This is a genomic window from Xanthomonas sp. NCPPB 3174 (assembly GCF_056725205.1).
In genome coordinates, this window is the sequence record NZ_CM161517.1 from 4,706,534 (window position 1) to 4,820,386 (window position 113,853).

Sequence of the window (113,853 nt, forward strand, 5' to 3'; positions counted from 1 at the left end):
GTGTGCCCGGCGGTGGAGTCCACGACCGGCTCCGCGGACGCGCTCGCTGCGACGGCGTCCGCCTTTGCTCCTGCTTTTGCTCCTGCTTTTGCTGCTTCTCTTGCTCCTGCATTTGCTCTTGCTCTGCCTTTGACTTACCGGGTCCCCTCGGCGCGGCAGCCGCGGCGGGGAAAAACCCGAAGGGCGGCGCACATGGATGTGCGCCGTTCGCGGCAGGGGCAGGATGCCCCTTCCGCGAATCCCCGTCGTGGCTGCGGACCCGGAGCGCGTAGCGCGGAGGGCGCGCTGCGGGGTGTGCTTTCTTTTGGTTACTTTTCTTTGCACAAGCAAAGAAAAGTGACTCGCCGCCAGGCGAAAGCTTTGCTCTTGCACTTGCTGCTATGGCGGTGGCCGCTGAATCGTAGGAGCGGCTTTAGCCGCGACAGGCATTACACATCATGTGGGTCGCGGCTAAAGCCGCTCCTACAGACCTTCTCGCCTGATACGCAAACATCAAGCAACAGCAAGAGCTTTCGCCCTTGCGGGCGAGTTACTTTTCTTTGCTCGCGCAAAGAAAAGGTAACCAAAAGAAAGCGCGCCCTGCCTTCGCGCCCTCCGCGCTGCGCGCTCCGGGTCCGCGTCCATCACGGGGATCCGCGGAAGGGGCATCCTGCCCCTGCCGCGGACGGCGTACATCCATGTACGCCGCCCTTCGGGTGTTTCCCCGCGATGGCCGCCGCTTCGGAAGGGAACCCGGTAAGTCAAAAGCAAGGACAACAGCCAAAGCCACAGCCACAGCGAAGCCAAGCCAAGCCAAGCCAAGCGACCGCGGCTACAACGCTAGCAACCGAAACCGCGACCCTCGCAGCACGCGCTTAACGCACGTCTGCACACCGCAAGCGCAACACCTCTAACCTTCTCCAGGCACCCGACCATGGCCACCCCCGACCTGCCGACCTTCGACAAGATCCTCATCGCCAATCGCGGCGAGATCGCCTGCCGGGTGATCGCCACCTGCCGCAAGCTCGGCATCGCCACCGTGGCCGTGTACTCCGATGCCGACCGCGACGCGCGCCATGTGCGTCTGGCCGACGAGGTTGTGTACATCGGTGCAGCGCCGGCGCGCGAGAGCTACCTGCGCGGCGAGCGCATCCTCGAGGCCGCGCACCGCAGCGGCGCGCAGGCCATCCATCCCGGGTACGGCTTCCTGTCCGAGAACGCGGAGTTCGCCGAGGCCTGCGTCGCACGCGGGCTGGTGTTCATCGGGCCGCCGCCGGCGGCGATCCGTGCCATGGGCGACAAGAGCGCGGCCAAGGCGCTGATGCAGGCGGCCGGGGTGCCGCTGACGCCCGGCTATCACGGCGAGCAGCAAGACCCGGAGTTCCTGCGCGCGCAGGCCGCGGCCATCGGCTACCCGGTGCTGATCAAGGCCAGCGCCGGCGGTGGCGGCAAGGGCATGCGCCGGGTCGATCGCGACGAAGACTTCGTCGCCGCGCTCGCCGCCTGCCAGCGCGAGGCGCAGGCCGCGTTCGGCAATGCGCACGTGCTGGTGGAGAAGTACGTGCTGCGGCCGCGGCACATCGAGATCCAGGTGTTCGGCGACAGCCACGGCGAACTGGTCTACCTGTTCGAACGCGACTGCTCGGTGCAGCGCCGCCACCAGAAGGTGCTGGAGGAAGCGCCGGCGCCGGGCATGGACGCGGAACGGCGTGCGGCGATGGGCCAGGCCGCGGTGGAGGCCGCGCGCGCGGTCGGCTATGTTGGCGCCGGCACGGTGGAGTTCATCGTCGCGCCCGATGGTGCGTTCTACTTCATGGAAATGAACACGCGCCTGCAGGTGGAACATCCGGTCACCGAGTGCATCACCGGCACCGATCTGGTGGAGTGGCAACTGCGCGTGGCCGCCGGGCAACCGCTGCCGCAGCGCCAGCACGAACTGGCGATCCACGGCCACGCGCTGGAAGCGCGGCTGTACGCCGAAGACCCGGCGCGCGGGTTCCTGCCGTCGATCGGCACGCTGCAGCATCTGCGCCTGCCCGCCGCCGACGCGCATACGCGGGTCGATGCGGGCGTCGAGCAGGGCGATGTGATCGGCCCACACTACGATCCGATGATCGCCAAGCTGATCGTCTGGGACGTGACCCGCGAGCGCGCGCTGCGGCGCATGCAGACGGCGCTGGCCGCGTGCCAGGTGGTCGGCGTGTCGACCAATGCCGCGTTCCTGCAGCGCCTGGTCGGCACCAGCGCATTCGCGCAGGCGGACCTGGACACCGCACTGATCGAGCGCGAACACGCGGCGCTGTTCGACACCCCGGCCCCGACCAGCGATGCGCTGTGGAGCCTGGCCGCGCTGGCCTGGCAACTGCATGCGTCGGTGCCCACCGTGCACGCGGCCGATCCGCACTCGCCCTGGGACCTGCGCGACGGCTGGCGGCTGGGTGCGCCAGCCCCGCATGCGCTGACGCTGCAGCATGGCGACACGCAGCGCACGTTGCACCTGACCGCGCATGCCGGCGGCTGGCGGATACAAGCCGCGCAGGCGCAGGAGACGCTTGAGGCGAGCGGCCAGTTGCGCGACGGGCGCCTGTCCGTGTTCCTCGGCACGCAGCGGGTGCAGGCCGATGCGGTGTTCGCCGGTACGCAGCTGCACCTGTTCGTCGACGGCCACGACTATCTGTTCGAACGCCACGACCCGGTCGCCGAGGCCGACCAGCCGGCAGTGGAAAGCGGCGGCCTCACCGCGCCGATGCCGGGGCGCATCGTCGCCCTGCTGGTGGCACCCGGCACCCAGGTGACCCGCGGCACGCCGCTGCTGGTGCTGGAGGCGATGAAGATGGAGCACACCCTGCAGGCACCGGCCGACGGCACCGTGCAGGGCTTTCGCGTGCGCGAGGGCGAGCTGGTCGGCGACGGCGTGGCGCTGCTGGATTTCGAAGCGGCCTGAGCGCTGCGCCTCGCGCGCTCGCCAAGACCGCAACGAGGCGTCACACTCGGCGCTGGTCCATCCTCCTGCGCGCGCCATGAAACTCACCGCCCACGTTCTCGACGGCCACACCCTCGACGTGCGTCCGGCGCCGCGCGAGCGGCCGTGGATGGACCGCACCTCCGAGCGTTACGCGTACCGCTGCCTGCCGCTGGACATTGCCAATGCGCACGGTTGGGAGCTGCTGTGCCAGACCGCGTTCGAGGCCGAGTGGAACGGCGGCAACGCGCTCGACGACCTGCGCGTGCAGCCGGCGCCGGGCACGCACGCGCCGGCGGTCAGCCACTTCGGCTACGGCGTGCTCACCTTCCACGTGCCGTGCCTGTTCCGCACCGAGGCCGGCGTGGACCTGTACGTCACCGCGCCGGTGAACCGGCCCAAGGACGGCATCGCCGGGCTCACCGGGTTGATCGAGACCGACTGGAGTCCGTACACCTTCACCATGAACTGGCAGTTCACCCGGCCCGGCCGCGTGCGCTTCGAGGCGGGCGAGCCGTTCTGCCACTTCTTCCCGGTGCAGCGGCGGGTGCTGGCCGAGACCGAGCCGCGCTGGCAGCCGCTGTCGCAGACGCCGGAACTGGAGCGCGAACACCAGGCATGGATGCGCAGCCGCGGGCAGTTCCTGCACGATCTGGAACAGCCCGGTTCCGACGCCAGCCGCGAAGGCTGGCAGCGCAGCTACTTCCGCGGGCCGGCGCCAGGGCAGTGCCCGGCCGGCGTGGAGCACCGGGTGAAACTGCGGCTGGCGCCGTTCACCCGCAGCGACGACGCGGAATGACGCCGGCTCAGCGCGCGTGGCGCTGGCGCACGCGCGTGGACAGGCGAAACACGCCGTAGGCCAGCAGCATGCCCAGGATCCCGGCGACGGCATGCGCCCAGTCGAACACGCGCGGACCAATTCCACCGACTTGGTCGCCCCACAGGTTGAACAGCACCAGGACGATCACGGTCAGCCCCAGCCCGGCCAGGAACGCGGCGCGGTTGGCGCCCAGCGCGTAGAACAGGAACGGCAGGCCCAGCCCGACCAGGAAATGCACCGGGAAGAAGTACACCGAGCCGTACGGCCGCAACAGCGACCAGACGATGGCGGCGAACACCGCGACGAAGACGAACAGGCCCAGCGACAACGCGCGGGTCTTGGTGGGAGAGAGGCGTGGCTCGGTCATGCGTCACCTGCAGGCAATCCGCGACCGTAGCCGAGTCCCGATCACGGTCGGGTCAAGACCCTGCACCGCGCACGCGGCGGCGGCTGCTCAGCGCGCGCGCCGGCACCACTGCCGTTCGCACGGCACGCCGTCGTGGTTGCCATCCATCTCCACGCCCGGGCAGTGCTGCAGGAAGTACACCGCTTCGTCGCACGAGGTCATCTGCGCGCAATGCGTGCGGCCGTCGCAGTGGAAGGCCGGCGCCGACGATGCGGGCGCCGTGGCCACCGGCGCGACCGGCGCCGCAGGAGCTACCGGCGGCGGCGCCACGAAGCGCAGCACGGCATAGCCGGCGACCGCGAGCACCACCAGCAGCGCCGGCACGCCGAGCCAGCGGCCGCGACGCCTGCGCGGTGCGGTCGCCGCCTGCGCGGCCGATACCGGTGCACGCCCGGGCCGCATCACCCGCATCGCGTGCGGCCGTCCCTGCGGATCTTGCTCCAGGTCGAAGGAGATCAACTCGCCCACCCGTGGCGGCACCCCGTCGGCGGGAAACGCCGCGCGTTGCACCTCGGCTTCGGTCTCGCGATGCGCCAGGCGCACCAGGCCGCAGCCGCGCTCCTCGTTCCACTGAATCAAGGTCCCGTGCGTGCGCATGGCGTCACCGCAAGAAAGTGCATCGCCGCAGTGGACGCCGCCGTGCCCGGTGCGTCCACCGTCCCCACCGCGCCTGCCCGTTCCCGCCAGGCGCGACCCCGCACGCAGCATGCCACGGCGGCGGCCAGCGTGCCGGCGGGCCACCCGCTGCGCGCGCGATCGACGTGAAGGCCCACCGCCGTCTGCCATCGCGACGCCGGCGCGCGCAACTGTCTACCACCGGCTGCGCGGCGCTCGCTAGAGTCCGAAGCGTCGAGCAACGTCGAGGTCCGCGACCACCCGGGACTGGCGATCGACGCGCAACCCGGCATCGCGGCCGCCACACGGCGCCGCCTCCGCAGCATTCGTCCCCCGATGCTGCCCTGCCGGGCCCGCGCGTTTCCCCCACGCTCGACGCATCGGGGTCGTTCAACGCAGTTGCCTTCCACACGGGTCAGGAGAGCGACATGGACAGGTCTTCGGTCCGCTAGGCCGTTTCAACAGGACTGCCGCTTCCACAGCAGCGTCGCCGCAACCGCGCGGCGGATCTGCGCCAGGTCCCGTTCCTGCAGAACCCGGTGCTGTGGAACGCCTGGGTCACCAACAGCTTCACGTCCGCCGATCGCGCGTTCAAGCAGGTGGCGCTGATCCAGTTGGATTTCGCCGTGCGCGACAGCCGCGTGCCCGGCGCCGATTGGATCTTCGGCACCTTCCAGTACAACGGTGCGGTCAGCGGCAAGCCCGGCTGGCAGAACCTGGTGCCGGTGGGCGTGATGTTCGGCAACGATCCGCAGAATACCGGCGACAATTACACCAACAAGCAGCCGACCCAGACCCGGATCAACCCAAGCATCCTGCAGTCGGCGATCAACGCCAAGCCGGAACTGCCGCCGACCCACCTGGGCTGGAACGGCCGCCTCAACGGCCCGGTGGACAATCCGATCAGCTCCTGCATGAGCTGCCACATGACCGCCGAATCGCCGCAACTCTCGCCGATGAATCCAACCTTCCAGGCCGACAAGACCAAGATCCCGCCTGTCGGTTCCAAGGAATGGATGCGCTGGTTCCAGAACGTCCACGCCGGGCAACCGTTCGACGCGGCGGCCAAGAGCACCGACTACAGCCTGCAACTGGCCGGCGGCATCGCCAACTTCTACGACTGGAAGTGCACCCAGGACGGCGTGTTCGTCAGCGGCGGCAACCTGTGCGAGCAGCGCAAGACCTCGCTGAAGCTGATGCGCTCCACCACGCCGCCGCCGACCGTGTACCCGGTCGAGCGTGGGGTGAGCAACCAGGAACTGGAGTAGCCGTCATCACGCCGCGTCTGTCGCGCGCCGCTCGTCGGCGCCGACCGGCGCAGCGCCTGGCTGGCGCGCGCGACGCATGCGCCGAACACCGGATGGGACGCCGCGGCATCAGACGCGATGCCGCCAGCGCCAACTCTTCATGGCGTCGCCCACCCCGTATGCCACGAACGCCAGCAACAACAGCCCCAGATTGAGCACCGGCAGCATGCGTACGGGACTGTAGTAGTCGTTATTCACCAAGACATTCACGGTCTGGCCCGTGCGTCGCCCATGCTGATCCAATAACGGAACAATCACGAGGCCGGAGCGTTCGTCTGCCAGGGTGACGGACACGGCATTTGCCGGGAGCATGTGGTTCATGCCCTTGAACAGATACATCAACGACGAAATGGCCTGAAGATTGAGCAGCACCAGCAACACAAAGGCGACATAGACGCTGACACGTTGCGGACGATTCACTCTGCACTCCTTTTGCGCCAGTACGGCGCTGCAACCGATGCGCCGGGAGCGTGCAATGGCCGGACGTGGCGCGTCAATCGGAGCCGCTGCCGTGCCGGGGTACGCGCGCATGGCGGAATGGCTCACGCATACCGCCAGAGCAGATAGATGGCCGCACAGAGCGCCGGCACCACGATCAGGAAGACGATGCTGGCGGCGCGAGTGAGCAGTCGCAGGTCGGCGGTCGCCATGTGCCGCTAGAATGCCGCTGCATCAACCCTGATCGCAGATTGGTGCGCGGGGTCGCGCAGGAGCCGCAGCGCGTCCTCGGCCTGGGCATTGAGGCGGACGAACAGTGCCCGTTGCTCGTCCAATCGTCGCGACTCCTCCTGCACGACGTGCGTAGCGATACCCTTATCGCGCACGAGTTGACGCACGCGCAGCAGCGTGTCGCCGTCGTAGTAGCGCGCGATGGACTTCATGATCGCCACTGACCCGGTGGGGAGCGAGGCGGACGTGCGCCGGCGCCTGCGCGGCATCAGCCACTCACAGCGCGCACGTGCTTACCCGCGGCGCCAGGGTGAACGGCACCTGACCCAGGCTATCGAGGCCCGACATCGAACGCATACGCGCCCTTGGCCACCAGCGTCAGTTGCCCGTCGCGCGACAGGTTGAAGGTCAGCGTGTCGATGTCGACCGGATGGTGCGCGCCGGCCAGGTAAAGCGAGCCGTCGATGTAGCGGTCCTGCGGATTGCGCGGAAAGTCGAAGCGCTGGCCGGCGAGCTCGCCGAGCCTGAGCGACGGCAGCGCGATGCCGTCCAGGCGAATCGCGGTGTCCACGATCTCGCCATCATGCAGGAAAGGACGCAGCAGGATTTCCAGCGAGGCGTCCTCCGGCTGACCGGAGAGGATCGCGTGACGCGGTTGCAACAGGCTCGGCGAGAACGTCGACATCGCGGCGCCGTCCTCAGTGCTGCGCCACCGGCAACACCACGTCCATCAGCGTGGCGTCGTCCGGATCCGGGGTGGCCTTGAAGCCGAGTTGCTGGCACATCGCCAGCATGGTGCGGTTCTCGCGCAGCACCTGGCCTTCGACCACCTTGAGGCCGAGCCAGCCGGCGTACTCGATCATGATCCGCATCAGTTGCCAGCCGATGCCGTGGCCCTTGAGGTCGGAGCGGATCAGGATGCCGTATTCGCCGCGGTCGTAGTCGGCGTCGGCATGCAGGCGCACCGCGCCGAGCATGTCGCCGCTGCGCGGTTCGATCGCCACCAGCGCGATCGAGCGCGCATAGTCGAGCTGGGTCAGGCGTGCGATGAACTCGTGGCTGAAATGCTTGACCGCCTGGAAGAAGCGCAGCCGCAGGTCCTCGTCGGTGACGCGGGCGAAGAAGCTGCGGAACAGCGCATCGTCCTCCGGCCGCACCGGGCGCACCAGCGCGGTGCTGCCGTCGTTGAGCACGATGCGCCGTTCCCACTCCTTGGGGTACGGGAAGATCGCGAAGCGCGGATGGCCGCGGCCCTTGTGCAGGCGCCGCGACGGCGCCACCGCCACCCGCGCGTCGACCGCGATCACCCCGTCGCGGTCGGCCAGCAGCGGGTTGATGTCAAGCTCGCGGATCTCCGGCAGGTCGGCGGCCAGTTGCGCCAGCTTGACCAGCACCATCGCCACCGCGCGCTCGTCGGCGGCCGGCACGTCGCGGTAGGCCTTGAGGATGCGGCTGACGCGGGTGCGGCCGATCAGCTCGTGGGCCAGGCGCAGGTCCAGCGGCGGCAGCGCCAGCGCCTTGTCGTCGATCACCTCCACCGCGGTGCCGCCGCGGCCGAACACGATCACCGGGCCGAAGGTCGGATCGTCGGCGATGCCGGCGATCAACTCGCGTGCCTTCGGCCGCAGCAGCGAGGGCTGCACCAGCACGCCGTCGATGCGCGCATCCGGACGCGCGGCGCGCGCGCGGGCGAGGATGCCCTCGGCGGCGTCGCGTACCGCCTCCACGCTGACCAGGTTGAGGCGCACGCCGTCCACGTCGGACTTGTGCGGGATATCAGCCGAATGGATCTTCACCGCCACCGCCGAGCCTTGCGCCAGCATCGGCGCGGCCACCTGCGCCGCGGCCTCGGCATCGGCGGCGTGTTCCACCGGCGCGGTGGGGATGCCGTAGGCGGCCAGCAGCCGCGTGGTCGCCAGCGGATCCAGCCAGGTCTGCCCGGCGGCCAGCGCCGCGTCGACGATGCCGCGGGCGGCGGCAGCGTCGAAGGCGAAATCGTCGGGCAGGCTCGGTGGCGTTTCCATCAGCGCCGCCTGCGCCTCGCGATAGCGCACCAGATGCATGAAGCCGCGCACCGCGTCGGCCTCGGTGGCGTAGGTGGGGATGCGCGCGGCGTTGAGCGTGGCGGTGGCGCTTTCGTCGTTGCCCAGCCACACCGCGAACACCGGCTTGTCGCGGTGGTGGCGCGGGCGCTGGCCGAGGATGCGGGTCAGCGCCTGCGCTGCCTCGGCGGAAGAGGTGAACGCGGTGGGCACGTTGACCACCAGCACCGCATCGTTCTCCGGATCCTCCAGCAGCGCGCCGGCGGCGGCGGCGTAGCGCTCGCCGTCGGCGTCCACCACGATGTCCACCGGATTGCGGTGCGACCATTCCTGCGGCAACGCCTGTTCCAACCGCTGCTGGGTGGGCGCCGACAGCGTGGCCAGGGTGCCGCCGAGATCGGCCAGGGTGTCCACCGCCAGGTGGCCGACGCCGCCGCCGTTGCTGAGGATGGCCAGGCGCCGGCCAGGGAAGGTGCTGAGCCGGCCCAGCGTCTCCGCCGCGGCGAACAGCTCGTCCAGCGCGCGCACCCGCAGCAGGCCGGCGCGGGCGAACGCGGCGCCGTACACCGCATCGGAACTGGCCAGCGCCTGCACGTGGGTGTCGGCGTTGGGGTCGATGCGCAGTTGCCGGCCCGACTTCACCACCACCACGGGTTTGGCGCGCGCGGCGGCGCGCGCGGCGGACATGAACTTGCGCGCGTCGCGGATGTGCTCGACATAGAGCAGGATCGCGCGGGTGCGGTAATCGGTGGCGAAGTAGTCGAGCAGGTCGGCGAAGTCCACGTCCAGCGCGTCGCCCAGCGAGACCACCGCCGAGAAGCCGACCGCGCGCGCCACGCCCCATTCCACCAGCGCCGCGGCGATGGCGCTGGATTCGGAGATCAGCGCCAGGTCACCCGGCTGCGGGCAGTGCGCGGCGATGCTGGCGTTGAGCCGCGCATGCGGGGCGATCACGCCCAGGCAGTGCGGGCCGAGGATGCGCAGGCCCTTGGCGCGTGCGGCGCTCTCCACCCGCGCCGCGGCCGAGCCCGGCCCGCTGCCGAGCCCGGCGGTGAGGATGATCGCCGCGGCCACGCCGCGCCGCGCCGCGATCGACACGATGCGCGGCACCATCCGCGCCGGCGCGGTGATCACCACCAAGTCCGGCACCCACGGCAGATCGGTGAGCCGGCGCACCGTGGGCACACCGTCGATCTCGCGGTAGCGCGGGCTGACCCAGCCGATCTGCCCCGGGAACCCTGCCGCGCGCAGGCTGCGCACCACCGCCCGCCCGGCCGAACGCTCGCGCGGGCTGCCGCCGACGATGGCGACCGAGGCGGGGCGGAACACGGACTGCAGGTGATAGGTGCTCATGGCGGCGGCAGAGGCGAGCGAATGCGCTAACGGTACACGGCTGGCCGCGGCGCGGGGATGATCCGAGTCTCGCGGCCGACGGTAGCGCGGGTTCGGCGACTGGGCGCAATGTCGCGATTTCGGCCTCCATGCGTCGGGGCTGAAGCCCCTCCCACAGGGGCTTCGGTCGGCTGCCCGGTGTCCACGGCTCGCGTGTGTTGCTGGATTCAAAACGACCCCAATGGCCGCTCGCGCTCTACTCAGGACATCTCGAACGACCTGTTTTTGCCGCGCATCCCACCGTCTCGTAGATACCGTCTTACCCCCTAGCAGGCAAGGCCCCTTTTCGGATCGAACGCGGTGCCCGATTTGAGAACCCCGTAGGCCAGATGCAGGAGCTTGCGCATGGCGGCGCACACGATCTGCTTGCCGGCTTTGCCGCGTTCGCTCAGCCGCTGTTTCAGCGTGCGGATGATCGGGTTGTGGGTCATGGCCACCAGGGCCGGCATGAACAGGCCCGCGCGCAGGCGGGGCGAGCCGGTGCGCGAGATGCAGACGTGGCCTTTGCGGTCGCCCGACTGCTGCAGGCACGGATTCAGGCCCGCGAAGGCGGTCACCGCCGCGGCATCGGCGAAGCGCCTCACATCGCCAAGCTCGGCCAGCATCAAGGCCGCGCTGGTGTCGGCAATCCCCTGGATGCTCACCAGCAGCTCGCGCTGCCCACGCAAGGTCGGATCCTGGTCGATGTGGTCATCGATGGCCTGCTCGATCTGGGCGATGTGGTGTTGCAGATCGGCCAGATGGACCTGGATCGAGTCCTTCACCTGAGCCGGAGCGACGTCCAGCCGGTTGCGCTCCATCTGCAGCATCTGTTGCAGATCCTGGCGCCGGCGCACCAGCGCTTTGAGCTGCTTGAGCGCCGGCGGATCAGGGGACCAACGGCGTAACTGCTCGCGGTGACGCAAGGCATAACTGGCGATCAGCTTGGCATCGCTGCGATCGGTCTTGACCCGGCTGAGCTGGCTGCGTGCGTACGCGGCCGTCTGCGCCGGGTTGAGCACGCACACCCGATAGCCGCGTGCGTGGAGGAACTCGGCCAGCGCCTGGTGGTAGGTGCCGGTGGCCTCCATGGCGATCCAGCTATCGGGCTGCGCATGCGTCTGCAGCCATGCCTGCAGGGCCTGGAAACCCTTGGCATCGTTGGACAACTTGGCCTTGGTACGGTGCTTGCCATTGGTCAGATCGATGGCCACATCGAAACTGCGTTTAGCGACGTCGATGCCGATGACGGGAGACATACGCGATTCCTCCATCGTGTCAGGGTCATGATCGGCGCTGAGCCCGGTCCTGCCTTGTCGATGCGAGTTCACGCCCGGGGGCGGACTCTGGATACCGTTCGGACACACAAGGGCCAGCATGTGGAGGGCGGAGCCGATCTACGATGCAAGCTCGAAGCTTTAGGAGCGACTGGACCTCCCACACCTCCTCCGATGATCAGTCGGAAGACATGACGCCTGTCTAGGGGCGACATGTCCAGATACAAGGAGCGGCTTCAGCCGCGACGAGGCGTTACCGGTAAGGCACGGTCGCGGCTGAAGCCGCTCCTACGCGTGTGCGCTTGTGCTTGCTCGATGTCCCCTTCAAGCACGACGCCACGCCACAGGCCATAAGCACAGCGCGCTGACCAGGCGGCGCCCCCCTCCTCGACAGCAAGTCCAGCAGCACCGCCCATCCGTCCCCACCTCTCGGATTCACCAAGCCCGGCGAACACCCGCCCCCACAGCCCGGGTCAGCAGACGGTCGCATTGGCGGCCGCATAATGCGGCGATGGAGACGACTCGTGCATAGCGGCGGCCTGGAACTGGCGCTGGTGCTGCTGCTGGCCGCGGTGATCGCGGTGCCGGTGTTCAAGCGGCTGGGCCTGGGCGCGGTGCTGGCCTACCTGGCCGCGGGCGTGGTGCTGGGGCCGGACGGGCTGGGCTTCGTGCAGGACACCGAGCGCATCCTCAACGCCGCCGAGATCGGCGTGGTGATGCTGCTGTTCCTGATCGGCCTGGAGCTGTCGCCGGCGCGATTGAAGGTGATGCGGCATGCGGTGTTCGGCGCCGGGTCGGCCCAGGTGGCGCTGACCGCGCTGCCGCTGGGCGCGCTGGCGCTGTGCATGGGCATGAACTGGAAGAGCGCACTGGTGATCGGCCTGGCGCTGGCGCTGTCCTCCACCGCGGTAGGCCTGCAGCTGCTGGCCGAGCGCAAGGCGCTCAACAGCGACTACGGCCGGCTCGGCTTCGCCATCCTGCTGTTCCAGGACCTGATCGCGATCCCGCTGCTGGCCGCAGTGCCGCTGCTCGGCGGGGCCAAGAACGACACCCTGACCTGGACGGAAGTGGGCCAGGCGCTGGGCGCGCTGGCCTTGGTGGTGCTGTGCGGGCGCTTCGTGCTGCGCCACCTGTTCCGCACCGTGGCGCGCACGCGCATGCCCGAGGTGTTCACCGCCAGCGCGCTGCTGGTGGTGCTGGGCAACGCCTGGTTCCTGCAGAAGGCCGGGCTCAGCCCCAGCCTGGGTGCGTTCCTGGCCGGCGTGCTGCTGGCCGATTCGGAGTTCCGCCACGAACTGGAGGCGCAGATCGAGCCGTTCCAGGGCCTGCTGCTGGGCGTGTTCTTCATCGCCGTGGGCATGGGCATCGACCTGGACCGCATCGTCGCCGAGCCGTGGCTGATCGCCGGTGCGGTGGCCACGCTGCTGCTGGTCAAGTTCGCACTGCTGGCCGGCATCGGCCGCGTGCTGCGCCTGCCCTGGCGCAGTGCGCTGCTGCTGGGCAGCCTGCTGTGGCTGGGCGGCGAGTTCGCCTTCGTGGTGTTCACCGAGGCGCAGCGCGTGCGCCTGCTCGACGACGCCACCCACGACCGCCTGGTCGCGGTGGTCGGCGTGTCGATGGCGCTGACGCCGCTGCTGCTGATCGGCATGCAGCGCCTGCTCGGCGTCAGCGAGGCCAGCAAGGGCAAGCAGCCACCACCGCCGGCCGCGCAGTACGACACCGTGGATGCGCAGCGCGCGCAGGTCCTGATCGCCGGCATGGGCCGCTTCGGCCAGATCGTGGCGCGCCTGCTGACCGCGCAGCGCATCCCGTTCGTGGCGCTGGAACACAATCCGGACACGGTGGAGGACCTGCGCCGCTTCGGCAACCAGCTCTACTACGGCGACCCCAGCCGTCCGGACCTGCTGCGCGCGGCCGGCAGCGACGGCATCCGCATCTTCGTGGTGGCGATGGACGACCCGGAAACCAACATCAAGACCACGCGGCTGATCCGCCGGCTCTACCCCACCGCCAAGGTGCTGGCGCGCGCGCGCAACCGCCAGCACGCCTGGCGGCTGATGGACCTGGGCGCCGAACCGTTCCGCGAGGTGTTCGCCTCCAGCCTGGAACTGAGCGAACAGGTGCTGCTCGGCCTGGGCCTGGACGCGGCCACCGCGCGCGACCGCATCGCCCGCTTCCGCGAACACGACTCGCAACTGCTGCGCGCCCAGCACCTGGTCTACGACGACGAGGCCGCGGTGGTGCAGACCGCCCGCGCGGCGCGCGCCGACCTGACCAAGCTGTTCGAGGCCGACGTCAACGATCCGACGGCGGGGCCGGCGGATGCGACGGGCGCGACAGGCGCGGAACAGCAGCGCAGTTGATACGGGTGGCTTGGATGCCACGGCCGGAGCCTCGCGGCCAGCGGTGTCGCAGGCGTGCGCTGCGTGATGTGCGCTCGTCGCTGCCGACAACGGCGGTCGCGGTCGGCATGTCATCGTCGCGCTCGACGGATCGCGATTGGATACTGACCAGTCGCCAAGCAGCGCACCGACTACAGCGTGGTGCGCGTGAAGGGCATCTCCAATAACGCGTTATTGCCGCGGCTCGGCATGATGTATCGTCGCGATTGTAGGAGCGGCTTCAGCCGCGACGGGCATTCCCGATAATGCCCGTCGCGGCTGAAGCCGCTCCTACGAGGGGGTTCGACGGCTTCCGCCGCGGTGACGCAGCGCACTGGCATGCCGACGCAAAGGCTAATGCTGGGCGCACGCGCTATTTCCGCGCGCCGCCAATCCTTCCACTGTGAGGGGCTTCAGCCCCGACTGCAGGAGCCAGCCGCCATCGCTGCGCCGCTCCTCCTGACATGGAAGCATTTTCCCGAGCACTGGCGCTCCCGCCAGCGCCCGAGGCACCGCTTCAGCGCTTTCGTGCGGGACGCTTCGCGGCGCTGCTGGCCGTGCGCTTGACGGCGTTCTTCGCGGTACTCCTGGCGACCTTCTTCGCCGCCGACGTCTTTGCTGGCGCCGCGGCGGGCTTGGCCTTGGTCGACGTGCGTGCCTTGGGCGAAGCGGAGGCATCGGCCGTCTTGGCCCCGCCACGCTTCGGCGCCGGCGTCACCGGCCGGGTCTCGGTCGTGGCGGTGGCTTCGGGCGGGCGCCGCGGCGGCGGGCGCCGCCCCGCGGTCAGGGTGCGCCAGGTGTGTCCGCCGTTGAGCGCCAGCAGCGCATCGGCGGCGGCCGGGCCGGCACTGCCGGCCGGGTACTGCGGGGTTTCGTCGGCCGAGGTCTGCCAGGCGTCGAGGATCGGCTGCACGATGGTCCAGGCCGCCTCGACCATGGTCGCGTCCTGGAACAGTCCCGCCTCGCCGTGCATGCAGTCCTGCAGCAGGCGTTCGTAGCCCACCGTGTATTCCTTGGGGAACCAGTCGCGGTAGCGGAAATCCATGCGCACCGGCGCCAGGCTGACCCGCGCGCCCGGACGCTTGACGTCGAACTGCAGCGAGATGCCCTCGTCGGGCTGGATGTGCAGCACCAGCCAGTCGGGGCCGTAGCCGCCGATTTCGGCGCTGCGCAGCGGCGCCAGCGGCGCCGGCTTGAAGCGGATCGCGATCTCGGTGGTGCGCTCGCGCAGGCGCTTGCCGGTGCGCAGGTAGAACGGCACGCCGGCCCAGCGCCAGGTGTCCACCTGCAGCTTCATCGCCACGTAGGTCTCGGTGTTGGAGTCCGACGGCACCGTGTCCTCCTCGCGGTAGCCGGGCACGGCGTTGCGGCCGATCGCGCCGGCCGCGTACTGCCCGCGCACCACGTCGGCCGGGCTCAGCGGCCGCACCGCCTCGATCACCTCGGCGCGCCGGCGCAGCATCGCTGCCGGGGTGAACGCGGCCGGCGGCTCCATCGCGATCATCGCCAGCAACTGGAACAGGTGATTGGGCACCATGTCGCGCAGGCAACCGGTGGGGTCGTAGAAGCCGCCGCGGCCCTCCACGCCGATGGTCTCGGCCGCGGTGATCTGCACGTGGTCGATGCGGTCGCGGTTCCACACCGGTTCGAACAGGCCGTTGGCGAAGCGGAAGGCGAGGATGTTCTGCACCGTTTCCTTGCCCAGGAAATGGTCGATGCGGAACACCTGATCCTCGTCGAGCACGCGGCCGACAATGGCGTTGAGCTCGCGCGCGCTCTGCAGGTCGTGGCCGAACGGCTTCTCCACGATCACCCGGCGCCAGCCGCCGCTGGCGCTCTGCCTGACCAGCCCGGCCGCGCCCAGTTGCTCGATCACCGGCGCGAAGAAGCGCGCCGCGGTGGCCAGGTAGAACAGCACGTTGCCGCCGGTGCGGTACTGCGCGCCGATCTTCTCCAGCAGCGCGCCCAGGCTGCGATAGGTGGCTGCGTCGTTGAAGTCGCCGCGCAGGTAATGCAGGCGCGAGCGCAGCCAGCCCCACACCTCCTCGTCCAGGCCATCGGCCTTGAACTCGGCGTCGCGGTCGGCCATCAGCCCGCGCATCGCATCGCCGAGCATGCGCCGCCATGCCACTTCGCTGACCGCGCCGTGGTCCACGCCGATCACCGCGAACTCCTCGGGCAACGCGCCGCTGTGGCGCAGGTTGTACAGCGCCGGCAGCACCAGGCGGCGGGTCAGGTCGCCACGGGCGCCGAACACCACGATCAGGCAGGGAGGGGTGGTCTGGGAGGCATCGCTCATGGATGGGTGTCCTGTTCGCCGATCAAGCCATGCAGGCGCAGCGCCGCGTGGACCAGCGCCACGTGCGAGTAGCCCTGCGGGAAATTGCCGAGCATGCGGCCGCTGCGCGGGTCGTACTCCTCAGCCAGCAGGCCGACGTCGTTGCACAGCGCGAGCAGGCGCTCGAACAGCGCGCGCGCCTGCTCGCGGCGGCCGAGCAGCGCGTAGTTCTCCACCAGCCAGAAGCTGCAGGCGATGAAGGTGCCCTCGCCGGCCGGCAAGCCGTCGCCGCTGGCGTCGTCGGCGCGGTAGCGCTCGACCAGGCCGTCGATGCTCAGGCGTGCGGCGATGGCGTCGGCGGTCGCGGCCACGCGCGGATCGTCCGGCGGCAGGAAGCCGACCAGCGGGATCAGCAGGGTCGCCGCGTCCAGTCGCTCGCTGCCGTAGCTCTGCACGAAATAGCCGTCGCGGTGCACACCCTGCGCCAGCACCTGCGCATGGATCTCGTCGGCCAGCGCGCGCCAGTGCGCGCGTTGCGCGGCATCGGCATCGGTGACGCCATCGCGCGCGCCGCAGTCGAACGCCAGCCACGCCATCACCTTGGAATGCACGAAGTGCTGGCGCTTGTCGCGGATTTCCCAGATGCCCTCGTCCGGCTCGCGCCAGCGCTGTTCCAGCACCTCCAGCAACTGCCGCGCCAGCGAGCGGCCATGCACGGCCGTGGCCATGCCCTCGTGGTGGCCGCGGTGGAATGCGGCGATCACCTCGCCATAGACGTCGAGCTGGAACTGGCCGACCGCGGCATTGCCCACGCGCACCGGCGAGGCGCCTTCGTAGCCGGGCAGCCAGTCCACCGTCCATTCGGACATGCGCCGCTCGCCGCCGATGCCGTACAGCGCCTGCAACTGGTCCGGCGAGCCGGCCACGGTGCGCTGCAGCCAGCCGTGGAAGGCGGCGGCCTCGTCGAAGTAGCCGGCCGCGCGCAATGCGGTGAGGGTGAACACCGCATCGCGCAGCCAGCAGAAGCGGTAGTCCCAGTTGCGTTCGCCGCCCAGGCGTTCGGGCAGCGAGGTGGTCGGCGCTGCGACGATGGCGCCGGTGGGCAGATAGCTCAGGCCCTTCAACACCACCAGCGAGCGCCGCACCGCCTCGGTCCACGGGCCGGCATGCAGGCAGCGGTGCGACCAGCCGTGCCAGAACGCCTCGGTCTGCGCCAGCGCCTGTTCCGGCTCCAGCAGCGGCGGCAGCTCCAGGTGCGAGGCGCCGTGGCTGAGCACAAACCAGGTGCTTTCGCCGGCCTCCAGCACGAACTCGGCCTCGGTGGCGAAGCCGTGGCCGTGCATGGCCTGCGGGCTGCGCACGGCGATCTGGTCCGGCCCGGCCACCGCCTGGAGGCCACCGTCGATCTGCGAGACCCAGGGAATGGTGCGGCCGTAGTTGAAGCGCAACTGCAGCTGCATGCGCAGCGGCACCGTGCCGTGCAGGCCGCGCACGATCCGCACCACATGGTTGTGCATCACTTCGTCGTGGCTGGCGACCATGAAGTCGAGCAGCGCCACGGCGCCGGTGTCGGTCTCGAACCGCGTCTCCAGCACCAGGCTGCCGTCGCGGTAGGCGCGGGTGCTGGTGTAGGCGCCCTGCGGCGCGATCGCCCAGCGGCCGTGGTCGGGCTCGCCGAGCAGGGCGGCGAACAGGGCATCGGAATCGAAGCGCGGCAGACACAGCCAGTCGATCGAGCCGCAACGGTCCACCAGGGCCGCGCTGCGGCAGTTGCCGAGCATGGCGTAGTCTTCGATTCGCGAGGCCATCGTCGGCGCCGGGACGGAGGAGCGGCGAGTCTGCCAGCGCCGGTGTTTGCATCGCGTAATCGCCGCAGCACGCCGTTCAGGCGCGCGCAAGCGCGCGGCTGCGGCTACACTGCGGCTGCGCATGACTTCCGATCCCGCTGCCGCCGCCCTGCGCACTCTGGTCCTGGAGGACGATCCGATACTGCGCGATCGCATCCTGGTACCAGGCCTGCGCCGCTTCGGTTTCGCCGCCGACGGCTGCGGCACCGGCGCCGAACTGCAGCAGCGGGTGCAGCGCGAGGGCGCCGAGATCGTGGTGCTGGATGTCGGGCTGCCCGATACCGACGGCTTCACCCTGGCCGGCGCGCTGCGGCAGCAGTACCCGGACCTCGGCATCGTCATGCTGACCAGCCTGGGCCAGACCGAGGACCGCATCCGCGGCCTGACCGGCGGCGCCGATGCCTACCTGTCCAAGCCGGTGGAAATCGACCTGCTGGCCGCGACCCTGCACAGCCTGGCGCGGCGCGTGAGCGGGCGTCCGCCGGCGGCGCCGGCGCGCGGGCGCTGGCAGATGAGCGAAGACGGCTGGTGCCTGCTGTCGCCATCCGGCGCCGCCGCCGCGCTGACCGGCAGCGAACGCCGCCTGTGCCTGCGCCTGCTCGAGCAACCGGGCCTGCTGGTGCCGCGCGAGGCGCTGATCGCCGCCCTCACCGATCGCGTCTACGACTTCGACGCGCACCGCCTGGATTCGATGGTGCACCGCCTGCGCAGCAAGGTGCAGCGCCGCTGCGGCGAACCGCTGCCGCTGGCCGCGGTGCACGGCAAGGGCTACATCCTCGATCCTGCCGGCTGATCCGCCACTCGCCATCGCGCGCCGCGTGGCGCGGGCCGTCGCGTCAGGCCAGGCCTATGCCGGCACCGCGGCCGGCAACGCATCGGCATGCGGCAGCACGATGCGGAAGCGCGTGCCCACGCCCACCGTGCTGTGCACCTGGATGCGGCCACCGGCGCGCACCACCAGGTCGCGCACCACCGCCAGGCCCAGGCCGGTGCCGCTGTCGGCGGGCTTGGTGCTGTAGAACGGCTCGAACACCTGCGCGGCCACCTCGGCCGGCATGCCGTGGCCGTCGTCGGCGACCTCGATGACGGTGCCCTCGTCCTCACTGGAGACGGCGATGTCGAAATGGCCACGGTCGGCGATCGCGTCGCGGCTGTTGGAGGCCAGGTTCAGCAGCATCAGGTCGAACTGGCTGCGCTCGAAGCGGATCGGCGCCGGCGCCGCCGGGAGCGCGCAGCGCAGCACGATGCGCGCTTCCAGCAACTGCCGCAACATCGGCTGCAGCGCCTCCACCGCCGCCGCCGCGTCGAAGCGCTCGACATGCTCGGCGTCGCGGCGGCTGAAGCGCAGCAGCCGGCGCACGATGGTCATGCCGCGCTCGGCCGATTCCTCCACCGCCGCCAGGCTGTCCTCCAGGTGCGCGATGCGTTGCGCGTCGCCGTCCAGATCGTCGTCGTGGCGCGCGGCGGCGAAGCCGGACATCACCGCCAGGATGTTGTTGAAATCGTGGGCCAGGCCGCTGGCCATGCGCTCGGTGATCTCGCGCTTCTGCGCATGGATCAGCTGGGTCTGCGCGCGCTCGCGCTCGTGCATCTCCTGCTGCAGGCGCTGGCCGCGCGCGTTGGACTCGCGCAGGCTCTCGCGCAGCGCCTCGGTGGTGCGGTCCAGCAGCAGCGCCACCAGCAGGTAGCTGAAGAGCACCGGCAGCACGTTGAACAGCGCCTGCGCCGGCGCGCCGGCCAGTTCGGCCAGCGCATCGCGGCCCACGCCGACGCCGAGCATCAGCAGCAAGGCGACGAAGGTGACCCACAGCGCGCGGCGCCCCAGCACCAGCCCGGCCAGGATCAGCACCAGCATCTGCGCCAACTGGTCCGGCAACTGCCGCTGGAAGCCGTGGATGGCGGCATTGACCAGCAGCGAGCCGAGCATCGCTCCTAGCAGCAACCGCACGCCGCCGCGCAAGGCGCCATGGCGCACGCGCACGAAACCGATCGCCGCGCACACCCCGATCAACAGGCTCATGCTCAACGAGATCACCAGCCCGGGTTGCACCGGCTGCCCGCGCAGCTGCGGCCACGCCAGCACCAGCGCGATCACCAGCGTGGCGGGAATGGTCACCGCCAGGAACAGCAGCAGCAACTGGATCACCCGCGCGTTGCGCCGGTCCACCTCGTCCAGCAGCGGCGCGCGGCCCAGCCAGTTCCAGAACGCCTTCGCCATGCCGCCGTGCTCCATTCCCGTTCAGTGAGAATCCGATGATGATCATGCGAGAACTTGCAGGTGACAAGCCGGTGACGGCGGGCCTAAGTTCGCATGACGGAACGCGCCCGGGGACGACGGCGCGGCTCCCAGACCACTCCTGACCGATGCGGAGGCGCACGCGCGCCGCCGACGTCACCTTCTGCCCTGCCGTTTTCCAGCCCGAGATCGCCATGAACGCACGCTCTTCCCTGCGCGGCACCGCCGCCCGTCATCCGATGCCCCGCGCCTACAGCACCCTGGCCCTGGCCTGTGCGCTGTGCCTGTCGTCGACGGCCCTGGCGCAGACGCCCACCACCACGACGACCGGCACGGCCCAGGCCTCCGGCACCGACGCCACCGCCAGCGACGCCAGCGCGACCCCGGCCGCGACCACCTACGACCCCAGCGTCTACTTCAAGGCCACCGGCAGCGCCGACAGCAACGCCGGCGCCGAGGCTGATGGCGACGAAGCGCTGGCCGCCGGTGAGGCCGCCTCGGCGGTGGGGACCGGCGCCATGGCGATCGGCGGCGGTGCGGTGGGCTACGCCGACCATGCGCTGGCGGTCGGCCACAACAGCCTGGCCACCGAGATCTCCACCACCGCCATCGGCGGCATGCTCGACGTGGATTACTCGTCGCTGCCCAACGGCGTGACCATCCTGCAGCAGACCTCGGCCACCGGCATGGCGGCGACCGCGCTGGGCGCCGGCGCCCAGGCCAGCGGCAAGTTCAACGTGGCTGCCGGCGCCGGCGCGATCGCCAGCGACCGCTCCAGCGTCGCGGTCGGCGGCATCGTCGACGTGAGCGAGGAGATGAATCCGGGCTTCGGTGTGGAAGGCACCCAGTTGCAGGCCACCCAGGCCACCGGCCCGCTGTCCACCGCGCTGGGCGGCGGCGCGCTGGCCACCGCCTACAGTTCCACCGCGGTCGGCGCCCTGGCCGAAGCCAGCGCCAACCGCACCGTCGCCGTCGGCACCACCGCGGTGGCCAACCAGTACGCGGCCGTGGCAGTGGGCGCGCAGAGCCAGGCCACCGCCGAGTGGGCCACCGCCTTCGGCAATGGCGCACGCGCCTGGGGCACCCACAGCGTGGCCATGGGCCCCAGCGCATTCGCGCAGAGCGACGACGCCACCGCGGTCGGCCCGGCCGCGCTCGCCCTCGGTGTCGGCTCCACCGCGCTCGGCAACGGCTCCTGGGCCGGCGGCACCCGCAGCCTGGCCCTGGGCGGGGGCATGGTGTGGAACGGCGAATTCTTCCGCGAGACCCCGGTGCTGTTCTACGACAGCATCGCCGTGGGCACCGGCGCGGACGTGTTCGGCGACCGGTCGATCGCGATCGGCCCCGGCGCCCGCGTCGGCAACTCGCAGTTCGTCAACGACCAGACGACCATCACCAACAACAGCGTCGCGCTCGGCGCCGGCTCGGTCGCCGAACGCGACAACACCGTGTCCATCGGTGCGGTGGGCGCCGAGCGCCAGCTCACCAACCTGGCCGCCGGCACCATGGACACCGACGCGGTCAACCTGGCGCAGTTGCGCAACGTCGCCGCCGCCTTCGGCGCCGGCAGCGTGGTCGATGCCAACGGCAACCTGATCGGCGGAAACTACCTGGTGCAGGGCAGCCACTACACCGACCTGGGCTCGGCGATGGGCGCGCTGGACACCGCGCTGACCGGCTTCGGCAACCGCCTCGACGCGATCGGCGGCTCCGGCGGGGTCAGCATCGGCGGCGGCGGTGGCGCGGCCACGGCTCCCAGCACCGGCGCCGGCACCAATGCCGTGGCCGTCGGCTCCGGGGCCACCGCCAACGGCAACAACGGCTTGGCGATGGGCGCGCAGGCGCTGGCCTACGGCCCCAACGACACCGCCATCGGCGGCAACGCCACGGTCAATGCCGACGGCAGCACCGCGGTCGGCGCCAACGCCCGCGTCGCCGCGGTGGCGACCAATGCGGTGGCGCTCGGCGAGAGCGCCAGTGCCTCGGCCGCCTCGGCCACCGCGCTCGGCCAGGGTGCCTCGGCCAGTGCCGCCAACGCGGTGGCGCTGGGCCAGGGTTCGGTCGCCGACCGCGCCAACACGGTCTCGGTGGGCAGCGCCGGCAACGAGCGGCAGATCGCCAACGTCGCCGCCGGCAGCGCCGGCACCGATGCGGCCAACGTGGCGCAGATGCGGGCCGGCGACAGCGCCACCCTGAGCAGCGCCAACGCCTACACCAACACCCGCATCACCGCGCTGGACGACAGCTTCAACCAGTTGCGCACCGACACCGAACACCGTCTCGACGGCATGGACCGGCGCATGGACAAGCTCGGCGCGATGAGCGCGGCGATGCTCAACATGGCGGTCAACGCCGCCGGCACGCAGAGCCCGCGTGGGCGCGTGTCGGTCGGCGCCGGCTTCCAGGGCGGGCAGCAGGCGCTGTCGATCGGCTACGCCCGCAAGCTCGGCGCGCGTGCCTCGTTCAGCCTGGGCGGCGCCTTCAGCAACGGCGAGTCCTCGGCCGGCATCGGCGTGGGCGTGGACCTGTGATGTCGCGCGGCGCCACGCGCGCCGCGGTGTTTCTTCCTCTTCCTCTTTTTTCCAGGATCTGCAGATGATGTCTTCCAACACGCTCGCCGCTGCCCTCGCCGCCGTCCTGTTCGCCGCTGGCGCGCAAGCGGCCACTCCCACCATCGGCCTGGGCCGCGTGCAGGGCCCGGTGCCGCAATCGGCCAACCCCAACGACCTGGGCCAGCGCTTCATCGTCAAGACCCGCGACGGCGGCACCCAGGCGCGCAGCCTGCTCGCCACCACCCTCAGCAGCGCGGTGGCACGCAGCGGCATGCAGCGCGCGCAGATCGCCAGCGACGGCCTGACCGTACGCAGCGCCGTCAGCGCCAAGGTGCTGCGCGACATGGCGGTGCCGGGCTGGCACGTGGTGCAGACCTCGCGCCACCTCAGCGACAGCGAGCGCACCGCCTTCATCAACGAACTGAAGGCCGACCCGTCGGTGGTGTCGGTGCAGGTCGACCGCCTGTACCGGCGTCTGGACGAGGCCAGCGTGCGCCTGCCGGCCGCCGTCGCGGCCGCCGCCTCCACCACCCCCAACGATCCGGCCTACGCCCAGTTGCAGTGGAATTTCCACGACCCGGTCGGCGGGGTGAACGCCGAGCGGGGCTGGACCCGCTCCACCGGCAAGGGCGTGGTGGTGGCGGTGGTCGACACCGGCGTGGTGCAGAACAATCCGGACCTGGCCGCCAACGTGCTGCCCGGCTACGACATGATCACCGACCACCGCGTCTCGCGCCGCGACACCGACGGCCGCGTGGCCGGCGGCTACGACCTGGGCGACTGGGTCGAGGCCGACTACTGCAACGCGCTCGGCGGCTCCGGCAACGCCCCGGAGCCGAGCTCATGGCACGGCAGCCACGTCTCCGGCACCATCGCCCAGGTCACCAACAACAACCTGGCCACCGCCGGCCTGGCCTACGACGCGAAGATCCTGCCGGTGCGCGTGCTCGGCTCCTGCGGCGGCTTCGGCAGCGACATCACCGACGGCATGCTGTGGGCCGCGGGCCTGCCGGTCGCCGGCCTGCCGACCAACCCGAACCCGGCCGAGGTGATCAACATGAGCCTGGGCAGCAGTTCCCCGGATACCTGCCCGCAGATCTACCAGGACGCGATCGACCAGATCAACGCCAAGGGCACGATCATCGTGGTCGCCGCCGGCAACTCCAACGCCAATGCCGCCACGTACACCATGTCCTCCTGCAACGGCGTGATCAGCGTCGGCGCCTCGCGTATCAACGGCGGCCGCGCGAGCTATTCCAACTACGGCACCCGCGTGGACATCGCCGCGCCGGGCGGCGGCGGCGACATCGACGGCAACCCCGGCGGCTACATCTTCCAGGTGATCAACGGCGGCTCGCAGAGCCCGACCAGCGACTGGCAGATCGGCGGCATGGCCGGCACCTCGATGGCCTCCCCGCACGTGGCCGCGGCGGTGGCGCTGGTGCAGAGCGTGGCCACCACCCCGTTCAGCTGGACCGGCATGCGCGACCTGCTGCGCGCCAGCGCACGGCCGTTCCCGGTGGCCATCCCCACCAGCACGCCGATCGGCGCCGGCATCCTGGACGTGGACATGCTGCTGCAGATGGCCACCACCCCGCCATGCAATCCGTCGGACAGCACCTGCGTGCCGCCGACCAAGACCCTGGTCAACAAGGTCGAGATGCGCGGCCTCGGCAGCCAGGGCGGCGATGCGCTGTACAGCTTCCAGGCCGCCGCCGGCACCGCGGTCAGCTTCATGACCTTCGGCGGCAGCGGCAACGTGGCGATGTACGTGTCGGCGGGCAAGGTGCCGACCAGCAGCAGCTACGACGCGCGCTCCACCCGTGCCGGCACCACCACCCAGACGGTGCGCCTCACCCCGTCCAGCGCCACGACCTACTACGTGCGCCTGAGCGGCAGCTACAGCGGCCTGACCGTGGTCGCACGGCAGTAACGCGACCGCGCGGCGGCGCCGTTCGCCGCCGCGCCACGTGCGCGGGAGAAGGCCTCCCGCCGCGACTCCGAAAGCAGCGACGGACCACCATGACGCACTCGCCCGCCTTCCGGCGGGCATTTTTTTGGGCGCTGCGGTGCACCGCGATGCGGCAAGCCCCTCTCCCACCGGGAGAGGGGTCTGAGTGAGGGGACGGCACGAGGCACGAGGCGCGGGGCGATGGGCGGCGCGAGGCTGCGCCCTACCCTCATCCGGCCCTCCGGGCCACCTTCTCCCGGTGGGAGAAGGAAAAGCGCTAGCGGCTTTCGCGCAGGAACCGGGCCATCGACGACACGCCCGGCAGCGCCGGCTGGAACTGCCCGGCGACGTCGACGAAGCCGCGCATCACCGCGATCTCGCGCGGGGTGCGGTTCAAGGTATCGCGCAGTTCCGGATCGGCGCCGGCGCGCAGCAGGCGCTGCACCAGCAGCGGCAGGCCGTGCAGCGCGGCCAGGTGCAGCGGGCCGAAACCGCGCGGATCCTGCACTTCCAGGCTGACGTCCTCGTCGAGCAGGCGCTCGACGCCGGCCAGCACCACCGGCTCCTCGCAGGCGGTGCCCGGTTCGGCGCGCGCGCCCAGCAGCAGCAGCAGCGGGGTGACGCCGCCGGCGGAACCGCGGTCGGCCTCGGCGCCGGCCAGCAGTAAGGTGTCCAGCAACGCCAGCAAACGCGTCTTGTCGCGCGCGGTGAAGCCGTACAGCGCGGCGCAGTGCAGCGGCGCCAGTTGCTGCGCGTCGCCGGCATGCACGTCGGCACCGGCGGCCAGCAGCCGCGCGGCGATGTCCGGCAGGCCCAGCGCGCAGGCCAGCATCAGCACGGTGACCCCGCCGGGCAGGCGGTGTTCGATCTGCGCACCGGCCTGCAGCAGGGCGGCGACGATCTCGGTCTGGCGCATGCTTACCGCCGCCGACAGCGGCGTGGCGCCGCTGGCCGCGGCGTGCTGCAGATCGGCGCCGCGCGCCAGCAGCAGCTTCACCGCTTCGGCATGGCCGCCGCCAGCGGCGCGCAGCAGCGCGGTGCACCCCTGCGCGTCCACCGCATCCACCGGCAGGCCCAGGTCGATCAGGCGGCGGATCGCCTCGGCATCGCCGACCATCGCCGCGGCCGGCACGTCGGCCTCGCGCAGCGGACGCCGCGGCAGCGGCCAGGTGCGCCAGTCCAGCCAGTCGGCCAGGTCGCGGCGGCCGCTGGCCAGGGCCACGCCGAGCGGGGTCTGGCCGTCGGCGGCGCGTGCGTCCGGCGAGGCGCCCTGCAGGATCAGCAGCTTCAGCGAGGCCTCGCGGCCCAGCGCGGCGGCCAGGTGCAGCGCGGTCATGCCGTGGCTGTCGCGTGCCTCGCGGTCGGCGCCACGCTCGAGCAACTGCAGTTGCAGGCGCAGCCAGCCCAGCCGCACCGCCAGCGACAGCGGCGGATCGCCGGCCGGCGACGGTGCGAACGGATCGGCGCCGCGCTCGAGCAGTTCCAGCGCGAACTGTTCCAGCGCGCGCGAGGCGTGATCATGCTGGGCGCAGGCGGCCAGCAGCCGGGTCAGGCCGCCGCGGCCGGCCGGCGACACACCGTGGCGCAGCATCGCCTGCAGGCTGGGCACCGCCTCCACGCCGCGCGAGAGCAGCGCGAACATCGGGGTATCGCCGCAGGCATCGAGCACTTCCGGCGCGGCGCCGTGCGCCAGCAACCAGTCCACCGCCTGCGCGTTCAGCGCCAGCGGCGCATCGTGCAGCAGCGCGCCCAGTTCCTCGGGCGCACACAGCCGTGCCAGCGCAGCCAGGCCCTCGCGCGGCTGGCCCAGTTGCAGGCCCTCGCGCAGCAGTTCCAGCGGCGGCCGGTCGGGCAGGCCGGCCGGGCCGCTCTCGCCCTGGCCGTCGCTGACCGCGGCCGGCAGCGGATAGTCCGGGTCCAGCGCGGACACGATCGCCCAGCGCCCGGCCTCGGCGGCCAGGTCGACGGCGCGGCGGCCGCTCTGGTCCGGCTGCGCCGGCGCTACGCCCAGCTCCAGCAGGCGCCGGATCAGGCCCGGGGCGACGTGGTCGGCGGTACAGGCCAGCAGGATCGCATTGCGGCCGTCGCCGTCGACCGCGGTCAGGTCCGGTTTGTGCGGCAGCAGCCGTTCCAGCACCGCCACGCGGCCGTGGCGGGCGGCTTCCAGCCATGGCGTGCGGCCCAGCGCGTCGCGCGCTTCCAGGTTGGCGCCGGCGCCGAGCAGGGCCTGCACGATCTCCACGTGGCCGGCCTGCGCCGCCTCGTGCAGCGCGCTGCGGCGCTGGCGATCGCGCGCGTCGACCCGCGCCTTGTGCTTGAGCAGCAACTGCACGCCGGCCGGATCGTCTTCCTCGGTGCCGGCGGCGGCCAGCAGCACCGGGCTGGCCTCGGCTGGCTCCGGCTTGGCGCCGCGCTCGAGCAGGAACTTGGCCATGCGCCAGTTGCCGACCTGGCAGGCCACCGCCAGCGGGGTCAGGCCGTCGCGATTGGCCGCGTCCAGTTCGGCGGCGGCGTCGCGCAGCAGCGCGGCCACGCCCGGGTCGGAACTGCGCGCGGCGTGATGCAGCGGGGTGTTGCCGTCGCCGTCGCTGGCGCGCGGGTCGGCGCCGTTGGCGAGCAGGGTCATCACCGCCTCCGGGCGGCCATGCCAGCTGTCGCGGGTGGCGGCCAGCAGCGGGGTCATGCCCAGGTGCGGGCGATTGACGTCGACCCCGCGCACGATCAGTTCGCGCAGCAGGCGCAGGTCCGGCAATACCGCGGCCAGCACCGGCAGGCTGCGCTGGTCGCGCCACTCGGGGGCGGGCAGCGCGTGCGGATCGGCGCCGGCCTGCAGCAACTGCAGCGCGCGATCGACGCGGCCGCCGCGGGCGGCGTCGTACAGCGCCGCATGCAGTTCGTCCTGCGCCGGCGGCGGCTCGTCGGCGCGCGGCGTGGTGTTGGCGCTCAGTTCGGCGAACAGGTCGGCCGAGGACACCGGCGGGGTCAGCGTCTGCGGCGGCGCCACCCGTTGCAGGCCGGCGTGCAGCAGCGGCGACAGCAGCGCATAGGCCAGCGCCAGCGGCCAGCGCGCGGCGTCGGCGAGCAGCCCCGGCCAGGCCAGCACCACGCCGAGCCCGGCCAGCACCAGCACCAGTGCGGCTACCGCCAGCCCACGCCAGGCCTGCACGTCCTGCTGCGCCAGCGCGTGCCAGCGTGCGCCCAGCGGGCCGCCCTCGCAGTCGCTGCCGTGCCACAGCGGCCAGGTCCGCCACAGGCCGAGCAGCGCGGCACTGGCGGCCACGCTCAGCGCCAGCGCCGCGGCCAGGCTGCCGCTGTCGTGCAGCGCCGCCAGCGGCCAGGCCACCAGCACCGCGACCAGCGCCATGCCGCCGGCCCACAGCACCAGCAGCGGCGCCGCGGCGCCGACCAGCTCGCGCGCCGCGCGCGGACGCGGCCGGCTGCCGCGCTGCCAGGACAGCGCCAGGGCGAACGCCGGTTGCGCCAGCCAGGCGCCCAGCGCGGCGGCCAGCGGGCCGAATCCGGCGGCCAGCGCCAGCACCGCGCCGAGCGCGGCGGCGAGCATCGGCGCACGCGCGCGGAGAAAGGAGTCAGTCATCGTGTCGATCGGTGGTGCCGGGCAGGGACGGCGGCAATTGCAGATGGAAGCCGCAGCCGGCGAGGTTGGCGCGCACCGCGGCCGGATCGGCGCGGGCCAGTTTGCGTTCGGCGGTCAGCGCCACTTCGAGCACGAACGCCAACGGCTGCAGCGACGCCAGCAGCGCCGGCGGCAGACGGCCGAAGTCGTCGCGGGCGGCGAGATACAGATAGGTGTCCGGCTTGCGTTGGCTTTTGTAGACGTAGGCTTGCATGCCCGTGGCGTGCGCCTGGCGTGGAAAGGCAAGCGATTGTGGAGGAAATGCGCCAGCGGCGAAAGCGCACGCCGGCCCTGCGCTGAACGGATCCAGGGCAGGCGCGCCATTCACGTTCGCCTCGTTGGCGGTTCACGGCATCACCGAATGCGTCGATATACTGCGGTGATTGTCCTTGTATGGAAGACCGCGTGACCGAAGCGTCCTCGTCGCCCCGGATGGCCCCGGTGGCCATCCGCGCCTACACCGCGACCAACGCGCTCGGCAGCGGGCTGCAGGCCCAGGCCGCGGCGCTGCGCGAGGGCCGCAGCGGCCTGCGTCGCAACGATTTCGGCCCGCAACCGCTGGAATGCTGGATCGGCCGGGTGGACGCGCTGGAAACCGCGGCGCTGCCGGACGCCCTGGCCGCCTGGGAATGCCGCAACAACCGCCTGGCCTGGCTGGCGCTGCAGCAGGATGGCATGGCCGAGGCCGTGGCCGCCGCGGCGCAGCGGCATGGCGCCGAGCGGGTGGCGGTGGTGATGGGCACCTCCACCTCCAGCATCGGCGCCAGCGAGGAGGCCTACACCCAGCTGGAGCACGACGCGGACGGCCCGCGCATTCCCGCCGACCTGGACCGGCCGATCGTGCACACCCCGCATTCGCTCGGCGATTTCGTGCGCGCCGCCACCGGCCTGCGCGGCCCCTGCATCACCGTCGCCACCGCCTGCTCGTCCAGCGCCAAGGTGTTCGCCCAGGCGGCGCGGCTGATCGCCGCCGGCGTGGTCGATGCGGCGCTGGTCGGCGGCGTGGACACGCTGTGCGGCAGCGTGCTGTTCGGCTTCAACTCGCTGCAGGTGGTATCGCCGGAGCCATGCCGGCCGTTCGACGTGCGCCGGGTCGGGCTGTCGCTGGGCGAGGCCGGCGGCTACGCGCTGCTGGAACGCGCCGATGCCGCCGACGCGCCGCCGGCGCAGGCGTTGCTGTGCGGCTACGGCGAATCCAGCGATGCCCACCACATGTCCGCGCCGCATCCACAGGGCCTGGGCGCCGGCCTGGCGATGCGCGGTGCGCTGCAGCGCGCCGGCGTGGATCCGGCCGAGGTCGGGTATCTGAACCTGCACGGCACCGCGACCCCGGCCAACGACAGCGTCGAGGCCGCCGCGGTGGCGGCGCTGTTCCCGCCCACCCTGCACGCCAGTTCGACCAAGGCCTGGACCGGGCACACGCTCGGCGCCGCCGGCATCGTCGAGTCGGTGTTCGCCCTGCTGGCGCTGCGCGACGGCCTGCTGCCCGGCACCCTCAACAGCGAACTGCCCGACCCCGCCTGCGGCCCGCAGATCCGCTTCGCCACTGCCCATGCACAGGTCCGCTACGCCATGAACAACTCCTTCGGCTTCGGCGGCAACAACTGCTCGCTGCTGTTCGGCCGCGCATGAACATGCCGATGCTGAGCGCGACGATCGAAGGCATTGGTTTCTGGGCGCCCGGGCTGCCGTCGTGGACGCTGGCGCAGGCGTTCGCCCGCGGCGAAGGCGCACTGCAGGAGACGCCGGCACGGCCGTCGCCGCAGTTGCTGGCGCCCAACGAACGCCGCCGCGCGCCGGACACGGTGGCGGTGTCGCTGGACGCGGCGCTGGCCGCCTGCCAGGACGCCGGCCGCGACCCGGCCACGCTGCCGTCGGTATTCACCTCCACCCACGGCGACCTGGCGATCACCGACTACATGTGCACCACCCTGGCCAGCGAACCGCTGTCGGTCTCGCCGACCAAGTTCCACAACTCGGTGCACAACGCCGCCGCCGGCTACTGGACCATCGGCGCCGGCGCCACCGCCGCGGCGACCGCGATCAGCGCGCACTCGGGCAGCTTCGCGCAGGGCCTGCTGGAAGCGCTGTCGCAACTGGCCGCGGGCGAGGACGCGGTGCTGCTGGTCGGCTACGACAGCCGCTCGGTGGGCGCGCTCGGCCGCATCGCGCGCAGCGAAGGCCTGCTCGGCGGTGCGCTGGTGCTGAGCGCCGGCGCACGCGACGGCAAGCCGCAACTGCAGGTGCAGTTGCGCGACGGCACCGCCGCGGCCGGCGAGGGCCCGCTGACGCGCCACGCCGCCGGCAACGCGATGGCGCCGATGCTGCCGCTGTTCGACGCGCTGGCGCTGGGCGGCAGCGGCTGCGTGCTCGACGCCGGCGGCGGCCGCTGCCTGCAGGTGGAGTTGCGCGCATGAGCCGCACGCCGCTGACCGCCGCCGACGCCGCGATCCTGATTCCGGCCCTCAACGAACGGCTGCGCATCCGCGAGGTGGTCAGCGACGCGCTGGCGCACTGCCCGCGGGTGATCGTGGTCGACGACGGCTCCGACGACGGCACCAGCGACTGCATCGCCGACCTGCCGGTGACCCTGCTGCGCCACCCGCAACGCCGCGGCAAGGGCGCGGCGCTGCGCAGCGGCTTCGCCGAGGCGCAGCGCCAGGGCGCGCGCGCGGTGATGACCATGGACGGCGACGGCCAGCACAGCGCCGCCGATTTCCCGCGGCTGCTGGCCGCGGCCAACCGCCATCCCGGCTGCGTGATCGTCGGCGCGCGCCTGCGCAAGCGCGCCAGCCAGCCGCCGATCCGCCGCATCGGCAACGATTTCGGCGACTGGGGCATCGCCTGGGGCTGCGGCTTCCGCCTGGTCGACAGCCAGAGCGGCCAGCGCCTGTATCCGCAGTCGGTCTACACGCTGCCCGACGTGCCCGGCGAGGGCTTCGTGTTCGAGGCGCAGTTGCTGATCTCGGCCGCGCGCCAGGCCGGCGCGCGGGTGGTGGCGGTGCCGATCGAGACCCGCTACGCCAGCCAGACCCCGGGCACGTTCCGCAAGAGCCACTTCCGGCTGGTGCGCGATCTGTGGAAGATCACCTCGCACGTGATCGTGCAGGTGTGGACCTATGGGCACGTGGTACGCGAGTACCGACGCACCCGCGCCAACCCGGTGCTGATCGACGACGCCGACGGCACCCTCGACCCGGCCCCCCTGGCCGTCGCCAAGGAAAAGACGACATGAAGGCAGCGCAGGCGGATGTGGCGATTCTGGGCGGCGGGCTGGCCGGGCTGACCCTGGCGCTGCAGTTGCGACAGCGCGACCCGCAACTGCGCATCCGCGTGCTGGAACGGCGCGCGCACCCGGTGCGTGAGGCCGCCTTCAAGGTCGGCGAGTCCTCGGTGGAGATCGGCGCGCACTACTTCGCCGAGGTGCTGGGCCTGCGCGAGCACCTGGATGCCGAACAGATCCGCAAGTTCGGCTTCCGCTTCTTCTTCTCCGACCGGCGCACCGACATCGACCAGTGCACGGAACTGGGGGTGAGCCAGTTGCTGCCCACGCCGTCGTGGCAGATCGACCGCGGCCGCTTCGAGAACTTCCTCGGGCAGCGCGCGCGCGAGATGGGCGTGGAATTCCTCGACGGCAGCACGGTGCGCGGCGTCGACCTGGCCGAGGACGACGGCGACCACTGCGTGCGCTACAGCCGCGACGGCGCCGATGCCCACCTGCAGGCACGCTGGGTGATCGACGCCAGCGGTCGCGCCGGCCTGCTCAAGCGCAAGCTTGGCCTGGCCCAGGACAACGCGCACCAGGCCAACGCGGTGTGGTGGCGGGTGGACGGGCTGGTCGATCCCAACGGCTGGTCGCAGGACAGCGCCTGGCTGCAGCGCTGCACGCCGCCGGACCGCTGGCGCTCGACCAACCACATGTGCGGCCCCGGCTACTGGTTCTGGCTGATCCCGCTGTCCTCCGGCGCGCATTCGCTGGGCATCGTCTGCGATGCCGCGATGCATCCGCTGGAGACCATGAACACCCACGCCAAAGCGATGGACTGGCTGCGCACGCACCAGCCGCAGGTGGCCAGCACGCTGGAGCGCAGCGAGCACACGGTGCAGGACTTCCTGTTCCTGCGCGACTTCTCCTACGGCTGCAAGCAGGTGTTCTCGGCGCAGCGCTGGGCGCTGACCGGCGAGGCCGGGGTGTTCCTGGACCCGTTCTATTCGCCGGGCAGCGACTTCATCGCCATCAGCAACACCTACATCTGCGAACTGATCGGACGCGAGCGCGCCGGGCGCGACATCGCGCCGTATGCCGAGCTGTACCAGCAGTTGTACTTCTCCTTCTACGAGAACACCCTGACCCTCTACCAGGACCAGTACCCGCTGTTCGGCGACGCCCAGGTGATGCCGGTCAAGGTGATCTGGGACTACACCTACTACTGGTCGCTGCTGGCGCCGCTGTACTGCACCGACCGCATCGCCGACCTGGCGGTGCTGGGCCGGCTGCGCCCGGCGCTGCAGCAGGCCAGCGCGCTCAACCTGGGCATGCAGGCGCTGCTGCGCGACTGGGGCGCGGCCAACCGCGCGCAGGCTGCGGCGGTGGCCGACGGGCGGCTGCTGGACCAGTACCTGATCGGCTGGTTCCACGAACTCAACCGCGCGCTGAGCGACCGACTGGACGATGCCGTCTTCGTCGCCCGCCTGCACGGCAACGTCGCGCGCATGGCAGAACTGGCCGGGGAGATCCTGGCGCGCGCCCGCCAGCAGCACCCCACGCTGGCCGACCACGGCCTGCTGGACGCCTGCCGCGATGCGGCGACGCCGCTGCCGGTGCTGTCGCCGGCCTGGTACGCGGACGCCGCCTGATCCACGCGCAGGGCCATGCCGCCCTGCAACAACACGCGCTCGGCCCGCCGCCGCGGCAGGCCCAGCGGGCGCCTCCATTGCGCGGCACGCGTCACACAGGGCGAATATCGCCCACGCATTCGCGTTTTCGCACGCACCCCGGTTGACGCCCCCGCGCCACCGGCGCGACACAGGCCCCCCGCGCCCGGCGCCCCTCAGGAGAACTCCATGCGCTCCACGCTGCTCGCCTTGGCCCTGCCCTTCGCCGCCCTGGCCGCCCCCACCACCGCCCATGCGCAGAAGGCTCCGCGCGCACCGGCCACCCCGGCACCGCTGCAACAATCCTGCGACGCGCTGGCGAGCCGGCTCGCCTACCCCGGCACCCGCTTCACCGCCGTGCACAGCGTGGCCGCCGGCGCCCTGCAGGTGGCCGGCCAGCCAATCGGCGCGCACTGCCAGATCACCGGCCTGATGCACGAACGCGTCGGCACCGACGGCCAGTCCTATGCGATCGGCTTCGAGATGCGCCTGCCGGCCGCATGGAACGGGCGCTTCTTCTACCAGGCCAACGGCGGCCTGGACGGCAACGTGGTCCCCGCGCTTGGCGACATCGGCGGCGGCGGCCAGCGCGACAACCCGCTGCGCATGGGCTTTGCGGTCATCAGTTCCGATGCCGGGCACAGCAACGCACAGAACCCGCTGTTCGGCCGCGATCCGCAAGCGCGGCTGGACTACGGCTACCAGGCGGTACAGGCGCTGACCCCGATGGCCAAGCGCGTGGTGCAGATCGCCTACGGCAAGGCGCCGGACTACAGCTACTTCGGCGGCTGCTCCAACGGCGGCCGCCACGGCATGGTCGCCGCCGCACGCGACGCACAGGACTACGACGGCATCCTGGTCGGCGACCCCGGGTTCCATTTGCCCAAGGCGGCGATCGCCGACCTGGCCGCGGCCCAGCAACTGGCGGCGCTGGCCGGCGGCAGCGATACGCGCAGCGGCCTGAGCGCCGCCGAGCGCAGCCTGGTGGGCGAGCGCATCGTCGCCACCTGCGATGCGCTGGACGGCGTGCGCGACGGCATGGTGCAGGACGTGCTCGCCTGCCAGCGCCGCTTCGACCTGAATCGCGACGTCGCCACCTGCGGCAGCGCCGGGCGCACCGGCCAATGCCTGACCCCGGCGCAGAAGCGCGCGCTCGGCGCCATCCACGCCGGCGTGCGCAACAGCGCCAGCACCCCGCTGTACGCGCCCTTCCCCTACGACCCGGGCATCGCCAGCGGCGACTGGGCCGGCTGGCGGCAGGACGCCTCGCTGACCCTGGTGCCCGGCTCGGTGGCCTTCGGCTTCGTCACCCCGCCGGAGGATCCGGCGGTGCTGCAGGATCTGAAGAAGTATGCGCTGCAGTTCGACATGGACCGCGACGCGCCGAAGATCTTCGCCACGGCCGGCGCCTTCCGCGAATCGGCCTGGTCGTACATGACCCCGCCGAACGAGACCCAGCTGACCACGCTGAAGAAGCGCGGCGGCAAGCTGCTGATCTACCACGGCACCGGCGACGGCATTTTCTCCTTCGCCGACACCGCGGCCTGGTACGACCGCCTGCGCACGGCCGACGCCGATGCCGCCAGCTACGCGCGCCTGTTCGCGGTGCCGGCCATGGCGCATTGCGCCGGCGGACCGGCCACCGACCAGTTCGACGCGCTGACCCCGTTGGTGGCCTGGGTCGAGCAGGGCCAGGCGCCAGACGCGATCGTCGCCAGCGCGCGCGGCAGCGGCAGCGCCGCGCCCAACAATGAAGTGCCGGCCAGTTGGAGCAGCCAGCGCAGCCGCCCGCTATGCCCGTACCCGCAGGTGGCGCGCTACGTCGGCGGCGACGTGGAGGCGGCGTCCAGCTTCGTCTGCCGTTGAGCGCCGGCCACCGTTGCGCCGCCGGCATCGCGGCGCAACGGCGGCGCGGTCGTCAGCCCATGCCGCCGTTGATGCCGATGACCTGGCCGTTGATGTAGGCGGCCGCGTCCGAACACAGGAAGGCGACCAACGCGGCCACCTCCTCTGGCTTGCCCGGGCGCCCGGCGGGAACCATCTGCTTGATCGCCTCCGGCGGGAACGCGCTCTCGGCCATCGCGCCCTGGATCACGCCCGGCGCGACCACGTTGACGCTGATCCCGCGGCTGGCCATTTCCCGCGCCAGCGACATGCTGGCACCGTGCAGCGCGGCCTTGGCCGCGGCGTAGTTGGTCTGCCCGCGGTTGCCCAGCACGGCCGCCACCGAGGACACGCTGACGATACGGCCCCAGCGCGTGCGCGCCATCGGTAGCAGCAGCGGCTGGGTGACGTGGAAGAAGCCGTGCAGCGAGACGTCGATGACCTTATGCCACTGCGCCGCACTCATGCCCGCCATCGGCGCGTCGTCGTGGATGCCGGCGTTATTGACCAGCACCTGGATCGGGCCGGCCTCCAGCAACGTCGCCAGCGCCTGCGCGCTGGCCTCGGCGTCGGCCACGTCGAAGGCCACCGCTTCGGCGCTGCCGCCGGCGGCGACGATCGCCTCCACCACTGCCGCCGCGCGCGCGACGTTGGCATTGGCGTGCACGATCACGTGCAGGCCCTGCGCGGCCAGGGCGTGGCAGATCGCGCCACCGAGATCGCCGCTGCCGCCGGTGACCAGGGCGCGGCGCGGTGCGGGGGATGCAGACATCGGGAATCCTCGGTCGCAATGAAGATGAGCCGTCATCCTAACGGTTCATCCGCGCGCTCGTAGGCGCGGTCTCAGCCGCGACGACGTGCAGGGAATACGCGGCGCGGCTCAAACGCACCGCTGATCACCACGGGATGTCTTTTTGTAGGAGCGGCTTCAGCCGCGATGGGCGTTACCGGGGTGCCTCGTCGCGGCTGAAGCCGCTCCTACGGGACGACCTGGATCCGGCTCGAGTGGCGAACGCAACGACGAACGCTGCCCTGAAGCCGCTCCTGCACTGGCCAGTCGAGCCTCTATGCCGCGCCCAGCATCACCGTCGCGCGGCCTTCGGCCAGCAATTGCCCGGCATGGCTGATGCGGAAGGCGTACTGCTGGCTGTCCTCGGCCTGCAGCAGCACCTCGGCCTCGCCTTCGAGCGGACCCGGCAGATCCTGCAGTTCGCCGACGTGCAACTGCACCCCGCGCAGCGCCACCAGCATGCCCGGCCGCACCGGCGTGCCGGCCGCACGGCCGAGCAGGCCGCCGTGCACCGCCATCGCCTGCGCGCCGTATTCGCACAGGTGCAGCGCGTGCAGCCGATCGCCGCTGCGCAGCGGATGTGCGACCTGGCGATGCGCGACGCTGCGCAACAGCACGCGTTGCGCGTCCCAGGCCACCACCTCTTCCCACAGGCACATCAGGCCCTGGTGCGGCACCAGCGCGGCGATGGCGTCGCGTCCGTGCAAGGGTTCAGTGTGCATGGCGGCTCTCCTGGGCGTCGCTGGCGGTCTCGCGCGAAATCAGCAGCGCCAGCACGAAATTGAACAACACGCCCAGCGCCACCGTGCTGCCGATCGCGCGCAGCACCGGGATGCTGGAGGCGGCCAGCAGCGCGAACACCAGCAGGGTCATCAGGCTGCACACGATCAGCGCATGCAGGGTGCGCAACTGGTCGGCGCGGTCGTCGCCGGCGTGGTCGAAGAACAGCGCGTAGTCCAGGCCCAGGCCGGCGGCCAGGATCAGCGCGATCAGGTGGAACAGGTTCAGTTCGACCCCGCAGCCGCGCAGGATCGCCAGGATCAGCAGCGTGGTCAGCGCCATCGGCAGCAGCACGCGCACGATCCGCCGCGGCGTGCGCAAGGCGATCGCCACGGTCAGCGCCAGCAGCACCGCGGCCACGCCCAGCGCGGCGAGCACGCGGCCGCGATAGGCCGCGACCAGCGATTCGGAGGCGTCCTTGAGGTCCAGCAGTTGCGCGCCGCTGCCCTGCACCGCGCGCGCCAGTTGCGCCGGATCGCGCAGCCCGGTCAGCGACACCAGCGCGGTGGTGCGGTCCGGGCGCTCCAGCAGCAGGCCGTCGACGGGGGTCGCCAGCGGCGTGCCGTGCAGGTCGCGCGCGGTCAACAGCGGCGCACTGCGTGCGGCCTGCAGGTCGGCCAGGAACGGTGCGAAGGCGTCGGCGCGGAATGGCGTGGCGGCGACCGCCGCGGCGGTGATCGCCTGCGCCTGCGCCGGATCGGGCAAGGCGGCCTGGCGCCGGCGCTGGGTGGCGGCGCTGGGCAGGTAGCGCGCGGCCATGTCGTAGCCGGCCAGTTCGCCCTGCGCTACCAGCGCATCCAGGCGCGGGCGCAGGCGTTCGGACGCGGCCAGCGCGGCCTCGGCGGAGGCTGCCGGCAACGCCAGCACGTAGCGCACGTCGGGCGCGCCCAGTTCCTGGCGCAGATGCGCGTCGCGGGCCAGGCCGTCGGCCGGCACCGGGGTCAGCTTGGACAGGTCGTTCTGCCAGAACGGCCCAGGCGCGAACACGATCACCGCGGCCGCCAGCAGGGCCAGCGGCAGCAGCGACCAGCGCGGCCGCGGCAGCCGCGCGATGCCGCGCCACAGCCGCTCCAGCAGCGGCGAATCGGCATGGTCGCGCGGCGAGGGATCGATCAGCGCCGGCAGCAGCAGGCGCGTGGTCAGCGCCGCCACCAGCAGGCCGGCGATGGTGAACACCGCCAGCTGGCGCAGGCCGTCCACGCCGGAGAACAGGAAGGTGACGTACGCGATGCAGGTGGAGACCACGCCGGTGGCCAGGGTCGGCCACAGGTGGCGGGCGTTCTCGCGCGGATCCAGGCCCGGGCGCTGGTGGCTGAACAGGTGGATCGGGTAGTCCTGCACCACGCCGATCAGGGTGAAGCCGAACGCCACGGTGATGCCGTGCACGCCGTCGAACAGCAGCGCCACCGCGCCGAGGCCGGCCAGGCCGGCGCTGGCCAGCGGCAGCACGCCCAGCACCGGGATCTTCCAGCTGCGGTAGGCCACCAGCAGCAGCACGATCAGCCCCACCGTATCCAGAGTGCCGATCCACTGCGCCTCGTTCTGGGTGCGCCCGCCGATCTCCACCGAGAACGCGCCGGGACCGGTCAGTGTCAGCTTGCTGCCGGTGCCGGCGCTGACCTTGGCGAAGGCGGCATGGATCGCATCCACCGCGCGCTGCTGGCCGGTGGGGTCGAAGCCGGCCGCGCGGGTCTGCGCCACCAGCAGCGCGTCCTTGCCGGCGCGGTCGAACCACACCCCGTCGCGCTGCTGCGGGCCGCCGGCCGGCTGCAGGCTCTCGGCCAGGTGCAGCACTTCCAGGGTGGGATCGCGCGGCAGCAACGGCTCCACCATCGCCGCCGCCGGCGAGCCCAGGTCCTGCAGCCGCGCCTGCAGCGCATCGCGCAGGGTCGGCGCATCCAGCGGCCTGGCGTCGAAGCTGTCGCTGAGCAGGTAGCGGTACGGCAGCAGGCGCGGCGGGATCGCATCCAGGCCGGCATCGGCGCCGTTGGCGACCAGTTCGAACACGTCGTGCTGCGGGGCCAGTTCGGCATGCAGCGCCTGCGATTGCCGCGCCAGCGTGGCCGCATCGGCCCCGGACAGCGACATCAGCAGCAGCCGCGAGCCGGGGCCTTCGCCGAGTTCGTCGAGCAGGAGTTTCTGCGCCGGGGTGCGCGCCTCGGGCATGAATTTGCGCAAGTCCCCCGACACCTGCAGCGCATTGCCCAGCCAGATCCCGGCCACGGTCAGCAGGGCCAGCCACAGCAGCGCCAGCGAGATGCGCATCTTCGAACTGAGTTGGCGTGTCACGACAGCCGCTCCCCAAACGCCCACTCGTTCAGACCCGGGGCCGCGGGCGCGGCATCGGGCATGACTGACCGCCGCCTGCTACCGCGGGCCGGCATGAATTTGCGCAAGTCGCCCGACACCTGCAGCGCATTGCCCAACCAGATCCCGGCCACGGTGAGCAGCGCCAGCCACAGCAGCGCCAGCGAGATCCGCATCTTCGAACTGAGGGCTCGCGTCATCGCCGCATCCCCACGCCGCCCTGCGCCGTGCGATCAGCCGCCGCACGCGCAGCCGCCAGGCCGGCAGCACGCTGCCGGCGGGCGCCTCCAAGTGCGGGAATCACGCCGCGTCGCCGTGGCACAGCGCGGTCAGCGCGGCGCCGTCGGCAACGGCGCTGGCGGCCTGCGCGGCGCCGGCCAGCAGGGTGCGCTGGACGTCGCCCTTGGCCGGGATGGTCTCGATGCAGCGCAGTTCGGCGCCACGGCCGTACAGGTGCAGGCTGCGCACGTGCGCGGCCATGGCCGGATCCTTGGGCTGCAACTGCAGCTGCCAGCGCTCGCGGGTGCCGCTGCTGCTGATGTCGAACTGCTGCTGCAGCAGCGCGCGGTCGCCGGACAGCAACGCGCCGAAGCCGCTCTGCAGGCCGGCCAGTTCCGGCACGCGCACCAGCGAGAAGCGCCGCGGCGGCTTGCCGTCGCGCTCCAGCGTGGCGTCGCCGCCACGCAAGGTGGTGGTCTCGTGGTACGGCGCGGTGACCTCGCGCACCAGGGTCTGCGCGTCCGGGCGGCGGTACTCGCCCTGTACCCGCAGCGGCGCCTTCAGCAGCGCCGAGCCGCGCAGTTCGACGAAGGCGGTGCTGACCGGCGCCGGCCGCGCCAGCTTCTGCAGGATCCAGTCGGCGTCCGGCGCCTCAGGCGATGCGGCGCTCAGCGGTGCGGCGCTGCACAGCAGTATCAGCATCCACGGCAAGGTGCGGCGCATCGGCATGGCGGTTGTTCCAGAAGTCGTAGAAATTGAACCAGTTGTAGGGCGCGGAGCGGGTGTAATGCTCCAGCCTGGCGGCGTAATCGCGGATGAGCGCGGCCAGCACCGGCGCACGCTGCCGACGCGGCAGGTCCAGGCCTTCGCTGAAGGTCTCGAACACCAGCTCGTAGCGGTTGCCGCCGCGGTACAGGCCGAAGGCCAGCACCACCGGCACCTTGAGCGCCGCGGCGATCAGCCACGGCGAGGTCGGGAACAGCGCGCCCTGGCCGATGAACGCGGCCGGCAGCGCCGGGTCCTCCGGGCGTGGCCGGTCCACCAGCAGCGCGACCAGCGCGCCCTCGTCGGTGGCCTGCTTGATCGCCATGACGATGGAGGTGCTGTCCATGCCGGCGTCGATGATGTTGGCGGCCAGCTGCGGGTTCAGCGCGCCGAGCAGCTCGGTCATCGCCGGGTTGTGGGCCTTGTCCAGCACCACCTTGACCTGCACGTCCGGGCGCTCGGTGGCCAGCACCCGCAGCGCGTCGAAGCTGCCCAGGTGCGAGCCGAAGATCAGCACGCCGCGGCCGCGGTCCATCTGCGCGTGCAACTGGTCCAGGCCGCGGATCTGCACCCGGAAGCGGTGCATCTGCCCGCACAGCATGAACACTCGGTCGAGGATGGTGGAGGCGAAGGTGTGGATGTGCCGGGCCACCTCCAGCAGCGTGGCCGGGCGGTCGAACACGCGGCTCAGGTAGTGCCGCGAGTCGCGCCGCTCCGGGCCGCGCACCAGCAGGAAGTACAGGGTGATCGGGTACAGCAGCAGGCGGCCGACGGCGCGGCCGCCGTACCGGGCGATGCTGCGGATCAGCCACAGGGCGAAACGGCCGCCGCCTTCCGGGCGGTGCTTCCAGCCGGCGCTCACGGCGCCGCCTCGGCGTTGAGTTCGCCGCTGACCAGCAGGTCCTCGCCGCGCAGCACGCGGAAGCGCCAGCGCGGTGCGGCGCCGTCCAGTTCCACCCGCGCCGGCTGGCCGGGAAACAGCGGCTGCACGAACTTCACCTGCGGCAGGCGCAGCGGCGCACGCGCGCCGTGCGCCGCCTCCACGGCCTGCAGCACGTGGTCCAGCACCACGACGCCGGGCACCACCGGGCGGCCCGGGAAGTGGCCGGGCAGGCTGGGATGATCATGCGGAACGACGAATTGCATACGGGCGACTCATATCCTGGGTTCGAGCATCGCACGGACGGCCTGGTGCGCGCGCTGGGTCACTTCCTGGCGAGTCAGCGGGCCGTCCTCGCCGTTCACCCGGATCGGCGTGCCGATCCGCACCCGGATGACGCCGGGCCGGACCCGGAACAGGCTGGTCGGCGGCAGCACCTTGCCCGCCCCGTCCAGCGCCACCGGCACCACGTCCACCCCGGCATCGATCGCGGCCTGCAGCAGCCCGGCCTTGAACTCGGCCAGCGCGCCGCTGCGGCTGCGGGTGCCTTCCGGGAACAGGCACAGGTCCTGGCCACGGCGCAGCAGCGCCGCCGCCTCGCGCCGCATCATCGCCCCGGCGCGGCGGCTGTCGCGGTCCAGGAACAGCATGCCGGTGTCGCGTGCATACCAGTTCACGAACGGCACCTTCAGCATCTCGTCCTTGAGCAGGAAGCGCAGCGGCACCGGCAGCGCCATGAACAGCGCGCAGATGTCGATGATCGACTGGTGGTTGCTGACGAACAGATGGTTGCGCGACCAGTCCACCCGCTCGCGGCCCTCCACCTGCAGCCGTGCCCCGGCGCCGAACAACAGCACCGGCGCCCAGAACCGCGCCGCCATGCGCAGCGGCAGGCGCGGCCCGCTCAGCCGCAGCAGCACCAGCGCAACGACGATGCCCAGCGCGGTGTGCGCCAGGGTGAATGCCAGCTGCAGGGCGTTCCACACCGCCCAGGCCATGCGCGAAGGCATCCCAGCCTGCGGCAACTTGCTGTTTTCCTTGATGATCTGCACGACCCTTGCGTCCCCTGCACTCCCGCACGTCAGCGCAACAGCTCGCGCCAGAAAACCGGCCCCAGCCGCGCCAACCGGTGCAGGAAATCGGGCAGATTACGGTAGGGACGCTGCGGAAACCAGCGCCCGCGCAGCAGGTACTCGCCGACGAAGAAGCCGCCGATGACCCCGTAGCCCAGCAGATTGGCGAACAGCGAGGCGCGCGCATCGCTGATCGGCAACGGCGCGGCCAGGCCCAGCTGCGCCAGCACCCCGCTGGGCTGGGCGCACAGCGCCAGCACCAGGTTGAGCAAGGTCAGCCCCACCAGCAGCAGGGTCCAGGCCAGGGTCAGGCGGCGGGTGTAGCGCAGCTGCTCGGCGGTGATCGGCATGCCGGCCTGCCGATACAGGGCCTCGACGATGCGGGTGATCAGCGGCGTGCGCCCGCGCTGCAGGCTGCGCCCGAAGAACCAGGCCACCCAGGCGGTGAACAGCACCGGCGGCGCGGCCAGCAGCAGCAGGGCGTGCGGCGAGCGCCACAGCGGCACCAGCGCCGCGGTCGCGGCGATGGCCAGCGCCCAGGCCCAGGGCCGCCAGCGCGCCATCGGCTCCACCAGCACCATCAGCACCAGCGCCGCCCCCGCCAGCACCGCCAGGTCCGGGCGGTGCGCGGCGTTGGCCCAGTGCGCCAGCGGCGAGTAGGCCAGCGCCAGCAGCACGCCCAGGGCCAGCGCCCAGGGCGCGGCGTCGGCCGGCTCAGCTGGTCTTGTTGGCTTCGACATGCGCCGACAGCGCGCGCAGCGAGGCGAAGATGCGGCGGTTCTCGTCGTTGTCCGAACGCAGCTGGAAGCCGTAGCGCTTGCTGATCGCCAGCGCCAGCTCCAGGGCGTCGATCGAGTCCAGCCCCAGGCCGGTATTGAACAGCGGCGCCTCCGGATCGATGTCGCCGGGCTGGACGTCTTCCAGGTTCAGGCTCTCGACCAGCAGCTCAGCCAGTTCACGTTCGGCGGCGGTTTGCGAAGACATCCAGGGGCTTCCAGGCGTAAGGACGGGTGCGACAAGATGGTGCATCGGGCGCTGCGGCGCAACCATCGGCCCGCGAACGGCACGCTATCATGCCGTTTCGCCCCGCCGTTGCGCCCGCAGGTTCCCTCAGGATGACGTCCCCCGCTGTTGCTTCCCCTCCACCCACCGCAAGCGCCATCGAGGCGGAAACGCCCGACGTGCTGGTGATCGGCGGGGGGCCGGCCGGCTGTGCGGCGGCGATCGCCCTGGCGCAACGCGGCTGGCGGGTGACGGTGCTGGAAAAGGATCACCACCCGCGCTTCCACATCGGCGAATCGCTGCTGCCGATGAACATGCCGATCCTGCAGCGGCTGGGCGTGCTAGACCAGGTGCGGGCGATCGGCGTGCTCAAGCTCGGCGCCGATTTTCCCAACGATGCCGGCGGCTACAACACCTTCCGTTTCTCGCACGCGCTAGGCGCGCAGTCCGACTTCGCGCTGCAGGTGCCGCGCGCCGACTTCGACCGGGTGCTGTTCGCGCATGCACGCGCGGTCGGCGCCGACGTGCACGAGGGCGTGCGCGTCGAGGCGGTGCAGCTCGACGGCGAGACGCCGACGGTGCAGGCACGCAGCGCCGACGGTCTGCGCCACTACCGGCCGCGCTACCTGATCGACGCCAGCGGCCGCGACACCTTTCTCGGCAACAAGCTCAAGCTCAAGCGCGCCAATCCGCGGCACCAGTCGGCGGCGCTGTTCAGCCATTTCCGCGGCGTGGCGCGGCGCCCGGGCGAGGACGCCGGCAACATCAGCATCTACCGCCACGCGCACGGCTGGATGTGGCTGATCCCGCTGCCCGACGACGTGATGAGCGTGGGCGCGGTGTGCGACCCGGAGTACATGAAGACCCGCCAGGGCTGCGACAGCGAGACGTTCCTGCTGCGCACGCTGGCGCTGAATCCGGACGTGGTGGCGCGCATGGCCGACGCGCAGCGCGTGGCACCCGTGCATGCCACCGGCAACTACGCCTACGAATGCACGCGCATGAGCGGGCCGCGCTGGCTGATGCTCGGCGACGCCTACGCCTTCGTCGACCCGATGTTCTCCTCCGGCGTGTACCTGGCCATGCACAGCGCCGAGCGCGGCGCGGCCATGGTCGACGCGGCGCTGCGCGACCCGGCCCGCGAGGCGCGACTGCAGCGGCGCCTGGAGCGGCACCTGCGCGGCGGCCTGGACGAGTTCAAGTGGTTCATCTACCGCTTCACCTCGCCGACCATGCGCGAGCTGTTCGCGCAGCCGCGCAACGTGCTGCAGGTGGAGCAGGCGGTGGTGGCGATGCTCGCCGGCGACGTCTTCGACAACCGTGCGGTGCTGCGCCGCCTGCGGGTGTTCCGTGCCATCTATGCGCTGTCCGCGGTGGCGATGCTGCCGCGGGCATGGCGCGCCTGGCGCCACCGTCGCCGCCAGGCCCGCGAATCGTTCCACGGCGACACCTTGCACGGAGACACCCCATGAGCCGCCCGCACCTGCAGTTTCCGCACCACACGCAGGGCCATCCGCAGTTGCAGGTGGACTATGTCGCCGAGACCGACCCCAGCCAGTGGCTGGCCGAGGACCGCGTCCTGGCGGTGTTCGGCTTCGGCGAGACCGCGCCCTACCACGAGGACCCGCGCTACCTGCGGGTGCCGCTGCAGCCGCATGGCCCGCGCATGCTCGAGGTGTGGCGCACCGACGCCCCCGTGCACAGCGGCCGCGACGGCGCCATCGCCTGGGCCAGCGACGGCCGCCTGCAGTTCGGCGTGATCGAGATCGACGAGCGCCAGGTCGACCTGGACATCGAGGAAGCCGCCGCGCTCGCCTACGCCCAGCTCAGCGGCTTCGTCGCCGGCAGCGCCACTCCGCGCCTGCTGCGCATCTGGAACTATCTGGATGCGATCACCCTGGGCAGCGGCGACCGCGAACGCTACCGGCGCTTCTGCGTGGGCCGCGCGCGCGGGCTCGGCGATTTCGACGCCACCCAGCTGCCGGCGGCGACCGCGGTCGGCCGCTGCGACGACGCACGGGTGATGCAGATCTACTGGCTGGCCGCCGCGCAGGCCGGCACCCCGCTGGAGAACCCGCGCCAGGTCAGCGCCTACCGCTACCCGCGCCAGTACGGCCCGCAGCCGCCCAGCTTCGCCCGCGCCATGCTGCCGCCGGCCGGCAGCGACATGCCGCTGCTGCTGTCGGGCACCGCCAGCGTGGTCGGCCACGCCTCCATGCACCAGGGCCAGTTGCTGGCGCAGCTGGAGGAAACCTTCGCCAACTTCGACGCCCTGCTGGCGGCCGCGCGCGAACACGCCCCGGACCTGCCGCCGCAGTTCGGCGACGGCACACGCCTAAAGGTCTACGTACGCGAGCCCGGCGACCTGCCGCTGGTCGCCGATGCCCTCGATGCGCGCTTCGGCGAGCGTGTGCCACGCCTGCTGCTGCACGCGGTGATCTGCCGCGACGAACTGGCGGTGGAGATCGACGGCGTGCATGGTTGAGCGGCAACGCAAGATCGTCCTGGTGTCCGGCGCCCCCGGTGCCGGCAAGACCACGCTGGCGGTCCCGCTGGCGGCGCACCTGGGCTTTCCGCTGTTCTGCAAGGATTTCATCAAGGAGACGCTGACCGACGCCCTCGGCGATGGCGGCGGCGATCTCGCCGCGTCGCGCCGTCTCGGCGGCGCAGCGATGGAGATCCTCTGGTCGCTGGCACAGCGCAGTCCGCACGCGGTGCTGGAAGCCAACTTCCGGCCCCGCAGCGACTACGAGCGCGGCAGGATCGCCGCACTGGAGGCGAGGCTGGTGGAAGTCCATTGCCACTGCGGCCATGACGAGACCCTGCGCCGCTTCCGCGCGCGCGCCGCGACGGGCACGCAGCATGCGGCGCACCCCCTGCGGGAACTGCCGCCCGACCTGCTTGCCGACTATCCCGGTCCGATCGGCCTGGGGACGGTGATCGACGTGGACACCCGCATGCCGGTGGATCTACAGCACCTGTTCGCGCAGGTCGCCGCCGCGCTTTCCTGAGCGGGTACCGGCAGGATCGCAGCAAAACCGGTTATGCCGCAGCGATGGGCATGCTCGCGCATGCGACGCGACCTGCCGCGAGACAGCTCGGCGTATTCGCACACGTTAGGGTCGATTGGCCGCTTGCCAAGCCAGCTTGATCCCCCGCCCCGTCAGTCCTCGCGCGCCGCCAACAACGCCAGCAGACGATCGCGCGGCAGCTTGCCGGTCTCGTTGCGCGGCAGGGCGTCGAGCAGGCGTAGCCGGCGCGGCAGGAACACCGGATCCAGTTCGCGGCGCAGCGCGGCCAGGATCGCGGCTTCGTCCAGGGTCGGCGCCGCCACCACCGCGGCGATGCGGCCCACCGCCTGGCCCGGTTCCGGATCCAGTTGCAGCATCGCGCCATCGACCACGCCCGGCAGGGCCAGCAGGCGCCGGGTGAGATCGGCCAGCGAGGCGCGCTTGCCGGCGATCTCCAGCAGGTCGGCCTGGCGGCCGCGCACCTGGAAACGGCCGTCGGCGTCCACTTCCATCAGGTCGGCCAGCAGCACCGGCTGTGGCAGGTGCGGCGCGTGCACCAGGGTGCCGTCCGGCTGCGGCGCCACGCGCACGCCGGGCAGCGGCGTCCACGGCACTTCGCAGGCGGTACGGCGGCTGGCGAACACGCAGGTCTCGGTGGAACCGAACATCTCGCGCACCTCGCCGCCGAAGCGCCCCTCGGCGGCGGCGGCCAGCTCCTGCGCCAGCGGCGCGGTGGCCGAGACGATGCCGGCCAGCGGCGGCAGGGCGACGCCGGATTCGACAAGCGCACGCAGATGCACCGGCGTGGTCACCAGCAGCCGCGGCGCCGGCAGCTGCGCCAGCGCGCGGGCCACGTCCTCGGGAAAGAACGGGCGCCCGGCGTGCACCGCCAGCGGCGTCACCAGCGGCAACAGGATCGACAGCTCCATCCCGTACATGTGCTGCGGCGGCACCGTGGCCACCACCTGCGGGACCGCCGTGTCCGGCCACAGCCCGACCAGTGCCAGCAGGTCCTGGCGGGTGCTGGTGAGGAAGCTGCCCCAGGTCTTGGGATTGGGCTTGGGCGCGCCGGTGCTGCCGGAGGTGAAGCCGATCGCCACCAGCGCGTCGTCGGCCAGCTGCGGCATCGGCCCGTCCAGGGACGGCAGCGCGTCCGGCAACTGCCAGTAGCGCGGCGGCGGCTCGGCCAGCGCCAGGTCGCCCAGGCAATAACAGTCGGCATGGGTGCGCTGCACCTCGGCCACCACCGCCGGCGCGCGCGAGGATGGCAGCAGCGAGGTCTGCCCGCGCAGCGCCACCGCGCAGAACGCGACCATGAAGCGGTAGCGGTCCTCGCACAGGTTCAGCGCATGCCGGCCGGCCGGCAGCACTGCGGCCAGACCGCGCACGTGGCCAAGGAAGGTGGCTAGGTCGATATGCTCGCCGTTGGCGAAGGCCAGCGGGCGCCGCGCATCGCCGACGGCGAGTGGGTGCAACAGGGGCGCGACGGGAATTTCGGAGGAAACAGCGGACATGCGGGGCGGCGGCTCGGGCGGGCGATGACCCGCACGGCGCGGGGAACCGGTAGCTTGGCCGCCACCGCCGTCGCTGGCAAGCCGGTCGGCCGCCGCGACGGCCCGCCGTCAGTGGTGGTAGCCGGTGTCGGCGGTGATCTTGCCGCGGAACACCCGGTACGACCACGCGGTGTAGCCCAGGATCACCGGCAGCAGCACCGCCAGCCCGACCAGCACGAAACCCTGCGAGGACGGCGGCGAGGCCGCCTCCCAGATGGTCAGCCCGGGCGGCACGATGTTCGGCCAGATGCCCAGCACCAGGCCGAAGAAGCCGAGCACGAAGAAGCACAGGGTCAGCACGAATGGGCGCGCATCGCGGCCCTGCGCCATCGCCGCGCGCCACAGCGCCAGCGCGTTGACCAGCACCAGCAGCGGCACCGGCGACAGCCACCAGAAATTCCCGTCGTGGAACCAGCGCGCCATGATCCGCGAGTCCAGGAACGGCAGCCAGGCGCTGACCAGGCCCATGAACACCACCACCACCAGCACCAGCGGCCGGGTCAGGGTGCGGGCGATGCGCTGCATGGCGCCCTCGGTCTTGAGGATCAGCCAACTACCGCCGAGCAGCGCGTAGCCGAACACCACCGCCGCACCGGTGAGCATCGAGAACGGGCTGAACCAGCCCAGCACCCCGCCCAGATACTTGCCGTCCTGCAGCGGCATGCCTTCCACCAGCGCGCCCAGGATCACCCCCTGCCAGAACGCCGCGCACAGCGAGCCCAGCGCGAACGCCCAGCCCCACAGGTACTTGGAACTGCGCGCCTTGAAGCGGAACTCGAAGGCCACGCCGCGGAACACCAACGCGATCAGCATCAGCAGCACCGGCAGGTACAGCGCCGACAGCACCACCGCGTAGGCTTTCGGGAACGCCGCCAGCAGGCCGGCGCCGCCGAGCACCAGCCAGGTCTCGTTGCCGTCCCAGATCGGCGCGGCGGTGTTCATCATCAGGTCGAGCTGGTCCTCGTCCTCGGCGAACGGCGCCAGGATGCCCAGGCCGAGCACGAAGCCGTCCAGCAATACGTACATCAGCACGCCGAAGCCGATCACGCCGAACCAGATCACCGGCAATACGGTCGCCATGTCCATCAGCGGGTCTCCTCGATGTCGTCGTCGGCCGCCGACAGCGGCCGTGCCGGGGTCTTGTCGCCCTCCTGCATGCGCGGCGCCGGCTCGTGCGGCAGCGGCCCATGGCGCAGCATGCGCAGGATGTACCAACTGCCGAAACCGAACACCAGCGCATAGGCGAGCACGTACACGCTCAGCGAGATCCACACCATCGCCGGGCTGACCGGGCTGACCGCATCGCGCGTATGCAGCAGGCCATAGATCACGTACGGCTGGCGCCCGATCTCGGTGACGAACCAGCCGGCGACCAGGGCCACGAACCCGGCCGGCAGCATCGCGTTCCATGCCAGGTGCAGCGCACGCCGGCGCAGCAACGTGCCGCGCCACCAGAAGAACAGCGACACCAGCGCCAGCAGCAGCATCGCCATGCCCAGCCCGACCATCACCCGGAACGCGTAGAACACCGGTTTCACCGGCGGCCGCTCGTCCCGCGGCACCGCGGTCAGCGGGGTGATCTCGCCATCCAGGGTGTGGGTGAGGATCACGCTGCCCAGGCGCGGGATGGTCACCTCGTAGTCGTTGCGCTCGGCGGCCTCGTTGGGCACCGCGAACACTACCAGCGGCACGCCCTGCCCCGGCGCCTCGCCGTGCCAGTGCCCTTCCATCGCCGCCACCTTGATGGGCTGGTGCTCGAGCGTATTCAGGCCGTGCGCATCGCCGGCGGCGATCTGCAGCGGCAGCGCGATCGCGGCGAACGCCACCGCCAGCTTGAGCATGCGCCCGGCCGCGTCCAGATGTTCGCCGCGACGCAGATACCAGCCGCTGACTCCGCCGATCACGAAACAGGTGGTGATGAAGGCGGCCAGCACCATGTGCGTGAGCCGGTACGGGAACGAGGGATTGAAGATCACCTCGCGCCAGTTGGCCGGGTGGAACACGCCCTCGACCACGGCATAGCCGGCAGGCGTCTGCAGCCAACTGTTGGCAGACAGGATCCAGAACGTGGAGATCAGCGTGCCGATGGCGACCAGGCAGGTGGCCAGGAAGTGCAGCTTCTCCGGCACCTTGTGCCAGCCGAACAGCATCACCCCGAGGAACGAGGCTTCCAGGAAGAACGCCGTCAGCACCTCGTAGCTGAGCAGCGGGCCGAGGATATTGCCGGCGCGTTCGCTGAGCACCGCCCAGTTGGTGCCGAACTGGAAACTCATCACGATGCCGCTGACCACGCCCATGCCGAAGGACACGGCGAAGATCTTCAGCCAGAAGAAGTACAGATCGCGCCACACCGTGTCGCGGGTGCGCAGCCAGCGCCACTCCAGGAACGCCAGCCAGCTCGACAGGCCGATGGTGAAGGCCGGGAACAGCACGTGGAAACTGATGACGAATCCGAACTGGATGCGTGACAGCAGCAGGGCGTCCATGAGTAGCGCCTGAGGCAGCGGAAACGATGCCTATTGTTGGTGCAGCGCGACGAAATGGGATGTGACGGTTTGTCGCAGCGCCTATATCACCCCAGGGTTGGCGCAACCGCGAGAGCGGAAAGAAGGCTCTGTTCGAGGCTCGGTTCATCGGACCACGTCTCAAGCCCGGCGCCTCCCTCAATCAGACAACGCCAGCTCCACCTTGACTTCCTTTTTGCATCGCATGCCCACCGCGGGAAACGTCCACTGTCCGACAGCGTCAAGCACCGCTTCAGCGTATCCTGAATCGGAGAATTTCCTTCTCTCCAACTGTTGGACATCGACCCTCGATATTTCGGCAAACGATACGTCGCCATTCCTTTCGATCACGATCGCGACGTCGATCGAGCCGATGAACAGGCTTCCCGTGCGCCCTGGCAGCGCTGGCCGAATGGTTTCGAGCGGGCGCAAGCTGGACGCGCAGTCGTTCTTTGGCAGGTCGTGCGTTTGCTGTCCGCCACCTGTTGCAAGCGCCGCCAACACAAGCACACTTTTCATGGTTCCCTTGCGTTTGCATGCTTGCTTGCCCGGTGGCGTGTCGACCTTGGCCTGCGTCATGCCAGGCCGTCGTGACCTGAAGCGACGCGCGGTGTGACGAGCGATCATGGCGCAGCCACCGCGTGCGCCGATCTACCCGGCGCGTGTCCGCCAGCACCGTCGCCAAGATTACAAGGCCTACGCTTCCAATGCCGCCCATGACCATCGGCGCAATCGCGCCACCCTGGCGGCTGCTACGCTTGCGGTTTGCCGTTCGCCCGGAATTCCAGATGCGTCGTCTCGCCCTGAGCGCTGTTGTGTTGCTGTCCCTGTCCTGCCTGCCGCCGCTGGCCGCGGCCCAGGAGGCCGCCGCCCCGCTGACCATCGAGCAGGCCATGGCCGATCCGGACTGGATCGGGCCGCCGGTCGAGGACGCCTGGTGGGCCTGGGACGGGCGCCAGGTGCAGTACCAGCTCAAGCGCACCGGCAGCCCGGTCCGCGACACCTACCGCCAGGGGGTCGACGGCGGCGCCGCGCAGCGGGTCGAGGACGCGCAGCGCAACACCCTGGACGCGGCCAATCCGGTCTATGACGCGCGCCGCCAGCGCATGTTGTTCGTGCGCAACGGCGACGTGTTCCTGCGCGACCTGCGCAGCGGCGCCCTGACCCAGCTGACCCGCAGTAACCAGGCCGCCGCGCGGCCGCAGTTCACCACCGATGGCGGCGCGCTGTGGCGGGTCGGCAACGACTGGTACCGCTGGAGTCCCGGCGGCGGCGTGCAGCAGGCCGCGGTGCTCAAGGCCGAGCGCGATCCCGATGCCGCGCCCAAGCCCGACGTGCTGCGCGACCAGCAGCTGCGCACCCTGGAAACCCTGGCCCGCGACCGCGCGCAGCGCGAGCTGCTGCGCCAGCAGGAGCAGGCCTGGCGCCGCGCCGACAGCAGCCGCGCGCCGGCACCGGTGTACCTGGGCGACGACGTGGTGGTCGACGACAGCGCGCTGTCGCCGGACGGCCGCCACCTGCTGGTCGTCACCCACGCCAAGGGCGCCGAGGAAGGCCGCGAGAGCAAGATGCCGCGCTACGTGACCGAGTCCGGCTACGCCGAGTTCCAGGAAGCGCGCACCCTGGTCGGGCGCAATTCGCCGGTGGCGCAGACCCTGTGGCTGGTCGATGCGGTGGCCGGCAGCGCGCGCAAGCTCGACCTGTCGGTGCTGCCCGGGATCGGCACCGATCCGCTGGCGGCGCTGCGCAAGGCGGCCAAGCAGGAGCCGCTGCAGGGCCCGCGCGCGGTGCGCGTGGAGACCGACGGCGACGGCAGCGGCGCCTCGATGCACTGGAGCGAGGACGGCCGCAATGTCGCCGTGCTGCTGCGTGCGGTGGACAACAAGGACCGCTGGATCGCCAGCGTCGACCTGGACAAGGCCGTGCTGCAGCCGCGCCACCGCCTCACCGACCCGGCCTGGATCAACTGGAGCTTCAACGATTTCGGCTGGATGCCGGACAGCCAGACCCTGTGGCTGCTGTCCGAGCAGTCCGGCTATTCGCACCTGTACACCCAGCGCGGCAACGAGAAGCCGCGCCAGCGCACCTCCGGCAAGTGGGAAGTGTCCGCGCCGGTGGTCAGCGCCGACGGCCAGGGCTTCCTGTTCCTGTGCAACCGCAAGTGGCCGGGCGACTACGAGGTGTGCAAGCTCGACCTGCGCAACGACAGCGTCGCCGAGCTGACCGCGCTGGACGGCGTCGAGGACTTCGCGCTGTCGCCGGACGGCCAGCAGTTGCTGGTGCACTACTCTGGCCCCTACCTGCCCACGCAACTGGCGGTGCTGCCGGCCGCCGGCGGCAACGCGCGCGTGCTCACCGACACCCGCAGCGCCGCGTTCAAGGCGCGCCCGTGGGTGCAGCCGCAGTTCGTGCAGGTGCCGTCCAAGCACGGCGCCGGCACCGTCTGGGGCAAGTACTACGGTCCGGCGCAGCCGGAGCCGGGCAAGCGCTATCCGGTGGTGATGTTCGTGCACGGCGCCGGCTACCTGCAGAACGTCTCGGCGCGCTACAGCCCGTATTTCCGCGAGCAGATGTTCCACAACCTGCTGGTGCAGAAGGGCTACATCGTGCTGGACCTGGACTATCGCGCCAGCGCCGGCTACGGCCGCGACTGGCGCACCGCGATCTATCGCGACATGGGCCATCCGGAGCTGGAGGACTACCTGGACGGCCTGGACTGGCTGGTCGACAGCAAGCAGGGCGACCGCAGCCGCGCCGGCATCTACGGCGGGTCCTACGGCGGCTTCATGACCTACATGGCGCTGTTCCGCAGCCCCGGCACGTTCAAGGCCGGCGCCGCGCTGCGTCCGGTGGCCGACTGGAGCCAGTACAACCACGAGTACACCTCCAACATCCTCAACACCCCGGACCTGGACCCGGAGGCCTACCGCACCTCCTCGCCGATCGAATACGCCAACGGGCTGCGCGACCACCTGCTGATCGCCCACGGCATGGTCGACGACAACGTGTTCTTCAAGGACTCGGTGGACATGACCCAGAAGCTGATCGAGCTGCACAAGGACAACTGGGAGATCGCGCCGTACCCGCTGGAGAAGCATGGCTTCACCCGCGCCGACTCCTGGCTGGACGAGTACAAGCGCATCCTCAAGCTGTTCGAGCGCGAGCTGCGCTGAGCCGAGTGCGCGCCGAGGCGCCTGCCGTCGACGTGCGGCAGGCGCTGGGGAGCCCGCGCGGCGCCCGCAGGACACCGCCAACCGCCTGCACCCGCCACGCATCACGACGCCATCGCGTAGGAGCGGCTTCAGCCGCGACGGGGCGTTCCCGGTAACGCGTCGCGGCTGAAGCCGCTCCTACGCAAGTGCCCACAGCCACCGGACACGGCACTGCCCGCGCCCCGGCGGTTTTGCACGGACGGCAACGGACGACCTTGCCATCGGCCATGCGCCCGGCACATGCGCAGTGGCACCGTCTCGCGCCCCACCCGGCTTGCGCCCGGGTCCGCCATCCCTATCCTTGCCGGACTGCCGCCGGTGCGGCGCCGCCAGCGCCGCCCCGCCCCGAAGGACCGCCGATGTCGCCCCCGCCCCTGCCCCTGCCAGCCGTCCGCAACCAGACCATCGACGCGATGGCCAAGCTCACGCTGCTGCTGGGGGGGCTGTCGCTGCTGTACGGGATTGGCCAGGCGCTACTGCTGCTGGTATTGCCGGACGGGGCGATCGAGGGCGCGCTGCGCGAGGCCGGCCTGCCATTGCCGCCGCTGCTGCAGTGGTGCGTGACCCATGCGCTGGCGCTGTCCTGGCTGACCGCGCTGCTATCCGCGGCGCTGTGCGCGGCGGCGTGGGCGCTGCTGCAACGGCGCGACTGGGCGCGGCGGGCGTTCATCGTGTTCCTGGTGGCCACCGCCGCGGCCAACTTCGCGGCGCTGCCGCTGCTGTGGCAACTGTTCGACCTGCTGCATGCGTGGACCCTGCAGCAGGGCGTCGACCCGCAACAGCTCCAGCACGACCTGGCCCTGGGCCGGATCACGCTCATGGTCAGCGGCGCGCTGACCGCCCTGGTCTTCGCCGGCCTGCACGGCTGGCTGGTCTACCAGCTGTGCCGCCCCGCGATCCGCGCCGAGTTCCGCCGCTGACGCACCTCGACCGCTCTGCACCGTCCGTGCAGCCGGCCGCAGACGGCTGACACAGCGAGCTTCTAGAATGGCGGCATGCATACCTTCGACCGTGTCCGCGACTATCTCACCGGCCTGCAGGACCGCATCTGCGCGGCGATCGAGGCCACCGACGGCCAGGCCCGTTTCGCCGAAGACCTGTGGCAGCGCGCGGAGGGCGGCGGCGGCCGCACCCGCATCCTGCGCGACGGCGCGGTGTTCGAGCAGGCCGGCATCGGCTTCTCCGACGTCGCCGGCACCCGCCTGCCGCCCTCGGCCAGCGCCAACCGCCCGGAACTGGCCGGCGCCTCCTGGCGCGCGGTCGGGGTGTCGCTGGTGTTCCACCCACTCAATCCGTACATCCCCACCACCCATGCCAACGTGCGCTACTTCGAGGCGCAGCGCGATGGCGCCACCGTGGCCTGGTGGTTCGGCGGCGGCTTCGACCTGACCCCGTACTACCCGTTCGACGAGGACGCCCGCCACTGGCACCAGACCGCGCACGACCTGTGCGCGCCGTTCGGCGAAGACCGCTATCCGGCGCACAAGCGCTGGTGCGACGAGTACTTCTTCCTCAAGCACCGCAACGAGACCCGCGGCGTCGGCGGCCTGTTCTTCGACGACCTGCACGCCGATTTCGAGCGCGACTTCGCCTACCAGCGTGCGGTCGGCGACGGCTTCCTCGATGCCTACCTGCCGATCGTGGAACGCCGCCGCAGCCAGCCCTGGGGCGAGCGCGAGCGCGAGTTCCAGCTGTACCGGCGCGGCCGCTACGTCGAGTTCAACCTGGTCTACGACCGCGGCACCCTGTTCGGCCTGCAGAGCGGCGGGCGCAGCGAGAGCATCCTGATGAGCCTGCCGCCGCGGGTGCGCTGGGAATACGGCTTCCAGCCGGAACCGGGCAGCCCAGAGGCGCGCCTGGCCGAATACCTGGTGCCGCGCGAGTGGCTGGCGTGAGCGCGCCGGCGCGCACCGCGGTGCTGGGCCGCGAGGACAAGCGCGCCATCGCCGAACAGCTGCAGGCCTACCTGCGCACCGAGCTGCAGCAGCAGGTCGGCGCGTTCGAGGCCGAATTCCTGCTCGACTTCGTCGCCGAGCGCATCGGCCCGCACTATTACAACCGCGGCCTGGACGATGCCCGGGCCACGCTGGCCGCGCAGATGGACACCCTGGACGACGCGCTCTATCAATTGCAGCAGCCGGCCGACGCGCGCCGCTGAACGCGTCAGCAGACGCCGGGAACGCGGTGCCGAAAAACTGCGGGCATAAAAAAGCCCCGCGGACCAGGGGGAGGTCGGCGGGGCCAGGGAACGGAGACTTGGGGAGGAGTCGCCGTTCCTGGATCTGCTCCAGGGGATGGGAGGAGATCCGCGACAGGTATTGCGCCTGTCGAGGGATATAAGAACATTTCCCACCTTGCTCGTTCGTGAAGATTTAAGTTAAAAATTTGTCAGATTAAGGACGGATTCATTCGCAAAATCCGCCCAAAATAAACAGCGTCAAAATTCCGTTCAATCGCTGCAGCGCCGCGCGCCGCAGGGTGTGACGCCAGTTGGAATTCCAGGGGCTTCAGCGCGCCACCGGGTCAAAAAAGCAGCGCGAATGGGAAAGCGAAAATCACTGGCGGGATAATCCGTCCGAAAACCCGATTCGATTTTTCCGCGAGCCAGCACCCACGCTGTCTACGCAAGGCACCGCAACGCCATGCCGGTCCTGGAATACATCTCCAGGACCCGCGCGCTCAATGCGCCTCGTCCCAGTTGTCGCCCACGCCGCTGTCCACCACCAGCGGCACCTTCAGCTCCGCCGCGGCGGACATCCGTCCGGTCACTTCCGGCAGCAAGGTGTCGACGAAGTCGGCATCGGCCTCGAACACCAGTTCGTCGTGCACCTGCAGGATCATCAACGCGCGGTCGCGGTGGTCCTGCAGCCAGGCGTCCACGCCGACCATGGCGCGCTTGATGATGTCGGCGGCGGTGCCCTGCATCGGCGCGTTGATCGCGGCACGCTCGGCGCCGGCGCGCAGGCCCTGCTGGCGGGCGTTGATGTCGTTCAGGTACAGGCGGCGGCCGAAGAGGGTCTCCACGTAGCCCTGGGTGCGCGCCTGCTCGCGCATGCGCTCCATGAAGTCGCGCACGCCCGGGTAGCGGCTGAAATACAGCGCCACGTAGTCCTGGGCCTCGCCGCGGCCGATGCCCAGGTTGCGGGCCAGGCCGAACGCGCTCATGCCGTACATCAGGCCGAAGTTGATCGCCTTGGCGGCGCGGCGCTCGTTGCCGGTGACCTCTTCCAGCTTGCGCCCGAACACCTCGGCGGCGGTGGCACGGTGCACGTCCACGCCGCTGCCGAAGGCACGCAACAGGCCGGGGTCCTCGGACAGGTGGGCCATGATCCGCAGCTCGATCTGCGAATAGTCGCAGGCGATCAGCTTGCGCCCCGGCGGGGCGACGAAGGCGCGGCGGATGCGGCGGCCGTCGTCGGTGCGGATCGGGATGTTCTGCAGGTTGGGATCGGAGGAGGACAGCCGCCCGGTGGCGGCACCGGCCTGGTGGTAGCTGGTGTGCACGCGGCCGGTGGCGGGATTGACCATCTCCGGCAGCTTGTCGGTGTAGGTGCTGCGCAGCTTGGCCAGGCCACGGTATTCCAGGATCACCCGCGGCAGCTCGTGCTGGTCGGCGATCGCCTCCAGCGCCTCCTCGTTGGTGCTGGGCTGGCCCTTGGGGGTCTTCAGCACCGCCGGCAGCTTCAGTTCGTCGAACAGCACCGCCTGCAACTGCTTGGGCGAGTCCATGTTGAAGCTGCGCCCGGCCAACTCGGTGGCCTTCTGCTGCGCGGCCAGCATGCGCTGGCTCAGCTCCTGGCTCTGCTTGCGCAGCTCGGCGATGTCCACGCACACGCCGTTGGCCTCGACACGCGCCAGCACCGGCACCAGCGGCATCTCGATCTCGCGGTAGACCCGCGCCAGCGCCGGCTCGGCCTCCAGTTGCGCCGACAGCGTGCGGTGCAGGCGCAGGGTGATGTCGGCGTCCTCGGCCGCGTAGCGGGTGGCGTCGTCGATGGCCACCTGCGAGAAGGCGATCTGCTTGGCGCCCTTGCCGGCCACGTCCTCGTACTTGACCGTGTCGTAGCCCAGGTAGCGCCGGGCCAGCGAATCCATGTCGTGGCGGCTGGCGGTGGAATTGAGCACGAAGCTCTCGAGCATGGTGTCGTCGGCGTAGCCCTGCACCGCCACGCCGTGGCGGCGCAGCACGTGCAGGTCGTACTTGCCGTGCTGGCCGACCTTGGCCTTGGCCGGGTCCTCCAGCAGTGGCTTGAGCATCTCCAGCACCAGCGCGCGGTCCAGTTGCACCGGCGCGCCGGGGTAGTCGTGGCCCAGCGGCAGGTAGTCGGCGCGGCCCGGCTCGGTGGCGAAGCTGAGCCCGACCAGGTTGGCGCGCATGGCGTCCAGCGCATCGGTTTCGGTGTCGAAGGCGAAGCCGTCGGCGGCACGCAGGCGCACCAGGAGTTCCTCGAACTGCGCGGGCGTGCTCACCGCGGTGTAGTCGCCCTTGGCGGCCAGTGCCGGGTCCAGCGCGGCGGCATCGGCCGGCGCCGCGCCGCGGGCATAGCCGGCGGCGGTGCCGCGCAGGCTCGGCGTGGCCTCGCTGGCGGCCTCCGGCGCGGCCACGCCGCCGTCCAGGTCGCGCAGCGCCTGGGTGAAGCCGTAGCGCTGGTACAGGCCGCGCAACTGCTCCGGCTCCTGTTCGCGCAGGCCCAGGGTGCGCGGGCCGCCCGGTAGCGCGACGTCGGTCTTGATGGTGACCAGTGCGCGGTTCAGCGGCAGCCGCTGCAGCGCGGCGCGCAGGTTGTCGCCGATCTTGCCCTTGATGGAGTCGGCATGCGCGATCACCCCGTCCAGCGAGCCGTACTCGGCCAGCCACTTGGCGGCGGTCTTGGGACCGCACTTCTCCACCCCGGGCACGTTGTCGATGGCGTCGCCCATCAGCGCCAGCAGATCGACGATCTGGTGCGGCCAGACCCCGAACTTCTCCATCACCGCCGCATCCGAGTCCATGCGGCTGCCGCTCATGGTGTTGACCAGCTGCACGCCGGGGCGCACCAGCTGGGCGAAATCCTTGTCGCCGGTGGAGATGGTGACGTCCAGGCCGTCGCCGGCGCCCTGCAGGGCCAGGGTGCCGATCACATCGTCGGCCTCGACCCCGTCCTGGCGCAGGATGGTGATGCCCAGCGCATGCACGATCTGGCACATCGGCTCGACCTGTGCGCGCAGCTCGTCGGGCATCGGCGGACGGTTGGCCTTGTACTGCGGGTACAGGTCGTCGCGGAAGGTCTTGCCCGGCGCGTCGACCACGAAGGCCACGTACTCGGGGCGCTCCTTCAGGGTGGCGCGCAACATGTTGACCACGCCGAACAGCGCGCCCGTGGGCTCGCCGGCGGCATTGGTCAGCGGCGGAAGCGCGTGGAACGCGCGATACAGGTAACTGGACCCGTCGATCAGGACTAATCGGCTCATCGGCCAATTCTACGCTGCTGCGTGTAGCCCCTCTCCCGTCGGGAGAGGGGTTGGGGTGAGGGTGCGACGCGAAGCGTCTCGCTGATTTGCTCTACGAGGCTGCGCCCGTACCCTCATCCGCCCCTGCGGGGCACCTTCCCCCAAAAGGGGGCCGTGGTCCCAAGGGGAGAAGGGAGCGGCACGAGCCCCTCTCCCGTCGGGAGAGGGGTTGGGGTGAGGGTGCGGCACCATTCGCACACCGCACGCGGACACTCGGCGCATACTCTGCGCATGTCCTGCCTGTGGAGTACACCGCAATGAAAGCCCTGATCCTCGTTCCGCTGTTGCTGCTGGCGGGCTGCGCCTCGACCGGCCTGGGCCCGGACGGTGCACCGATGGACGTGCGCGGCGCGGAAACGACCCAGCGCAAGATGGACAACGGCGATACCGTCGACGAATACCGCGTGGGTGGCCAGTTGCGCATGGTCAAGGTGACCCCGGCGCGCGGCCCGGCCTACTACCTGTACGACCGCAACGGCGACGGCCATATGGAAGTGGACGGCAGCAAGGACAATGTGTCGCCCGTGTACTGGAAGCTGTACAGCTGGTGATGTCGCGCCCGGCGCGCCGCCCAACGGCGGCGCGCGCGAGGGTGAGCGCATCTTCCCGATCTGCCGGACGGACGGATGCACGTGCGTATCGGGCGCCAGCCCCCTGTCGCGGCGTCGCCTCTCGGCGCAGCCGCGTGACAGGCCGAAGCGTATCGGCTAAGCCATAGGTCGCTGTCGCCAGAGGCCGAATGCCGGCCTCAAGCGGTTTCGGTACCGCGCCGACTTCGGCACGGGCGGGCCCGCACGTCAGCGGATCACCAGCACCGGCACCTGGCTGTTGGCGAGCACTTCCGCGGTCTGGCTGCCGAGCAGGACCCGGCTCATGCCGCGGCGGCCGTGCGAGGTCATCACGATCAGCTCGCTGTTGCAGGCCACGGCCATGTCGATGATGCCCTCGGCGGCGTAGCGGTCGAGCACATGACGGCCGTGCGCGGTCACCCCGGTCGCCTCGGCGGCAGCCAGCGCCGGCGCCAGGATCTTCTGCGCGCCGGCTTCGCGGTCCTGGCGGTATTCGGGGCTGGCCTCGTAGCCCACGCTCCAGCCCATCGCGTCGTACATGCCCATCGCCCACGGCTCGGACACAGTGACGATATCCACCTCCGCGCCGAGCGCGGCGGCCAGCGCCAGGCCCTGTTGCAGGCCCTTGGCGGACAACTCGGAACCATCGATGGCGATCAGGATGCGCTGGTACATGGCGGTGCTCCGGTAACGCCGCGCGTGGCGGCCAGGAAAGCATTGCACACCCGCTGCGCAGCGCCCGCCTTGACCCGGATCAAATTCAGTCGCTGTGCGGCTTCAGCGGGCGTGCCGGATTGCCGGCCACGCGCGCGCCGGCCGGCACGTCGCGGGTGACCACGCTGCCGGCGCCGATCACCGCATCGTCGCCGATGGTCACGCCCGGCAGCACGATCGCGCCACCACCGATCCAGACGTTGCGGCCGATCATGACCGGCCGCCCCAGCTCCAGCCCTTCGGCGCGCTGCGCGGCCTCGCGCGGATGATCGGCGGCGTACAGCTGCACCGCCGGCCCGATCTGGGTGCCGGCGCCGATGTGCACCGGCGCCACGTCGAGGATCACGCAGTTGAAGTTGAGGAACACGTCCTCGCCGAGGTGGATGTTGTAGCCGTAGTCGCAATGGAACGGCGGCCGCACCACCGCGCCGCGTCCGACCGAACCCAGTCCTTCGACCAGCAATGCGTGCCGCCGCGCCGGCGGCTTGGCCAGCGCCGCGTTGTAGCGCCGCATCCAGGCACTGGCCGCGTCCTGCTCGGCCTGCAGTTGCGCATCGTTGGGACGATACGCCTCGCCGGCCAGCATCTTCTCTTTTTCGCTTCGCATCCTTGCCCTCCCAGGCAGTGGTCGAAGGGGAATGATCGCATCGCGCTGCGTCACGGCGCGTGTCCCCTGGCGGTGACGCGCGGCGGCAGCCACGGCGACGTCGTGATCCACAGACCACGCCGCATTCACCGTCCAGCAACGCCTACGCGTCCGATCATCGAACGCCCGTGCCGGCGCCTTCCAGCCCGCGCGGGCTCTCTCCCAGACAAAGGCGGTGCGCGATGTCCGAACGTGTGGAAGCAGGTCAGATGGTGTTCGTCGCCGATGGCGAGGTCGGTGTGGGGGCGGTGCGCGAGGTGCGCGACGGCGGCGCCACGTTCGTCGTCAATATCGAGAACGGCGGCGATTTCGTGGTGCCGGCGAGCGCAGTGCGCGACGTGCACTTCGGCAAGGTGATCCTGGCGGTCGAGCACCTGCCGGCGCCGCTGCGCGAGGCGTTGCGGCATCCGCATGCTGCGGAGCTGCCAACCTCGACCTATGCCGCCAGCGACCCGAGCGACGGCGCGCTGAAGGACTGAGGCGGCACGCTTTCCGGCTGCAACACCGAAGCTGCGATGTAGCCGGAGTCCAAGGGGTTGCGCACTCGGCGGCCGTCCACAGCGGGACAGAGCCGGACGACCAACGCTGTCGCCAGGCGCTGGAAGGATACCGCTGTCGCGCGGCCCTCCCGGTGCCACAGCCCGGGAGCCGTGGCACCGGGATGAACGGCATTGCCTGGCACCTGCGTGACCGAGCCGGGCAAGTGCGCCGGCGACGGCGGCAGGTGCTAACGTTCCGCGCTTCGCATCCCATCCCGCTCTCGGAGCCGCGCATGTCCGCCACCGCTTTTCCCGTCTCCCGTCGCGCCCGCCGGGCGCTGGTCCTCGGCATCGGTCTTGCGCTCGCCAGTGCCGCGCAGGCGCAGGTGGTGCGCGCGCCCGACGTGCCGGCACCGCAGGACACGCCCTATCCCGGCACCCTGACCCTGCAGGTGGACGCCGGCGACGTGCGCCAAGGCATCTACCGCGTGCACGAGACCATCCCGGTCAGCGCCGGGCGGCTGACCCTGCAGTACCCGCAGTGGATTCCCGGCGACCATTCGCCGAGCGGGCCGGTGGCGATGTTGGCCGGCCTCACCCTCACCGCCAACGGCAAGCCGCTGCCGTGGCGCCGCGACACCTTCGACGTGTACAGCTTCCACGTCGACGTGCCGCAGGGCGTGAGCGCGATCGACGCCAGCTTCCAGTACCTGTCGCCACGCGACGACGGTTTCGAGATGACCGACAAGATGCTGCAGCTGGAGTGGAACAAGGTGGCGCTGTACCCGGCCGGCCACGACACCCGCGGCATCACCGTGGCGCCGAGCGTGACCCTGCCGGCCGGCTGGGAATTCGGCACCGCGCTGGAGACCGCCAGCCGCAACGGCGCCACCACCACCTTCAAGCCGGTGGACTTCACCACCCTGGTCGACTCGCCGATCTACGCCGGGCGCTACTTCAAGCGTGTGGACCTGACCCCGGCCGGCGGCGCGCCGGTGCACCTGGACGTGGTCGCCGACGCGCCGCGGTTCCTGGACATCAGCGCCGAACAGCTGCAGGCGCACCGCGACCTGCCGGTGCAGGCGATCAAGCTGTTCGGCTCGCACCACTACGCGCATTACGACTTCCTGTTCTCGCTGTCGGACGTGCTGGGCGGCAACGGCCTGGAACACCACCAGTCCAGCGAGAACGGACTGGCGGCCGACTACTTCAGCGCCTGGGACGAGAACGCGCCGGACCGCGACCTGCTGGCGCACGAGTACACGCACTCCTGGAACGGCAAGTTCCGGCGCCCGGCCGACCTGTGGACGCCGACCTTCAACGTGCCGATGGGCGACTCGCTGCTGTGGGTCTACGAGGGCCAGACCCAGTACTGGGGCTATGTGCTGACCGCCCGCGCCGGGATGTGGACGCCGCAACAGTTCCGCGATGCGCTGGCGATGACCGCGGCCAACTACGACCGCAACCGCGCCGGCTTCCGCTGGCGCTCGCTGGAGGACACCACCAACGACCCCACCGCCGCGCACCGGTCCCCGCTGCCCTACCGCAGCTGGCAGATGAGCGAGGACTACTACAGCGGCGGGCAGATGGTGTGGCTGGCGGTGGACGCCAAGCTGCGCGCGATGAGCGGCGGGCGCAAGTCGCTGGACGACGTGGCCAAGGCGTTCTTCGGCATCGACGACGGCAGTTTCGCGGTCAAGACCTACACCTTCGACGACGTCGTCGCCGCGCTCGACGGCGTGGTCCACTACGACTGGGCCGACTACATCAACCGCCGCGTCTACCAGGTGGACCCGCCGCTGCTGGAAGGCCTGCAGGCCAGCGGCTGGAAGCTGGTGTACACCGACCAGCCCAGCGCATTCGAAAAGCAGTACGACGGCCGCCACCAGTCGGCGCGGCACCGCTACAACTTCGCCTGGTCGATCGGCCTGGTGATGAACGACGACGCCAGCATTAACGACGTGCTGTGGGACGGCCCGGCGTTCAAGGCCGGTGTCAGCAGCGGCGCCACGGTGCTGGCGGTCAACGGCCAGGACTACTCGCGCGACACGCTCAAGCAGGCCATCGCCGACGCCAAGGGCGGCAGCGCGCCGATCGTGCTGACGCTCAAGTACCAGGGCGGCGTGCGCGACGTGCCGGTGAACTACCACGACGGCCTGCAGTATCCGCACCTGGTGCGGGTCGAGGGCACGCCGGACTACCTGAGCAAGATCATCGCCGCACGGCGTTGAGCCGCCGCTTGCCGCCGCTGCCGGCAACGCAGCGGCGGCAGGCCACGCGCAGCGGCGCCGTCACGCGCCGCACGCGGACGCTGGCGACAATGGCAGGCGTAACGTCCGTCCTGCCCCGGCATGCCTGCGATCGAGTTGCTGACCGTCAATGCGCACATGGGCTTCAGCGTGCTGAAGCGGCGCTTCATGCTGCCGGAACTGCGCGCGGCGATCCGCGCCTTGCCTGCGGACCTGGTGTTCCTGCAGGAAGTGCTGGGCGAACACCAACTGCATGCCGGCCGCCACGCCGACTGGCCGGCGCAGAGCCAGTACGAATTCCTCGCCGATGCGCTGTGGCCGCAGTTCGCCTACGGCCGCAACGCGGTGTATCCGCATGGGCATCACGGCAACGCGCTGCTGTCGCGCTTCCCGATCGCCTCCTTCGTCAACCGCGACGTCTCCATCGCCGGCCACGAGCACCGCGGGCTGTTGCATGCGGTATTGGAGATTCCCGGGCATGCCGAAGCGCTGCATGCGATCTGCGTGCACCTGGGCCTGCGCGAGGCGCACCGGCGTCGGCAGATCGGCCTGCTCGGCGCGCTGATCGCCGAACTGCCGTCACAGGCGCCGCTGATCGTCGCCGGCGACTTCAACGACTGGCGCCAGCGCGGGCATCCGCTGCTGCAGCGGCATGGCCTGACCGAGGCCTTCGCGCAGCTGCATGGACGCGTGGCGCGCAGCTTTCCGGCGCGCTGGCCGCTGTTGCCGCTGGACCGCGTCTATGTGCGCAACGTGCGCATCGAGGCCGCACGGGTGTTGACCGGCCGGCCGTGGTCGCACCTGTCCGACCATGCCCCGCTGCATGCCAGGATCGTGCTGTGAACCGGGCGGCGAACCGCGACACGCGCTGGCGCCAGGGCCACCGCCTGCAGTTGCTGGAAAACGGCGATGCGTACTTCCCGCGCGCCTTCGCCGCGATCGACGCGGCCCGGCACGAGGTGTTGCTGGAGACCTTCATCTGGTTCGAGGACAAGGTCGGCCTGGCGTTGAAGGACCACCTGGTCGCGGCCGCGCGCCGCGGCGTGCGCGTGCATCTGCTGGTGGACGCGTTCGGCTCGCCGGATCTTTCGCCCGGCTTCGTGCGCGAACTGACCGAGGCCGGCGCCGAGCTGCGCCTGTTCGACCAGCAGCCGACCCTGCTCGGCGTGCGCCTGAACGTGTTCCGACGCATGCACCGCAAGCTGCTGGTGGTGGACGGGCGGATCGGCATGATCGGCGGCATCAACTGGTCGGCCGATCACCTGGCCGATTTCGGCCCGGAGGCGAAACAGGACTACGCGGTGGAGGTACAAGGTCCGGTGGTGGCGGACATGGTCGCGTTCGTGCGCCGGACCCTGGTCACCCACGGCACCGGTGCGGGGTGGGTGCCGCAGGAGCAGGTCGATGTGCCGCCCGCCGGCGCGGCCGAGGTGTGCTTCCTGCCGCGCGACAATGCCGGCCGTTCGCGCAGCATCGAACGCGCCTACCGGCAGGCGTTCCGCAGCGCGCGGCACGAGATCGTAGTCGCCAACGCCTACTTCTTCCCCGGCTACGGCTTCCTGCGCGACCTGTGCGCCGCTGCGCGCCGCGGGGTGGCGGTGAAGCTGATCTTCCAGGGCCAGCCGGACACGCCGCTGGCGCTGTTCGCCGCACGCGCGCTGTACCGGCATCTGGTCGATGCCGGCGTGCACATCTTCGAGTACTGCGAGCGCCCGTTCCATGGCAAGGTCGCGGTGATCGACGGCCACTGGAGCACGGTGGGATCGAGCAACCTGGATCCGCTGAGCCTGGCGCTGAACCTGGAAGCCAACCTGGTGATCCGCAATGCCGCCTTCGCGCGCGACCTGCACGGGCGCCTGCAACGGCTGATGCAACGGCACTGCCGCGAGGTCGTGCCGGCGCAGGTGCCGCGCGGGCGCTTCTGGCAACCGCTGCTGCGGCCGCTGCTGTTCCACCTGCTGCGCAACGTGCCGCAGTGGGCCAGCCGACTGCCCAAGCGCACGCCGCGCACCGCGGTGCTGCGGCGCCGCCGGCACGCACCATGAGCCGCACGCGCTGGCGCCTGCTGCGTCGCATCGCCTATCTGGCCTTCCTGGTGCTGGTGGCGGTGCTGCTGGTACGTGCGGCGCGCACGGTGGACTGGGCGCAAGTCGGCACCACCCTCGCCAGCTACGGTGCCGGCACCCTGGCCGCCGCGACCGGGGTGACCCTGGCCAGTTACCTGCTGTATGCCGGCTACGATCTGGCCGCACGACGCTACGCCGCGCATGCGGTGCCGGTACCGCGGGTCATGGCGATCGCGGACATCGCCTACGCCTTCAGCCTGAATGTCGGCGCGCTGATCGGCGGCACTGCCCTGCGCTACCGCCTGTACGGACGCGCCGGGTTGGGCCTGGCGACGATCAGCCGCGTAGTCGGCTTCGCCATCGCCACCAATTGGGCAGGCTATCTGTTGCTGACCGGCGTGCTGCTGGTCAGCGGGCGCCTGCGCATGCCGGCGCAGTGGACGCTCAGCGGCGCGGCGCTGCCCTGGATCGGCGCCGCGATGCTGGCCGCGGTGCTGGCGTATCTGATCGCCTGCAAGCGCGCGCATGGCCGCACGCTGCAGGTGCGCGGCCACGCCCTGCACCTGCCGCCGTTGCCGCTGGCGCTGCTGCAGCTCGGCCTGGGCACCGGCAACTGGGCGCTGATGGGCGCCCTGTTGTACGTGCTGATGCCGGCCGGCGTGGCCTACGTCCCGGTGCTCGGCGCACTGCTGGCGGCGGCCGTGGCCACCGCCATCGCCCACGTGCCGGCCGGCATCGGCGTGCTGGAAGCGGTGGTGCTGCCGCTGTTGGGATCGCAGGCGCCGCAAGCGGAACTGTTGGCGGCATTGCTGGCCTATCGCGCCTTCTACTACCTCGGCCCGCTGCTGCTGGCCTGTGCAGGCTATGCGGTGCTGGAAGCGCGGTGGCGGCGCGGCGCGGGCTGAGCCAGGCCGTGCACTCGGCGGACCCAGCCTCCTGACCACCGGACTTGTTGCGGTACGCACCCGGTGCTAGTGTCGCAGCGCACGCGTCCTGGAGCAGGACGGTCATGCCGCCGCACGGATGCGCTCTTCGGCACCCCGGCACGGTCGACCGAGCGAACGCGCGTAGCGCACACCATTGGCTGTCCTCATCGCCGCGCATCATTCCCGGGAGGTCGCATGAAACTGCTGTTCGCCGTCGCGCTCGCGACGCTGCTGTCGCCGTGTCTGTCCGCATCCGCCGCACCCGCTGCGCCCTCGCCCCTGCTCGGCAACTGGGCCGTGGACGTGGCGCGCCTGGATCGGGCACCCCAGGACCGGCCCAAGGCCGTCACCCTGCGTTTCAGCGAGGCGGGCAAGGGCAAGTGGGCGGTCAAGGTCGACATTGCCGAACAGGGCGGCGGCACCATGCATGCCGAAGGCGTCGCCGCGCTCGATGGCCGCGCCACGCCGGTGAAGAACAACTTCGAGGCCGATGTCTTCGCCCTGCAGATGCCGGCGCCCAACGTGCTGGTGATGATGCTGGCCAAGGACAGGAGCGTGGCCTCGACCCGCATCTACACCGTCGCCGCGGACGGACGTTCGATGACCGAGACGGTCTCCGCATTCGCGCCGGACGGCACGCCGACGATGCGCACCAATTACTTCACCCGCGTCGCGGCGTCGCAGCGCTGACGCATGCGCAGGGTGACGCATCGCCTGCGCACATCAGAACGCGGGCTGCCAAGGATCGCAGCCGCGGCCATCTGGACGAGCCTGCTCGGCGGCTGCGGTGCAGCGGGATCACCATCGCATCCCCCGCGCAGCGAACGGCCGCCGGTCTGGATCGGCATGCCGTGTTCGGCAACGACACGGCAACAGGATCGGCATCTGCTCGCATCGCCTGCCGACAATTCGAAGATCTGCGTGGATCGCGGTGCGGCGCGCCTGGACTACCGCCCGGATGCGCTGCGCATTATCGTTTACCGCAATGAGGTCGCCGCCGTGCTGTTGCAGTGCGCATCGGCGCAGCAGGCGGCGACGTTCTTTCGCGAAAACCAAGACAAACGCGCAATTCTGGTCGTGGGTGACACTGCGATCAGGGAGCCTCACGTGTCATTGCCCACGATGGGGTGCGGGTGGCTATCCGCCAGCGACCTGCAGGACGCCATCACCCAATGCGAGCGCATCGCCACCGCCTGGTCACGGCCGGCGCAACTGTGCTGGACCCTGTGCGATCAGGCCGAAAACGCGGGCAATGACGGCATCTGCATCGCGCACAAGCGCACGCCCTGATCGCGAGGCGGCACGAGGTTCGCCCGCTGCCGCCACTCACAACACCGTCAGATTGGCGTACGCCATCACCAGCCACTTGGCGCCGGCCTCGTCGAACTGCACCTGCACGCGGGCGTGAGCGCCGCTGCCTTCGTAGTCGATGACCACGCCGCCGCCGAACTTGGGGTGCTGCACGTTGGCGCCGAGCTTGATCGCCGGGGCCTCGATCACGCTGTGCCCCAGGCTGCGCGGCGCACCCAGCGAGGCGCTGCGCGAGACCTGCACCTTCGGCCGCACTTCGTGCAGCAGCTCGCGCGGGATCTCGCGCAGGAAGCGCGAGGGCACGTTGTAGTTGTCCTGGCCGTGGATGCGCCGCGACTCGGCGTAGCTCAGCACCAGCTTGTGACGGGCGCGGGTGATGCCGACGTAGGCCAGGCGCCGCTCTTCCTCCAGGCGCCCGCTCTCCTCCAGCGAACGCGCGCTGGGGAACAGGCCGTCTTCCATGCCGGCCAGGAACACGATCGGGAATTCCAGGCCCTTGGCCGAGTGCAGGGTCATCAACTGCACGCCCTCCTCGCCAGCCTGGGCCTGGCCTTCGCCGGCCTCCAGCGAGGCGTAGGCGAGGAACGCGACCAGTTCGGTCATCGCCTGGCGGCCTTCGTCGGCGTCCTCGTCGCCGTCGGCGCGGACGAAACGCGAGGCCACCGACACCAGTTCGTCGAGGTTGTCGGTGCGCGATTCCGAATCCAGCCCGCCGCGGCTCTCCTTGCTCCAGTGCTCGCGCAGGGTGGAGCGCGCCAGCACCTGGTCGATCTGTTCGGGCAGCGGCAGCCCGGCCACGTCCAGGGCCAGTTGCTCGATCAGGCCGAGGAACTGACCCAGCGCGTTGCGCGCACGCGCAGCCAGGTCGCCACCCTGCTGCGCCGCCTGTCGCGCCGCTGCCCACAGCGACAGCGACTGCGCGCGCGCCAAACGCCGCACTTCGTCCAGGGTGCGGTCGCCGATGCCGCGCGGCGGCGTGTTGACCGCGCGCTCGAACGCCGCATCGTCGGCGCGATTGGCGACCAGGCGCAGGTAGGCCAGGGTGTCCTTGATTTCGGCGCGCTCGAAGAAGCGCATGCCGCCGTAGACCCGGTACGGCACCTGTTCGGCGATCAGCGCCTCTTCGAAGGCGCGCGACTGCGCGTTGCTGCGGTAGAGCACCGCCGCCTCGCTGTAGCTGCCGCCGTCGCGTACCCACTGGCGCACGCGCTCGACCACGTAGCGCGCCTCGTCCACCTCGTTGTAGGCGGCGTACAGGTCGATCGGCTCGCCGTCGCCCGAATCGGTCCACAACTGCTTGCCGATGCGGTCGGGGTTGTGCGCGATCACCGCGTTGGCGGCGTTGAGGATGTTGGCGCTGGAACGGTAGTTCTGCTCCAGGCGGATGGTCTGCGCGCTGGGGAAATCGGTGAGGAAGCGCTGCACGTTCTCGACCTTGGCGCCGCGCCAGCCGTAGATCGCCTGGTCGTCGTCGCCGACCACGAACACGTGGCCGCTGTCGCCGGCGAGCACGCGCACGAAGGCGTACTGGATGGCGTTGGTGTCCTGGAACTCGTCGACCAGGATCTCGCCGAAGCGGGCGCGGTAGTGCGCCAGCAGTGCCGGGGTGTCGCGCAGCAGTTCGTGCGCGCGCAGCAGCAGTTCGGCGAAGTCGACCAGGCCGGCGCGGTCGCAGCGCTCCTGGTACAGCGCGTAGGCGTTGCGCAGGGTGGTCACCCACTCGTCGCGCGGTTCCGGCTGGATGTGCTGGGCGCGGCGGCCCTCGTCCTTCTGCTGGTTGATCCACCACACGATCTGCTTGGGCGGGAATTTGCCCTCGTCCAGCTCCAGCTGCTGCACCACGCGCTTGACCAGCCGCAGCTGGTCGTCGGCGTCGAGCACCTGGAAACTCTCCGGCAGCTTCGCGTCCTGCCAGTGCAGGCGCAGCAGGCGGTGCGCCAGGCCGTGGAAGGTGCCGATCCACATGCCGCGGCTGCCGTTGCGCAACTGCAGGTCGGCGCGGTGGCGCATCTCGCCCGCGGCCTTGTTGGTGAAGGTGACCGCCAGGATCCCGTGCACCGGCACGCCATGCACCTGGTGCAACCAGGCGATGCGATGGGTGAGCACGCGCGTCTTGCCGGAGCCGGCGCCGGCCAGGACCAGGTAGTGGCCGGGCGCTGCGGAAACGGCCTCGCGCTGGGCGGGGTTCAGATCGTCGAGCAAATGAGAGACATCCACCCGCGCATTTTAGCCGGTGCGGCGGCGCAGCGGCTGCGACAGCGCGCGTCGCCCGGCACACGACGTGGCGTCAATCGGTGCGGAACAGCCGTTCGGCGAGAAAATCCACGAACACGCGCAGCTTCGGCGACAGTTGCCGGCTCGAGGGCCACACCACGAAGAACGCGCCGCCGTCCGCCATGTGTGCGTCAAGCACCGGCTGCAGGCGGCCGTCGGCCAACGCGTCCTGCGCCAGGAACGCCGGCATGCAGGCGATGCCCAGACCGGCGATCGCCGCGGCGCGCACCGCTTCCATGTTGTTGCAGGTGAGCACCGCCGGCGGCAGCGGCGCCGGTTCGGCCAGTGGCCAATCCTGCGGCTTGCCGGTATCGGGAACGCGGAACAGCACGCCATCGTGCTCGGCCAGCTCCGTCGGGGTCTGCGGCACGCCGCGGCGGCGCAGGTAGTCCGGCGCGGCGCACAGGCAGAAACGGAACGGCCCCAGGCGTCGCGCCAGCAGCCGCGAGTCGGCCTGCACGCCGCTGCGGATCACCGCATCCAGGCCGTGTTCGAGCAGATCGACCACGCGGTCGTCGAACTCCAGGTCCAGTGCCACGTCCGGATAGCGCTGGCGGAATTCGGGCAACAACGGCACCAGGAAGCGATAGCCGATGGTCGGCAGGCCGACCCGCAGCCGCCCGCGCGGCGCCTGCCGGGTCTGCGCCAGCGCCTCCTCGGCCTCGCGCAGGTCGGCCAGCACGCGCTGGCAATGCTCCAGGAACAGCGCGCCCTCGGCGGTCAACGCGATGCGCCGGGTGGTCCGCTGCAGCAGGCGCACGCCGAGCGCGCGCTCCAGCGCGGCCACGCTCTTGCCCACCGCCGAGGCCGAGATGCCGAGCACGCGGCCGGCGCCGACGAAACTGCGCTGTTCGGCGGCACGGACGAAGGCGACGATGCCGGTGAGGCGGTCCATGCGGCGATATTAGAGCGTTCTGTTCCGCAAAGCGCGGAGGATCGCGGCCTTTTTCGCGGATTGCCGCCCCGTTATCTCTATTGGCCCTCCGACATCCGCCGCAGGAGCCGCTCCGATGACCGCCGCTTCACCTCCCGATTCCACTGTCCTGCCGCGCCGCGGCGCCGCCCTGGCCGCGGTATGCCTGGCCGCCCTGGCGCTGCCGCTGAACTTCTCCGGCGGCGCCGTCGCCACCCCGGCGATCGGCGCGGCCCTGGGCGGCAGCGCGCTGGCCCTGGCCTGGATCACCAACGCCTTCATGCTCAGCTTCGGCAGCCTGCTGCTGGCCGCCGGTGCGCTCGCCGACCGGCACGGGCGGCGCCGGGTGTTCCTCGGCGGCCTGGCGCTGTTCGCCAGCGCCAGCCTGGGCGTGGCCGTGGCCGGCTCGGTCGCGGCGATCGACCTGTGGCGGGCGCTGCAGGGCGTCGGTGCCGCCGCCGCGCTGGCCGCAGGCACCGCGGCGCTGGCGCAGCTGTACACCGGCGCGGCGCGCACGCGCGCGTTCAGCCTGCTCGGCACCACCTTCGGCACCGGCCTGGCGTTCGGCCCGCTGGCCGCCGGCGTGCTGAGCGAACGGCTGGGCTGGCGTGCGATCTTCTTCGGCGTGGCCACGGTCGCGGGACTGGCGTGGGCCCTGGCCGCGCGCTGGCTGCCGGCCTCGCGCGCGCCGGCCGCCGGTCCGCCCGACCGTGCCGGCGCGCTGTGTTTCAGCGCGGCGCTGGCGCTGTTCACCGCCGGCCTGATCCAGGGGCCGCACAGCGGCTGGGGCAGCGCCGCGACGCTGGCCCTGCTCGGTGCCGCCGCCCTGTTGCTGCTCGGCTTCGCACGGATCGAACGGCGCCGCCGGCATCCGCTGCTGGACCTGAGCCTGTTCCGCTACCGGCGCTTCGTCGGCGTGCAGTTGCTGCCGGTCGCCACCTGCACCAGCTACGTGGTGCTGCTGGTGCTGCTGCCGCTGCGCATGATCGGCGTGGATGGCGCGCCCGCCGCCAGCGCCGGCCTGACGCTGCTGGCACTGTCGGCGCCGATGCTGCTGGTGCCGAGCCTGGCCGCGGTGCTGGCGCAGCGCATCGCCCCGGCCTGGCTGTCCGCGGCCGGGTTGGCGGCAGCCGCGGCCGGCCTGTGCTGGCTGGGCGCGCGGCCACCGGCGCAGGCGCTGCCGGCGCTGCTGCTGATCGGTGCCGGCACCGCCCTGCCCTGGGGTCTGATGGATGCGCTGTCGGTCAGCGTGGTGCCGACCGAACGCGCCGGCATGGCCGCCGGTCTGTTCGGCACCCTGCGCGTGGCCGGCGAAGGCATCGCCCTGGCCAGCGTGGCGGCTTTGCTCGCGGCCTTGGTGCAGGCGCAACTGGCCGCAGTCGCGCCGCTGCTGCCGCACGCGGCCCTGGCAGACACCGCACAACGGCTGGTCGCCGGCGCTCTGTCCGCCTCCATGGCCGAGGGCGCGCTTTCCGCGACGCAACTGCGCCTGGCCTACGCGGCGGCCTTCGGCACGCTCACCCGGGTGCTGGCGACGATCACCGCGCTGGCGGCGATCGCGATCTGCCTGTTGCTCGGGCGCACGCCGCAGCACGCGGTAGATGGGGGCCTGTGATCACGATAGGAGACCCGCCTGTAGGACCGGCAATGCCGGCCGCGACTAGAAACGACGCAAAGGCCCTGTCCCTGTAGGAGCGGCTTCAGCCGCGACGGGCGTTACCGACATTCCCAGGTCGCGGCTGAAGCCGCTCCTACAAAGGAGGTCACGGCTGCGCCGCGCGCAATTGCGCGCCGGCATACGCGGCGGTGCTCAGTGCGCAGTGGCGGACAACTCCAGCGCCAGCAGCGCCTGCGCGGTCTGCTGCGCCTGCACCCGCAGCTCGGGGATCGCCAGGCTTTCCCACAGGCTGCCGATGCGCAGACTGCCGAGCACGCGGATCCGCGGCGTGGCGTGGCCATCGGCATCGAGCAGCGCGCCGTCGGCGGCGCTGCCCACGCCGATGCCGTGCGGCCCCGGCTGCGCATAGCCGCAGCCGAGCAATTGGTGCAGCAGCGGATTGCGCATGGTCTGCGCACGCAGTTCGACGCCGGTGGCGTTGATCACGCAGTGGGCGTCGAGCTGCAGCGGCACGCCGTCGGCGCCCGTGCCGTTGACCTGCACGCAGGCGCCGACCGGGAACACCGTGTCCAGCCGCGCGCGGTGCAGGCGCAACTGGCCGACCCGGCGCATCGCCTGCAGTTGCGCGAACACCGGCGCGGCAATGCGATGCCGGTGCACATCCCAGTAGCGCACCACGTGGCGCAGGAAGCGGCGCTGTTCGGTGATCGACAGCGATTGCCACAGCGCCTGGCTCAGCGGGCGTATCCGGTCCATCACGCTCTGCCAGGGCCGGCCCTGCGCGTGCGCCGCGGCCGCATGACGACGCAGCGCGCGCACGCGCTGGCGCAACGGCATCGCCAGCAGCGCCTGCGCATCGAACTCGGCCGGCGCGCCATGCGCGGCGTGCGGCAACGGCAGCAAGGCATGCCGCGAGACCACGTGCACCGGGCCGCGGTGCGCATTGGCCAGCAGCGTCAGCACGCTGTCGGCCATGCTCAGGCCGGAGCCGACGATGCACACCGTGGCCTCGCGCGGAATCGCCTGCAACTGCGCATAGTCCCAGGCCTCGATCCGCGACGGCGCGTCGAGACTGGGGGCGCCGCGCGCCGGCAACGGGCGCAGGCTGTTGCCCAGCGCCAGCACGGTGGTGCCAGCGTGCAGCTGTCCACCGTCGTGCAATTGCAGAATCTGACCGCCGGTCGGCTGCGGATGCAGCGCCAGCACCCGCGCCTGGCGCCATTGCAGACGCGCCGGCCCGGCGGCCTGCGCCTGCCACAGGCGTGCGCGCAGATAGGCGGCGTAATGGCGACGCTGCACATAGGCCTCGGCCAGTGCGGCACGCGACAGCTGCGGATACAGCGCCTGCTGCTGCAGCCAGTCGAGGAAGTCGTCGGGCGCCTCGGCAAAAGCGCTCATGCGCCCTGCCGTCACGTTCAACAGATGCTCTGGGCAGGGTGTCGCATAGGCCACGCCCTGCGCCAGCGCCGGCTGCGATTCGATCAGTTGCACGCGCAGCGCGGTGCCGGCCTGGCGCAGCAACTGCAGCGCGACCAGCACGCCGGCCGCGCCGCCGCCGACGATGGCGATGTCGCAGTCGTCGTCGGCCGGTTCGCTGGGCACAAGCTCATTCATGCCGCGATTGTAAGGGAAGCCCCCACCGGCCCGGCCCGCGGCTGAGAACCGTGGTGCATGTGCCGGCACCGATCGCGCATGAGCGCGTCATGCGCCTGTCATCGGCATGCGTCACATCAGCGCATCGGCCAGGCGCGCGATGCCTTCGCGGCTGCGCCGCCAGGCCGGCCGCTTGCGCCAGTCCTGCAACGTCAGCACCCGCGCGTCGGCCAGGTAGTCGGCCTCCACCGCGCGTAGCCGCTGCACCACCGCGGCGCTGTAGCACAGCATGCCGACCTCGGCGTTCAACGCGAACGAGCGGATGTCCAGGTTGATCGAGCCGACCAGGGCGATGCCCTCGTCCACGCTCATGTGCTTGGCGTGCAGGAAGCACGGCCGGTACAGCGCGATCTTGACCCCGCTGCGCAACAGTTCGTCGTAATAGGCCTCCTGCGCCCAGGCGGTGAGCCGCTGGTTGTTGCTCTCGGACAGGATCAACTGCACGTCCACCCCGGACAGCGCGGCGATGCGCAGCGCACTGAGCGTGGCCTCGTCCGGCACGAAGTACGGCGTGACCATGACGATGCGCCGCCGCGCCAGATGGATCAACGCATTGACCGTGTCGCGCGCGTTCTCGAACGGGTACGCCGGCCCGCTGGGCAACAACTGCGTGGCGACACCGCCGCCGTGGATGGAGGCGGGCGCGACCACGCTCAGGCGCTGCCCGGTCTCGATGAACCAGTCGCTGGCGAATACCGCTTCCAGGTGCGCCACCACCGGCCCCTGCACCCGCGCCACCAGCTCGCGGTTGGGATGGCCGGGGACGAACTGCGGCTCGGCCAGGTTCTGCGAGCCGATGTAGCCGACACGGTTGTCGATCACCGCGATCTTGCGGTGATTGCGCAGATCCATGCGGCCGCTGCGGCGCCAGCGCAGCCCGCCCGGCAGCAGCGCCTGCACCTCGACCCCGGCCGCATGCAGGCGCCTGCGGTAGCGGCGCAGGCCGCGGCGGCCGCCGCGCGCATCCAGCAACAACCGGCACTGCACGCCGCGCGCGGCGGCGCGCAGCAGCGCCGCGCTCACCGCATCGCCGACCGCGTCGTCGAACATCAGGTAGTACAGCAGGTGCACGCGCTCGACCGCCGCGTCGATGTCGGCGATCAGCGCCTGCAGCGAGGGCGCATAGCGGTCGAGCAGCTCGACGCTGTTGCCGTGGGTCGGCATGAAGTCGCCCTGGCGCTCGACCAGCGGCACCACTTCGGCGACCACGGTGTCGGTCGGCGGCGCCCAGCGCAGCGCGGTCAGCGGCACCTGCTGCTCGCGGATCACCTGCGAGGCCAGCGCCTGGCGGCGGATGCGCTCGCGCGACAGCCAGGGGTGGCCGAGCAACAGGTACAGCGGCAGCCCCAGCAGCGGCACGAAGCCCACCAGCAGCAGCCAGCTGCGCGCCGCGCCGGGGGTGGTGCGGGTGGGGATCCACAACAGCGCCACCAGCCGGATCAACCAGTCCAGCGCCAGCAGCCACGTGCCTTCCAACCAGACCGGCAGCATCGCGATCCTCGCAACCCAGGTCGCCCGATTCTGCGGACTGCGCCGGCAAACGCAACCATGACCGCGGCGGCGGCGGGTTTTTCCATTCCTCAGACGCACGAAACCCGCCTTGCGGCGGGTTCCGTGTCCAGCGTGAACAGCGATCCGAGGATCAGCCGATCACTTGATCTTGCCTTCCTTGTACAGGACGTGCTTGCGCACGACCGGATCGTACTTGAGGAATTCCATCTTCCCCGGGGTGTTCTTCTTGTTCTTGTCCGTGGTGTAGAAGTGGCCGGTACCGGCCGAGGAAATCATACGGACCTTATCGCGCTTGCCTGCCATGATGCTCTACTCCTCAGACCTTTTCGCCGCGCGCACGCAGCTCAGCCAGAACGGTGTCGATGCCGTTCTTGTCGATGGTGCGCAGCGCGTGCGCGGAAACCTTCAGCTTGACCCAGCGGTTCTCGCTGGCGACCCAGAAGCGGCGCTCGTGCAGGTTGGGCAGGAAACGACGGCGGGTCTTGTTGTTGGCGTGGGAGACGTTGTTACCCGTCTGCACACGCTTGCCGGACACTTGGCATACGCGGGACATTGCGCACCTCGATAGTAGTTTGGTCGCCCATAGCCTGGGAGACGGCGGCCCCGGCAGCCCTGCGGCCACCACGCGACGTGGGAAATCAAACGGTTACGCTGGGAGAGGCCGGCCGGAGATCGCGCATCCGGCCGCCGGCCCCGACCTCGTCGGGCACAGCGAGCCGCGCATTATGCAGGCGATCAAGGGCTTGTGCAAGTTGTCCACAGGCGGCCTGGCCTCCTCGACCAGCCGGGCAGTGCGCCGCCTCGCGCGCCACTAGCCCGGCTTGCGCGATCGCCGGCTAGGCGGGGTCGGCGGGGCCCAGCACCTCCACCGCCCACTCGATGAACGCGCGCAGCCGCTGGCTCATGTGCCGGTTGGGCGCGAACATCAGATGCATCGGCATCGGCGGCAGCTGCCAGTCCTGCAGCAGCGGTCGCAGCGTGCCCTCGGCCACGTGCGGTGCTGCCATGTAGGACGGCAACACGACCACGCCCAACCCCGCCAGGCCGGCGGCCAGATAGGCGTTGCCGTCGTCGAAGCCGACCTGGTAGCGGCCCTGCACCTCGCACTGCTCCTCGCCGCGCCGCGCCTGGAAACTGCGCGCGCGGCCGCTGCGTGGGCTGAGGAAGCCCACCGTGTGATGCGTCGGCCCGTCCAGCGCGCGCGGATGGTCGGGCACGCCGTGCCGGTGCAGGTACGCCGGGCTGGCGTGGAAGCCCAACGGCAGACTGGCCAGCGGCCGCGCCACCAGCGCCGGATCGGCCGGCACGCCGCCGCGGATCACGCAGTCGACCTGGTCGGCGATCACGTCGACCTCGCGGTCGCTCACGCCCACGTCGAGCTGGATCTGCGGGTAGCGGGCATGGAAGTCGGGCAACGCCGGCACCAGCCGCAATCGCGCATACGGGCCTGGCACGTCGATGCGCAGGCGCCCGCGCGGTGCCGCCGCGGCGCTGCCCAGGCCGGCCTCCACCTCTTCCAGCTCGGCCAGCAGGCGGGCGATGCGCGGGTAGTAGGCGGCCCCGTCGGCGGTGACGCTGACCCGCCGGGTGGTGCGGTGGAGCAGGCGCAGCCGCAGGTGCGCCTCCAGTTGCTGCACCAGTTGGGTCACGCTCGTGCGGCTGAGCTGCAGGGTATGCGCGGCGCGGGTGAAGCTGCCGGTCTCGACCACTCGCGCGAACGCGCGCATCGCCTCGAATCGGTCCATCGGCCGCCTCGCGATTGTTTGGAATCTGCAATCAATCTAGATAGATCATTGCGGTTTATCCAGACAACGTGGCCGGCCACGATGGCGGCTCCGGCACGCGCAGCGCGCTGCCCCCTGTCTGGAGCATCCCCATGTCCCATCGCGATGTCGTCTTTCCCGCCGGTCGCCAGGCGCTGTACGCGCGCAACCGCTACTCGCCGGCGATCCGCTGCAATGGCTTGCTGTTCGTCTCCGGCCAGGTCGGCAGCCGCGAGGACGGCTCGCCCGAGCCGGAGTTCGCCGCGCAGGTGCGCCGCGCCTTCGACAACCTCAACGCGGTGCTGGCGGCCGCCGGCTGCACGTTCGACGACGTGATCGACGTGACCGTGTTCGTGGTCGATCCGGAACGGAACTTCGCCACCGCCTGGGCGATCGTGCCCGAGTACTGGGGCGAGGCGCCGCATCCCACCCTGACCGGCATCGGCGTGACCTGGCTGTACGGCTTCCAGTTCGAGATCAAGGTGATCGCGAAGCTGCCCTGAGCATGCGACAGCGGGCGGCGCGTTGATATTGTGTCCGCGCCGAAGCGCTTGTTAGTCTGCCGGCCTCATGCGCCGCCTGTTCCGTCCACTGCGTACCTCCCTGCTGATGCTGCTGCTGGCGGCGTTCGTGGTCGTGCCGGTGGCCGATGCGCTGGCCTGCGCGCTGGAACCGGAATCGGCCGATGCGGTGCACGCGCCCGCCGCGGCGCATGCCGATGGCGAGGACAGCGACGGCAAGCATGCCGGCGCCTGCAGCCACAACCATTGCCACCACTCGAATCTGAGCCTGCCGGCGAGCGCGCTCGCCGTGTTCGGCGCGCCGCGGCCGGTGCGCTGGATGCAGGCCGTCGACGCCTCCCCTGCGGGCGTCGTCCAGGACGGATTGAAGCGCCCGCCCAGAGCGTGAGTTGAGCGTGTCCCGCGATCGCGGGGTTCCGTTTCCATCACCTCTGGAATTTGCTCATGTCGACTCCGACACGTCGGCCGCCGCGCGCGGCCGGGCGGGTCGTCGCCGTGCTGCTGGGCCTGGCCCCGGCCGCGCTGGCGATGGCGCAGACCGCCCCTCCGTACGACAGCTTGCTGCAACGTCTCGATCAACTGCCCGGTAGCCGCGTCGGCGCGGCACTGACCGAAGCCGCCGATGCGCGCGCCGAACAGGCCCGGGCGCGGCCCAACCCGTCGCTGTCCTGGTCCACCGAAAACGCCTGGGGCAGCGGCACCTATGCGGGCACCGGCCGGGCCGAAACCTCGCTGACCCTGTCGCAACCGCTGGAACTGTGGGGCCAACGCGGCGCGCGCATCCGCGCGGCCCGCGCCGACGCCGACGCGGCCGCCATGCGCGGCACGCAGCATCGCAGCGAGGCCGCCAGCGAGATGGCCTCGGCCTACGCACTGGCCGAAAGCGCGCTGCGCCGTCATGCGCTGGCCGAGGAAGCGCTGGGCCTGATCCGCGACGACGCGGCCGCCGTCGAGGCGATGGTCGCGCAGGGCCGCGAGCCGCAACTGCGCGCGGTGCAGGCGCACAGCGAGGTGGCCGAGGCCACCGCGGCACTCGACGAGGCGCAGGCGTTCCGCGACGCGGCGCTGGCACGCCTGGCCGCGATCGCCCTGCTGGAGACGCCGGTGCAGTCCCTCGACGGCGGCCTGCTCGACCGCGCGCCGCCGTCGCCGCGCGCGACCGAGGCGGCAGCGCTGCCGGTGCGCATCGCCGCCGCGGAAGCCGAAGCTGCTGATCGCCAGGTCGAGGTGGAGCGCAAGCGCGCCCTGCCCGAGCTGAGCCTGACCGCCGCGCAGACGCGTTTGCGCGAAGACCGCGCCCACGCCTACACGCTCGGCCTCAGCCTCAGCGTGCCGCTGTTCGATCGCAACCGCGGCGGCATCCGTGCCGCCAGCGCCGAACGGCGCGCAGCCGAGGCGCGGCTGGAGCAGCAACGCCGCGCCAGCGCCGCCGACCGCCTGTCCGCGCTCGCCACACTGAAGGCCGCCGACAGCCGCACGCGCGCGGCCGACGCGAGCGTGGCCGCCGCGCAGGAGGCCTACCGCCTGGCCCGCATCGGCTTCGATGCCGGACGCATCGCACAACTGGAGCTGCGCAGCACCCGCGCGGCGCTCATCGCCGCGCGCGGCACCGCGGTGGACGCGCGCCTGGCGCGGGTCGCGGCGGAAATCGCATTGGCCCGCCTGGAAGGGCGCGCGCCGTTCATGGAGGCACAATGAACCTGTCCCGTTCGATCTCACTTGCCGGCAGCGTGCTGCTGGCGCTCCTGCTGGCCGCCTGCGCCGGCGACAGGCAGGCCGCCCCGGCGGCCGACGACGCGCACGACCATGGCACCGAGGGCAAGGACACAGCCCACGCACCGGTGGCCAAGACCGATGCCGATGCCCACGCAGATGCCGATGCCGGCGACGTGGTGCGGCTGACGCCGCAACAGATCGCCGCCTCCGGCCTGGACGTGGTCGCGGTCGGCCGCGGCGGGGGTGCCTCGGTGCGCCTGGCCGGCCGGGTCGAACCGGCAGTGGGCGCGCGCGCCTCGGTGGCCTCCACCGTGACCGGGCGGGTCGAGCGCGTGCTGGTCGCGCCGGGGGCCGCGGTGCAGGCGCAGCAGCCGCTGGCCATCGTGGTCAGCGGCGAGGCCGCGGTGTTCCGTGCCAATGCGCTGGCGGCCGCGGCCGAGGCCAAGGCGGCCGGGCTGGCGCATGCCCGCGACCGCGCCCTGGTCGCGCAGGGCGTGGTCGCCCGCCAAGAACTGGAAACCTCGCACGCGCGGGCGCTGGCGGCGCAGGCCCAGGCCGCCGCCGCGCAGGCGCAGGCCGCGGCCAGCGGCGCCCCCGATGCCAGCGGCCGCGTGCGCATCGTCAGCCCGGTGGCCGGCATCGTCGGCAACGTGCAGGTCACGCCCGGCAGCGTGGTCGCGGCGGGCAGCGCGGTGGCCGAGGTCGCCGATCCGGCGATGAACGAGCTGGTGTTCAGCGCGCCGCCGGCGCTGGCGGCGCAGGTCGCGCCCGGCATGGCGCTGGAGGTGCGCGGGACGGGCGGCAGCTTCGCCGCCCGGGTCACGGCGACGGCGACCGACCTGCGCCAGCCGGGCGGTGCCGCGGTGATCCGCGCGATGCCGGTCGATGCGCCCTTGCCGCCGGCCGGTTCGCCGGTCTCGGCGGTGCTGGTCACCGACGGCCAGGACGGCGCGCTCAGCGTCCCCATCGATGCGGTGCAGACCGTCGAGGGCCGCAACGCGGTGTTCGTGGCGGTCGCTGGCGGCTTCAAGGCGCAGCCGGTGCTGGTCGGGCGGCGCGCCGGCGACCGCATCGAGATCCTTGGCGGACTGCGCGGCGACGAACGCATCGTCGGCGCCAACGCCTTCCTGCTCAAGGCCGAACTGGCCAAGGGCGACGCCGAACACGGCCACTGAGGAGGCGACCATGTTCAACCTCATGATCGACACCGCCGTGCGCTACCGCTGGCTGGTGGTGGCCCTGGCCGCGCTGCTCGCCGCCGTCGGCCTGTTCCAGTTGGGCAGGCTGCCGATCGACGCGGTGCCGGACATCACCAACCGCCAGGTGCAGCTCAACACCGTGGCGCCGGCCCTGACCCCGGAGCAGATCGAACGGCAGGTGACCTACCCGCTGGAAACCGCACTGGCCGGCATCCCCGGCCTGACCGCCACCCGCTCGCTGTCGCGCAACGGCTTTTCGCAGGTCACCGCGATCTTCACCGATGCGACCGACCTCTACTTCGCGCGCCAGCAGGTGGCCGAACGCATGCGCGAGGCGGCCGAGGAGTTGCCCGACGGCGTGACGCCGCGGCTGTCGCCGGTGACCACCGGTCTGGGCGAGGTGCTGATGTGGACGGTGGACTTCACCGCGTTCGACCCGGCGCGGGTGGCGCGACCGGGCGCGGCGGGCTGGCAGGCCGGGGAGGTCTACCGCACGCCGGACGGCGAGCTGCTGCGCACGCCGCAGGAGCGCGCCACCTATCTGCGCACCGTGCAGGACTGGATCATCGCGCCGCAGATGCGCTCCAGCCCGGGCCTGGCCGGCGTCGACACGGTCGGCGGCTACGTCAAGGAATACGGGGTGCATCCGGACACGGCGCGGCTGGCCGCACACGGCCTGGGCCTGGCCGACCTGGTCACCGCCCTGCAGCGCGCCAACGTGCAGGCCGGCGCCGGCTTCGTGCAGCGTGCCGGCGAAGGCCTGGTGGTGCGGGCCGATGGCCTGGCGCTGAGCGCCGACGATCTCGCACAGGCGCCGGTGGCCGTCCGCAACGGCATCGTGGTGCGCGTGGCCGACGTGGCCGAGGTCGCCTCCGGTCGCGCCCCGCGCCTGGGCGCGGCCAGCCGCAACGGCCACGAGGCGGTGCTGGGGACCGCGCTGATGATCGCCGGCGGCAACAGCCGCACCGTCGCGCAGGCCGCGGCCGCGCGGCTGGCGCAGGTGAACACGTCGCTGCCGCCGGACATCGTCGCGGCACCGGTGCTGGACCGCAGCGTGCTGGTCAACGCGACCATCAAGACCGTGGCCAGGAACCTCACCGAAGGCGCGCTGCTGGTGGTGGTGATCCTGTTCCTGCTGCTGGGCAACCTGCGCGCGGCCGCGATCACCGCGCTGGTGATTCCGCTGTCGTTCCTGTTCGCGGTGATCGGCATGCAGCGCTTCGGCATCAGCGGCAACCTGATGAGCCTGGGTGCGCTGGACTTCGGCATCCTGGTGGACGGCGCGGTGATCGTGGTCGAATCGACCCTGCTCATGCTCGGCCAGCGCCGCGCCGCGCTGGGCCGCGGGTTGACCGCCGCCGAGCGCCTGGGCGTGGCCGCCGAGGCGGCGCGCAAGATGGCGCGGCCGGCCGCCTTCGGCCAGTTGATCATCCTGCTGGTGTTCGCGCCGATCCTCACCCTGCAAGGCGTGGAGGGCAAGACGTTCCAGCCGATGGCCGCCACCTTCATGCTGGCCCTGGTCGGCGCGTTCCTGTTCTCCTTCACCTTCGTGCCGGCGATGGCGGCGCTGCTGGTGCGTGAGCCGCCGCTGCCGGACGACGCGGCGCATGCGGCCGGCGGCGCGCACGAGACGTGGCTGCTCCGCGCGCTGCGCACGCGCATCTCCCCGGTGATCCGCACCGCCGTCGCGCATCCGCGCACGGTCGCCGGCGGTGCGGTGGCGATGCTGCTGGCGGGCGTCGGCGCGTTCGCGCTGCTGGGCCGCGAGTTCATGCCGACGCTGGACGAGGGCAATGTGGCGATGCAGGCGCTGCGCGTGCCGTCCACCTCGCTGGAACAGTCGCTGGCGATGCAGCTGGCGCTGGAAAAGGCCATCGCCACGCAGCCGGAAGTGGCAACGGTGTTCTCGCGGACCGGCACCGCCGAGGCGGCGATCGACCCGATGCCGACCAACATCTCCGACAGCGTGATCGTGCTCAAGCCGCGCAAGGACTGGCCCGATCCGGCGCTGGACAAGGAGCGGCTGGTGGCCCGCCTGGAAGCCCTGGCGGGGCAGCAGCTCGGCAACAGCGTCGAGTTCAGCCAACCGATCGAATTGCGCTTCAACGAACTGATCTCCGGCGTGCGCACCGACCTGGCGGTGATGATCTTCGGCGACGACTTCGGCCAGTTGCAGAAGGTGGCAGAGCAGATCGCGTCGACGTTGCGCGCGGTGGAGGGCGCGGCCGACGTGCGGGTGGAGCAGATCTCCGGGCTGCCCACGCTCGACGTGATCATCGACCACACGGCGGCGGCGCAGGTCGGGCTGAGCGCGGCGGATGTGAGCGACGCGCTGGCCACCGGCATCGGCGGCCGCGCCGCCGGCAAGATCTTCGAGGGCGACCGCCGCTTCGACGTGGTGGTGCGGATGGACGATGCCGCGCGCAACGATCCGGACCAGTTGGCCGCGCTGCCGATCGCCACGCCGACCGGGCAGGTGATTGCGCTGTCGTCGGTGGCGCGCATCGCCGTCAGCGAAGGGCCGAACCAGATCAGCCGCGACAACGGCAGCCGCCGCGTGGTGGTGCAGGCCAACGTGCGCGGCCGCGACCTGGGCGGTTTCGTCGGTGCGGCGCAGGCCGCGGTGGCCGACGTGCCATTGCCGCCGGGCGCCTACCTGAGCTGGGGCGGCCAGTTCGAGAACCTGCAGCGTGCCGAGCGGCGGCTGGCGACCGTGGTGCCGGTGGTGTCCCTGCTGATCGGCGGCCTGCTGTTCATGGCCCTGCGCAGCGTCAAGGAAGCGGTGCTGGTGTTCGGTTGCGTGCCGCTGGCGCTGGTCGGCGGCCTGCTGGCCTTGCTGCTGCGGGGCATGCCGTTCTCGGTGTCGGCCGCGGTGGGCTTCATCGCCGTCTCCGGCGTGGCCACCTTGAACGGCCTGGTGCTGATGCAGGCGATCCGCGAGCGCCTGGAGGCCGGCGACCTGCCGCTGCAGGCGGCGATCGACGGCGCGGGCAGCCGCCTGCGCGCGGTGCTGACCACCGCGCTGGTGGCGATCGTCGGCTTCATTCCGATGGCCATCGCCAGCGGCTCCGGTGCGGAGGTGCAGAAACCGCTGGCGACGGTGGTGATCGGCGGGCTGATCACCGCCACCGCCCTGACCCTGCTGGTGCTGCCGACCTTCGCCGCACGCGTGGCCGGGCCACGCCACGCCGGCTGATCCGCCGCAGGCCGGCGCCCTTCCCGCAGGAAGTGGCGCCGGCCTGTGCGGCGGCGGTCAGGCCTTCTTCTTGCGCGCGGCGATGTAGGCGCGGATCTGCTGCTGCAACACCGGCAGCGGCACCGAGCCCTGCTGCAGCACCGCGTCGTGGAAGGACTTGATGTCGAAGTCCGCGCCGAGTTCGCGCTCGGCCTCGGCGCGCAGATCGAGGATGGTCAGCTCGCCGAGCTTGTAGCTCAGCGCCTGGCCCGGCCAGGAGATGTAGCGGTCGACCTCGGTGGTGACCTCGTGCTCGCTGAGCGCGGTGCGCTCGCGCAGGTAGGCCTGCGCCTGCGCGCGGGTCCAGCCCTTGTGGTGCACGCCGGTGTCGATCACCAGGCGGCAGGCGCGCCACATCTCGTAGCTGAGCCGGCCGAAGTCCTCGTAGGGCGTGGCGTAGATGCCCATCTCCTTGCCCAGCTTCTCGGTGTACAGCGCCCAGCCCTCGCCGTAGGCGGAAATGTAGTTCTCGCGGCGGAACGCCGGCTGCGCGCCCTGTTCCTCGGCCAGCGCGCCTTGCAGCGAATGGCCCGGCGAAGACTCGTGCAGGGTCAGCGCCGGCAAGTTGTACAGCGGCCGCGACGGCAGGTCGTAGGTGTTGAGCCAGTAGGTGCCGACGCCACCGCGGCCGGCGGTCCAGAACGGGGCGATGTCCGCCGGCACCGGCACGATGGTGAAGCGCCCGCGCGGCAGCGTGCCGATGAACTTGCCGACCTCCCCGTCCACGCGCTTGGCGATCCACGCGGCGCGATCGAGCAGTTCCTGCGGGGTCTTCACGTAGAACTGCGGATCGGTGCGCAGGAACTGCAGGAACGCCGGGAAGGTCTTCTGCCCGGCCGGCGCGTGGAAGCCGACCTGCTGGATGATCGCGTCCATCTCCTTCTGGATCCGCGCCACCTCGCGCAGGCCGAGCTGGTGGATCTGCTCGGGGTCCATGTCCAGCGTGGTGTACTCGCGGATCTGCTGGCGGTAGTAGGCCTTGCCGTCGGGCAGGGCTTCGGCCGCCAGCGTGGTGCGCGCCTGCGGCATGTACTCCTGGCGATAGAAGGTCAGCAGCTGCGCGTAGGCCGGGATCACCTTGTCGCGCAGCGCCGCCTGCGCCTGCGCGCGCAGTTGCGCCTGCTCGGCGGCGGGAATCTGCGCCGGCATCTGCTTGAACGGCGTGTACAGCACCGCGGCGGTCGGATCCTTCAGTTCGGCCACATTGGCGATGGCGCCATCGCGGCCGTCGAGCACCGCGCGCGGCACGCTGAAGCCGCGCTTGAGCCCGGCGCGCATGTTGTCGGTCTGCTGTGCGAAGTAGCGCGGCACGTCCTCCAGCCGCGCGATGTAGGCGCGGTACTCGTCGGGCGTGCGCAGCGTGCGTCGGGCCATGAACGCCAGGTCCGACCAGAACGCGCTGTCGGAGTTGAACGGCATTTCGTAGGCGCGCAGGCGCACCGAGGCGGCCAGGTTCTCCACCTGCGGCCGGTAGATCGCCAGGTTGACCTGGTTTTCCGGCGAGAGCTGGGCGGCATCGAGCGTGTCCAGCTGCCGCAGCACGCCGTCCCACACTTTCAGGCGCGCGGCCTGCGCGGCCGCGCCGACGTCGGGCAGATGGGTGTTGTCGCCACTGCTGTCGCTGTCCTCGTCGGCCTGGCCGAGCTGCGCCTGGCGCCAGGCCCACTCCTTCTCGTAGATGGCCTGGAAGCGCGCATCGGCGGCGCTGGCATTGGCCGTGGCCGGTGTTGCACTGGACACTGTCGACGCCGGCGGTGCGGCCAGTGCGGGTGTGGCCACGGCGAACGCGATCAGCAGGGAAATGGCCAGCGGGGTCTTGGCGAGCATCGGCATGGGCGGCACACGGCGGGAACGGATCGTCGATGATCGCATCCCGGCCCGGCTTGGCGGGTGGGCCGGAAGTCCTGTGTGGGGCGATGGCATGCGATGACGGTATTAGGGCATCTGCTAACGCGCTTTGCCGGAACCAGCGGGCATGCCGTCATTTCGTAGGAGCGGCTTCAGCCGCGACGGGCGTTACCGGGAATGCCCGTCGCGGCCGAAGCCGCTCCTACAGTGGGCCTTCCGTAGAACCTCCCCCCGCTCACGACTGCCACTTCACGGTGGAGACGTCAGCCACACCGCATCCCAATACGGATAGTCGCCCAGACGCGGCACCAAGCCGGCACGCAGTGGGTTGGCCACGATGTAACGGGCGACATGCAAGACGTCGTCGTCGCGCCGCAGCGCATGATCGTGAAAGCCGCGCGACCAGACGCAGCCTCCACGCCCGCGCGCACGATTCACAGCGCGGGCGCATCGCCCCTTCGCCCGCTGCATGGCATCGGACAATGTGATGGTGGCCTGAAGTTCGATCAGGCCGTGCCAGTGATCGGGCATCAGCACCCAGCACAGCAGGCGAGCATCGGGCCAGGTGCTTCGTTCTGCCAGACACGCGGCGGCCGCACGGGCGCATCGCCAATCTGCGAACAACGGCGCCCGCTCGAACGTCACCGCGGTCAGCAGGTAGAGCCGGCCCATGTCGCTGTGGCGTCCGGCGCGCAACGCGCGATGGCCTCTGGCTGGTTGGATGTGCATGGCACCAGCATCCACCTCGCCCTCGCGCGGCAACAGCGGCGCCTGGCGATGGCGCCTGTCGGAATAGTGCTCGAATCCTTGTCGGAACGGCCCTGGCAGAGGCTGTGCGCGTGCTTGCCGACGTGTCGGCGGGGCGGCAGGGTCCGGGTCGCGGCTGAAGCCGCTCCTACGACGGGACCAGCTGCGATCGGAGGGTATTACGCGCCCCTGCAATCACGCGCAGCGGCAGCGCGCTCAGTGCGTCGCGCGGTCGCGGTGCCAGCCGCGGTGCTTGATGTCCAGGTACAGGCTGTAGAAGGCGGTAAAGGCGGGGAACAGGTTCTGCAGCACGCCCACCGAGTCCTGCTTGGCCGAGAACATGAAGTAGCTCAGCGTCATCAGGCTGCCGACCACGCTCATGTACCAGAACAGGCGCGGGATCACCGGCTTGCCGGCGCGCTTGGAGGCGACGAACTGCACCAGCCAGCGGCCGCCGAACATCAGCGCGCCGACATAGCCGATCAGCTTCCAGCCGGTGACGTGCAGCCCGGTCCAGTACAGCGCCTGGATCGGTTCGTTGAGGAAATGCGCGTCCATCTCAGCGCTCCTGCACCGCGGTGCGGCGGCTGCGCGCGATCAGCCAGGCCACGCCGCGCAGGTCGCGGATGCCGACCAGGGCGCGGTTGAGGTTGTTGTACTTGGAGACGCCGGAGGTGCGGTGGCGGTGATTCACCGGCACGCTCAGGGTCTGCCAGCCGGCGCGCTGCATCAGCGCCGGCAGGTAGCGGTGCATGTGGTCGAAGTACGGCAGGTCCAGGAACGCCTCGCGCTCGAACAGCTTGATGCCGCAGCCGGTGTCCGGGGTGTCGTCGCGCAGCATGCGCGCGCGGATCGCGTTGGCCCACTTCGACGCCCAGCGCTTGCTGCCCGAATCCTGCCGCGACACGCGCCAGCCGGCGAACAATTTGACCAGCGGCGCCGCTGCGGCGCGCGCGGCCAGCAGCTTGGGGATGTCGGCCGGATCGTTCTGGCCGTCGCCGTCCAGGGTGGCGATCCACAGCCCGCGCGCGGCCTTGACCCCGTTGCGCACCGCGGTGCTCTGCCCGCTCTGGCTGACATGGTGCAGCACGCGCAGCTCCGGCGTGGACGCCTTCAGCCCTTCGAGCACCGCCAGGGTGTCGTCGCGCGAATGGTCGTCGACGTAGACGATCTCGAAATCGATCGTGCCGCGCAGCGCGGCGACGATCTCGGCGACCAGCGGCGGCACGTTGTCGCGCTCGTTGAACACCGGGACGACGACGGAAAGGGAAAGCTGGCTCATGGATTCGGCAGGGCTGGGCGCGGGGGCGCGTGGGGGAAAAGCGGGGCATTGTGCCGCGGACCAATGGATCCGCGGATGAAACGTCAGGCGGCGGCGCCGAAATACTCCCGGCACCAGGCCACCACCTGCGGCAGGCCGACCTCGATCGGGGTGCTCGGATCGAAGCCGAACGCGGCGTGGGCCCGCGCAGTATCGGCCATCGTCTCGATCATGTCGCCCGGCTGCATCGGCCGGTACAGCTTTTCGGCGCTGCGCCCGGCGGCGGCCTCGATCACCGCGATGAAGTGCTCCAGTTGCACCGGGGTGTGGTTGCCGAGGTTGAACACGCGGTGCGGCACCGGCTCGCTGGAGGGATGATCGAGCGCGCCGAGCACGCCGGCAACGATGTCGGCGACGAAGGTGAAGTCGCGGCGCATGCGGCCGTGATTGAACACCTCGATCGGGCGCCCGGCCAGCACCGCGCGGCTGAACAGCAGCGGCGCCATGTCCGGGCGGCCCCAGGGGCCGTACACGGTGAAGAAACGCAGCCCGGTGGCGCGCAGGCCGTACAGCTGCGCGTAGGTATGGGCCATCAGCTCGTTGGCGGCCTTGGTCGCCGCGTACAGCGAGCGCGGCTGGTCGATGCGCTGGTCCTCGGAGAACGGCGGCGTCGCCGAATCGCCGTACACCGAGCTGCTGGAGGCGTAGACCAGGTGCTCGACGCCGCGGTGCCGGCACAGCTCCAGCATGTTGACGAAGCCGACCAGGTTGCTGTCGACGTAGGCGTAGGGATTCTGCAGCGAATAGCGCACCCCGGCCTGCGCGGCCAGGTGCACCACGCGGGTCGGCTGCACCTCGTCGAACAGCGCGGCCAGGCCGTCGCGGTCGGTCAGGTCGAGCGTGCGGATGTCCGCGCCCGCGCACAGCGCGGCGACGCGGTCGCGCTTCAACTGCGGGTCGTAGTAGTCGTTGTAGTTGTCCAGGCCGACCACCAGTTGCCCGGCGGCGCGCAGTGCGCGGACGGTGTGGGCACCGATGAAGCCGGCGGCGCCGGTGACGAGAGTGGGCATGGCGGAATCCTGGAAAGCGAAAGACGAAGAAATAGCGGGCGTCGCGGCCGGGCAACGCTCAGGGCAGCCCGGCGTTGACGCCGCCCGGATCGATGGCGCCCTCCCGGCGGTGCTGCATGCCGTCCGGGCCGATCTGCGTGTCCTGGTGGCTCATGCAATGCTCCGGTTGCTGCCCCGCGCCGCGGCGCGGGTCTCAGCGCAGGGTCAGCGGCGCGTCCTTGGCCAGCGCCGCCTTGCGCTCCTTGCTGAACTCCCACCACGGGCGCGGTGTCTCGCCCTGCATGAAGCGCACGATCGACAGGAACACGTCGATCACGCAGTGGTCGTGCACCACGCCCGTGCGCAAGCACAGCTGCGCGTACATGTCGTACGGATCGCGGCCCTGCAGGTGCGCCGGCACGCGGATGCCGATCAGGCGCAGGTCCTTCTCGCAGGCCGGGCCGACGTTGGGCAGGTCGGTCAGGCGCAGCAGGTGGTGGCGGTCGACCTTGCTGGGATGCATGGCGGTGGCGGTCCTGGCGGACGCGGGCGGCGGCGCTCAGGCCTGCCGCGGACGCAGTTTCTCGAGCACGCCGTCCAGCGTGTCCAAATCGGTGTAGTGGATCACCAGCTTGCCCTTGCCGCCGCGGCCGTGGGCGATGGACACCTTGGTGCCCAGCGACTCGGACAGCTCGGTCTCCAGCGAGGCGATGTCGGCCTGCGGCGCGGTGCGCGCCGGCTTGGCCTTGCGGTTGCTCGGCACCTTGCCGGCGGCGAACTGCTGCGCCCGATGCTCGACCTCGCGCACCGACCAGCCCTGGTCGGCGGCGTCGGAGGCCAGGCGGCTGGCCAGCTCCGGCGACAGCGTCAGCAGCGCGCGCGCATGGCCCATCTCCAGGCGCCGCGCCTCCAGCAGCGCGCGGATCGCCGGCGGCAGCTCCAGCAGGCGCAGCAGGTTGGACACCGAGGCGCGCGAGCGGCCCACCGCCTCGGCGGCCTCGGCGTGGGTCAGCGAGAACTCGTCGATCAGCCGCTGCAGCGCCTGCGCCTCTTCCAGCGGATTGAGGTCCTCGCGCTGGATGTTCTCGATCAGCGCCATGGCGATGACGGTGCGGTCGTCCAGCTCGCGCACCACCACTGGCACCTCGCTGAGGCCGGCCAGCTGCGAGGCGCGCCAGCGGCGTTCGCCGGCGACGATCTCGAAACTGCCCGGCGCCAGTTCGCGGGCGACGATCGGCTGGATCACGCCCTGCGCCTTGATCGACTCGGCCAGCTCCTGCAGCTTGGCCTCGTCCATCTCCTGGCGCGGCTGGTACTTGCCCGGCTGCAGCTGCCCCACCGGCAGGCGGCGCAGGCTCTCGCCCGGCTGCACTTCGGCAGTGGGCACCGGCGCGGCCGCGCCCTTCGGCCCCAGCAGCGCTTCCAGGCCACGGCCGAGGCCGCGCTTCTTCGCTCCGAGGGCGGGGGGCTTGGCACTCATCAGACGGTCTCCATGGCCGGCATCGGCCGATTGCGTTCGTTGCGGCGGCGCACGATCTCGCCGGCCAGTCCCAGGTAGGCGACGCCGCCGCGCGAGGTGCGGTCGTAGCCGACGATGCTCTGGCCATGGCTGGGCGCCTCGGCCAGACGCACGTTGCGCGGCACGATGGTGCGGAACACCTTGTCGCCGAAGTGATTGGTCAGCTCTGCCGACACCGCGTTGGCCAGGTTGTTGCGCACGTCGAACATGGTGCGCAGCACGCCTTCGATCTCCAGCGCCGGGTTCAGCTCGGCGCGCAGCGCCTCGATCGTCTCCAGCAGCGCGGTCAGCCCTTCCAGCGCGTAGTACTCGCACTGCATCGGCACGATCACCGAGTCGGCGGCGGTCAACGCGTTCAGGGTCAGCAGCGACAGCGCCGGCGGGCAGTCGATCAGGATGAAGTCGTAGGCCTCGCGCAGCGGCGCCAGCGCGGTCTTCAGCCGTTGCTCGCGCGCCGGCTGGTCCATCAGCTGGATCTCGGCGGCGGTGAGATCGATATTGCCCGGCAGCAGGTCGAAGCCTTCCGGTGCGGTCACCCGGATCTGTTCGGCGCTGCTCTCGCCGAGCAGCACGTCGCAGGTGGAGGCGGCCAGCTCGCGCTTGTCGATGCCGCTGCCCATCGTCGCATTGCCCTGCGAGTCCAGGTCCACCAGCAGCACGCGCTGCGACTGGCGGGCCAGCGCCGCGGCCAGGTTGACCGCGGTGGTGGTCTTGCCGACGCCGCCCTTCTGGTTGGCGATGGCGATGATGCGGGCCATGCGGGAGCCTCGTCGGCGATGGGGGGTGGGACCGGGCATTATGCGGTCACAGCCCCCCGTGGCGGAAATCGGGGGCGGCCGCGGCCGCCGCTCAACCGCGCTCGACCACCACCAGGTGGCGGTCGGCGCCCAGGCCGGGGACCTGCAACGGGTGCACCGTCGGCGCCACCCAGCCCGGCGGCAGCGCGGCGATCTCCTCGTCCGGACGCACGCCCTTCATCGCCAGCAGGCGCCCGCCGGGGCGCAACAGGTGGCCGCCGACGGCGACGATGCCGGCCAGCGTGTCCAGCGCGCGCGCCGTCAGCAGGTCGTAGGCGCCGGCCTCGTCCAACGCTTCGGCGCGCGACTCGGCCACGCGCGCGTTGTCCAGGCGCAGCTGGCGCACCGCCTCGCGCAGGAACCGCGCCTTCTTGCCGTTGCTTTCGACCAGGGTCACCCGCAGCTGCGGCCGCGCGATCGCCAGCGGGATGCCGGGCAGCCCCGGCCCGGTGCCCAGGTCGGCCAGCGCGCCCTCGCGGGCGAACGGCTGCATCGCCAGCGAATCCAGCAGGTGGCGGGTCACCATCTCGTGCGGGTCGCGGATCGCGGTCAGGTTGTAGGTGCGGTTCCAGCGCGTCAGCAGCGCCAGGTAGGCCAGCAGCGGCGGCGCCAGCGCGGCGGCGTCCAGGCCTTGCGCATGCAGGCCCTGTTCGAGCGCGACGCGGACGGAATCGGGAAGGGAAGCATCGGTCATCGGTGGATTATCGCAGGTGGCGCCGCGCGTGCTGCCATGTTGCGGACATGGGCGCGCGCGAGCATTGTCGGTCGTCTTCAAGCACGCTTCTGCCCATGTCCGACCTTGCAGACACCCCGAACGCGCCCGCCGGCGCCCCGCACGATCCCGGCCGCCGCCGGGTGCTGGCCGGGCTGGGCCTGCTGGCGGCGACGCCGCTGCTGAGCCCATTCGCCCGTGCCAGCGGCAGCGCCGATCCGTTCACCCTGGGCGTGGCGGCGGGCGACCCGCTGCACGACGGGCTGGTGCTGTGGACCCGGCTGGCGCCGCAGCCGCTGACGCCGGATGGAAGCGGCGGCCTGCTTGCGCCGGTTCCGGTGCGCTGGCGCGTGGCCACCGACGAGGCCATGACCCAGGTGGTCCAGCGCGGTGTGGCGACCGCGCATCCGCGCTGGGGCCATGCCGTGCACGTGGAGGTCAGCGGCCTGCAACCGGGGCGGCCGTACTGGTACCGCTTCGAGGCGCTGGGCGCGCAGAGTCCGCTCGGGTGCGCGCGCACCGCGCCGGCGCCGGGCGCCCTGGACAGCGCGCGCTTCGGCTTCGTGTCCTGCGCACACTGGGAAGAAGGCTATTTCAGCGCCTACCGGCATCTGGCCGCGGAGCGCCCGGATCTGGTGTTCTTCCTCGGCGACTACATCTACGAGTACAGCCACCGCGGCGAGGAAACCACCGGCCTGGTGCGTACCCACGGCAGCGGCGACTGCGTCGATCTGGCCGGCTACCGCAACCGCTATGCGCTGTACCGCACCGATCCCGACCTGCAGGCGCTGCATGCGGGCTCTGCCTGCGTGGCGACCTGGGACGACCACGAAGTGCAGAACGACTACGCCAACCGCTGGTCGCAGGACCCGGCCGTGCCCACCGCCGCCTTCCTGCGCCGCCGTGCCGCCGCCTATCAGGCGATGTACGAGCACTTTCCGCTGCGCGCCCGGCATCGTCCGCACGGCCCCGACATGCGTCTCTACCGGGCCCTGGACTACGGCGCGCTGGCGCGCTTCTTCGTCCTCGACGGGCGCCAGTACCGCAGCGAGCAGCCCTGTCCCCTGCCGAACGGCTGGCGCGGCGGCCACGTGGCGACGTCTGCCTGCAAGGCGCTCGCCGACCCGGCGCGCAGCATGCTCGGCGCGGCACAGGAGCGCTGGCTGTACGGCGGCTTCGGCCGCTCGCAGGCGCGCTGGAACGTGATCGCGCAGGATCTGCTGGTCGCGCCGATCCTGCAGCACGACCGCGACGGCCATGTCGGGCACTGGACCGACGGCTGGGACGGCTATCCGGCCACGCGCACGCGCATGCTGGACGCCATCGTGCGCAGCGGCCTGCGCAATCCGGTGTTCTGGGGCGGCGACATCCATTCCTACTGGGTCACCGACCTCAAGGCCGATGCGGCCGATCCGCAGTCGCGCACCGTGGCGACCGAATTCGTCGGCACCTCGATCACCTCCGACGGCCCGCCTTACGAGGAGATCGTGCGACGGCTGCCGGACAATCCGCACGTGCGCTACGCCGAGAGCCGCCAGCGCGGCTACGTGTCGGTGTCGCTGAGCCCGGCGCGGATGGAGACCCGGCTGCAGGCGATCTCCGAACGCCGCGATACGCACGCCACGGTGTCCACGCTCAAGCGCTTCGTGGTGGAGGATGGCCGCGCCGGTGCGCTCGAAGCCTGAGGCACGGCACCCGCGGCGCCTGGCGCGGGTCGGCCGCCGGCTGCGCACCGGTGCGCACGGCGATCGCTACGGCAGCGCCGCAGGCGTCCAGGCCAGCGCCGCACGGTAGCCCGCGACCGGCGCCCATTCGTGCAGATGCCAGGCGTCGGCCTCACCCAGGCCCGGGTCGCACCAGACCAGACGCAGCGCGCCGCCGGCGTCCTCGGCGAAGCGCAGTCGGTGCAGGCCGAAGGCGATGCCGTGGCCATGCGCCTTGAGCAGCGCTTCCTTGGCGCACCACAGGCGGAAGAACAGCGCCTCGCGCGCCGGCATCGCCAGCGCCGCCAGCAGCGCGACCTCGTCCGGGTGGAAGAAGCGCTGCGCCAGTTCCAGCAGGCGCGGCCGCGGCCGCTGCCGCTCGATGTCCACGCCCAGCCGTGCGTGCGCGGCCACCGCCACCAGCAGGTAGTCGCCGCTGTGGCTCCAGCCGGTGTCCAAGTGCGCCAGAGGCGCATGCAGCCCCGGCCGGCCGCGCGCATCGCGACGCAGCGGCAACTGCGCCGCCGGCAGCGCCAGTTCGCCGGCCAGCAGGCGCCGCGCCTGCGCTTCGCCGGAGGTCCGCGGCGGATGCGGGCGCAGCCACAGCGCCACCGGGCCAAGGCGCCAGTCCGGCGCCTCGACGCCGTCGGCGGCGACCGGGGGCATCGGCGCGCTCACGCCGCACCCACAAAGCGCAATGGCCGCTGCGCCACGGTGTCGCCGCTATACGACCGCTTCACGGCAGCGCTTCTTAAATGGCGCGCACCCCACCGCTCCTGGTGCGGGCCGAACCGAGGAGTCTGACGCATGGGCATCATCATCTGGTTGATCGTCGGCGGCATCGTGGGCTGGCTGGCCAGCATCATCATGCGCCGTGACGCACAGCAGGGCATCATCCTGAACATCGTGGTCGGCATCGTCGGTGCGCTGATCGCCGGCTGGCTGTTCGGCGGCGGCATCAACCAGGCGATCACCCTGTGGACGTTCCTGTACTCGCTGATCGGCGCGATCATCCTGCTGGCGATCGTCAACCTGGTCACCCGCGGCCGCGCGCGCTGACGCGTCGCCTTTACCGCTTGCGCAAACGCCCGGTTCGCCGGGCGTTTTGCGTTTGCGGCCGCGCTCACGGCGCGGTGCGGTCGGCGGCATGATGCACGCCGTCCTCGACCGGCACCGCGATGGCCAGCGCATACGGGTCCACGCCCTCCAGGCAACCGACGTTGTAGCCGTACAGGCTGGGATCGGAGCGGCGCCGATGATGCGTGTAGATCCCGCAGGTGCCGCAGAAGTAGTGCTGCGCGGTGTGGGTGTGGAACTGGTAAAGGCGCAGCGCCTGCTCGCCCTGGCGGACATGCAGGGCGGCCAGCGGAACCGACGCCACGATGGCGCCGCGGCGCCGGCACAGCGAGCAGTTGCAGCGGCGCGGGTCGACGATGCCGTGCGGCAGCTCCAGGTCGATCTGCACCGCACCGCAGTGGCAACTGAGCCGGTGCAGCGGCGCGATCGCGGTATCGCCGACCTTGTCGATGCAGCGCCGCACGTGGCGCTCGCTCATGCGCCCGGCTCCAGTTCGATCCAGGCCGGCGCGTGGTCGCTGGGACGCTCCCAGGTGCGCGGTTCGCGGTCGATGCCGGCGGCGCGGGTGCGCGCCTTCAGCGCCTCGGACACCAGGGTCAGATCGATGCGCAGACCCAGATCGCGGCGGAAGCCGGCCTGGCGGTAGTCCCACCAGCTGAACAGGCCGCCATCGGCGTGGTGCAGGCGGAAGCCGTCGTGCAGGCCGAGGGCGAGCAGCTTGTGCAGGGCACCGCGCTCGGCGGTGGAGGTGAGGATGTGGTTGTCGCTCCACACCAGCGGATCGTGCACGTCGCGCGCGTCCGGGGCGATGTTGAAGTCGCCCAGCACCACCAGCCGCGGATGCCGCTGCAGCTCGTCGGCCAGCCAGGCGTGCACCGCCTCCAGCCAGCGCAGCTTGTAGGCGTACTTGTCGGTGCCCACGTCCTGGCCGTTGACCACGTACAGATTGACGATGCGCAGGTCGCCGACGGTGGCGGCGATGGCGCGCTTCTGCTCGTCCTCCAGGCCCGGCACGCCGATCTGCACGTCGCCGATCGGCAGGCGCGAGAGGATCGCCACGCCGTTGTAGGTCTTCTGCCCGGCGAACACGCTGCGGTAGCCGGCCTCGGCCAGTGCCGTATCGGGAAACTTGTGGTCCTCCAGCTTGGTCTCCTGGATCCCGACCACGTCCGGCGCGAACGCGGCCAGCCACTGTTGCAGGTGCGGCAGGCGCACGTTGAGCGAGTTGACGTTCCAGCTGGCGATCTTCAAGGGAAATCCGGGACGGGGAAGCCGGCCGCTATTCTGACCGCAGCCGCGGCAGCGGCCAAACCCGCAGGCCGCGGGCCATTCAGCGCCGCGCGCAACACTGCGCGAACAACGCCGGCGCCAGACCCAGCGCCTGCTGCCGCTGCGCCTCGTTCAGGCCATCGAGCAGTTCGTCGGCACCGACCACCTGCTCGGGCGGCGGAAACGGCCGCTCCGGCGCCTGCCGCGCAGCCAGCTGCCAGGCCGCGGCGTACGGCGGATCGGCCACCGCCAGCCACGGCGCGCGCAGCAGTTGCGCCAACGCGTCGATCGATCCGCGATCGCCGTGCAGGGCGCGGTCTTCCAGTTGCGCCACCACGTCCTCGGCGTCGCGCTCGTCGGCGGCCGACAGCGGCACGGGTTGTCCGTCCGCACCGACGCTGCCGCCGCGCGCGAGCAGTTGCGTCACGCGTTGCGCCAGCAGTTGGCGCTGCGCGTCGGCATCGCCGGCAGCGGCCGCACTGCGCAGCATCGCCTCGACCTGCGCGGCATCGAGCCGGGCGACGCCGCGGCACGCCGCGACACGGCGCTGTTCGGCCAAACGACGGGCCGTCGCCTCTTCCCTGCTGTCCTCGTCCACGCCCGGCGGCAGCACCGCGCTGGGCGCTGGCGCCTGCGCGCGCTGCCGGCAGTCCAGCGCCAGCAACGCGGTGGCGGACAGCCGTTGCGCCTCGTTGGCGCCGGCCGGCACCGTGGCGAGGGAATCCGGGGCGACCGCGACGACAGGCGCGGCGGTCGCAGCCGGTGGCGACGGTGATGGCGACGGCCGCGTTGACTGCGCGAGCGCGGTCGTCGGCGCTGCAGCCGGCCAGCACAGGAACGCCAGGGCTGCCGCCACCGCGGCAGCGCCCCCCCACCACACCGTCAGCGCAGCACGCCGCCGCACCGCCGGCCTCAGCGCGCGGCGGCCGCGTAGGCGGCGCGGTCGAACGCCATCGGTTGCGCCTGGCGCAGCCGCTGCATGGCGTCGGCCGCGGCCTGTTCGCGCAGTTGCAGGTCGATCTGCCCGCGCACCGCCTCGAAGCGCGCGTCGGTCTTCGTATCGAGACGGATCAGGTGGTAGCCGTCGGGGCCGCGCACCGGCGCGGACACGTGGTCCACCGCGAGCTGGCGGATCGGCGCGACGAAGGCATCGGCCAGGTAGCGGCCGAAGGTCGGCGACAACTGCCCGCCCTCGCCGGCGGTGGCGGTGTCGTCGGATTCGCGCATGGCCAGGGTAGCGAAATCGGCGCCGCCGTCGAGCTGGCGCTTGAGCGCTTCGGCGCGCTGCAGGGCCTGCGCCTCGGTCAAGCGATGCCCCGCGCGCGGTCCGCCCTGCGGATTCAGGGCCACGAACAGATGGCGCAGGTGGTATTCGGTGTAGTCGTCCGGATGCGCGGCGAACTGCTGGCGCAGCATGCGCTCGTCGATCTGCGCGCTACTCAGCAGTCGCGCCTGCGCGGCGTCGGCCAGGATCGCGTCGGCGGCACGGCGCAGGCGGGCGGCCACCACCGGATCGTCCTGCAGATGCTGTTGCCGTGCCTGGTCGAGCAGGATGGCGCGGTCGGCGAAGCGACGCACCACGGAGTCGTCGTCGATGCCGGCGTCGCCGCGCGTGCCGTCGCTGGCCAGCGCGCGGTACTCGCTGGCGGTGAACTGCTGCGCGCCGACCCGCAACACCACCGGATCGGCGGCAGCGGACTCGGCGGCCGGCGCGGCGGACGCGACGACGGCGCCCAGCGTGCAGAGGGCCAGCGCGATGGACAGGGCGACGGTGGACTTGGCAAGGGAAAGGGACATGCGCTTCTCCAGGAAAGGGCGGCACGCGACGCCGAGGCGCCGCGGCCGCAACGCGGCGGCCGACCACGGGGTCGGCCGCCAGGACGTGCAAGGACTCAGTCGTGCTTGCCGCGCGCCTTCAGGTACGCGATCGCCGCCTTCGGGTCGTCGGTGGTGATCAGGCTGAACGCCTCCTGGTTGACGATGAAGTTGAGATCGCCACGGTTGTCGGCGGTGTCGCGGCCGCCGGAGTAGGAGAAGTACAGGTCCGACAGCCGATAGCAGCAGGCGCCGCTGTTCTGGTAGAACTGCCCGGCCAGCGGGCTGTCCGGAATCGCCTGGAACACGCCCACGCGCGCGCCGCGCTCGCGCACGCGGTCGGCGTCGCCCTGCAACAGGCCGCCGACCTGCTTGACGTTGATCTCCATCGCCTGCTTGGTGTCGAGCCAGGCCGACACGGCGTTGTCGACATTGATCTTGGTCAGCATGTTGGTGGTGAACACCGGGATGCCGACCATGCTGCTGCCGTCGGCACGGAACGCCGAACGGGTCGGGTACAGGGTCGCATTGACCTTGGCCGCGACGAAGTTGGGCGAGGCCACCGAGAACGCGGCATCGGCCGCACGCGACACCGCGCGGACCGCATCGGCGGTCTTGATGTCGAACACCATCGGGGTCTTCAGACCGTGCTGCTTGAAGTAGGCGAACAGGTCGTCCACGCGCGGCACGTGGTAGCCGGTGGTGGTGCGGCGGTCCGGGGTCAGCAGGAACAGGCCGCTCACCGCCGACCACGGCGTCACCGTGATCGAGGGGTTGTAGCCCTGGTTGTTCATCGGGTCGTACTTGGTTTCGCCACGACGGCTGGTCCAGACGTTGGTGGTGCGGCCGAGGTTCCAGTCGTGCAGCACCACCGGCACGCCGTCGCTGGTCATCTTGATGTCCAGCTCCACGCCGTCCATGCACTGGTCGTTGGCGGTCTGCAGCGCGCCGCGCGAGTTTTCCGGCATGTCGGCGATGCCCGAGTACTTGCCCCACAGACCACGGTGGGCCAGCACCATGGTGTCGCCGCTGCTGTCGGCGAACAGGATGTTGCTCATCTTGGTGCCGACGGTGTCGTTGCAGTTGGCCATGGCCAGCTGCGGCACGACGGCCAGCACCGTCAGGGCGGCGAGCACGCGGCAGGCGCGCGCCAGGGGCGAGGGAACGAATGCGATCTTCATTGGGCTGCGTCCGGTTCTGAAGGAAAGGGGGAGACACGGGGGAACGAGCGCCGGTCAGGTCGACGCATGGCGGCATCTCGTGTGCTGCGCTCCGCACGGACGTCTCGCGCAGGAGCCTGAGCCACCGTGATCGGCGGCGGCGTCGGGGCGAGAAGTTAATAACTTACTGTGAATTATTTATTTCCAGGGTGCGACCCGGCGATGGACTGTGGACTGCGCCACGATTTGCTGCCATCCCGGCCGGGTCGTACCCAGGGACCGGCGCTTCGAACCGGCCGGTGCGCGCCGCTGGCGCTGCATCTGGGGACTTGCCTCATCGCGGCGGAGGATCGCCTCCGGTGATCGCTTCCTTGGCGAGACACGCTGTCTCTTGTAGATACCGTCTTACTCCCTAGCAGGCAAGGCCCCTTTTCGGATCGAACGCCGTGCCCGATTTGAGAACCCCGTAGGCCAGGTGCAGGAGCTTGCGCATGGCGGCGCACACGATCTGCTTGCCGGCTTTGCCGCGTTCGCTCAGCCGCTGTTTCAGCGTGCGGATGATCGGGTTGTGGGTCATGGCCACCAGGGCCGGCATGAACAGGCCCGCGCGCAGGCGGGGCGAGCCGGTGCGCGAGATGCAGACGTGGCCTTTGCGCTCGCCCGACTCCTGCAGGCACGGATTCAGGCCCGCGAAGGCGGTCACCGCCGAGGCATCGGCGAAGCGCCTCACATCGCCAAGCTCGGCCAGCATCAAGGCCGCGCTGGTGTCGGCAATCCCCTGGATGCTCACCAGCAACTCGCGCTGCCCACGCAAGGTCGGATCCTGATCGATATGGTCATCGATGGCCTGCTCGATCTGGGCGATGTGGTGTTGCAGATCGGCCAGATGGACCTGGATCGAGTCCTTCACCTGAGCCGGAGCGACGTCCAGCCGGTTGCGCTCCATCTGCAGCATCTGTTGCAGATCCTGGCGCCGGCGCACCAGTGCTTTGAGCTGCTTGAGCGCCGGCGGATCAGGGTGCCAACGGCGTAACTGCTCGCGGTGACGCAGGGCATAACTGGCGATCAGCTTGGCATCGCTGCGATCGGTCTTGACCCGGCTGAGTTGGCTGCGTGCGTACGCGGCCGTCTGCGCCGGGTTGAGCACGCACACCCGATAGCCGCGTGCGTGGAGGAACTCGGCCAGCGCCTGGTGGTAGGTGCCGGTGGCCTCCATGGCGATCCAGCTATCGGGCTGCGCATGCGTCTGCAGCCATGCCTGCAGGGCCTGGAAGCCCTTGGCATCGTTGGACAACTTGGCCTTGGTACGGTGCTTGCCATTGGTCAGATCGATGGCCACATCGAAACTGCGTTTGGCGACGTCGATGCCGATGACGGGAGACATACGCGATTCCTCCATCGTGTCAGGGTCATGATCGGCGCTGGGCCCGGTCCTGCCTTGTCGATGCGAGTTCACGCCCGGGGGCGGACTCGGATACCGTTCGGACACACAAGGGCCAGCATGTGGAGGGCGGAGCCGATCTACGATGCAAGCTCGAAGCTTTAGGAGCGACTGGACCTCCTACACCTCCTCCGATGATCAGTCGGAAGACATGACGCCTGTTTAGGGGCGACATGTCCAGATACAAGGAGCGGCTTCAGCCGCGAGGCTTTACCGGTAACGCCTCGCGGCTGAAGCCGCTCCTACAGACGCGTGCCTCCTATCGCCACACCATGCGCGCGCCCCCTGGGCGCCCGCTACGCCCCGCTCACCGCAACAGGAACGAAAGCATGCGCGCAATCCGCGCGTACGGCGGCTTGAGCAGGTCGCTGCCGGCGCGGCGCGCCTGCCACAGGATCGGCAGCGCCTTGCTGAAGGCGTCGAAGCCGGCGCGGCCGTGGTAGGCGCCCATGCCGCTGGGGCCGATGCCGCCGAACGGCAGCGCGTTGGCAGCGAAATGCAGCAGGCTGTCGTTGACGGTGACGCCGCCGGCGATGGTCGCGTGCAGGATCGCTTCGATCCGGGCGCGGTCGTGGCTGAAGGGATACAGCGCCAGCGGCCGGTCGCGGCCGTTGATCTCGGCGATGGCCGCATCCAGCGAGCGATAGCTGCGCAGCGGCAGGATCGGGCCGAAGATCTCCTCCTGCATCAGCAGCGCGTCGTCGCCCGGCTGCAGCACCACGGTCGGCACGATCAACCGCTCGCGCTCGGCGCGTTCGCGCTCCACCGTGGCCAGTTCGATCACCTCCAGGCCGCGCGCCCGGGCATCGTCCAGGTAGCCGCGCAGGCGCCGGTACTGGCCGTCGTTGACGATGCGGGTGTAGTCCTCGGCGCCGGCGAAATCGCCGTAGCGCGCCAGCACCTGCGCGCGCAGCGCCTGCACCAGCGCCGCCTCGCGGCCGGCGTCGATCAGCACGTAGTCCGGGGCGATGCAGGTCTGCCCGGCGTTGAACCACTTGCCGGTGGCCAGGCGCGCGGCGGCCTGCTCCAGCGGGTAGTCGGCGCAGACGATGGCCGGCGATTTGCCGCCCAGCTCCAGGGTCAGCGGGGTGAGGTTGGGCGCCGCCGCCGCCATCACCTTGCGCCCGACCGCGGTGGAGCCGGTGAACACCAGGTGGTCCAGCGGCAACGCGGCGAACGCCGACGCCACCTCGGCCCCGCCCAGCGCCACCGCCACCCGCTGCGGCGGGAACACCTCCGCCAGCAGCGACTGCAGGAACTGCGCGGTGCGCGGCGTGTGCTCGGAGGGTTTCAGGTAGACATGGTTGCCGGCGGCGATGGCAGTGGCCAGCGGGATCAGCGCCAGATTGACCGGGTAGTTCCAGGGTGCGATCACCCCGACCACGCCGACCGGCACCGGCCGCACTTCCGCGCGCGCCGGCCACAGCCGCCAGCCGGCACCGACCCGCTGCGGGCGCATCCAGCGCTTGAGATGGCGCAGCAGATGATCGATCTCGCCGAGCACGGTCATGCCGTCGGCGATCAGCGATTCGTGGCGCGAGCGGTGGCCGAAATCGGCGGCGATGGCATCGGCCATCTCCGGCAACCGCCGCTTCAGCCCCGCGCGCAGCCGCAGCAGGTCCTCGCGGCGCTGCGCCCGCTCCGGCTTGGCCGCCTGCCAGGCCGCGCGCAGACGCTGCAGGGTGACTGGCAGGGCGGCCAGCGGCGTGTCGGTGGAAGCGGCGTCGGCGGCGGAGGTCGGCATGGGCGCACTATACGACGCAGGTTGCGGCTGCCGTGCGCGCAGGCAGCGGGTCGGCAGTGCGCGGCCGCGCGCCCTGGGTCTCACAGTGGGTCGGGTCGGGACTGAAGTCCCTCCCACACGGAGCGCGTCAGCATCGCCGCGGACTGAAGGTTCCACCTGTGGGAGGGACTTCAGTCCCGACCCGATGAACCCGCGCGCTCCCACCCATCCGCACGGCTACGCCGGCTCTTCCAGCAACCACGCCTGCAACTGCGCCAGTGAGGCGACTTCATGGTGCGGCACGATGCCCTCCGGCGCGGCGGCGCCGTGCGCATTGAACCAGCAGGTGTGCAGCCCGGCGGCCAGGCCGCCGGCGATGTCCGCCTGCGGGTTGTCGCCGACCATCAACACCTGCGCCGGCGGCGGATCGCCCAGTTGCGCCAGCGCGTGCGCGAAGATCCCCGGGTGCGGCTTGGCCACGCCCACCACCTCGGAAATGGCGATGACCTCGAAGCGGTCGTGCAGGCTGGTGCGCTGCAGGCGCGCGGTCTGCAGCGCGCCGAAGCCATTGGTGACCAGGCCCAGGCGCGCGCGCCCATGCAGCGCGTCGAGCAGGTCCACTGCTCCGTCCAGCGGCGCGCACAGCTCGGCCATCGCCGCCAGGAACGCCGTGTTCAAGGTCTCCGGCGCGGTCTGCAGGCGCTGCGCCCAGTCGGCGAAGCGGCGCTGCTGCAATTGCAACGCGGTGATCGCGCCGTTCTGGTACTGCACCCACAGCGGCCGGTTGCAGGCGGTGTATTCGGCGTAATCCGCCTCGCCGAACTGCACGCCGTAGCCGGCGAACATGCGCTGCAGGCCGGCGAAGGCGTCGAAATGGAACAAGGTGTCGTCGGCGTCGAACAGGATCCAGCGATAGCGCATGCGGGCGACCGGTGCGGCAAGGGCCCGCCATGGTAGCCGCTGCCCGCAGACACGACGACGCCGGCACAAGGGCCGGCGTCGCGTGCGGCGATGGCCGCGTCCTGCCTAGGCGCGCGTGCTCAGTGACCCGACCCGCGCGAGGCGCCCAGCCCGGTCTCGGCGCGGATCTGCTGCGCCTTGAACGCGGCGCGTTCCTTGCCGGCCTGCGCGCTGCGGTCCAGCACCGAGAACAGCCAGATGCCGACGAAGCCGATGGTCACCGAGAACAGCGCCGGCGAGGTGTACGGGAACGGCGCCGAGCCGGTCGGGTTGCCCAGCGTGTCCACCCACACCGACGGCGACAGCACGGTCAGCACCAGCGAGGAGATCAGGCCGAGGAAGCCGCCGATCACCGCGCCGCGGGTGGTGCAGTCCTTCCACAGCAACGACAGGATCAGCACCGGGAAGTTGGCCGAGGCGGCGATGGCGAAGGCCAGCGACACCATGAAGGCCACGTTCTGCTTCTCGAACACGATGCCCAGCAGCACCGCGATCACGCCCAGCGCGATGGTGGTGACGCGCGACACCTTCAGTTCCGAGCCCGGGGCCGGATTGCCCTTCTTGATCACCGTGGCGTACAGGTCGTGGGACACCGCCGAGGCACCGGACAGGGTCAGGCCGGCGACCACCGCCAGGATGGTGGCGAAGGCCACCGCGGAGATGAAGCCCATGAACACGTTGCCGCCCACCGCGTTGCCGACCAGCACCGCCGCCATGTTGGCCGCACCCTTGCCGCCATGGATGGTGCCGGTGGCGACGTCGGCGAACTGCGGGTTGGTCAGCACCAGGGCGATGGCGCCGAAGCCGATGATGAAGATCAGGATGTAGAAGTAGCCGATCCAGGTGGTGGCCCACAACACCGACTTGCGCGCCTGCTTGGCGTCGGGGACGGTGAAGAAGCGCATCAGGATGTGCGGCAGGCCGGCGGTGCCGAACATCAGCGCCATGCCGAAGGAGATCGCCGAGATCGGATCCTTGACGAAGCCGCCCGGGCCCATGATCGACAGGCCGGCACTGGCCGCCTCTTCCGGCGAGGCGCCGCCGTTGGCCGCCACCGCGGTCTTCACCCGCACGCCCTCGGCGAACAGCGCCTCGAAGCTGAAGTTGAAGTGCCACATGATCGCCACGGCCATGAAGGTCACGCCGGTCAGCAGCAGCACCGCCTTGATGATCTGCACCCAGGTGGTGGCGGTCATGCCGCCGAACAGCACGTAGACCATCATCAGCACGCCGACCAGGCTCACCGCCACCCAGTAGTCCAGGCCGAACAGCAGCTTGATCAGCGCGCCGGCGCCGACCATCTGCGCGATCAGGTAGAACAGCACCACCACCAGCGTGCCGGAGGCGGCGAAGCTGCGGATCGCGGTCGGCGCGAAGCGATAGCCGGCCACGTCGGCGAAGGTGTACTTGCCGAGGTTGCGCAGGCGCTCGGCCATCAGGAAGGTCAGGATCGGCCAGCCGACCAGGAAGCCGATGGCGTAGATCAGGCCGTCGTAGCCGTTGGTCATCACCGCCGCGGTGATACCCAGGAACGAGGCCGCCGACATGTAGTCGCCGGCGATCGCCAGGCCGTTCTGGAAGCCGGTGATGCCGCCGCCGGCGGTGTAGAAGTCCGACGCCGAGCGGGTCTTCTTCGCCGCCCACTTGGTGATCCACAGGGTGCCGGCGACGAAGAAGGCGAACATGGAGATCGCCACCCAGTTGGTCGGCTGCTTGTCGGTCTGGCCGACATCGCCGCCGGCGGCCAGGGCCGCACCGGCCGGCAGCAGCGCGGCCAGCAGCAGCAGAAGGAAGCGCAGGTACTTGCTCATTGGCGGGCGTCCTCGAGGATGGCGGCGGTCAGCTGGTCGTACACGGTGTTGGCGCGACGCACGTAGATGGCGGTGATGGCGATGGTGAAGACCATCACCCCGATCGCGATCGGAATGCCGATGGTGGTGACGCCGCTACCCATCGGCTGGGCCAGGAAGGCCTTGTCGAAGGCGATCAGGCCGATGAAGCCGAAGTAGGCCAGCAGCATCAGGACGGTCAGCGTCCAGCCCAGCGCGTTGCGCTGGCGCTTGAGCGCGTGGTACTTCGGATTGGCGTCGATCTTGGCGATCAGCGCGTCGTTGGAGAGGCTCATGAGATGGCTCCGGTAAGTGGCCGCGGCACGGATCAGAAGCTGTACTTGGTGGTGAACTGCAGGCGGGTGATGTCGCCCGTGGCGCCGCTTTCGATCTCGCGCTTGCCGTACATCAGCTCGGCGCCGATATCGACCTTGGGCAACGGCGAGTAGAAGACGTTGCCGCGGATGCTCTGCACGCTTTTGGTCACGGCCAGGCCGGTGCGCGCGGTGTCGTTGTCGTAGTCGCTGCGCGCGTAGATCAGGTTGGTGCGCAGCTTGGGCGAGAACGCGTGGCGCCAGCCGACGTAGCCGGCGACCACGCCGACCGTGTCCAGGTCGCGGTCGGCGGCGTCGTACACCGCGTTCTGGGCGATGCCCAGGCCGATGTAGCGGCCGATGCCTTCGCCGCCGGTGAGCTGGTAGAACAGGCTGTCGCTGTCGCTGGCCACCCACTTGCCGCCCAGGGTCAGACCGCCGGAGGCCTTGCTGGCGTCGGCGCCGGTGGCGCGGTTGTCGACCTTCTGCTGGCCGACCACGCCTGCGACGCCGAAGCTGCCCCAGTCGCCCTTCCAGCCGTAGCGCACGGTCAGGTCCGGCAGCGCGCCGCGGTCGGAACTGGCGGTGCTGACCACGCCGGCCACGCTGCGCGTGTACAGGGTGGTTTCCGGATTCTCCAGGGCGATGCTGAAACCGCCGTTGGTGTAGCGCAGCTGCGCCTGGCGCACGAACACCACGCCGTCGGTGGGGCCGATGAAGTCGGCCGCTTCCGGCAGCGCCGCCGGATCCATGAAGTTGGACCAGGTCTGGCCGGCCAGCCAGTGGTTCCAGTACATGTAGGCGTGGCGCAGGGTGGCGCCGTAGGTGTTGGTGGCGGTCTGGGTGCCCAGTGAATTGCCGAAGAAGTCCAGTTCCACCAGCGCACCGGCCTTGTTGCCGCCTTCGGTGACGCTGTCCACGCCGAAGTTGATCCGCGAGAACTTGGCGTGGGCGTTGTAGTCGGTACCGGACTTGGCGCCGCCCACCGGGGTCTGCCCGGGCAGGTACAGCGCGCGGCCGGTGGCATCGTCGGCGAGCTGGCCGTCGCCGGTGCGGGTGGCCAGGAAGTCGGCCTTGATGAAGCCGCCGACCTTGAAGGTGGTGCCGGGCGTGGCCCCCGGGGTGATGGTGGTGACCTGGATCGGCGCCTTGCCGGCCGGCGGTGCCGGGGGTGGCGGCGGCGGCGCGGCCTGGGTCGAGCGGACCGCGGCGACCTCGGTCTGGGTCTGCGCGATCTGCCCCTGCTGCTGTTGCTGCGCGGACAGCAGTTGCTGCACCTGCCGCTCCAGCTCGGCCACGCGGGTCTCCAGCGCCTGTTCGCGCGCCGAGGGTTTGCCTTGGGCGAAGGCCGCGCCGGGCGCGACCAGGGCCATCAACAGCGCCGCCGCCAACGGGCGGCGCGCCAAGGATGCGATGCGGTTGCTCATTACTCCCTCCCGAATAATGGATGGCCGCACGCATGCGCACGGCCGTAGCCCAGCGTGCGCGACCGCGCTGGCCGCGCCTATTGGCCATTAGTCGAACGTCGGCTGAGTTACGACCATCGTCTAAGGCCCGGCGCGTGTGCGCTTGACGCCGGATGCGGCACACTGCGCATTGACGCGCCGCCGCATGCGGCGCCCCGTTCATTGCAGAGGGAACCATGGCCGATCTCTACCCCGTCGATCCGCAGTTCGCCGCCCGTGCGCGGGTCGACAAGACCCAGTACCAGACCCAGTACAAGGCATCGGTGGAACAGCCGGAGGCGTTCTGGGGCAAGGTGGCCGAGCGCCTGGACTGGTTCAAGAAGCCGACCCGGATCAAGGACGTCAGCTTCGCCCTGGACGACTTCCGCATCCGCTGGTTCGACGACGGCGAACTCAACGCCAGCGTCAACTGCCTGGACCGGCAACTGGCCACCCGCGGCGACAAGACCGCGCTGCTGTTCGAGCCGGACAGCCCGGACGCGCCGTCCTACCGCGTCACCTATCGCGAGCTGTACGAGCGCGTGTGCCGGCTCGGCAACGCGCTGCGCGCGCTGGGCGTGCGCAAGGGCGACCGCGTCACCATCTACCTGCCGATGATCCCCGATGCCGCGGTGGCGATGCTGGCCTGCGCGCGCATCGGCGCGATCCACTCGGTGGTGTTCGGCGGCTTTGCGCCCAACTCGATCGCCGACCGGGTGATCGACTGCGGCAGCAAGCTGATCATCACCGCCGACGAAGGCCTGCGCGGCGGCAAGAAGATCCCGCTCAAGGCCAACGTGGACGCGGCGCTGAAGCTGCCCGGCACCACCAGCGTGGAGACCGTGCTGGTGGTGCGCCACACCGGCGGCGCAGTGGACATGCAGGCCCCGCGCGACCGCTGGTTCCACGACGTGGTCGACAGCCAGCCGGCCGAATGCGAACCCGAGCGCATGAATGCCGAGGACCCGCTGTTCATCCTCTACACCTCCGGCTCCACCGGCAAGCCCAAGGGCGTGCTGCACACCACCGCCGGTTACCTGCTGTACGCGGCCTATACCCACGAGACCGTGTTCGACCTGCGCGAGGACGACATCTACTGGTGCACCGCGGACGTCGGCTGGGTCACCGGCCACAGCTACATCGTCTATGGGCCGCTGGCCAACGGCGCCACTGCGCTGATGTTCGAGGGCGTGCCCAACTACCCGAGCGTGTCGCGCTTCTGGGAGGTCATCGACAAGCACCAGGTGACGATCTTCTACACCGCCCCGACCGCGATCCGCGCGCTGATGCGCGAGGGCGAGGCGCCGGTGAAGCAGACCGCGCGCACGAGCCTGCGCCTGCTCGGCAGCGTCGGCGAGCCGATCAATCCCGAAGCCTGGCGCTGGTACTACGACGTGGTCGGCGATGGCCGCTGCCCGATCGTGGACACCTGGTGGCAGACCGAGACCGGCGGCATCCTGATCACCCCGCTGGCCGGTGCCATCGACCTCAAGCCCGGCTCGGCGACGCTGCCGTTCTTCGGCGTGCAGCCGGCGCTGGTCAGCGCCGACGGCGAGATCCTGGAGGGCGCCACCGAGGGCAACCTGGTGCTGCGCGATTCCTGGCCGGGGCAGATGCGCACCGTGTACGGCGACCACCAGCGCTTCATCGACACCTATTTCCGCACCTACCCGGGCAGCTACTTCACCGGCGACGGCTGCCGCCGCGACGCCGATGGCTACTACTGGATCACCGGCCGCGTCGATGATGTCATCAACGTCTCCGGCCACCGCATCGGCACCGCCGAGGTGGAGAGCGCGCTGGTCGCCCACCCCAAGGTGGCCGAGGCCGCGGTGGTCGGCTTCCCGCACGACATCAAGGGCCAGGGCATCTACGCCTACGTGACCCTGGTCGCCGAGGAACAGCCCAGCGAAGCCCTGCACAAGGAACTGGTGGCCTGGGTGCGCAAGGAGATCGGCCCGATCGCCGCCCCCGACCACCTGCAGTGGGCGCCGGGCCTGCCCAAGACCCGCTCGGGCAAGATCATGCGCCGCATCCTGCGCAAGATCGCCGAGAACGCCCCCGACCAACTCGGCGACACCTCGACCCTGGCCGATCCATCGGTGGTGGATTCGCTGGTGAACGAACGGCTGGCGCGCTGACGCGCGCCGGGATTCGGGATTTGGGATTGGGGATTCGTCAAAGCGGTCCCCGGTCCGTGTCCGATCTCCTGGCGACGTCACGCTCCGCTGTTGCTGTTGCTCTACGAATCCCCAATCCCAAATCCCGAATCCCCGCCCCATGCCCACCCTGCTGATCGCCGACGACCATCCCCTGTTCCGCGAGGCGCTGCGTGGGGCGGTGCAGCGGGTGATGCCGGGGGTGCAGTTGTACGAGGCCGACAGCGTCGAGGCGCTGTACGCGCTGGCCGATCGCCATGCCGATGCCGATCTGCTGCTGATGGATCTCAACATGCCCGGTGCACAGGGGTTCAGTGCGCTGGTGCACATGCGTGCGCTGCATCCGCAGTTGCCGGTGGTGGTGGTGTCCGCACGCGAGGAGCCGACGGTGATGCGGCGCGCGCTGGACCACGGCGCGTTCGGCTTCATTCCCAAGTCGGCCGACTCGGACACCATCGGCCTGGCCCTGGGCACGGTGCTGGACGGCGAGCACTGGGTGCCGCCGGAAGCGCACAACGTGCCGCCCACCGACCGCGCCGAGCGCGAGGTCGGGCAGCGCCTGCGCGAACTGACCCCGCAACAGTTCCGGGTGCTGCAGATGCTCGGCGCCGGCAGCCTCAACAAGCAGATCGCCTACGACCTGGGCGTGTCCGAGGCCACGATCAAGGCGCACGTCACCGCGATCCTGCGCAAGCTCGGCGTCACCAACCGCACCCAGGCGGTGCTGCTGGCCGGCAAGCTGGCCATCGACAGCGACGCGATCGTGCTGCCGCCGGAAGAGGACTGAGCCGCTGCGACATCTGCGAAGGCGCGAGCGAGCGGATGCAGCGCGTGCGCGTCCGTTGTCCGTGCGTACGCGGCGCGCTGGGCGCCTCCTTGTGGGAGGGACTTCAGTCCCGACGCGCTGAACACGGAGCGCCAGTCGCTCCCTTGGGCACGGTGTGGGAAGCCCCCCACCCAGCGGCGACGCATCGGTAGCTGCATGCGCGAACAGCGGACAAGTCCGTGGCGCTGTCCTGAAGGGGCGCACACATTCGCCCACTCGCGCTCCACGGCTGAGCGCCACCGCAGGCAACGACGTGGGTAGAGAAGCGAGCATCCTCGACGCACCCAGCGCATTTGCCGTACCGCTGCAGAGCCATCGCCGATATAGCAGCAGCTATCAAGATAAGCTGCAGGTTCGCGTGCGTTCCAGGGATGTTCGCCGCAGTTGGCCGCTGTTAGACTGCGCGTCCCCTTGGGGAGTAGCCTGCTGTCCGACCTGCGCGGACAGCGCCCGTATCAACAGACTCGGCCGATGCGCCGTGGTACGGGCAGCCAGTTCGGTTGGCGAGACCAGCGGCGAGTGCGCAAGGCGAAGGCCGGGCGCGCGCGCTCGTCGTTGTCGCCTGTCCCGGTACGGTCCCCCATGTCGTTTCTTTCGATCCTCCTGCTCGGCATCGCCATGTCGACCGATGCCTTCGCCGCCGCGGTCGGCAAGGGCGCGGCGATGCAACGCCCGCGCTGGGCCGACGCGCTGCGTGCCGGCCTGATCTTCGGCTGCATCGAGGCACTGACCCCGGCGCTGGGCTGGGTGCTCGGCCAGGCCGCATCCAAGTACGTGGTCGCCTTCGACCACTGGATCGCCTTCGGCCTGCTCGGCGCGCTGGGCGTGCACATGATCGTCGCCGGCCTCAAGCCGGAGTCCGACACGCCCGAGGAGGCCGCGCCCAAGCGCCACGGCTTCTGGAACCTGGCGGCCACCGGCTTGGCCACCAGCATCGACGCGATGGCGGTGGGCGTCGGCCTGGCCTTCCTCGACGTGAACATCGTCGAGGTCGCGGCGATCATCGGCCTGTGCACGCTGACCATGGTCACCCTGGGCATCATGCTCGGCCGCGCGCTCGGTGCGCTGGCCGGCAAGCGCGCGGAGATCGTCGGCGGCGCGCTGCTGATCGCGATCGGCAGCACCATCCTGTTCGAGCATCTGCATGGTGCAGGCTGAGCGACGGGGTGCTGGTGCGGCCGGTATTGGGGATGCGGGATTGGGGCTGTGCGGCGACGGTGCGTGCCCGTCCCGCACTGACGGCGCCCTGGGTCAGGCCGGCTTGGCGGTGAATTCGAGATAGGTGGACAGGATGTACTTGTCGCCGCTGCGCGGCGGCAGGCCCGCGTGCAGGAACATCCAGTACGGCGGGAACACCAGCAGGCGCCCGGCGCGCGGGGCGACCTCCAGGTCCAGGTCGAGGAAGCGGGTGTGCCCGCCCTCGGCCACGTCGTTGAGATACCACAGGAACACTAGGTAACGGCCGGTCTCGGCGTCGCAGGCGTCGAAGTGCGGCTGGAAGCGTTCGCCGGCATCGGCGCGGTAGCGCTTGATCCGCAGGTCGGCCAGGCGTGGGCGCCACGGCACCTCGGCGGTCAGGCCGAGATCGGCGTTGTAGCGGGCCAGCGCCGCACGCACCTGTTCGATGAAAAAACCCTGGAACGCCGGATCAGCGAGCCGGGTGACATTGAGTTCGGTCCAGGCGCTGTCGTCCAGCCCCGCACGCTCGCCAGCGCCGTTGCGGCTGTGCTGGGCGGCGGTCTGCTCGAACTGCGCGATGAGCTGGGCGCAGAAGCCAGGATCCAGTGCCGCGTCGTAGACGCGGACGTAGTGGCGCAGGTCGGTCTGGTTCATGCGCATCGGCATGCTGCTCCCTCAAGCAGAACGGCGCGCCCACAGGGACGCGCCGTATCGTACGCTCCGGCGCCGCCCACGCAGGCGGGCGGCGCCGGCTCCACTCAGAAGCGGTAGGTAGCCCGCATCCAGTAGTAGCGGCCGAGCGTGTCGTAGGTGCTCACGTCGGTGTTCGCGTTCAACACGTTGTTCTGGTACATGACCGGCGGCTGCTTGTTGGTCAGGTTGTCCACGCCCAGGTCCAGGCGCAGGTTGGCGCCGGTCATGTCGTAGCCCACCTGCAGGTTGTGGTACATGTAGCTGCCGTAGTCCAGCACCACGCCCTTGATCGCCGCATCGGCGGACATGTTCTGGGTCAGGTCGCCACTGCCGACCTGCACCTTGCCGATCCAGCGGGTGGTCCAGCTCGCATCCCAGTTGCCCAGCTTCCAGCCGACCTGGGCGTGCGCGCGCCAGTGCGTGTAGTTGCCGTAGGACGAGTTGTAGCGGCCGGCCATGTGCACCACCGTGTCCCCGGTGTCGATGTCGTAGCGGTGCAGGTAGGTGCTGTCCACGGCCACGGTGAACTTGCCGAACGCGGTCTCCGGCAGCACGTAGTTGGCGCCGAGGTCGATGCCCTGGGTGTTGAGCTTGCCGATGTTCACCACCGGCGTCTGGATGTAGTTGATGTTGCCGGCGCTGACAGTGCCCGCGGCATAGCGGTGGATGTAGCTGCAATACGGGCTGTTGTCGTCGTTGTAGCAGAGGTCGGCCACGGTCTGCGCGGAGATCGACTGGATCAGGTCGTTGAGCTTGACCTTCCACCAGTCGAGGTTGACCGACAGGCCCGGCACGTATTCGGGGCTGTAGACCAGGCCGTAGTCGAAGGAGGTGCCCTTCTCCGGCTTGAGCTGATAACCGACATAGCTGGACCCGGACACGATGCCGTTGGTCTGCGACAGGCCCGAGCCGTTCCAGCCGGCCGGCACGCCGGCGCAGGCATTGGCGTGGCCGCTGCCGCTGTAGCCGATGCACGGGTCGACGAAGTTCGGCGAGTCGGCGGTCGGACCCTGGTAGATGTCGCTGATCGTCGGCGCACGGAACACCTGCGCCGCGGTGCCGCGCACCATCAGGTCGTGGATCGGACGCCACTCCACCTGGAACGAGGCGCTGTTGTTGCCCGAGCGCACGCTGCTGTAGTCGGAGTAGCGGTCGCTCAGGGTCAGGTTGAGCGCGCCGACCGGCGAGGACTGCTCCAGCACCGGCACGAACAGCTGGGCGTATGCCTCCTTGACGTTGAAGCTGCCGCTCAGCGGCGAGGAACACGCTTCGGAGGAGACCGCGCAGGTGTTGTCGCTGTTGATCAGCGCATTGGCCGAGACCGTGGAGTTCAGGGTCTCCTTGCGGTACAGCGCGCCCACCGCCAGCTGCGCGGCGCCGGCCGGCATTTCCCACAGGCTGCCGTTGGCGCTGGCTTCCCACTGGCGCATGATCGTGGTGGTTTCCTGGCGCGGAATCGATTCGTTGCTCTTCAGCCAGGCGATGGTATTGGCGTTGTTCTGGTCGAAGATGTTGACCTGCCCGCTGTCGATCGCGGTCTGCAGCGCGGCGTAGTCGACGTAGCCGTGACTCCAGTTGCGCTGGCGGTAGTGGCCGTAGTTGAAGTTGGTGTCCCACACCCAGCTGGTGTCGCCGATGCCGCCCTTCAGGCCGATCACGTCCTGGTCGGTGGCGGTGTCGTAGAAGCCCTCGCGCTGGCCCAGGGTGGTGAAGCGCGAACGGAACTCGTAGCCGTTGGGACCGAACTCCACGCCGAACGGGTTGTACGGATTGTTGGCGGCGATGGTGATGCCGTCGCTCTGCGCGTCGAACGGCAGCGGCGCGATCGCGAAGTTCGACATGGTGTGGTTGTGGTAGGCGTTGACGTACGCCTGCATCGAGTCGGTGATGTTGAAGCTGCCGAGCACGAAGCCGCCGACGCGCTGCTGCGGGGTCAGCAGCAGGTTCTCCGCCTGGTAGTTGTAGGCGTCGGCCGAGGAGCTGTAGCACTTGTAGCCGCCGCTGCCGTTGCTGGTCAGCGCGCCGTTGGCGCTGCAGCCGTTGGCCGCCAGGGTCGCCGCCGGCAGCTTGTAGTAGCCGCTGGGCGTGCGGCTGGAACCGCCCTTGTAGACGCTGCCGCTGGACAGGTACATCGCGTACTTGGAGAACGCGCGGTTGGCGCTGGAGACGTCCTTCTGCTTGTTGTAGTCCAGGCCGACCACGACGTTGCCGCGGTCCCAGGTCTTGCCGAAGGTGAAGCTGCCGCCCTGGCGCGCACCGTCGCCGCGGCTGGTCTGGCCGTAGTTGGCCGA

At 70.8% G+C, this 113,853-nt stretch carries 97 protein-coding genes (1 of these 97 running past the window's edge); 38 read left to right on the forward strand and 59 right to left on the reverse strand.

The window, feature by feature from the left end:
- The first annotated feature begins 913 nt into the window (after positions 1-913).
- Complete coding sequence (locus AC1PK7_RS20325; RefSeq protein ID WP_481099312.1) at positions 914-2,923, forward strand: acetyl/propionyl/methylcrotonyl-CoA carboxylase subunit alpha; 2,010 nt, start codon at positions 914-916, stop codon at positions 2,921-2,923.
- A 76-nt stretch (positions 2,924-2,999) separates the two neighbouring features.
- Complete coding sequence (locus tag AC1PK7_RS20330; RefSeq protein ID WP_041499831.1) at positions 3,000-3,740, forward strand: DUF6065 family protein; 741 nt, start codon at positions 3,000-3,002, stop codon at positions 3,738-3,740.
- A 7-nt stretch (positions 3,741-3,747) separates the two neighbouring features.
- Here the strand turns inward: AC1PK7_RS20330 and AC1PK7_RS20335 are convergent, their stop codons facing one another.
- Positions 3,748-4,128, reverse strand: coding sequence for a hypothetical protein (locus AC1PK7_RS20335; protein WP_010341548.1), 381 nt, complete (start codon positions 4,126-4,128; stop codon positions 3,748-3,750).
- An 87-nt stretch (positions 4,129-4,215) separates the two neighbouring features.
- Entirely contained in the window at positions 4,216-4,764 is a 549-nt protein-coding gene (locus AC1PK7_RS20340) for an excalibur calcium-binding domain-containing protein (protein ID WP_371180618.1), read from the reverse strand.
- 557 nt (positions 4,765-5,321) lie between these two features.
- Between AC1PK7_RS20340 and AC1PK7_RS20345 the strand changes: the two genes are divergently transcribed.
- Complete coding sequence (locus tag AC1PK7_RS20345; RefSeq protein ID WP_481099313.1) at positions 5,322-6,050, forward strand: hypothetical protein; 729 nt, start codon at positions 5,322-5,324, stop codon at positions 6,048-6,050.
- A gap of 108 nt (positions 6,051-6,158) precedes the next feature.
- Here the strand turns inward: AC1PK7_RS20345 and AC1PK7_RS20350 are convergent, their stop codons facing one another.
- From AC1PK7_RS20350 to AC1PK7_RS20370, 5 genes are all read right to left on the reverse strand, one after another.
- Positions 6,159-6,635, reverse strand: coding sequence for a hypothetical protein (locus AC1PK7_RS20350; RefSeq protein ID WP_481099314.1), 477 nt, complete (start codon positions 6,633-6,635; stop codon positions 6,159-6,161).
- A gap of 110 nt (positions 6,636-6,745) precedes the next feature.
- Entirely contained in the window at positions 6,746-6,970 is a 225-nt protein-coding gene (locus AC1PK7_RS20355) for a hypothetical protein (protein WP_481099315.1), read from the reverse strand.
- A 119-nt stretch (positions 6,971-7,089) separates the two neighbouring features.
- Positions 7,090-7,443, reverse strand: a complete 354-nt coding sequence (locus AC1PK7_RS20360; protein ID WP_481099316.1) for a hypothetical protein — start codon at positions 7,441-7,443, stop codon at positions 7,090-7,092.
- Positions 7,444-7,456: 13 nt separating this feature from the next.
- Positions 7,457-10,153 (reverse strand): bifunctional acetate--CoA ligase family protein/GNAT family N-acetyltransferase, encoded by a 2,697-nt coding sequence (locus tag AC1PK7_RS20365; RefSeq protein WP_481099317.1) that lies wholly within the window; start codon positions 10,151-10,153, stop codon positions 7,457-7,459.
- A gap of 305 nt (positions 10,154-10,458) precedes the next feature.
- On the reverse strand, positions 10,459-11,430 hold the full coding sequence (locus AC1PK7_RS20370) for an IS110 family RNA-guided transposase (RefSeq protein ID WP_481099249.1): 972 nt from the start codon (positions 11,428-11,430) through the stop codon (positions 10,459-10,461).
- Between the two features lie 542 nt (positions 11,431-11,972).
- On the opposite strand from AC1PK7_RS20370, the gene AC1PK7_RS20375 reads away from it, so the two are divergent.
- Complete coding sequence (locus AC1PK7_RS20375; RefSeq protein WP_481099318.1) at positions 11,973-13,811, forward strand: monovalent cation:proton antiporter-2 (CPA2) family protein; 1,839 nt, start codon at positions 11,973-11,975, stop codon at positions 13,809-13,811.
- 535 nt (positions 13,812-14,346) lie between these two features.
- On the opposite strand, the gene zwf is transcribed toward AC1PK7_RS20375, so the two are convergent.
- Positions 14,347-16,128: a glucose-6-phosphate dehydrogenase gene (gene zwf, locus AC1PK7_RS20380; protein WP_481099319.1), complete on the reverse strand. Its 1,782-nt coding sequence runs from the start codon at positions 16,126-16,128 to the stop codon at positions 14,347-14,349.
- Entirely contained in the window at positions 16,125-17,915 is a 1,791-nt protein-coding gene (locus tag AC1PK7_RS20385; RefSeq protein WP_481099320.1) for a glycoside hydrolase family 15 protein, read from the reverse strand. Before AC1PK7_RS20385 ends, zwf begins: the two co-directional genes overlap by 4 nt.
- 121 nt (positions 17,916-18,036) lie before the next feature.
- Here AC1PK7_RS20385 and AC1PK7_RS20390 point away from each other — a divergent pair, with 121 nt between their 5' ends.
- Positions 18,037-18,747 carry a response regulator transcription factor gene (locus AC1PK7_RS20390; protein ID WP_481099321.1) on the forward strand — a complete coding sequence of 237 codons (711 nt, stop codon included), beginning with the start codon at positions 18,037-18,039 and terminating at the stop codon, positions 18,745-18,747.
- 54 nt (positions 18,748-18,801) lie between these two features.
- Here AC1PK7_RS20390 and AC1PK7_RS20395 read toward each other — a convergent pair whose 3' ends face one another.
- Positions 18,802-20,172: a sensor histidine kinase gene (locus AC1PK7_RS20395; protein ID WP_481099322.1), complete on the reverse strand. Its 1,371-nt coding sequence runs from the start codon at positions 20,170-20,172 to the stop codon at positions 18,802-18,804.
- Between the two features lie 212 nt (positions 20,173-20,384).
- Between AC1PK7_RS20395 and AC1PK7_RS20400 the strand changes: the two genes are divergently transcribed.
- Both AC1PK7_RS20400 and AC1PK7_RS20405 read left to right on the forward strand, forming a co-directional pair.
- A complete protein-coding gene (locus tag AC1PK7_RS20400) occupies positions 20,385-22,721 on the forward strand; it encodes a YadA-like family protein (RefSeq protein ID WP_481099323.1) in 2,337 nt (778 codons plus the stop codon).
- A 64-nt stretch (positions 22,722-22,785) separates the two neighbouring features.
- Positions 22,786-24,675 carry a S8 family serine peptidase gene (locus AC1PK7_RS20405; RefSeq protein ID WP_481099324.1) on the forward strand — a complete coding sequence of 630 codons (1,890 nt, stop codon included), beginning with the start codon at positions 22,786-22,788 and terminating at the stop codon, positions 24,673-24,675.
- Positions 24,676-24,970: 295 nt separating this feature from the next.
- Here AC1PK7_RS20405 and AC1PK7_RS20410 read toward each other — a convergent pair whose 3' ends face one another.
- Positions 24,971-28,288 carry an ankyrin repeat domain-containing protein gene (locus AC1PK7_RS20410; RefSeq protein ID WP_481099325.1) on the reverse strand — a complete coding sequence of 1,106 codons (3,318 nt, stop codon included), beginning with the start codon at positions 28,286-28,288 and terminating at the stop codon, positions 24,971-24,973.
- Positions 28,281-28,541: a YcgL domain-containing protein gene (locus tag AC1PK7_RS20415; protein WP_010342688.1), complete on the reverse strand. Its 261-nt coding sequence runs from the start codon at positions 28,539-28,541 to the stop codon at positions 28,281-28,283. Before AC1PK7_RS20415 ends, AC1PK7_RS20410 begins: the two co-directional genes overlap by 8 nt.
- Before the next feature lie 218 nt (positions 28,542-28,759).
- On the opposite strand from AC1PK7_RS20415, the gene AC1PK7_RS20420 reads away from it, so the two are divergent.
- The 5 genes from AC1PK7_RS20420 (at position 28,760) to AC1PK7_RS20440 (ending at position 35,068) form a co-directional block, all read left to right on the forward strand.
- Complete coding sequence (locus tag AC1PK7_RS20420) at positions 28,760-29,959, forward strand: beta-ketoacyl-[acyl-carrier-protein] synthase family protein (protein ID WP_481100945.1); 1,200 nt, start codon at positions 28,760-28,762, stop codon at positions 29,957-29,959.
- An 8-nt stretch (positions 29,960-29,967) separates the two neighbouring features.
- Entirely contained in the window at positions 29,968-30,744 is a 777-nt protein-coding gene (locus AC1PK7_RS20425; RefSeq protein ID WP_481100946.1) for a beta-ketoacyl synthase chain length factor, read from the forward strand.
- Positions 30,741-31,562, forward strand: a complete 822-nt coding sequence (locus AC1PK7_RS20430) for a glycosyltransferase family 2 protein (protein WP_371180629.1) — start codon at positions 30,741-30,743, stop codon at positions 31,560-31,562. The genes AC1PK7_RS20425 and AC1PK7_RS20430 overlap by 4 nt, the downstream gene beginning before the upstream one ends.
- Entirely contained in the window at positions 31,559-33,184 is a 1,626-nt protein-coding gene (locus AC1PK7_RS20435; protein WP_481099326.1) for an NAD(P)/FAD-dependent oxidoreductase, read from the forward strand. Before AC1PK7_RS20430 ends, AC1PK7_RS20435 begins: the two co-directional genes overlap by 4 nt.
- 207 nt (positions 33,185-33,391) lie before the next feature.
- Positions 33,392-35,068, forward strand: a complete 1,677-nt coding sequence (locus AC1PK7_RS20440) for a tannase/feruloyl esterase family alpha/beta hydrolase (protein ID WP_481099327.1) — start codon at positions 33,392-33,394, stop codon at positions 35,066-35,068.
- Between the two features lie 52 nt (positions 35,069-35,120).
- Here AC1PK7_RS20440 and fabG read toward each other — a convergent pair whose 3' ends face one another.
- From fabG to xanC, 10 genes are all read right to left on the reverse strand, one after another.
- Positions 35,121-35,858 (reverse strand): 3-oxoacyl-ACP reductase FabG, encoded by a 738-nt coding sequence (fabG, locus tag AC1PK7_RS20445; RefSeq protein ID WP_481099328.1) that lies wholly within the window; start codon positions 35,856-35,858, stop codon positions 35,121-35,123.
- Positions 35,859-36,151: 293 nt separating this feature from the next.
- A complete protein-coding gene (locus tag AC1PK7_RS20450) occupies positions 36,152-36,583 on the reverse strand; it encodes a hotdog family protein (protein WP_481100947.1) in 432 nt (143 codons plus the stop codon).
- Positions 36,584-36,587: 4 nt separating this feature from the next.
- Positions 36,588-38,921, reverse strand: a complete 2,334-nt coding sequence (locus tag AC1PK7_RS20455) for an MMPL family transporter (protein ID WP_481100948.1) — start codon at positions 38,919-38,921, stop codon at positions 36,588-36,590.
- 20 nt (positions 38,922-38,941) lie between these two features.
- On the reverse strand, positions 38,942-39,163 hold the full coding sequence (locus tag AC1PK7_RS20460; protein WP_481099329.1) for a hypothetical protein: 222 nt from the start codon (positions 39,161-39,163) through the stop codon (positions 38,942-38,944).
- Between the two features lie 100 nt (positions 39,164-39,263).
- The gene (locus AC1PK7_RS20465) at positions 39,264-39,911 is read right to left on the reverse strand and encodes a LolA-related protein (RefSeq protein WP_481099330.1); all 648 of its coding nucleotides are present in this window, start codon (positions 39,909-39,911) and stop codon (positions 39,264-39,266) included.
- Positions 39,835-40,809 (reverse strand): LpxL/LpxP family acyltransferase, encoded by a 975-nt coding sequence (locus AC1PK7_RS20470; RefSeq protein ID WP_010342700.1) that lies wholly within the window; start codon positions 40,807-40,809, stop codon positions 39,835-39,837. The genes AC1PK7_RS20465 and AC1PK7_RS20470 overlap by 77 nt, the downstream gene beginning before the upstream one ends.
- Positions 40,806-41,093 (reverse strand): ApeI family dehydratase, encoded by a 288-nt coding sequence (locus AC1PK7_RS20475; RefSeq protein ID WP_017914445.1) that lies wholly within the window; start codon positions 41,091-41,093, stop codon positions 40,806-40,808. Before AC1PK7_RS20475 ends, AC1PK7_RS20470 begins: the two co-directional genes overlap by 4 nt.
- A gap of 9 nt (positions 41,094-41,102) precedes the next feature.
- Positions 41,103-41,852: a lysophospholipid acyltransferase family protein gene (locus AC1PK7_RS20480; protein WP_481100949.1), complete on the reverse strand. Its 750-nt coding sequence runs from the start codon at positions 41,850-41,852 to the stop codon at positions 41,103-41,105.
- A 56-nt stretch (positions 41,853-41,908) separates the two neighbouring features.
- Positions 41,909-42,640: a COG4648 family protein gene (locus AC1PK7_RS20485; RefSeq protein ID WP_481099331.1), complete on the reverse strand. Its 732-nt coding sequence runs from the start codon at positions 42,638-42,640 to the stop codon at positions 41,909-41,911.
- The gene (gene xanC, locus AC1PK7_RS20490) at positions 42,615-42,884 is read right to left on the reverse strand and encodes a xanthomonadin biosynthesis acyl carrier protein XanC (protein WP_003470209.1); all 270 of its coding nucleotides are present in this window, start codon (positions 42,882-42,884) and stop codon (positions 42,615-42,617) included. Before xanC ends, AC1PK7_RS20485 begins: the two co-directional genes overlap by 26 nt.
- A 131-nt stretch (positions 42,885-43,015) precedes the next feature.
- Between xanC and AC1PK7_RS20495 the strand changes: the two genes are divergently transcribed.
- The 3 genes from AC1PK7_RS20495 to AC1PK7_RS20505 are packed head-to-tail and all read left to right on the forward strand — an operon-like array spanning position 43,016 to position 45,913.
- Positions 43,016-44,374: an NAD(P)/FAD-dependent oxidoreductase gene (locus AC1PK7_RS20495; RefSeq protein ID WP_481099332.1), complete on the forward strand. Its 1,359-nt coding sequence runs from the start codon at positions 43,016-43,018 to the stop codon at positions 44,372-44,374.
- The gene (locus AC1PK7_RS20500) at positions 44,371-45,387 is read left to right on the forward strand and encodes a chorismate transformation FkbO/Hyg5 family protein (RefSeq protein ID WP_481099333.1); all 1,017 of its coding nucleotides are present in this window, start codon (positions 44,371-44,373) and stop codon (positions 45,385-45,387) included. The genes AC1PK7_RS20495 and AC1PK7_RS20500 overlap by 4 nt, the downstream gene beginning before the upstream one ends.
- Complete coding sequence (locus AC1PK7_RS20505) at positions 45,380-45,913, forward strand: P-loop nucleotide/nucleoside kinase family protein (RefSeq protein WP_481099334.1); 534 nt, start codon at positions 45,380-45,382, stop codon at positions 45,911-45,913. Before AC1PK7_RS20500 ends, AC1PK7_RS20505 begins: the two co-directional genes overlap by 8 nt.
- A 152-nt stretch (positions 45,914-46,065) precedes the next feature.
- Here AC1PK7_RS20505 and AC1PK7_RS20510 read toward each other — a convergent pair whose 3' ends face one another.
- The 4 genes from AC1PK7_RS20510 to AC1PK7_RS20525 form a co-directional block, all read right to left on the reverse strand.
- The gene (locus tag AC1PK7_RS20510) at positions 46,066-47,427 is read right to left on the reverse strand and encodes an AMP-binding protein (protein WP_481099335.1); all 1,362 of its coding nucleotides are present in this window, start codon (positions 47,425-47,427) and stop codon (positions 46,066-46,068) included.
- 108 nt (positions 47,428-47,535) lie between these two features.
- Entirely contained in the window at positions 47,536-48,552 is a 1,017-nt protein-coding gene (gene cydB, locus AC1PK7_RS20515) for a cytochrome d ubiquinol oxidase subunit II (protein ID WP_481099336.1), read from the reverse strand.
- Positions 48,552-49,952, reverse strand: a complete 1,401-nt coding sequence (locus tag AC1PK7_RS20520) for a cytochrome ubiquinol oxidase subunit I (protein WP_010342709.1) — start codon at positions 49,950-49,952, stop codon at positions 48,552-48,554. Before AC1PK7_RS20520 ends, cydB begins: the two co-directional genes overlap by 1 nt.
- A gap of 177 nt (positions 49,953-50,129) precedes the next feature.
- Positions 50,130-50,549: a hypothetical protein gene (locus AC1PK7_RS20525; protein WP_481099337.1), complete on the reverse strand. Its 420-nt coding sequence runs from the start codon at positions 50,547-50,549 to the stop codon at positions 50,130-50,132.
- Between the two features lie 209 nt (positions 50,550-50,758).
- On the opposite strand from AC1PK7_RS20525, the gene AC1PK7_RS20530 reads away from it, so the two are divergent.
- The 4 genes from AC1PK7_RS20530 (at position 50,759) to AC1PK7_RS20545 (ending at position 55,340) form a co-directional block, all read left to right on the forward strand.
- Positions 50,759-53,143 carry a S9 family peptidase gene (locus AC1PK7_RS20530; protein ID WP_481099338.1) on the forward strand — a complete coding sequence of 795 codons (2,385 nt, stop codon included), beginning with the start codon at positions 50,759-50,761 and terminating at the stop codon, positions 53,141-53,143.
- A gap of 398 nt (positions 53,144-53,541) precedes the next feature.
- Positions 53,542-54,102: a hypothetical protein gene (locus tag AC1PK7_RS20535; protein ID WP_481099339.1), complete on the forward strand. Its 561-nt coding sequence runs from the start codon at positions 53,542-53,544 to the stop codon at positions 54,100-54,102.
- Positions 54,103-54,177: 75 nt separating this feature from the next.
- Complete coding sequence (hemF, locus tag AC1PK7_RS20540) at positions 54,178-55,077, forward strand: oxygen-dependent coproporphyrinogen oxidase (protein ID WP_481099340.1); 900 nt, start codon at positions 54,178-54,180, stop codon at positions 55,075-55,077.
- Positions 55,074-55,340, forward strand: a complete 267-nt coding sequence (locus AC1PK7_RS20545; protein WP_420008284.1) for a DUF2164 domain-containing protein — start codon at positions 55,074-55,076, stop codon at positions 55,338-55,340. The genes hemF and AC1PK7_RS20545 overlap by 4 nt, the downstream gene beginning before the upstream one ends.
- A gap of 521 nt (positions 55,341-55,861) precedes the next feature.
- Here AC1PK7_RS20545 and polA read toward each other — a convergent pair.
- On the reverse strand, positions 55,862-58,633 hold the full coding sequence (gene polA, locus AC1PK7_RS20550; protein WP_481099341.1) for a DNA polymerase I: 2,772 nt from the start codon (positions 58,631-58,633) through the stop codon (positions 55,862-55,864).
- Between the two features lie 296 nt (positions 58,634-58,929).
- Between polA and AC1PK7_RS20555 the strand changes: the two genes are divergently transcribed.
- On the forward strand, positions 58,930-59,223 hold the full coding sequence (locus AC1PK7_RS20555; RefSeq protein WP_017910345.1) for a DUF2782 domain-containing protein: 294 nt from the start codon (positions 58,930-58,932) through the stop codon (positions 59,221-59,223).
- Between the two features lie 246 nt (positions 59,224-59,469).
- Here the strand turns inward: AC1PK7_RS20555 and AC1PK7_RS20560 are convergent, their stop codons facing one another.
- The gene (locus AC1PK7_RS20560) at positions 59,470-59,916 is read right to left on the reverse strand and encodes a universal stress protein (protein WP_420008286.1); all 447 of its coding nucleotides are present in this window, start codon (positions 59,914-59,916) and stop codon (positions 59,470-59,472) included.
- Between the two features lie 85 nt (positions 59,917-60,001).
- Positions 60,002-60,562, reverse strand: coding sequence for a sugar O-acetyltransferase (locus AC1PK7_RS20565; protein WP_481099342.1), 561 nt, complete (start codon positions 60,560-60,562; stop codon positions 60,002-60,004).
- Between the two features lie 221 nt (positions 60,563-60,783).
- On the opposite strand from AC1PK7_RS20565, the gene AC1PK7_RS20570 reads away from it, so the two are divergent.
- The 7 genes from AC1PK7_RS20570 to AC1PK7_RS20600 all read left to right on the forward strand — a co-directional run bounded on the left by AC1PK7_RS20570 (position 60,784) and on the right by AC1PK7_RS20600 (position 67,611).
- Positions 60,784-61,080, forward strand: a complete 297-nt coding sequence (locus AC1PK7_RS20570) for a hypothetical protein (protein WP_481099343.1) — start codon at positions 60,784-60,786, stop codon at positions 61,078-61,080.
- 293 nt (positions 61,081-61,373) lie between these two features.
- Entirely contained in the window at positions 61,374-63,311 is a 1,938-nt protein-coding gene (locus AC1PK7_RS20575; protein ID WP_481099344.1) for a M61 family metallopeptidase, read from the forward strand.
- Between the two features lie 120 nt (positions 63,312-63,431).
- Positions 63,432-64,172: an endonuclease/exonuclease/phosphatase family protein gene (locus AC1PK7_RS20580; protein WP_481099345.1), complete on the forward strand. Its 741-nt coding sequence runs from the start codon at positions 63,432-63,434 to the stop codon at positions 64,170-64,172.
- On the forward strand, positions 64,169-65,374 hold the full coding sequence (clsB, locus tag AC1PK7_RS20585; RefSeq protein ID WP_481099346.1) for a cardiolipin synthase ClsB: 1,206 nt from the start codon (positions 64,169-64,171) through the stop codon (positions 65,372-65,374). The genes AC1PK7_RS20580 and clsB overlap by 4 nt, the downstream gene beginning before the upstream one ends.
- On the forward strand, positions 65,371-66,300 hold the full coding sequence (locus AC1PK7_RS20590) for a lysylphosphatidylglycerol synthase domain-containing protein (RefSeq protein WP_481099347.1): 930 nt from the start codon (positions 65,371-65,373) through the stop codon (positions 66,298-66,300). Before clsB ends, AC1PK7_RS20590 begins: the two co-directional genes overlap by 4 nt.
- Before the next feature lie 216 nt (positions 66,301-66,516).
- Complete coding sequence (locus AC1PK7_RS20595) at positions 66,517-67,011, forward strand: hypothetical protein (protein WP_279362154.1); 495 nt, start codon at positions 66,517-66,519, stop codon at positions 67,009-67,011.
- A gap of 12 nt (positions 67,012-67,023) precedes the next feature.
- Complete coding sequence (locus AC1PK7_RS20600) at positions 67,024-67,611, forward strand: hypothetical protein (RefSeq protein WP_420008293.1); 588 nt, start codon at positions 67,024-67,026, stop codon at positions 67,609-67,611.
- Between the two features lie 36 nt (positions 67,612-67,647).
- Here AC1PK7_RS20600 and uvrD read toward each other — a convergent pair whose 3' ends face one another.
- Both uvrD and AC1PK7_RS20610 read right to left on the reverse strand, forming a co-directional pair.
- Positions 67,648-69,849 carry a DNA helicase II gene (gene uvrD, locus AC1PK7_RS20605; RefSeq protein WP_481099348.1) on the reverse strand — a complete coding sequence of 734 codons (2,202 nt, stop codon included), beginning with the start codon at positions 69,847-69,849 and terminating at the stop codon, positions 67,648-67,650.
- 70 nt (positions 69,850-69,919) lie between these two features.
- Positions 69,920-70,801, reverse strand: a complete 882-nt coding sequence (locus tag AC1PK7_RS20610; protein WP_481099349.1) for a LysR family transcriptional regulator — start codon at positions 70,799-70,801, stop codon at positions 69,920-69,922.
- A 115-nt stretch (positions 70,802-70,916) separates the two neighbouring features.
- On the opposite strand from AC1PK7_RS20610, the gene AC1PK7_RS20615 reads away from it, so the two are divergent.
- Positions 70,917-72,434, forward strand: a complete 1,518-nt coding sequence (locus tag AC1PK7_RS20615; RefSeq protein WP_481099350.1) for an MFS transporter — start codon at positions 70,917-70,919, stop codon at positions 72,432-72,434.
- Between the two features lie 195 nt (positions 72,435-72,629).
- Here AC1PK7_RS20615 and AC1PK7_RS20620 read toward each other — a convergent pair whose 3' ends face one another.
- The 5 genes from AC1PK7_RS20620 to AC1PK7_RS20640 form a co-directional block, all read right to left on the reverse strand.
- The gene (locus AC1PK7_RS20620; protein WP_481099351.1) at positions 72,630-74,051 is read right to left on the reverse strand and encodes an FAD/NAD(P)-binding protein; all 1,422 of its coding nucleotides are present in this window, start codon (positions 74,049-74,051) and stop codon (positions 72,630-72,632) included.
- 111 nt (positions 74,052-74,162) lie between these two features.
- Positions 74,163-75,581 (reverse strand): cardiolipin synthase, encoded by a 1,419-nt coding sequence (gene cls / locus AC1PK7_RS20625; protein ID WP_481099352.1) that lies wholly within the window; start codon positions 75,579-75,581, stop codon positions 74,163-74,165.
- A 159-nt stretch (positions 75,582-75,740) separates the two neighbouring features.
- Entirely contained in the window at positions 75,741-75,908 is a 168-nt protein-coding gene (gene rpmG, locus AC1PK7_RS20630; RefSeq protein ID WP_169411268.1) for a 50S ribosomal protein L33, read from the reverse strand.
- Between the two features lie 10 nt (positions 75,909-75,918).
- Positions 75,919-76,155 (reverse strand): 50S ribosomal protein L28, encoded by a 237-nt coding sequence (gene rpmB, locus AC1PK7_RS20635; RefSeq protein WP_010342733.1) that lies wholly within the window; start codon positions 76,153-76,155, stop codon positions 75,919-75,921.
- Between the two features lie 283 nt (positions 76,156-76,438).
- Positions 76,439-77,347 (reverse strand): LysR family transcriptional regulator, encoded by a 909-nt coding sequence (locus tag AC1PK7_RS20640; RefSeq protein ID WP_420008299.1) that lies wholly within the window; start codon positions 77,345-77,347, stop codon positions 76,439-76,441.
- 131 nt (positions 77,348-77,478) lie between these two features.
- Between AC1PK7_RS20640 and AC1PK7_RS20645 the strand changes: the two genes are divergently transcribed.
- The 5 genes from AC1PK7_RS20645 (at position 77,479) to AC1PK7_RS20665 (ending at position 83,997) form a co-directional block, all read left to right on the forward strand.
- Positions 77,479-77,868 carry a RidA family protein gene (locus AC1PK7_RS20645; protein WP_342073658.1) on the forward strand — a complete coding sequence of 130 codons (390 nt, stop codon included), beginning with the start codon at positions 77,479-77,481 and terminating at the stop codon, positions 77,866-77,868.
- A 67-nt stretch (positions 77,869-77,935) separates the two neighbouring features.
- Positions 77,936-78,274 carry a hypothetical protein gene (locus AC1PK7_RS20650; protein ID WP_481099353.1) on the forward strand — a complete coding sequence of 113 codons (339 nt, stop codon included), beginning with the start codon at positions 77,936-77,938 and terminating at the stop codon, positions 78,272-78,274.
- Between the two features lie 56 nt (positions 78,275-78,330).
- On the forward strand, positions 78,331-79,584 hold the full coding sequence (locus tag AC1PK7_RS20655; RefSeq protein WP_481099354.1) for a TolC family protein: 1,254 nt from the start codon (positions 78,331-78,333) through the stop codon (positions 79,582-79,584).
- Positions 79,581-80,777, forward strand: a complete 1,197-nt coding sequence (locus AC1PK7_RS20660; protein WP_481099355.1) for an efflux RND transporter periplasmic adaptor subunit — start codon at positions 79,581-79,583, stop codon at positions 80,775-80,777. Before AC1PK7_RS20655 ends, AC1PK7_RS20660 begins: the two co-directional genes overlap by 4 nt.
- 10 nt (positions 80,778-80,787) lie before the next feature.
- Entirely contained in the window at positions 80,788-83,997 is a 3,210-nt protein-coding gene (locus AC1PK7_RS20665; RefSeq protein ID WP_481099356.1) for an efflux RND transporter permease subunit, read from the forward strand.
- Positions 83,998-84,054: 57 nt separating this feature from the next.
- On the opposite strand, the gene AC1PK7_RS20670 is transcribed toward AC1PK7_RS20665, so the two are convergent.
- The 9 genes from AC1PK7_RS20670 to rsmG all read right to left on the reverse strand — a co-directional run bounded on the left by AC1PK7_RS20670 (position 84,055) and on the right by rsmG (position 91,951).
- Positions 84,055-85,863: a DUF885 domain-containing protein gene (locus tag AC1PK7_RS20670; protein WP_481100950.1), complete on the reverse strand. Its 1,809-nt coding sequence runs from the start codon at positions 85,861-85,863 to the stop codon at positions 84,055-84,057.
- Positions 85,864-86,133: 270 nt separating this feature from the next.
- Positions 86,134-86,613, reverse strand: a complete 480-nt coding sequence (locus AC1PK7_RS20675) for an REP-associated tyrosine transposase (protein ID WP_481099357.1) — start codon at positions 86,611-86,613, stop codon at positions 86,134-86,136.
- A 234-nt stretch (positions 86,614-86,847) separates the two neighbouring features.
- Entirely contained in the window at positions 86,848-87,189 is a 342-nt protein-coding gene (locus tag AC1PK7_RS20680) for a lipid-A-disaccharide synthase N-terminal domain-containing protein (protein WP_017913883.1), read from the reverse strand.
- Between the two features lies 1 nt (position 87,190).
- On the reverse strand, positions 87,191-87,913 hold the full coding sequence (locus AC1PK7_RS20685; RefSeq protein WP_209230346.1) for a glycosyltransferase family 2 protein: 723 nt from the start codon (positions 87,911-87,913) through the stop codon (positions 87,191-87,193).
- Between the two features lie 83 nt (positions 87,914-87,996).
- Positions 87,997-88,962 carry an NAD-dependent epimerase/dehydratase family protein gene (locus AC1PK7_RS20690; protein ID WP_481099358.1) on the reverse strand — a complete coding sequence of 322 codons (966 nt, stop codon included), beginning with the start codon at positions 88,960-88,962 and terminating at the stop codon, positions 87,997-87,999.
- A 193-nt stretch (positions 88,963-89,155) separates the two neighbouring features.
- Positions 89,156-89,464 carry a helix-hairpin-helix domain-containing protein gene (locus tag AC1PK7_RS20695; protein ID WP_017908743.1) on the reverse strand — a complete coding sequence of 103 codons (309 nt, stop codon included), beginning with the start codon at positions 89,462-89,464 and terminating at the stop codon, positions 89,156-89,158.
- A gap of 36 nt (positions 89,465-89,500) precedes the next feature.
- Positions 89,501-90,421 (reverse strand): ParB/RepB/Spo0J family partition protein, encoded by a 921-nt coding sequence (locus AC1PK7_RS20700; protein WP_010342746.1) that lies wholly within the window; start codon positions 90,419-90,421, stop codon positions 89,501-89,503.
- The gene (locus tag AC1PK7_RS20705) at positions 90,421-91,218 is read right to left on the reverse strand and encodes a ParA family protein (RefSeq protein WP_010342747.1); all 798 of its coding nucleotides are present in this window, start codon (positions 91,216-91,218) and stop codon (positions 90,421-90,423) included. The genes AC1PK7_RS20700 and AC1PK7_RS20705 overlap by 1 nt, the downstream gene beginning before the upstream one ends.
- A 91-nt stretch (positions 91,219-91,309) precedes the next feature.
- Positions 91,310-91,951 carry a 16S rRNA (guanine(527)-N(7))-methyltransferase RsmG gene (rsmG, locus tag AC1PK7_RS20710; protein ID WP_420008307.1) on the reverse strand — a complete coding sequence of 214 codons (642 nt, stop codon included), beginning with the start codon at positions 91,949-91,951 and terminating at the stop codon, positions 91,310-91,312.
- A 95-nt stretch (positions 91,952-92,046) separates the two neighbouring features.
- Between rsmG and AC1PK7_RS20715 the strand changes: the two genes are divergently transcribed.
- Positions 92,047-93,654: an alkaline phosphatase D family protein gene (locus AC1PK7_RS20715; protein WP_481099359.1), complete on the forward strand. Its 1,608-nt coding sequence runs from the start codon at positions 92,047-92,049 to the stop codon at positions 93,652-93,654.
- 66 nt (positions 93,655-93,720) lie between these two features.
- Here the strand turns inward: AC1PK7_RS20715 and AC1PK7_RS20720 are convergent, their stop codons facing one another.
- The gene (locus AC1PK7_RS20720) at positions 93,721-94,338 is read right to left on the reverse strand and encodes a 4'-phosphopantetheinyl transferase family protein (RefSeq protein WP_481099360.1); all 618 of its coding nucleotides are present in this window, start codon (positions 94,336-94,338) and stop codon (positions 93,721-93,723) included.
- Positions 94,339-94,479: 141 nt separating this feature from the next.
- Here AC1PK7_RS20720 and AC1PK7_RS20725 point away from each other — a divergent pair, with 141 nt between their 5' ends.
- Positions 94,480-94,731 (forward strand): GlsB/YeaQ/YmgE family stress response membrane protein, encoded by a 252-nt coding sequence (locus AC1PK7_RS20725; RefSeq protein ID WP_010342751.1) that lies wholly within the window; start codon positions 94,480-94,482, stop codon positions 94,729-94,731.
- Between the two features lie 64 nt (positions 94,732-94,795).
- On the opposite strand, the gene AC1PK7_RS20730 is transcribed toward AC1PK7_RS20725, so the two are convergent.
- The 11 genes from AC1PK7_RS20730 to AC1PK7_RS20780 all read right to left on the reverse strand — a co-directional run bounded on the left by AC1PK7_RS20730 (position 94,796) and on the right by AC1PK7_RS20780 (position 106,687).
- Positions 94,796-95,227: a GFA family protein gene (locus AC1PK7_RS20730; protein WP_481099361.1), complete on the reverse strand. Its 432-nt coding sequence runs from the start codon at positions 95,225-95,227 to the stop codon at positions 94,796-94,798.
- Positions 95,224-96,000, reverse strand: coding sequence for an exodeoxyribonuclease III (gene xth, locus AC1PK7_RS20735; RefSeq protein WP_481099362.1), 777 nt, complete (start codon positions 95,998-96,000; stop codon positions 95,224-95,226). Before xth ends, AC1PK7_RS20730 begins: the two co-directional genes overlap by 4 nt.
- 79 nt (positions 96,001-96,079) lie before the next feature.
- Positions 96,080-96,727 carry a hypothetical protein gene (locus tag AC1PK7_RS20740; RefSeq protein ID WP_481099363.1) on the reverse strand — a complete coding sequence of 216 codons (648 nt, stop codon included), beginning with the start codon at positions 96,725-96,727 and terminating at the stop codon, positions 96,080-96,082.
- A gap of 203 nt (positions 96,728-96,930) precedes the next feature.
- Positions 96,931-97,815, reverse strand: a complete 885-nt coding sequence (locus tag AC1PK7_RS20745; protein WP_481099364.1) for a peptidylprolyl isomerase — start codon at positions 97,813-97,815, stop codon at positions 96,931-96,933.
- A gap of 95 nt (positions 97,816-97,910) precedes the next feature.
- Positions 97,911-98,924: a glycerophosphodiester phosphodiesterase family protein gene (locus AC1PK7_RS20750; RefSeq protein WP_481100951.1), complete on the reverse strand. Its 1,014-nt coding sequence runs from the start codon at positions 98,922-98,924 to the stop codon at positions 97,911-97,913.
- A gap of 481 nt (positions 98,925-99,405) precedes the next feature.
- Positions 99,406-100,377 carry an IS110 family RNA-guided transposase gene (locus AC1PK7_RS20755; protein WP_481070338.1) on the reverse strand — a complete coding sequence of 324 codons (972 nt, stop codon included), beginning with the start codon at positions 100,375-100,377 and terminating at the stop codon, positions 99,406-99,408.
- A gap of 364 nt (positions 100,378-100,741) precedes the next feature.
- Entirely contained in the window at positions 100,742-102,178 is a 1,437-nt protein-coding gene (locus AC1PK7_RS20760; protein WP_481099365.1) for a coniferyl aldehyde dehydrogenase, read from the reverse strand.
- A gap of 216 nt (positions 102,179-102,394) precedes the next feature.
- Positions 102,395-103,078, reverse strand: a complete 684-nt coding sequence (gene yjjG, locus AC1PK7_RS20765) for a pyrimidine 5'-nucleotidase (RefSeq protein ID WP_481099366.1) — start codon at positions 103,076-103,078, stop codon at positions 102,395-102,397.
- A gap of 119 nt (positions 103,079-103,197) precedes the next feature.
- The gene (locus AC1PK7_RS20770; protein WP_481099367.1) at positions 103,198-104,928 is read right to left on the reverse strand and encodes a cation acetate symporter; all 1,731 of its coding nucleotides are present in this window, start codon (positions 104,926-104,928) and stop codon (positions 103,198-103,200) included.
- Complete coding sequence (locus tag AC1PK7_RS20775) at positions 104,925-105,242, reverse strand: DUF485 domain-containing protein (RefSeq protein ID WP_010342761.1); 318 nt, start codon at positions 105,240-105,242, stop codon at positions 104,925-104,927. The genes AC1PK7_RS20770 and AC1PK7_RS20775 overlap by 4 nt, the downstream gene beginning before the upstream one ends.
- Positions 105,243-105,274: 32 nt before the next feature.
- Positions 105,275-106,687 (reverse strand): DcaP family trimeric outer membrane transporter, encoded by a 1,413-nt coding sequence (locus tag AC1PK7_RS20780; protein ID WP_481099368.1) that lies wholly within the window; start codon positions 106,685-106,687, stop codon positions 105,275-105,277.
- A gap of 215 nt (positions 106,688-106,902) precedes the next feature.
- Here AC1PK7_RS20780 and acs point away from each other — a divergent pair, with 215 nt between their 5' ends.
- The 3 genes from acs to mntP all read left to right on the forward strand — a co-directional run bounded on the left by acs (position 106,903) and on the right by mntP (position 110,848).
- A complete protein-coding gene (gene acs / locus AC1PK7_RS20785; protein WP_481099369.1) occupies positions 106,903-108,846 on the forward strand; it encodes an acetate--CoA ligase in 1,944 nt (647 codons plus the stop codon).
- 139 nt (positions 108,847-108,985) lie between these two features.
- Positions 108,986-109,651 carry a response regulator transcription factor gene (locus tag AC1PK7_RS20790; RefSeq protein WP_420008319.1) on the forward strand — a complete coding sequence of 222 codons (666 nt, stop codon included), beginning with the start codon at positions 108,986-108,988 and terminating at the stop codon, positions 109,649-109,651.
- A gap of 621 nt (positions 109,652-110,272) precedes the next feature.
- Positions 110,273-110,848: a manganese efflux pump MntP gene (mntP, locus tag AC1PK7_RS20795; RefSeq protein WP_209245510.1), complete on the forward strand. Its 576-nt coding sequence runs from the start codon at positions 110,273-110,275 to the stop codon at positions 110,846-110,848.
- A 93-nt stretch (positions 110,849-110,941) separates the two neighbouring features.
- Here mntP and AC1PK7_RS20800 read toward each other — a convergent pair whose 3' ends face one another.
- Entirely contained in the window at positions 110,942-111,529 is a 588-nt protein-coding gene (locus AC1PK7_RS20800) for a 2OG-Fe(II) oxygenase family protein (protein ID WP_209245656.1), read from the reverse strand.
- A 98-nt stretch (positions 111,530-111,627) separates the two neighbouring features.
- Positions 111,628-113,853: the 3' portion of a TonB-dependent receptor gene (locus AC1PK7_RS20805; RefSeq protein ID WP_481099370.1), read on the reverse strand. Its footprint extends 486 nt past the window's final position; the window shows 2,226 of its 2,712 coding nt (coding positions 487-2,712); the start codon falls outside the window, past its right edge; the stop codon is at positions 111,628-111,630.

Coding starts and splice junctions, on each gene's coding strand:
- AC1PK7_RS20325 (WP_481099312.1), top strand. CDS start 914: ATGGCCACCCCCGACCTGCCGACCTTCGACAAGATCCTCATCGCCAAT.
- AC1PK7_RS20330 (WP_041499831.1), top strand. CDS start 3,000: ATGAAACTCACCGCCCACGTTCTCGACGGCCACACCCTCGACGTGCGT.
- AC1PK7_RS20335 (WP_010341548.1), bottom strand. CDS start 4,128: ATGACCGAGCCACGCCTCTCTCCCACCAAGACCCGCGCGTTGTCGCTG.
- AC1PK7_RS20340 (WP_371180618.1), bottom strand. CDS start 4,764: ATGCGCACGCACGGGACCTTGATTCAGTGGAACGAGGAGCGCGGCTGC.
- AC1PK7_RS20355 (WP_481099315.1), bottom strand. CDS start 6,970: ATGAAGTCCATCGCGCGCTACTACGACGGCGACACGCTGCTGCGCGTG.
- AC1PK7_RS20360 (WP_481099316.1), bottom strand. CDS start 7,443: ATGTCGACGTTCTCGCCGAGCCTGTTGCAACCGCGTCACGCGATCCTC.
- AC1PK7_RS20365 (WP_481099317.1), bottom strand. CDS start 10,153: ATGAGCACCTATCACCTGCAGTCCGTGTTCCGCCCCGCCTCGGTCGCC.
- AC1PK7_RS20370 (WP_481099249.1), bottom strand. CDS start 11,430: ATGTCTCCCGTCATCGGCATCGACGTCGCTAAACGCAGTTTCGATGTG.
- zwf (WP_481099319.1), bottom strand. CDS start 16,128: ATGAGCGATGCCTCCCAGACCACCCCTCCCTGCCTGATCGTGGTGTTC.
- AC1PK7_RS20385 (WP_481099320.1), bottom strand. CDS start 17,915: ATGGCCTCGCGAATCGAAGACTACGCCATGCTCGGCAACTGCCGCAGC.
- AC1PK7_RS20390 (WP_481099321.1), top strand. CDS start 18,037: ATGACTTCCGATCCCGCTGCCGCCGCCCTGCGCACTCTGGTCCTGGAG.
- AC1PK7_RS20395 (WP_481099322.1), bottom strand. CDS start 20,172: ATGGCGAAGGCGTTCTGGAACTGGCTGGGCCGCGCGCCGCTGCTGGAC.
- AC1PK7_RS20400 (WP_481099323.1), top strand. CDS start 20,385: ATGAACGCACGCTCTTCCCTGCGCGGCACCGCCGCCCGTCATCCGATG.
- AC1PK7_RS20405 (WP_481099324.1), top strand. CDS start 22,786: ATGATGTCTTCCAACACGCTCGCCGCTGCCCTCGCCGCCGTCCTGTTC.
- AC1PK7_RS20410 (WP_481099325.1), bottom strand. CDS start 28,288: ATGACTGACTCCTTTCTCCGCGCGCGTGCGCCGATGCTCGCCGCCGCG.
- AC1PK7_RS20415 (WP_010342688.1), bottom strand. CDS start 28,541: ATGCAAGCCTACGTCTACAAAAGCCAACGCAAGCCGGACACCTATCTG.
- AC1PK7_RS20420 (WP_481100945.1), top strand. CDS start 28,760: ATGGCCCCGGTGGCCATCCGCGCCTACACCGCGACCAACGCGCTCGGC.
- AC1PK7_RS20425 (WP_481100946.1), top strand. CDS start 29,968: ATGCTGAGCGCGACGATCGAAGGCATTGGTTTCTGGGCGCCCGGGCTG.
- AC1PK7_RS20430 (WP_371180629.1), top strand. CDS start 30,741: ATGAGCCGCACGCCGCTGACCGCCGCCGACGCCGCGATCCTGATTCCG.
- AC1PK7_RS20435 (WP_481099326.1), top strand. CDS start 31,559: ATGAAGGCAGCGCAGGCGGATGTGGCGATTCTGGGCGGCGGGCTGGCC.
- AC1PK7_RS20440 (WP_481099327.1), top strand. CDS start 33,392: ATGCGCTCCACGCTGCTCGCCTTGGCCCTGCCCTTCGCCGCCCTGGCC.
- fabG (WP_481099328.1), bottom strand. CDS start 35,858: ATGTCTGCATCCCCCGCACCGCGCCGCGCCCTGGTCACCGGCGGCAGC.
- AC1PK7_RS20455 (WP_481100948.1), bottom strand. CDS start 38,921: ATGCGCATCTCGCTGGCGCTGCTGTGGCTGGCCCTGCTGACCGTGGCC.
- AC1PK7_RS20460 (WP_481099329.1), bottom strand. CDS start 39,163: ATGACGCGAGCCCTCAGTTCGAAGATGCGGATCTCGCTGGCGCTGCTG.
- AC1PK7_RS20465 (WP_481099330.1), bottom strand. CDS start 39,911: ATGCCGATGCGCCGCACCTTGCCGTGGATGCTGATACTGCTGTGCAGC.
- AC1PK7_RS20475 (WP_017914445.1), bottom strand. CDS start 41,093: ATGCAATTCGTCGTTCCGCATGATCATCCCAGCCTGCCCGGCCACTTC.
- AC1PK7_RS20485 (WP_481099331.1), bottom strand. CDS start 42,640: ATGTCGAAGCCAACAAGACCAGCTGAGCCGGCCGACGCCGCGCCCTGG.
- xanC (WP_003470209.1), bottom strand. CDS start 42,884: ATGTCTTCGCAAACCGCCGCCGAACGTGAACTGGCTGAGCTGCTGGTC.
- AC1PK7_RS20495 (WP_481099332.1), top strand. CDS start 43,016: ATGACGTCCCCCGCTGTTGCTTCCCCTCCACCCACCGCAAGCGCCATC.
- AC1PK7_RS20500 (WP_481099333.1), top strand. CDS start 44,371: ATGAGCCGCCCGCACCTGCAGTTTCCGCACCACACGCAGGGCCATCCG.
- AC1PK7_RS20505 (WP_481099334.1), top strand. CDS start 45,380: ATGGTTGAGCGGCAACGCAAGATCGTCCTGGTGTCCGGCGCCCCCGGT.
- AC1PK7_RS20510 (WP_481099335.1), bottom strand. CDS start 47,427: ATGTCCGCTGTTTCCTCCGAAATTCCCGTCGCGCCCCTGTTGCACCCA.
- cydB (WP_481099336.1), bottom strand. CDS start 48,552: ATGGACATGGCGACCGTATTGCCGGTGATCTGGTTCGGCGTGATCGGC.
- AC1PK7_RS20520 (WP_010342709.1), bottom strand. CDS start 49,952: ATGGACGCCCTGCTGCTGTCACGCATCCAGTTCGGATTCGTCATCAGT.
- AC1PK7_RS20525 (WP_481099337.1), bottom strand. CDS start 50,549: ATGACGCAGGCCAAGGTCGACACGCCACCGGGCAAGCAAGCATGCAAA.
- AC1PK7_RS20530 (WP_481099338.1), top strand. CDS start 50,759: ATGCGTCGTCTCGCCCTGAGCGCTGTTGTGTTGCTGTCCCTGTCCTGC.
- AC1PK7_RS20535 (WP_481099339.1), top strand. CDS start 53,542: ATGTCGCCCCCGCCCCTGCCCCTGCCAGCCGTCCGCAACCAGACCATC.
- hemF (WP_481099340.1), top strand. CDS start 54,178: ATGCATACCTTCGACCGTGTCCGCGACTATCTCACCGGCCTGCAGGAC.
- polA (WP_481099341.1), bottom strand. CDS start 58,633: ATGAGCCGATTAGTCCTGATCGACGGGTCCAGTTACCTGTATCGCGCG.
- AC1PK7_RS20555 (WP_017910345.1), top strand. CDS start 58,930: ATGAAAGCCCTGATCCTCGTTCCGCTGTTGCTGCTGGCGGGCTGCGCC.
- AC1PK7_RS20560 (WP_420008286.1), bottom strand. CDS start 59,916: ATGTACCAGCGCATCCTGATCGCCATCGATGGTTCCGAGTTGTCCGCC.
- AC1PK7_RS20565 (WP_481099342.1), bottom strand. CDS start 60,562: ATGCGAAGCGAAAAAGAGAAGATGCTGGCCGGCGAGGCGTATCGTCCC.
- AC1PK7_RS20570 (WP_481099343.1), top strand. CDS start 60,784: ATGTCCGAACGTGTGGAAGCAGGTCAGATGGTGTTCGTCGCCGATGGC.
- AC1PK7_RS20575 (WP_481099344.1), top strand. CDS start 61,374: ATGTCCGCCACCGCTTTTCCCGTCTCCCGTCGCGCCCGCCGGGCGCTG.
- AC1PK7_RS20580 (WP_481099345.1), top strand. CDS start 63,432: ATGCCTGCGATCGAGTTGCTGACCGTCAATGCGCACATGGGCTTCAGC.
- AC1PK7_RS20590 (WP_481099347.1), top strand. CDS start 65,371: ATGAGCCGCACGCGCTGGCGCCTGCTGCGTCGCATCGCCTATCTGGCC.
- AC1PK7_RS20595 (WP_279362154.1), top strand. CDS start 66,517: ATGAAACTGCTGTTCGCCGTCGCGCTCGCGACGCTGCTGTCGCCGTGT.
- AC1PK7_RS20610 (WP_481099349.1), bottom strand. CDS start 70,801: ATGGACCGCCTCACCGGCATCGTCGCCTTCGTCCGTGCCGCCGAACAG.
- AC1PK7_RS20615 (WP_481099350.1), top strand. CDS start 70,917: ATGACCGCCGCTTCACCTCCCGATTCCACTGTCCTGCCGCGCCGCGGC.
- AC1PK7_RS20620 (WP_481099351.1), bottom strand. CDS start 74,051: ATGAATGAGCTTGTGCCCAGCGAACCGGCCGACGACGACTGCGACATC.
- cls (WP_481099352.1), bottom strand. CDS start 75,581: ATGCTGCCGGTCTGGTTGGAAGGCACGTGGCTGCTGGCGCTGGACTGG.
- rpmB (WP_010342733.1), bottom strand. CDS start 76,155: ATGTCCCGCGTATGCCAAGTGTCCGGCAAGCGTGTGCAGACGGGTAAC.
- AC1PK7_RS20640 (WP_420008299.1), bottom strand. CDS start 77,347: ATGGACCGATTCGAGGCGATGCGCGCGTTCGCGCGAGTGGTCGAGACC.
- AC1PK7_RS20645 (WP_342073658.1), top strand. CDS start 77,479: ATGTCCCATCGCGATGTCGTCTTTCCCGCCGGTCGCCAGGCGCTGTAC.
- AC1PK7_RS20650 (WP_481099353.1), top strand. CDS start 77,936: ATGCGCCGCCTGTTCCGTCCACTGCGTACCTCCCTGCTGATGCTGCTG.
- AC1PK7_RS20655 (WP_481099354.1), top strand. CDS start 78,331: ATGTCGACTCCGACACGTCGGCCGCCGCGCGCGGCCGGGCGGGTCGTC.
- AC1PK7_RS20660 (WP_481099355.1), top strand. CDS start 79,581: ATGAACCTGTCCCGTTCGATCTCACTTGCCGGCAGCGTGCTGCTGGCG.
- AC1PK7_RS20665 (WP_481099356.1), top strand. CDS start 80,788: ATGTTCAACCTCATGATCGACACCGCCGTGCGCTACCGCTGGCTGGTG.
- AC1PK7_RS20670 (WP_481100950.1), bottom strand. CDS start 85,863: ATGCTCGCCAAGACCCCGCTGGCCATTTCCCTGCTGATCGCGTTCGCC.
- AC1PK7_RS20675 (WP_481099357.1), bottom strand. CDS start 86,613: ATGCACATCCAACCAGCCAGAGGCCATCGCGCGTTGCGCGCCGGACGC.
- AC1PK7_RS20680 (WP_017913883.1), bottom strand. CDS start 87,189: ATGGACGCGCATTTCCTCAACGAACCGATCCAGGCGCTGTACTGGACC.
- AC1PK7_RS20685 (WP_209230346.1), bottom strand. CDS start 87,913: ATGAGCCAGCTTTCCCTTTCCGTCGTCGTCCCGGTGTTCAACGAGCGC.
- AC1PK7_RS20690 (WP_481099358.1), bottom strand. CDS start 88,962: ATGCCCACTCTCGTCACCGGCGCCGCCGGCTTCATCGGTGCCCACACC.
- AC1PK7_RS20695 (WP_017908743.1), bottom strand. CDS start 89,464: ATGCATCCCAGCAAGGTCGACCGCCACCACCTGCTGCGCCTGACCGAC.
- AC1PK7_RS20700 (WP_010342746.1), bottom strand. CDS start 90,421: ATGAGTGCCAAGCCCCCCGCCCTCGGAGCGAAGAAGCGCGGCCTCGGC.
- AC1PK7_RS20705 (WP_010342747.1), bottom strand. CDS start 91,218: ATGGCCCGCATCATCGCCATCGCCAACCAGAAGGGCGGCGTCGGCAAG.
- rsmG (WP_420008307.1), bottom strand. CDS start 91,951: ATGACCGATGCTTCCCTTCCCGATTCCGTCCGCGTCGCGCTCGAACAG.
- AC1PK7_RS20715 (WP_481099359.1), top strand. CDS start 92,047: ATGTCCGACCTTGCAGACACCCCGAACGCGCCCGCCGGCGCCCCGCAC.
- AC1PK7_RS20720 (WP_481099360.1), bottom strand. CDS start 94,338: ATGCCCCCGGTCGCCGCCGACGGCGTCGAGGCGCCGGACTGGCGCCTT.
- AC1PK7_RS20725 (WP_010342751.1), top strand. CDS start 94,480: ATGGGCATCATCATCTGGTTGATCGTCGGCGGCATCGTGGGCTGGCTG.
- AC1PK7_RS20730 (WP_481099361.1), bottom strand. CDS start 95,227: ATGAGCGAGCGCCACGTGCGGCGCTGCATCGACAAGGTCGGCGATACC.
- AC1PK7_RS20745 (WP_481099364.1), bottom strand. CDS start 97,815: ATGTCCCTTTCCCTTGCCAAGTCCACCGTCGCCCTGTCCATCGCGCTG.
- AC1PK7_RS20750 (WP_481100951.1), bottom strand. CDS start 98,924: ATGGCCAACTGCAACGACACCGTCGGCACCAAGATGAGCAACATCCTG.
- AC1PK7_RS20755 (WP_481070338.1), bottom strand. CDS start 100,377: ATGTCTCCCGTCATCGGCATCGACGTCGCCAAACGCAGTTTCGATGTG.
- AC1PK7_RS20760 (WP_481099365.1), bottom strand. CDS start 102,178: ATGCCGACCTCCGCCGCCGACGCCGCTTCCACCGACACGCCGCTGGCC.
- yjjG (WP_481099366.1), bottom strand. CDS start 103,078: ATGCGCTATCGCTGGATCCTGTTCGACGCCGACGACACCTTGTTCCAT.
- AC1PK7_RS20770 (WP_481099367.1), bottom strand. CDS start 104,928: ATGAGCAAGTACCTGCGCTTCCTTCTGCTGCTGCTGGCCGCGCTGCTG.
- AC1PK7_RS20775 (WP_010342761.1), bottom strand. CDS start 105,242: ATGAGCCTCTCCAACGACGCGCTGATCGCCAAGATCGACGCCAATCCG.
- AC1PK7_RS20780 (WP_481099368.1), bottom strand. CDS start 106,687: ATGAGCAACCGCATCGCATCCTTGGCGCGCCGCCCGTTGGCGGCGGCG.
- acs (WP_481099369.1), top strand. CDS start 106,903: ATGGCCGATCTCTACCCCGTCGATCCGCAGTTCGCCGCCCGTGCGCGG.
- AC1PK7_RS20790 (WP_420008319.1), top strand. CDS start 108,986: ATGCCCACCCTGCTGATCGCCGACGACCATCCCCTGTTCCGCGAGGCG.
- mntP (WP_209245510.1), top strand. CDS start 110,273: ATGTCGTTTCTTTCGATCCTCCTGCTCGGCATCGCCATGTCGACCGAT.
- AC1PK7_RS20800 (WP_209245656.1), bottom strand. CDS start 111,529: ATGCGCATGAACCAGACCGACCTGCGCCACTACGTCCGCGTCTACGAC.